This window comes from Novosphingobium mangrovisedimenti, from assembly GCF_025153475.1.
Taxonomy (GTDB): Bacteria; Pseudomonadota; Alphaproteobacteria; order Sphingomonadales; family Sphingomonadaceae; genus Novosphingobium; species Novosphingobium mangrovi_A.
The window spans coordinates 1-97,007 of sequence record NZ_JANZXA010000015.1 but is presented as its reverse complement, the minus strand read 5'-3'; the positions used below and the strand labels follow the sequence as shown (position 1 = coordinate 97,007).

The following is a 97,007-nucleotide window of genomic DNA, read 5'->3' as shown; positions in this document are numbered from 1 at the left end:
GCTCGGGCAAGATCATGCGCCGCATCCTCAGGAAGATCGGCGAGAACGATTTCTCCAACCTCGGTGACACTTCCACACTTGCGGATCCCTCCGTCGTCGATAACCTCATCGCCAACAGGCCGCAGCCGGCCGACGCGTGATGAGAGAGGCTTGACCGATACGATCCTGATTGCAGACGACCACCCGCTGTTCCGCCAGGCGCTTGCCCTGGCGGTGCAACGGGTGCTGCCCAACGCTCAGTTGCGTGAAGCGGGCACGCTTTCTGCCGCCGCCCATGCCGCAGTGGAAGCGGACGACCTGCGGCTGATCCTGCTCGACCTCAAGATGCCGGGCGCGGTGGGCTATTCGGGGATCGCCCTGCTCCATGCCGAACGCCCCTCGGTCCCCATTCTCGTCGTGTCGAGCGCGGATGGCACCAGTGCGGCGGAAGAGGCACGGGCCTTCGGCGCGATCGGCTTCCTGCGCAAGGACAGCGACCTTGCCGACATCGAGGCCGCCATCCGCGATGCGCTGGGCGGCAAGGCCGCCACGGGCTCGGGCGAGCGCGAAGCGCAGATCGACACGATCCGGCATGACGTGGCCAACCTCACGCCCACCCAGCTCAAGGTCCTGCTCGCGGTGCTCGACGGCCAGCTCAACAAGCAGATCGCCCATTCGCTGGGCATTACCGAGGCCACGGTGAAAGCGCACATGACCGCGATCATGCGCAAGCTCGATGTCTCGAACCGCACACAGGCTGCGCTGGTCGCCCGCTCGCTAGGGCTCGACCTGCAACACTGACAGACCGGCAAGGAACGCCTCGATATTCGCGGCAGAGGCGGGCTTGGCGAGCACGTTCACGCCGATCGCGGCAGCCTGCTCGCGCACCTCGGGTCCGTCCTCGGCGCTGATGATGACGGCGGCAAGGCCCGGGGCCTCGGCGCGCATCGCGGAAATCAGGCTGATCCCGTCCTCGCCGTTGTCGAGCCGGTAGTCGGCAAGCACGGCATCCACTTTCCGGCTGTAAGGCAGCGCCTCGGCAATGCTGGCCGCGCCCACGGCACGGTGACCGAGCCGTTCGAGCAGGGCAATGCTGGCCTCGACAATGCGCGGATCGTTATCGACCACCAGCACGTCGAGCGATGACGGCATCGCCCTTGCCGGAGTGGGCGCACTCACCCCCTCTCCGGTATCGGCCACATCGGGGATCGCCGGCAGATAGAGGCTGAAGCGGCTGCCCTTGCCCGGAACCGAATGCACCGAAATCGTGCCGCCCAGCAGCCGCGCGATCCGTTCGGACAGCGCAAGGCCAAGGCCCAGACCTTCCGCCTCGACAGTGCCCAGCCGCGTGAATTCGTCGAAGATTGTCTCGATATGCTCGGGATCGACGCCCACGCCGGTATCCACCACGTCGATCCGCACCCCCTCCCCGCGCCGCCGCACGCCCAACAGCACGCCGCCGCGCTCGCTATAGCGCACGGCATTGGCGAGGAAGTTCTGGATCACCGAACGCAGCAGGCCGGGATCGGTGTGCACACGCCCCGGCATCGCCCCCAGCCTCAGCTCCAGCCCCTTGCTCTCGGCCATGGGGCGGAAGCCTTCGGCAAGGTCGGTCAGGAACGGGCCGAGCACGAGCGGTTCGGGCCGCGCCTCGACACCGCCGGCATCGAGCTTGCTGATGTCGAGCAGCGCGCGCAGCAGATCCTCGGCCGCGGCAATCGCGTTCTCGACGCGCTCGACAAGCGGGCGCTCCCCGGCCGCGACATCGCGTTCGAGCGCGGCGGTGAACAGGCGCGCCGCGTGCAGCGGCTGCAACAGGTCATGGCTGGCGGCAGCGAGGAAGCGTGTCTTGTCACGATCGGCCTTGGCCAGCCGCCGGTTGGCCTCGCTCAGTTCACGCGTGCGTTCGGCCACGCGCTGTTCGAGGTTTTCCAGCGTCCGGCGCAGCTCCTCGCGGACACGGGCATCCTCGGTGATGTCGGTGAAGCTGGTGACATATCCGCCGCCCGGCATCGGACCGCCGGTGGTCTTGATCACCCGACCGTCGCGGCGCAGGCGCTCGAAGCTGTATTCGCTCCCGCGCCGGAAATGGTCGAGGCGTTTCTCGACGTGGTGTTCGGGATCGCCGCCGCCGAAATCGCCGTGCAGGACGTTGTAGCGGATCAGTTCGGCAATCGGCGCGCCGATCCGCAGCATGCCGGGCGGATAATCGAACAGCGCCTCGTAGCGGCTGTTCCAGGCGATGAGGTTGAGATCGGCATCGATGACGCTGATGCCGGCATCGAGGTTCTCGAAGGTCGCGGCCAGCAGCTTTTGCGAAAAGCGCAAGGAGCGCCCGCCTTCGTCGATCAGCCGGGCAACGTCGGGCAGCGGCATCGTTCCGCCCTCGAGCGCGGAGGCGATCAGCGCGCGCGCCGAAGAAGCGCCGACCACGCGCGCAATCAGGTCTTCCGCGCGCCGGGCGGAAGCGCGGTCAAGCGCCATGCCCTCGCGGGCCTCGGGAAATTCCTCGCGCGCGCGCTCTTCCCCGACGAAGCTCGCCGTCAGCGCAACCAGATCGGCAAGATCGGTAACCCGGTGGCGTCCCCGTTTGAACCCGGGCAGCACCGGCGCCTTGATCCCGCGCGCGGCGACCAGGCCATAGACGGCAAGGTTGCAGCCAAGGCTCCAGAACACGCCATGGACCAGCGGCGTCGCCTTGCCGATCCCGAGCAGGCGCAACGGGTCGAACGGCGTCCCGGCCAGAGCGGCCAGCCAGTCCGGCGGCAGGATCGGCGGCAGGGCCAACGTATAGAGCCAGAGCGCCATTCCCGTCGCCAGGCTGGCCCGCGCGGCAATGTGATCACGCCCCACGCCATAAGTGGCGAACAGCAGGTGCGGCGTGAACTGCGCCATCGCGGCAAAGGCGATGAGGCCGATCGAGGCCAGCGAATTTTCCGAAGAGACAAGCAGCGCCCAGATCAGCGCCAGCGCCATGATGGCGAAAATGGCCATCCGCCTGACGCCGAGCATGCGCCGGCCCATCTTGCCCGACTGGCGGGACAGGCCACTTTCGAAAACCGAGGGAAAGACCAGATCGTTGGACACCATGGTGGCCAGCGCAGTGGCCTCGATGATCGCCATCGACGCCGCGGCCCCGACGCCGCCGAGCAGCGCGGCCGCCAGCACGAAAGTGCTCCCGCCGCTCTCTGGCAGTTGCAACACGTATCGGTCAGGCCCGACAGAGGCCGGCAGCAGCGCACTGCCGGCCAGCGCGATGGGCAGCACCAGAACGGCCATGAGTCCGACATAGCCAGCAAGACCGAAGCGTGCGCGCACCAGATCTTCCGGTTCACGCGCCTCGACCAGAGCCATGTAGAACTGGCGCGGCAGGGCGATGATGGCCATGGCCGAAATCAACGTGATGACGGCGAATTCCATCGACAGGTGGCCGGGACCGAAGCGTTCACCGACGATGTCCCAGCCCCTGGCGACGCTGCCTGGCTCGGCATTCAGCAAAAGCACGCAGGCCAGCGCCGCGACCGCCCCCAGCGCCAGCAGCTTGAACAGCGAATCCAGCCCGATCGCATAGACGAGCCCCTCGGCGCGCCCGGCCAGTTCATAGCGGCGCGCGCCGAACAGGATCGCGAACAGCGCCAGCAGCAGCGCAGCGACCATCATCACGGGTTCCGTCACAGGACGGGCCGAGACGATCGACATGGCGCTGCCGATCGAGCGCAACTGCAGCGCGATATAGGGGATCGTGCCCAGCAGCGCGGTCACGGTCACGAGCCGGGCGACGACGATGTCGTGCCCGAAGCGCGCGGCGATGAAGTCGGAGACGGTGACCGCCTTTTCCGCGGCGACGGCCTTGGTCAGCCGCGAGAGGAAACGCGGCGCGGCCAGCAGGAGCAGGATCGGCGCGGCATAGATCGGCAGATAGTTCCACCCTTCGCGCGCGGCGGTTCCCACCGCGCCGTAGAACGTCCAGCTCGAACAATAGACGCCCAGCGCCAGCGTATAGGCCCATTGGCGCAGGCGCGGCCGCCGGTCGAATGCCGGACGGCGCGATTCGACCGTCGCCGCGATCGCGAACAGGATCACTATCAGCGCAAGCGCCAGGATCGTCGATGAGCGTAACGGCATGCGGAGCCCCAAAACCTCTCCCGAAGGCACTAGCGACCCAGCGCCCGCGTGCAACCGAAGATCGTGTGCGCATAGGGTTTTCCGGCATTTCCGGTATTTCCTGAGGGCTGTGTCCGACCCTCCGTATTAAAGAGAATGCATCATTACATTTATTATTGTTTGAAATGGCGAATCAGCCTAGACAGCGATGACAGACAAGGACCGTGGAGAGGGTTCGACCATGAATGAGCAATCGGCCGTAAGGCCATTCGGCGAGATAGAATTTTCAGCGTTCAACTGGCGGATCGGTACCGACCGCTACACCTCGCCGGAGGTTCAGGAACGCGAGCGCGAGCAGATCTGGAGCAAGGTCTGGCAGATCGTCGGGCGTGCCGACGAACTTCCCGAGGGCGGCGACTGGAAGGTCTATACCCTGTTCGACCAATCCTACCTGATCGTGCGCGGCAAGGACGGCGTGATCCGGGGCTTCATCAATGCCTGCCGCCATCGCGGCAACATCCTGTGCGCCGAGAAAAAGGGCCATTCCGGCCGCTTCACCTGCCCCTATCACTTGTGGACCTATGGCCTCGACGGCAAGCTGCTCGCGGTTGCCCGTCCCGATCTGGTGGGAGACATCGACAAGCACGCGCACGGACTGGTGGAAGTGCCGGTGGATACCTTCGCGGGCTTCATCTTCCTCAATCCCGACAAGGACGCCAAGCCCCTCGCCGCGTTCCTCGGTGCCGAAGTCATGGCGCGGCTTTCGGCCTACAAGCTGGACGAGATGACCCCGGTCGGCATGGACGTGCGCGAGGCGCTCGACTGCAACTGGAAGGTCGTGATCGACGCCTTTTCCGAAGGCTACCACATCATCGGCGTCCATCCCGAACTGCTCTCGGTGATCGACCTCGAAGCCGGCAACAGCCGCCACGGCTTCTTCGGCGACCACGGCATGGCGGTCTCCCCCTTCGAAGTGAAGCGCACGGCGGAATGCTCGCTGGAGGAACAGGTCGAGGGCATCCGCAGCCTGCCCGGCACTTTCCCGACCGTCACCGAAGTCCTGCCCCGTTTCGAGGAACTGGTCGCCGCGTATCGCGATGCGGAAGGCACCCTCTCCTTTCCTGAGGGCGTCACTGTGCGCACCCTGCTCCAGCAGGCCACGCGCGAGACGCTGACGACCAAGGGGCTCGACGTCAGCGCGCTCAGCGACGACCAGATGAGCGACAACCAGGGCTGGTTCCTGTTCCCCAATTTCTTCATGACGATCCGCGCCGGCGAGGCGACGACGATCATGGCCTACCCGCACCCCAGCGGCGATCCCAACAAGTGCGTGTGGCACGTCACCGCCTACATGTGGCTGCCCGAGCCGGTGCGCGCGCAGTACCGCGCCGAGCCGGTCGAGGTGACCGAGCCGGGCAGCTACCCCTACTTCCTCGCGCTGCAGCAGGACTACGAGCAGATGCCGCGCCAGCAGCAGGGCCTGCGCAACAGGGGGCTCGATCACATGTCGCTGATCCACGAGGAGCTGAGCATCGCCCGGTTCCACTCGGTGCTCGACCGCTATCTTGCCAACCACGCCGCCTGACGGAGAAGCCAAGCCATGCAGATGTACGAAATGGAAGACGTGATCGGCGACTACACCGGTCTCTCGCGCAAGGCGATGGAATACGGCCAGACCACCAAGGCGCTGGTCGATGCCGCCAAGCAGCCCGGCTTCGATTCCGCCCGCTGGAACGAGATCGGCGCCTTTCTCGATACCAATGCATTCGAACGGGTCGGCAATTTCAAGGAAGTGATGGACTGGCCGACGTACCGCGATTTCCTGACCGGCTGGGCGCCGACCGCCGACTGGGAATGCTCGTTCAAGCGCGTGACCGAAAAGGGCAACCTCGTCCTGCTCGAACTGGAAGAGCGCACGACGATGGGCGGCATGCAGAACGCGGTGAACTCGCTTTCAGTCTATGAATTCGACGATGCGGGCAAGATCCGCCACCTCGACATCTACCTGCAGATGCCGCTGCCCGACCCGGCAATGCTGGCAGGCTATGCCGACGTCGACATTGCGGGATGACAGGGAGCGAGGCCTTGTTCTAGTCGGGGATCATGGAAGCGAGAGAACCCACCAGACTCTTCAGCGGCAAGCCGACGCAAAAGCCGCGACCCGACGGGCGCAGGCGCGGCCGCCCCACGCGCGAGATGATCGAGCAGCGCAACGAGGAACTGCTCGATCGCTCGCTGGACCTGTTCCTCGACCATGGCTTCGATGCCACGACGATAGACACCATCTGCGCCGATGTCGGCATGTCGCGGCGCACGATCTATTCACGCTACGGTGACAAGGAGACGCTGTTCAAGGCCGCACTCCAGCGCGCCATCGACCAGTGGATCATCCCGGTCGAGCGGTTGCGCGATCAGGAATGCGAGGATCTGGAAGCCACGCTGGTCGCGGTCGCCCGGCTGTGGGTTTCCAACATCAAGAAGAAGTCCGGCATGCGTCTGGTGCGCATCGCCAACACCGAAGTGTTCCGCAGCCCCGAGGTGGCGCAGTATCTCTGGGAACGCACGGCCGAGCCGACGCTGGGCTATCTTACCGACCTGCTCGCGCGGCGCCTGCGTCCGGATGCGGACAGCGTTCCCGATGCCCGCGACGCCGCGGCATCGTTCCTGATCCTCGTTGTCGAAGGCTCGGTGCAGCTAGCCCTGTGGGGCCAGATGTCGCCCGACGACTTCGACCGCCAGATCGCCTACCGCACGCGCCTGTTCCTGAAAGGTGCGCTCTGCCCGCCCGCCGGCGCGGCGCGGTAAGGGCGACAAGGCAGCGCAAGGAACGGGCTCAGAGCCCCAGGTCGGAAAGCCCCGGATGGTCTGCCGGACGCGCGCCCGCAGGCCAGTGAAACAACCGGTCGGACGAATTGATCGGCACGTCATTGATACTGGCGATGCGCCGCTCCATCAGGCCGTTGGGCGCAAACTGCCAGTTCTCATTGCCGTAGCTGCGCCACCACTGCCCGTCACCGTCATGCCATTCATAGGCGAAGCGCACGGCAATGCGGTTGCCCTCACACGCCCACAGCTCCTTGATCAGGCGATACTCGCGTTCATGCTGCCACTTTCGTGTCAGGAACGCCTCGATCTCGGCACGCCCCTGCAGGAACGCGTTGCGATTGCGCCAGATACTGTCGGGCGTATAGGCCAGCGCCACCCGCGCCGGATCGCGGCTGTTCCAGCCATCTTCAGCGGCGCGAACCTTCTGCCTGGCAGCCTCGCGCCCGAATGGCGGATATGGAGGACGTGACATGGACGATGACTCCTGCATTCAGGCGAACGGCGTGGCGAATTCGATGCGGATACCGCCGGGCATCGTGCAGATGAAATGCCGGGTCGACGCACCTTCACGGATCGGTTCCGGTGCGAATTCGACCGTGGTTCCGGGATAGCCCTTCACCCTGTCGTGAACACCGTCCAGAGCGACATCGTCGGCGACACGCAGGGCGAGGTGATGAAGCCCGATATTGCCGTGGCGGTCGAAGGCATTGGCCGTTTGCGGATCGGCCGCGCGCCACAAGGTCAGCAGGGTCGTCCCATCGGAAACGAAGAGCGCGGGATAGTCAGGCACCGCGCCGACCTGTTCGAAGCCCAGCGCGTCGCAGAAAAATCCGCGCGCCTCGTCGAGATCGCGTACAACCAGCCCGATGTGGTGGGCTCCCTGTGTCAGACTTCCGGCCATTTTCCATCCTTTCGCATGTGCATGAGATCTTCCGCCGTCCAGCGCGGCGTAATGTGTTGCGGGCAGTTCCAGTCAAACGCGGCCACCTCGATCACAAAGGCTCCCCAAGGCATGGCCGCATAATCTTCCGGCATGAGGTCCAGGACCTGCTCGGCCGCCTCGCGGCGGGCATGACCGATCAGCTTGAGGCGGCGGCGCGCCGGGTAATCGACCAGGATAAGCGCGACGCGGTCGTTCCGGGCGACATTGCCCGCCGACATGAACTGCCGGTTGCCCCGGAAGTCCGCGAAGCCGATGTGCCTTTCATCCAGCACCTTCAGGAAGCCTTTGGGACCACCGCGATGCTGGACATAGGGCCAGCCATCCTGCGTGACGCTGGCCATGTAGAAACTGTCACGCGCCGCGATGAATTCCCTCTCGCGCGCGCCGAGCGGATCGCCCAGCCCGTCGGCCCGGCTTTCCATGGCCGCGTAGGCGGCGCGGGAACCATCCTGCACCTGCAGGGCCCGCGCTTCATCGCCAAGCATGGATCGAACGAAGTTTGCCGTCATGGCGACGTCTCTTACCGAACACCATAAATCGTGATAATCATCCAATTTTATGAATCTCTATTGCAAAAAGTGAAATTATAATGGACCGGTTTGAAGCCCTGTCGGCCTTCGTGGCGGTGGCCGATCACCGCAGTTTCACGGCTGCCGCACGCGCGCTCGGCATCTCGCCCGCGAAAGCGACCCGCACCGTTGCCGCGCTCGAAGCCCATCTCGGCGTATCGCTGTTCCACCGCTCGACCCGCAGCGTCTCGCTTTCGCACGAGGGTGCCGCGCTGCTGGAACGGGCGCGCGGCCTGTTGTCCGATTTGCGCGATGCGGAACACTTGGTGATGGGTGGTGCGTCTGCCCCCCAGGGCGAACTTCACGTCACTGCACCGGTCATGTTTGGAAGGCTTCACGTGTTGCCGGTGATCGCACGCCTGCTTGCCGAACATGGCGGCCTTTCGGCGCGCATGATGCTGATCGACCGCAACGTCCGCATCGTCGAGGAAGGCATCGACGTTGCGGTACGAATCGGCGAACTCACCGACAGCAGCCTGATGACCGTCCGGCTCGGCAAGGTCCGCCAGACTCTTGTCGCCAGCCCGGACTATCTGGAGCGCCGCGGCACGCCGCGCAGCCCCGCCGATCTTGTCCACCACGAATGCATCGGCGGCACGGGCGTGCGCTACGACAAGGCCTGGCGCTTCGCCCCCAATGGCGAGACCCGCATCCCCTACACCCCCCGCCTCACGGTCGACCATGTCTCCGCCAAGATCGCGGCGGCCGAGGCGGGCGTCGGAATTGCCAATGTCCTCAGCTATCAGGTGGCGGAGCAGCTACGCTCCGGGCAGTTGGTCCGCCTGCTCGCCGACGACATGCCCCTGCCTGTCCCTGTCCAGCTTCTCTACCATTCCAGCCGCGCCGCCATGCCCGCGGTTCGGGCCTTCATCGACGGGATGCGCATGGAAGCCCGGCAAGGCGCTTGGGAAAGTCTCACTGGCTGAAAGCTGATGCGGCACATCCAGCCCGCCCCGTCATCGCGCATGCGGCATTGCACACGTCATGACACGAAAGACGGCCGAACGCCTCCGCCCCGGCCGGGAATGGGCGCACCGGCCGCAACATTCGTCATTTTACAGACATTTAAAAGTCGTCAAATCAACATCGTAGTGTCTTTGTACTGACTGCAAACTGCCTCTGAACTGACCACAGCACGTCAGAAAACAGGACCAGATGGCCCCCGAAACAAAATTCTCAATCAGGGGGTCCAAAATGCGAATCCAGACTATCCGCCGTGCCTGCATCCTGGGCACATGCCTCGCCGCCATCGCCGTGGCTTCGCCCGCCATGGCCGAAGACGCCGCAGCCGACGCGGCCGGCAGCAGCGACGCGGAAGCCATCGTCGTCACCGGTACGCGCACGACTTACAACAACTCGGCGCTGAGCGAGGAACTGATCGCGGACAAGTCGCCGGTCTCCTCGGTCCTCGACATCGCCAACACCCTGCCCGGCGTGCAGGTTCAGGAAGGCGACGCCTTCGGTTTCGACGACTGGTCGACCGCCTTCTCGATCCGCGGCTTCCAGACCAACCTCGACCAGCAGCAGGTCGGCATCACCATCGACGGCCTGCCCAACGGCGGTTCGAACTACGGTGGCGGCTCGAAGGCCAACCGCTTCATCGACACGATGAACATCCGCACCGTCGAGGTTTCGCAGGGCACCTCGGACATCGGCTCGTTGTCGAACGAGGCGCTGGGCGGCACGCTCAACTTCGTGACCTCCGACCCGATCGACGACATGCGCGTGCGGCTGTCCGGCTCGGTCGGCGACTATGAGGCCCGCCGCTACTACGGCCGTTTCGACACCGGCCTGTTCCTGAACGACACCGCCAAGGCCTGGATTTCCTACTCGCACCAGGAAGCCACCGACTGGATGGAAGGTTCGGCGCAGAACCACCGCGACAACTTCGCCGGCAAGTTCATCATCGACATGCCGGTCAGGCTGACCGGCTATGTCAGCTACGATGACGCGCACGAAGACAACTACGACCAGATGTACACCCAGGATCAGTACGCGGCGAACCCGCATAACGACGCTCTGGGCGGCACGTGGACCGGCGTTCCGGTGCTCGACCAGAACTACCGCCGCGTCTGGTCGACGCTGCGCAAGAACTTCCTCGGCTACCTGAAGGCCGAAACCACGCTGTTCGACTCGCTCGATATCAAGGCCGCGGCCTACTACCATGACATGGCCGGACGCGGTGACTGGGCCCCGCCCTATATCGTCGATACCATCAACGACGGCACGAACCCCGAAAGCGAGCTTTCGGGCAGCAGCCATTCAAACGGCTATCAGGCTTGGTGGAGTACACTTCCGCCCGGTTCCACTGTCCCGCCGCGCTACTATTTCGTCGATGCCAGCGGCCGGCAACTGGCTCCGGCGGCCGACTGCGTCAGCCCGCTTGTTGATCCCAATTTCAACCCCGCCTGCTACCCTGCCGGTGCGATCGGCGCCCAGTCGTACCGCCACACGCACTACCGCAAGGACCGCACCGGCGGCACGCTGGATGCCTCGTGGAAGGCCGATCTCGGCATGGTGCAGAACACCCTGCGCGGCGGCCTGTGGTACGAGGACACCAATCGTCAGGAATGGCGCGACTGGCACAACGTGACCGACACGACCGTCGGCCCGGCATACGACTCCATGCCCTACTGGACGCAGTACAGCCGCAAGTATCCGCAGGACACCTTCAAGTGGTACGTGCAGGATACGGTCGAGTTCGGCCCGGTCACGGCCAACTTCGGCGCCAAGCAGTTCGTCAACCATGTCGAACGCATCGACCTGTTCGGCCAGACCCCCGACACTAAGTTCAAGTCGACGTCCGATGTGCTGCTCTCGGGCGGCATCCAGATCGAACCGATGGCGGGCCTCAACGTGTTCGGCGGCTATGCCGAGAACTTCAAGGCGCTTACCGATGCGGTGCTGGAGTTCGGCAATGCCGACCTTTCCCAACTCAAGCCGGAAACCTCGGAAAACTGGGAAGCCGGCATGCGTTACGAGAACGGCTGGTTCAATGCCTCGGCCACCTGGTTCAAGGCCAAGTTCTCCAACCAGGTGCTGTTTGTCTCGAACAGCGGGGTAGACGGCATCGACTACCTCGGCGAGGGTGACGGCAAGTTCTTCAACGTTGGCGGCATCGACTCCGAAGGCTTCGAACTGCTCGCCAATGTCCGTCCGACGGCCGGGCTCAACCTCTACGCCGCCTATACCTACATCGATGCCACGTATCGCGGAACCAAGGATCTTATTGCGGGTACCGATGACGATAAGGACATCATCGATGGGATCAATGCGATCGCCGGTAATCGCGTCGCGGGCATCCCGAAGCACATGTGGGTCCTGTCCGGCAACTACCGGTACGGCCCGGTCTCCGTGGGCGTGACCGGCAAGTACACCGGCGACCGCTTCGTTAATTCCGACAACAGCTGGGTCGCGCAAAACTACTTCCTCACCGACCTCAACGTCAGCGTGAAGGGCGAGGCTCTGAGCAAGGCGCTCAAAGCGCTCGAGTTCAACCTGACCGTCAACAACCTCACCAACGAGGACTACCTCGGCGGCATCTCGGGCAACTACGCCTGGATCGGCGCGCGGCGCACGACGGTGTTCACGGTTACCGCCGACTTCTGATCGGCACATCGCAGACACTCATGGGGGAGTGTTCGGAAAGCGGGTCGGTGTCCAAAGCCGGCCCGCATTCCTTTTTCAGACAAATGCCACACCGGCGCGGCACGGATCGCGCGCCGGACACGGACAGGCCGACAGGAGTCCAGACTATGACCCGCCCATTTCACCACGCCGAAGTATCCCGCCGCGCCCTGCTGGCCGGCATGGCCGGAAGCGCGGCCTTTCTGGCGATGCCTTCCTCCGTGCTGGCGCAGGTGGCACCCGCCAATCCGACCTTCCGCCACGGCGTCGCCAGCGGCGATCCGGACGCGACCAGCATCGTCCTGTGGACGCGCGTGACCGCCGAAGGCCCCGTCGAAGGCACCTGGGAACTGAGCGCGACGCCCGACTTCGCGAAAGTGCTCAAGACCGGGCCGTTCAAGACCGATGCCGATCGCGACCACACGGTCAAGGTGCTGGCCGAAGGTCTGGCGCCCGGCGGTATGTACTACTACCGTTTCCGCATGGGTGATGCCGTCTCGCCGCTCGGCCGCGCGCGCACGCTGCCCGACGGCCGGCTGGACCGGCTCGGCATCGCGCTGGCAAGCTGCTCGAACTATGCGTTCGGCTACTTCAATGCCTATGACGCGATCGCGCGCGACGCCGATGTCGACTTCGTGCTGCACACCGGCGACTACATCTACGAATACGGCGGCAAGGACGGCTGGGGCGCGGACATCGCGCAGAAGATCGGCCGCGTGCAGGCCCCGCTGCACGAGATCGTCTCGCTCACCGACTACCGCACCCGCCACGCGCAGTACAAGACCGATGCCGGCGCGCAGGCCATGCATGCGAACCACTCCCTGCTCGCCTGCTGGGACGATCACGAGAGCGCCAACAACCCCTGGACCGGCGGCGCGCAGAACCACCAGCCGGATACCGAAGGCGACTGGGCCACGCGCCGCGCCGCCTCGATCCGAGCCTATTTCGAATGGATGCCGGTGCGCGAGCCCGAATGGCTCAAGGCCAGGGGGCGCACCCGCATGCAGTTCTGGCGCGGATACAGCTTCGGCGACCTTGCCACGCTGCACACGATCGAAACGCGCCACACCGCGCGCGCAAAGCAGATCGAATACGTGGATTATGCCGAGACCATCACCGATGCCGCTTCGGCGGAGCGCTTCAAGAAGGAGGTGCTCGGCGCGCCGAACCGGCCCATTCTCTCGGCCGAATGCGAAGCCGACCTTTCCGCCGCCCTTTCCCGCTCGGTCGAGCAGGGCCAGCCCTGGCGGATCATCGGCTGCCCGATGGTGATCGGCCGGGTAGAAGTGCCCGATGTCGTCAAGCTGGGCGTGGTCCCCGATCCGTCGGCAAGGCTGGCCGCGGCGAAGTCCAGGGAAGAGCTGGCCAAGCTGTCCGCAGATCCCGCCGTCGCCATCGCCTGGAAGGGCAAGTACAACCTGCCCGACTACACCGACGCCTGGGGCGGCTATCCCTGGGCGCGCGAGCGGCTCTACGACCTCTCCCGCAAGGCCGGCGCGGGCGATCTGGTGTTCCTGTCGGGTGACAGCCACAGCTTCTGGGCCAACCGCCTTGCCGACGACGCGGGTCGTTCGGCGGGCATCGAGTTCGGCACGGCGGGCATTTCCTCACCCGGCGATTTCGTGGACAGCGGCTTTGGCGATACCACCGCCCGCGCGCTCGACAAGGTCTATGCCGAGCACATTCCCGAGGTCACCTGGACCGACAACATGCATCAGGGCTACGTCCGCGTCGAATTCACGCGCGAGCAGGGCGTGGCGACTTTCGTGGCGGTCGATACCGTGCTGACGCCCGACTACCGCACCATGGTACTGCGCCGGGTTCCCTTCGCACGGCAGGGCAAAGAAGTCGCCTTCACCTGACCCCTCGGCCCTGACCGGACGGTCCCGAGCGGCGCCTTTCCGGTCAGTTCCCGTGCGCCATTTCCGCGCTCTTTTCCGCCAGCAGGGGAAGGATCGTGCTGTCGGCCAGAACGGTGCAGAAGTATTCGTTAAGCTGCCTGATCCTGCCGTTCTCGAAGCTGAAAATGAAGACATACTGATTGGCATAGGGCACGCCGTTGCTGAGCACGGCGTCGCCCTCCCACTCGACGACCACCGTGTCGCCTTCGGCCACGACCTTCTCGAACTTCGGGCGAAAACCCGTCGGGAGGATTTCCTTGAAGGCTTCGACCGTCGCCAGCATGGTTTCGCGGTTGCGCGTTCCCGATACCTGCGCGAAGCCCTTGGTCACCGTGAATGCGTCGGGCGCGAGGCACTCCGCCTGCCCCGCTGCATCGCCCTCGCTCATGGCGTGAATGAATTTTAGCGCCACCTGCTTGTTGGCTTCGCTCGTCATGTCATCCTCTGTCCCGGTTATGTCCGAGTAAGAAACGATAGCATGGCTATAAGAAACGAACAAAGTGCTAAATATCCGACACCTGCGGGCTGGCCTTGGATGACGCGCCGTATTCTTCTAGAATGCGCGGGAAAGCCGATGCGATCGCACCGCCGCCGCAGGAGAACGTGAATGGCCGCCTTCAGGGGAGCGCTCCTCGACCTTGGCGGGGTGGTCTATGTCGGCGATGCCCCGTTACCCGGCGCGATCGAGGCCATCGACCGGCTGCGCAAGGCGGGGATCGGCGTGCGCTTCCTGACCAACACGACACGAACGCCGCACCGCGGCCTTTGCAGGAACCTCGCCAGGATGGGGCTGGTCGTGGAAGAAGACGAACTGTTCACCCCCGCCCTCGCCGCCCGGCGCCTGCTTGCCGAACGCGGCCATGTCGCCCGGCTGCTGGTCGCCCCGGCACTTGAAGAGGACTTCGAAGGCCTTCCGCTATCGGGACAGAGCACCGCGCTGGTGATCGGCGATGCCGGGGACGGTTTCACCTACGAGGCGCTGAACAGTGCGTTTCGCGCACTCGAGGACGGCGCAGAGTTCCTGGCACTGGGATACAACCGCAGCTTTCGCGACGAGGACGGCGGGCTGAGCCTCGATGCCGGCCCTTTCGTGGCGGCGCTGGAATTCGCCAGCAGGCGCAAAGCCACCGTGATCGGCAAGCCGGAGCCCGGCTTCTTCCATGCCGCCCTGGCCAGCATGGGATGCGCCGCCCGGGACGCGCTCATGATCGGCGACGACGTGGAGAGCGACGTCGCGGGCGCCATGGCGGCCGGACTGTCGGGCATACTGGTGCGAACCGGAAAGTACCAGCCGGGCGCCGAAGGGCATATCGACCCGCCGCCGACGCACGTGGCCGACGACCTGGCAGCGGCGGTCGACTGGATTTTCGCGCACTGACGCGGGCACTGCCGGAACGCCGGGTTTACCGAAAAGCGACATTGAAACGTCATCGCGCGCCCCTACCCCGGCTTGCGTCGGAAAACTCGATTCCCAAGGATACAGCGTTGAAACGAAGCACTTTGTTCGCAGGTCTCATGGCAGGCTCCATCCTCGCCGGGGGCCATTCGGCGGCTTTCGCGGAAGAAGCTCCGGCGGCCGAGGCGCAAGCGGACAGTGCCGGGGACGATTCCAGCTCGATCATCGTCACCGCGCAAAAGTACAGGCAGCGCGCCGTCGACGTACCCCTTACGATGACGGTCGAATCCGGCGAGCGCATGCGCGAACTGGGCGTGACGGATCTCGGCGATCTGTCGAACTACGTCCCCGGCCTCAACGTACAGGTGCAAAGCGCCAACAACCCCGGCTTCGTCATTCGCGGCATCACCTCCGACAGTGGTTCGGCGCAGCAGGCGCCGCGCGTAACGCTCTACTACAACGGCGTGGACATCTCCCGCTCGCGCGGGGCCTATCAGGGCCTCTACGATCTGGAGCGCATCGAGGTCCTCAAGGGCCCGCAGGCAACGCTGTTCGGCACGGCCGCGACGATCGGCGCAATCAGCCTGATCTCGACCAAGCCGAAGGCAGGCGTATCGGCGCAGCTGACCGGCGGATACGGCAACTACGACGCTTACAAGCTCGAAGGCTATGTGAACGCCGGGAGCGACGTGCTGGCGGGCCGCGTCGCCTGGCAGTGGAAGAAGCGGGACGGCTACGTCCCCAATCTCGCGCCCGGTCAGGAAGATCTCTACGCGCAGGACCAGCTCGGCCTGCGCGGATCGCTGCGCTTCACGCCGACAAGCGATTTCACCGCAGACCTGATCGTCACCTACGACCGGCAGCGCAATTCGGGCACGCCGTTCCTCAGCAAGGCGCTGGGCTCCACCGCCGTGGACGGCGTCTACGGCCCTGCCTATCTCGGCGGCTCGCCCTATTCGGCGCAGGTGCTCGGCGCCAGCAAGCTGGGCCTGCACCGCGACGTCTACGACGTGAACTTCACCGCGAGCTGGGACTTCGCCGACGGATGGAACTTCACCACCGTCAACGGCTATCGCGATTTCGACGCGCTGGAAGTGTTCGACGCGGACGGTTCCGCCGCCTGGTACCTGGAGTTCGCGGAACACGCCAAGGGCTGGGAAGCCAGCCATGAAGGCCGTTTCACCTACAGCGACGACCAGTGGCGCGCCTCGTTCGGGTGGAACTATTTCATCGAGGACAGCTACCAGAACGTGCCCTTCTCGACCGAGGAGGGAACCTACCTGCAATGCACGCTGAACATCATTCCCGGCCTCGGCTGCGTCGCTCCCGACAATACCGTCCCGGCATCGTTGGCGACCGGGCTGGCGACCGGCGGCCTGCTGAGCGCGGTACCCTATGCAAGCTGGTTCGAGAACAAGGGTCGCAACCAGTCCTGGTCCATGTTCGGCGATGCGACCTGGAAGCCGACCCCGGAGCTGGAACTGACGGCGGGCGCGCGCGTGCTGATCGAGAAACGCAAGTCGGGCTACGGCGCCTATCAGCCCAACTCGGTGCTGGCCGGCGTCCCGCTGCTGCCGCTGGCCAACACCGGCGGAGACTTCTTCTACGCCGAGCGGTCCTACGAAGCGCTGCTGCCGCGCTTCAACGTGCTCTATCACATCACACCCACCCTGAACCTCTACGCGACCGTCTCGGAAGGGCGCCGCTCGCCGGTGGTCCAGCTTTCGGCGGCGCCGGGCCCGGTGCCCGCGCTTGACCTGATCCCGGCGGAAAAGGTCTGGAACTACGAAGCAGGCATCAAGGGCACCGTCGGCATGTTCTCCGGTTCGCTAGGCGTCTACTATGACGACTACAGCAACTTCCAGGTGACCATCGTCGATGCCGCGACCGGCGTGACGCGGACCGAGAGTGCCGGTTCCGCCGCCAACCTCGGCGTCGAAGGCGAGATCGAGGCTCGCTTCACCGAATGGCTGCGCGCCTTCGGCAACTTCGGCTTCATCAGCGGCGGGGTGGACGACAAGGCATCGAACGGGGTCTATGCCGGCAACCAGTTCCGCCTGCAGCCCAAGTGGCAATGGTCGGCGGGCTTCATGCTGAATGCCCCGGTCACCGAAAGCGCGCGCGTGTTCCTGGCGCCCAGCGTCACCTACCGCAGCAAGATCTACTTCGAACTGCCCAACAGCGAACCCATCAGCCAGGGCCCGGTAACGCTGGTGAACGTGCGCGGCGGCGTGTCCTTCGCGAACGACCGGTTCGAGATCGCGGGTTACGCCCGCAACCTGACCGACAAGCGCTACCTCCTCGATGCCGGCAATACCGGCGGCGGTTTCGGCTATCCGACGTTCATTCCCGCCGAGCCGCGCACCTACGGCATCGAACTCACCGCCCGCTACTGACCCCGCCCCCACGGAGGACACCATGCCCATCGCCATCGACCGCCGCCTGCTGATCAAGGCAGGCGCATTCGGCCTTGCCGCGCTTTCCACGCCGGGCGTTGCCCAGATCCTGACCGCGCGCGGCTTCACGCACGGCGTCGCCAGCGGCGAGCCGTCGGCCCGGTCGGTGCTGCTGTGGACGCGCTACGTCGGTTCGGGCGAAACGAAGCTGCACTGCGAAGTCGCGCTGGATGAGGGTTTCAGTCGGATCGCGGGCGGCGGGGACGTCGTCGCCTCGCCCGGGCACGATAATTGCGCGAAGCTGGTCGTGACGGGTCTCGATCCGGACAAGTGGTACTTCTACCGCTTCGTCGCGCCGGACGGCACGATGAGCGAAACGGGCCGCACGCGCACACTGCCCGTGGGCGATGTCTCGCGCTTCGGCATCGGGCTGTTCTCCTGTTCGAACATGCCGTTCGGCTGGTTCAATGCCTATGCCCACGCCGCCGCGCGTGGCGATCTGGACCTGATGGTCCACGTCGGCGACTATTTCTACGAATACGGGCCGGGCCACTATCCGGTGACGGACGCTCCCGAGCGTTCGGTCCGGCCGACCCACGAAACGGTCACTCTCGCCGACTACCGCCTGCGCTTCGCCTGCTACCGCCTCGATCCGGACCTGCGCCGCCTGCACCAGCAGTTCCCGATGATCGCCCAGTGGGACGATCACGAATTCGCCAACGACGACTGGCAGAACGGCGCGGAAAACCACGATCCCGCGACGGAAGGGCCCTGGCCTTCGCGCAAGGCGGCCGCGATGCGTGCCTATCGCGAATGGATGCCCGTGTCGGATGCGCTCTACAACAGCTTCCAGATCGGTTCGCTGGCCACGATCTTCCGCCCGGAAACCCGCGTTACGGGGCGCAGCCAGCAGCTCGATTTCAGCACGGTGATGACCGGGCAGGCCGATGTCGCCAAGGCACTGGCCGCCTTCCGCGACGGCCCGTGGATGTCGCCCGAGCGCACGCTGATGGGCGCGAAGCAGGAAGCCTGGCTGTACAAGGGGCTGACCGATTCCGCGAAGGCCGGAACCCGCTGGCAGATCCTCGCGCAGGAAATCGTCATGGGCACCCTGCATGCGCCGGCCGCCTTCGCCGACCTCACGCCTGTGGGAGCCCCTGCCAAGACCCGCCAGCAGATGCTTGGCATCTCCGCTGCGGCACGCGCCGGCCTTCCCTACAACATGGATTCCTGGGACGGTTATCCCGCCGCGCGCGAACGGCTGCTGCGCGCCGCGCGCGAGGCGGATTGCAACCTGATCGTCCTTTCCGGCGATAGCCACAATGCCTGGGGCAACGAACTGAGCCTGGGCGGCGAGCCCGTGGGCGTCGAATACGCCGGGCATTCGGTCACCTCGTCAGGCTTCGAAAGCTTCCTGCCGAGCATCGCGCCCGACAATCTGGCAACGATGCTGCGCCAGACCAACCCCGGCCTCATCTTCACCGACACCAGCCGCCGTGGCTACGTGTCGCTGGAACTTACCCCCGACGCGGTGAAGGGCACCTGGCACTTCATGAGCACGATCGCCGCGCGCACGACGATCGGAACGGAAAGCCAGGGCCTTGGCGTCAAATGGGGCGAACGCCGCTTCTCCCGAAGCTGACGTCCGCTCCATCCGGATTTCCTTGCTCCGGCCGGAAGCGATCGGCGGTCAGGCGCCGTTGCTTCCGTTCCGGCTGTTGCCCGACGTGGCCGCGATTATACCCGCGGCCCCCAAGCTGGCGCCCAGCGAACCGACGATCCAGCTGTTCGTGCGGAATTTGGGCACCGAAGACGACGCCCGGGTTCCACCGGGCCCGCCGGTCGCCACGGAACCGCCCGTTCCGCCCTGCAGCGCGGCAATCGCCGTCCCGAACGAGGAAGGCGCGGTGCGCAGCACGACATCGAACGTGGAATAGCCCGGAACATTGAGCTGGAACGGCCCGATCGGCGCCGCGCCGGCATAAGGGACGAAGACGGCCTGCCCGGGCTTGTCCAGCGTCACCACCTTCCCGCCGGCGGCGACATCGATCATCCCGGGGTGCTCGCCCATCTGGGCATTCGGCCCCGGACCGCGCAGGACCACCATCGTCGCGGTCTGGGGATCGGTCTTTGCCGGAAGGGCAAGGCCCTGACGGCCCGCCGCGATCATCGCATCCTCGCCCACGGCGCCCTCGAAGATCGTCCCGCGGATCCCGATCGTAGCGGCCGGCGTGCTGACGGCGTTGCTGCCCTCCTTCTTCGCCTTGCCGGACATGAAACGGAACGTTCCCTTGGCCACGGACGCCCCGACCGAACTGGCCTTGCGCCTGGGATCATAGACGAACCGGTTGACGGTAAAGCGCGCGTTGGGACCGACCGTGAGGTTCGACTTGTCTAGGAGAGTGACCTGCAACGCGCTGGAGCTGCCCGTTCGCACCTGATTGCCCAGCGAAACCTTCGCCTTGACTACCGCCGGCCGGTATTCCGATTTCTCGTCGCGCCTGACCTTCACGTCGTTGCGCACGGCGGAATTCACGCCGACGACTTCCTGCCCGTCCACGGGCGCGGTTCCCAGCACGGCCACCATCGCCGCCACACCCATCGCCAGTCTGGCCTTGCCATGCAGCATCACTGTTCTCCCGCCATCTCGGCATCATCCGGCACGTCCGCCACGCCGCCGCAAGCCGCCTTTGCCCGATCGAGCGCGTCGCTGCCCGGCGCCTTGCCCGCCAGCTTGGCCCCTTCGAACTGTCCGCCGGCCACATCGTCCAGCCGGCACAGCAGGACGGCATATTCCGCTCGCGGTTCGACGGCTTCCTTGTCGATCAGCAGGTAGCGTTCGAGCACGGCCGCCGCGCCGCTCAGGTCGCCCTGCGACGTCTTTGCCCGCGCCAGCGCCAGTGCCCCGGCCTCGGTCGCGGACTCGTCCGCTTCCATTTCGATTTCGCTGACGAGCTGCGCATTCACGGCCGGGTCCGAACCGCTCACCTCTACTGCGTCCGTCGCATGCGCAGGACTAATTCCCGACACCGTCGCAAGGACAACAGCACCCGACCAGAGTGCTCGACGCCCAATATCCCTTACAATTACTCCCCGCATCGCCCCAGCCTCCTGCAGAATACTAAAACTATCTCATTTATTCTCAGCCCTGTAAACGCCATCCCAGTCTTCGCCCGGATCATTCTGGCGATACAGGACAATTCGCTCCCGATAGAGATCGTAAAGCTTGCCCAGCCCCCAGTCTCCGGCACGCTCGGCCAAGCCGGCGCGCATGGCTTCCGCACCGGCCCAGTCGCGCGCACGATAGGCGGCCAGCATCGCCGCGTGCTCCGCGGCAAAGGCCCGGAACGTGGCATCCGCGCCGAGTGCCTCGTCGCCCAGCAGCACGAAAACCGCCTCGGGCGTCTCGCGCCCGACGACGCGAACGAGATCGAGCTCCACCATCGCGAAACCCTGCAGCGTCCTGGCGAGCGAACTGCCAATGGCGATCTGCACACCGTAATACTTGGTCAGCCCCTCGATACGCGAGGCAAGGTTCACCGTATCGCCGATGAGCGAGTAGGACAGCCGCCGTTCCGACCCCATGTTGCCGACGCAGCACGGCCCCGCGTTGAGGCCGATGCCGATCTTCACCTCGCCCGGCCAGACAACATCGTCGCGCTGCGGCATCTCCGCATTGAGCTGCACAAGCTTGTCGACCATGGCCAGCGCGCTGCGCGCGGCATTGGCCTCATGCTCGGGATCGTCGAGCGGCGCGTTCCAGAAGGCGAGGATGGCATCGCCGATGTACTTGTCGATCGTCGCCTTCCTCTCGATCATCAGATCGGTCATCGGCGTCAGGAACGTGATCAGGAAACGGATGATCTCGTCCGGAGAAAGCCCCTCCGAAATGCTCGAGAAACTGCGCACGTCACAGAACAGGACGGTCATGTCCCGCTCCTCGCCGCCGAGATTGAGCTGGGTCGGATCGGCGGCGATGCGCTTCACCAGTTCGGGCGCAAGATAGCGGTCGAAGGCCCGGTGAATGTAGGAACGCTGCTGTTCCTCGCGATAGAAGATCAGGATCGTCACCACGAGATAGCTGAGCACCATCGCGATGACCGGCCATGTCGGATCGAGCAGATAGCCCCACGTGGTGAAGGCGTACCAGCTGCCGGCGGCCATCCCCGCGATGGCGACAAGCCCCAGCGCGGCCCCCCGGGCGGCACCGAGGCGCGGCAGCAGCACGACGAGCCCCAGCGAGCAGATCAGCAGCAGCGTGCGCTCCAGGCCGACTGCCCAGTCCGGCCGGCGCAGGAACTTGCCGAGGATCATCTGCTCGGTGGCCTCCGCATGGATCATGACGCCCATCTCCGACTCCTTGAGCGGAGTCGACCGCAAGTCGCGCAGACCGATGGCGCTGGTGCCGACGAACACGATCCGCCCGCCGAACGCCTGCTCCATCGCATCGGCATCGAGCGCGCCGGAAAGCACTTTCCACGCCGGGACCACCCGCTCCGGTACGTCGCGCGTATAGTGCATCCACAACTGGCCATCGGCAGTGGTCGGCACTTCGATGTCGCCGACCTTGAGCGAGACCACGTCCCCCGGCGCGCTGCCCTCGCGGCTGCCGTCGGTCGTGTTGATGATCACCGAGTCCGTCTGGAATGCCAGCCGGATCGCTTCGACCGAGAGCGTGGGGAGCATCATGTCGCCCTGACGCTGGATCAGCGGGGCCTTGCGGATGATCGAATCCTGATCGGGCACGATGCTGAGCGACGCCGCGCCGGGCGCCGCGTTCATCAGTACCGGCACGGGCGTTATCGCGCTATCGAAATCCGGGACCGAAGCGGGCGGCGTGCCCAGCACGACCATGCCGGCCTTGGGCTCGACTTTCGTTCCGGTCTCGCGCGATGTCAGGAAAAAACCCATGACGGTCGGATAATAGGCAGCGACCTTCGCGAACTGCTCGTCATTGTCGGGCAGGCCGTCGAGGACGCGGGCCGCTGCGGGATCAGTCGCCTCGAAACGCCGCGCCAGTTCGCGGGGCGACGTCCGGTCCTTTTCCGAGAAGACGATGTCATAGGCGATGGCCGCCGCGCCCGCCTCTCCCAGAGCCATCGTCAGGCGCGCCAGATCGGTGCGGGGCCAGGGCCACTGGCCGTAGCGGCGGATCGTCTCGTCGTCGATGTCGACGACGCGCACCGGCGCATCCTCGTAAGGCCGTGGCGATATGCGCTGGTAGCTGTCGAACACGGTGAGACCGACCCGTTCGACCACCGGCGTCACGACGGGAACGGGGAAGGTCTGGAGAAAAGCCGTCGCAAAGATGACGGCAGCGCCCGGCAGCACGGTAAGCAGCGATTTGCGCCACCATTGCGTCCACTCGCGCCGCATGGCCACCTTTCCTGCTGCCCCACCGATAGTCGCACATGCCCCCGCGACATGCTGTGCCAAGCACATCTGCTGCTTAAAAGAAAGTGCCCACAAAAGCGGAACAGGTTCAAAGCTCGTTTTTCACCACAACTGCGTGGCAACAATCCCCTGTTCAGACAAGGCTGGCTCTCGTGGGAACAAGCGCAGAAAACAACATCATCATTTCTAGCACTCGTTAACGAATAGCACTGTACGCAACAGACCTGTGCTCCTACGCTCGCAACGAGCGGACGGAGCAAGACAGTCCGCATACAAAGAGAGGGGAAGTGGCCATGGCAATCGACGATCACGTTGACTTCAACGGTTTCATGGAGGGGGTGAAGCGGCGCAATCCGTATCAGCCCGAATATGTGCAGGCGGTTCAGGAAGTCGCCGAGGACATCTTCGACTTCATCGCCGACAAGGAAGCCTACCACGAACAGCAGATCCTGCGCCGCATTGCCGAGCCCGACCGCGTCGTCTCGTTCCGCGTATGCTGGGAGGACGACAACGGCTGCATCCGCGTCCAGCGCGGCTGGCGGGTGCAGAACAACAATGCCATCGGCCCCTACAAGGGCGGCATCCGCTTTCACCCCTCGGTGAACGAGAGCGTGCTCAAGTTCCTCGCCTTCGAGCAGACCTTCAAGAACGCCCTCACCGGCCTGCCGATGGGCGGCGGCAAGGGCGGGTCGAACTTCAACCCCAAGGGCAAGAGCGAACGCGAGATCATGCGCTTCTGCCAGTCGTTCATGACCGAACTCTATCGCCACATCGGCGCCGACGTCGACGTGCCGGCGGGCGACATCGGCGTGGGCGGGCGCGAGATCGGCTTCATGTTCGGCCAGTACAAGCGCATCACCGGCCATTTCACAGGTGTCCTCACCGGCAAGGGTCTGGAATACGGCGGCTCGCTGATCCGGCCCGAGGCGACCGGCTATGGCGCGGTCTATTTCATGACGAACATGCTGGCCGTGCGCGGGCAGAACCTGGAAGGCAAGGTCGCCGTGATCTCGGGCTCGGGCAATGTCGCGACGCATGCGGCCGAAAAGGTGGTGCAGCTGGGCGGCAAGCCGGTGACGCTCTCCGACTCTGGCGGCTTCATCCATGACCCCGACGGGCTGACCCTGGAAAAGATCCACTGGGTCAAGAACCACAAGACGCACCGTCGCGGCCGCATTTCCGAATATGTCGATGCCTTTCCCGGCGCGACCTTCCACGAGGGCCAGACCCCCTGGAACGTGCCTTGCGACGTCGCCCTGCCCTGCGCCACGCAGAACGAACTGCTGGGCGAGGATGCCAAGGCGCTTGTCGCCAACGGCTGCATCGCCGTTTCGGAAGGGGCGAACATGCCCTCCAACCTCGATGCCGTGCATGTCTTCAAGGCCGCCAAGATGATGTTCGCCCCCGGCAAGGCGGCGAACGCCGGCGGCGTTGCCGTTTCAGGCCTGGAAATGAGCCAGAACTCGGCACGCCGTTCCTGGACCGAGGAAGAACTGCAGCAGATGCTCAAGGACATCATGGCCGGCATCCACGAGCGGTGCCTGACGCATGGTGAACGCGGCGGCGGCTATGTGGACTACGTGAAGGGCGCCAATATCGCCGGCTTCAAGAAGGTGGCCGATGCCATGCTGGCCTTCGGCGTGGTATGAGGACGCATGACTGACGCACCAACGCCGCCGGGTTCCAGCCCGGCGGCGCAGAAACACTACCCGACACAGGCCGTGCAACTGGTGCGCACGACCACGCAGACGCATCTCGTCCTGAGCCAGATGGCGGACCAGAAGGCGAGCATCCTGATGGGCGCGACCTTCGTGGTCTTCACGATCGTGATGGGGCAGGCGGGCATGGGCAACCTGCCCTTGCCGCTGCTGGTGCTGGCCGTCTTCTCGTTCCTGTCGGCGGTTTGTGCGGTGATGGTGGTCATGCCCTCCACCCGCACCCCGCCGCTGGACATCGACAGGTCCAATGTCCTCTTCTTCGGCGTGTTCACGCAGATGCCCGAAGAGGAATTCACCGAGCTGATCGTAGAGCGCCTCGCCACCGACGAAGGCATGTTCCGCACGATGCTGCGCGACGTCTACCAGAACGGGCAAGTGCTCCAGAAGAAGAAGTACCGCTACCTCGGCTATGCCTACCGGCTGTTTCTGGCCGGCCTGACGCTGTCGCTGCTCACTTACGTCGTGGCCGGCGGCATCAATCTCGCCCCGCTGCTCTGATCCGGCTCACTGCACGCCGAGCATCCGTGCCTGATTGCGCAGGTACTCGGCCTTGCCCGGATTGGCCGCGACCGCGTCGGCAAGCGCGCCGGCAGCCTTGGCGGGCTCGTTCAGCGCCATGCGGCTGCGCATCAGCATGACCCAGCCTTCGGCGTTCGCCGGATCCGCCTTCAGCTTGTCCTCCAGCCGCGCGACCATGCCTTCAGCCATCTGGCGCTGCTGGCTGGGCGGCAGGCGCGACGCGTTGGCCAGATCCTGCGACGATGGCCCGGGAATGCCCTGCGTCGCCAGCGCGGGAGCAGGCGCGGCGGGCGGCGCCTTCGCGCCGGCCTTGGCCAGCCGGTCCGCCACGTCGATCGTGTTGATCTTGCCGACCTGTTCGATCGTGCGCACCAGATCGACGCGCCAGGGTGCATTCGCTGGGGTATCGGCCAGCAGGGCCAGCCAATCGGTGATCGCCCCTTCATGATCGCCGAAAAGGTCCCGCTTCACGGCAAGGAAATAGCGCGCACGCGGGTCGGTCAGGTCCAGTTCCACGGCTTTCCGGAAAGCGCTCACGGCATCGGCCGGCATGGGGTCGTGCTCGCTCGCCATGACCCGCGCCTCTCCCAGCGCCGACCACGTACCCGGTTTCGTCGGATCTATCCCGGTTGCCTTGGCATAGGCATCGGCGGCCTCGGCATAGCGACTCGCGTCGTAATAGGCCGCCCCCAGCCTGCGCCAGGTCGCGGCATCGCCCGGCTCTGCCCTGGCTGCCTTTTCGAGCGCCTCCAGCGACAAGGGCGCATCGTTCACCGAAGCCGTCTCGTTCGTCCCACCAGTAGAGCCCGACTTGTGCGTTAACGCCGCGGTAATCGCCAAGACGGCGATGGCCGCTGCGATCACCAGAATTATTCGGCTGGGCCGAAAAATGCGCGCAGACTGTTGTGCCATGCCTCAATCCCGTCCAATACTGTATGCGACGGCAGCTTTGCGAAGCGGCCGTTAATGATTGGATCAATTGCGCAAGTTAAGGACGCAATGCAATCATTGGGGCATTTTTTAGGGGGGAAGCGTTGGAAGAACGGGTGCGCATAGCCATCGTCGGTTCGGGACCGGCCGGCCTGAGCGCTGCCGGCCGCGCGGCAGAGCTGGGCATGTCGCACGTCCTCCTCGAAAAGACAGACCACCTCTCCGACACGATCTTCAAGTACCAGAAGGGCAAGCACGTCATGGCGACGCCCTCCTCGCTGGTGCTGCGCTCGGACCTCGATTTCGACGCGGGCAAGCGCGAGGCAATTCTCAACATCTGGGATGAGCAGACCGCCAAGCTGAAACTCAACGTCCGCTACAAGGCCGAGGTCGTGAAGATCGAAGGCGAAAAGGGTGCTTTCGTCGTCACGCTCAAGGATGGCGACACAATCCTTGCCGACGCCGTGATCCTAGCCATCGGCACCCAGGGCAACCCCAACCGCCTGCGCTGCGATGGCGCGGACCTGCCGCATATCCAGTACCAGCTCGACGATCCCACCGAATATATCGACGAACACATCACCGTGATCGGATCGGGCGACGCGGGGATCGAGAACGCACTGGGCCTCGCCGCTGATCCGGCGCAGGGCAACGTGGTCACCATCCTCAACCGCGGCACCGAATTCGCCCGCGCCAAGGAAGCCAACGTCAAGCTGCTGCTGGAGGCACAGGCGGCCGGGCGCATCTCCGTGCGCACCGAAACGACGCCGGCCGAAGTGCTCGAGAAGCAACTGGTGCTCGATACCCGCGACGGGCGCGAGACGATCGCGTGCGATCGCATCATCGCGCGCACCGGCTCGGCCCCGCCACGCAAGTTCGTGGAAAGCTGCGGGATCGAGTTCACCAGCCCGGAGCGCGAGGCTTTCCCGGTGCTGTCCCCGGTGTTCGAGACCACCCGTCTTGGCATCCACGTGATCGGTGCGCTGGCGGGCTATCCGCTGATCAAGCACTGCATGAACCAGGGATACGACGTCGTCGAATTCCTGAACGGCAACACCGACCTCAAACCGGCCGACGAGCCGATCCTGGCGGAGAAGTTCGCCGCCCTGCCCGGCACGCGCAGCGTGGAGGAATGGCTCGACCTGATCGGCACGAAGATCGACATCTTCAAGGACATCTCCGCGCTGCAGCTGCGCGAACTGATGCTCGATTCCAACGTCGAGGCCTTCCGCAAGGGCGAGGCGGTGTTCGAACGCAACGAGCCCGGCTCCTCGCTTTTCGCCATCGCGCAGGGATCGGTGCTGGTCGAGGTCAGCAAGGACGATCCCTCGATCACCGTGCCGATCGAGGAAGGCTCGATCTTCGGCGAGGTCGGCCTGATCTCGGGCCGTCGGCGCGGCGCGACGATCCGCGCGGCCGAGGACCTCATCGTCGTCGAGCTCTCGCGCGCCGCCGCGCTCAAGCTCATCGCCACCGCGCCCGCGGCAGCCAAGGTCGTCAACCGCATCGCCATCGAGCGCCAGCTCCTGCAGATCTTCGGATCGGGCCTCACCCGCGACGACGTGGCCGAACTGGTGGAAGGCGCCGAAGTCCAGGAGAAGCGCGCGGGCGAGTTCGTCCTCAAGGAAGGCGACGAAGGCAACGACATCTACATCATCCGCCGCGGGTCGATGATCGTCGAGCGCGAGATCGCCGGAAAGCCGGTGTTCCTCAGCTACCTGCCCGCCGGGTCCTACGTCGGCGAGATGGCGGTTCTCGACGGCGCGCCGCGCAATGCCTCGGTGCGCGCGGCGATCCGTTCCGAAGTGATCCGCCTTCCCGGAGATGCCTTCGTCCGCCTGCTGGAACGCAAGCCGGACCTGCTGAAAAAGGCGCGCGCCGATGTCGAGCGCCGCCGCGAGGTCAACGACTTCATCGAAAGCCGCAAGGAGAACTTCTCCGGCGTCGTCGACATGTATTCGCAGACCGCGCAGTTCCTGGTCGACAACGGCATCGGCGAAGCCACCGACGTGCTGCTGATCGACGAGACGCTGTGCGTGGGCTGCGACAACTGCGAAAAGGCCTGCGCCGACAGCCACGACGGCCTCTCGCGCCTCGACCGCGAGGCGGGAACGACATATGCCCATCTGCACGTGCCGACATCGTGCCGCCACTGCGAGCACCCGCACTGCATGGCCGACTGTCCGCCCAACGCCATCCAGCGCGGCGTCGACGGCGAAGTCTTCATCGACGAGACCTGCATCGGCTGCGGCAATTGCCAGCGCAACTGCCCTTACGGCGTGATCCGCATGGACAGCGTGCCGCCGCCCAAGCCCTCGATCCTGTCCTGGCTGTTCTTCGGCAAGGGCCCCGGCCCGGGCGAGCCCACCAAGCAGTGGCGCAAGAAGCACGCCGAGGGCGCCGAACAGCCCAAGAAGGCGATCAAGTGCGACATGTGCGCAGGCATCAACGGGGGGCCATCCTGCGTGCGGGCCTGCCCCACCGGCGCGGCCATTCGCGTGTCGCCCGAGGCCTTCCTCTCGGTCGCCAAGTTGACGGAGGGCGAGTGATGGCCAGCGTTTCCGACACCGGCCCCGTCGCGGGCCGCGAATACCGCAGCGATCACGAAGGCTTCCTGCGCCATCGCCGCTTCCGCTGGATGAAGATCGCGACGGGCCTGTGCGTCGTCGCCATCGCCGCCTATTTCCTCACCGACCCGCAGCCACGCCCCGGCGGCGGAACCTGGATCGGCTATACGCTGGGCACCATCGGCGCGCTGCTGATCGTCTGGCTCTCGCTGCTCGGCATCCGCAAACGGGCAATTACCGAGGGACGCTGGTCGCTCAAGGCCTGGACCTCGGCGCATGTCTATCTCGGCCTCTCGCTGATCGTCGTCGCGACACTGCACACCGGCTTCCAGTTCGGCTGGAACGTCCACACGCTGGCCTATGCGCTGATGATGCTGGTGATCCTTTCGGGCCTGTTCGGCATCTGGGCCTATGCCAGCCTGCCCGCGGCGCTCAGCTCCAACCGCGAACAGATGACGCAGGGGCAGATGGTCGACGGGATCCGCGCGCTCGACCGCCAGCTTCACGAGGCGGCCCAGCCGCTCGGCCGCGCGCAATCCGATCTCGTGATCGCGGCGCTCGAAGAGGACCCGTTCGGTTACGGCCTCTGGCGGCGCCTTTCCGGCCACTATCCCCATTGCGCAACCCAGGCGGCGATCGAGGGGCTTGCCCGCGCGAACGAGGGCGATGCCGCCGTCGAACGGGTCGAGAAGCTGCTGGTACGGCGCAAGGCCCAGCTTGAGCGACTGCGAAGGCACATGCGCCTGAAGGCGCTGCTAGAAGTCTGGCTCTACGTTCACGTGCCGGCGACCATGGCACTGCTCGCCGCGCTCACCGCGCATATCATCAGCGTCTTTTATTACTGGTAGCGGTTGATGGCGTTCAGGATCAGACAAATCGAGTTGACGGCGACCGGGCGCGAAATCGTGCGCGATCGCGACGTCACGGGCGACACTCTCACGCTCGGCCGGGCTGCGGAAAACGACATCGCCCTGCCCGACCTGGCAATCGAGCCCAGTCACGCGACGCTGTCGCTCAGGGACGGCGGACGCGTCGCGGTCAAGGCGACCGGCTCGCTCGGGTTCGTGGTCGACGGCAGCGACGCGCGCGACGCCCAGATCGACAGCAGCGCGGGCGCCGAACTCGGCTTCGGCACGTACCGCCTCACCGTGTCGCGCGACACCGACGGCACCGTCCTGCTGACCATCCGCCAGGCGGAAACGGCCGCCACCCGCTCGGGCGACCTTGAGGAAAAGCGCGGCTTCTCGCTCTCCAGCGTGCTGCCCGGCAAGCGCATCATGTCCTGGTCGCTGGCCGTGGTGATCCTGCTCGCCTTCCTCGCCGTCCCGATCATCAGCCACCAGACGCGGGACCCGGCCTCCAAGCGCGGCGTCATCGGCGATGCCAGCTGGAATCCGGGCACGCTGAGCCTTGCCCACCACCAGCTCACCGACAATTGCGAGGCCTGCCACGTCAAGGCATTCGTCTCCGTCCGCGACGAAACCTGCCGCTCGTGCCACAAGGACGTGCACGACCACGCAGATCCCGCCCGGATCGCGGCCGCGCGCGGCAACCTGCCGCTGGGCCAGCGCCTGCTGTGGTCGGTCGCCCACACCTTCGGCAAGCCGGGGCCGGGTGCCTGTCAGGACTGCCACGTCGAGCATCAGGGCCCCGTCCGCCTCGATGCGCCGAAGCAGGCCTTCTGCGCGGACTGCCATACGCTGCTCAAGGAAAACCTGCCCGACACCAAGCTGGGCAACGCGGGCGATTTCGCCAAACTGCACCCGCAGTTCACCGCCACGGTCTTCACCGATCCGACTTCCGGCAAGACCGCCGACGTCCTGTTGGGCGGCAAGGCCAGCGAGGACAACGGCCTGACCTTCCCCCACAAGGTCCACCTCGACCCTCTGGGCGGCGTCGCACGCATGGCGGCCAACATCGGCGCCGAGCGCGGCTATGGCGCCAAGGGTCTCCAGTGCCAGAACTGCCACCACAAGACCGAGGACGGCGTGCGCTTCAAGCCCGTCACGATGGAACGCGACTGCGAGGGCTGCCACAGCCTTGCCTATGACAAGGTGGGCGGCATCTTCCGCCAGCTGCGCCATGGCAACGTGGACCAGCTCATCGCCGACCTGTCCGCGGCGGACTACAAGGGCGTGCCCCTCAGCCCGCGCCGCCGCCCCGGCGAATACGGCAAGGGCGGCCTCTACAGCTTCGGCTATTCGGCACCGGGCTGGAAAGGCCTGCAACTGAGCACCGCGCTGTCGAAGAAGGGCATCTGCGGCGAGTGCCACACCCCGGTCACGACCGGCGGCAAGCCCGGCGTCGTGCCGGTGCGCCAGCCGCTGCGCTACATGCACCACGGCTGGTTCAACCACGCCGCGCACAAGCAGGAGAAATGTTCGAGCTGCCACAAGGCGGATACGTCGACCAGGGCCTCGGACCTGCTGCTTCCGGGCATCAAGACCTGCCGCACATGTCACGCCGGCGAAGAAGCACCGAAATCGAAGGTGTCATCTAGCTGCGCGATGTGCCATGGTTATCACTCCACGGCGCAGGCAGCGCTGGAGGACAAAACCGAGCTGAAGAAATCAGCCGGACCTGCGAGTTGAAGCAAGGCGTAGAGGGCGCTTAGGGAGACCGAAACTTGCTCATCGCGCAAGTCACAGACATCCATATCGGCTTCGATCCGGGTAATGCCGACGAGTACAACATGCAGCGCTTCAAGGCGGTGCTCCGACGAATGGAAAGCGGGCCCAACCGTCCCGACCTGCTGCTGCTGACCGGCGACCTGACGGAGAACGGAGACCCGGCGAGCTACGAACGGCTGGCACAGGCCCTGGCGGATTGCAGCTTTCCGGTCTGGCCGCTTGCCGGCAACCACGACCTGCGCGAACCGCTGCTTGCCGCCTTTCCGGCAGTCTCCAGCGACGACGGGTTCGTGCATTACGCCATCGACCTGCCCGGCCTGCGGATACTGGCGATCGATACGCTGGAAGTCGGCCGGCACGGCGGCGGCTTCTGCGAGGCCCGCGCTGCGTGGCTCTCGCGAGAGCTGGCCGCGCATCCGGAGGTGCCCACGGTCATCGCCATGCACCATCCACCGTTCGAATCGGGCATCGCCTGGCTCGACTGCGATGCCCGCGAACCGTGGATCGCGCGCTTTGCCGAGGCGATTGCCGGGCACAGGCAGGTCAGGTCGATCATGGCCGGGCACTTGCACCGCACGATCCATACCGCCTGGGAAGGCACCGCGCTGACGGTCTGCGCATCGACCGCGCCATTGGTCGCGCTCGATCTCAATCCCGTCGACCCTGACCAGCCCGACGGGCGGGACATGATCACCGACGAACTTCCCGTCTATGCCCTCCACCGCTGGGACGGCACCCGTCTCGTCACCCATGTCGAAAGCGTGGGCGGGCACGGGGTCCTGGCCCGATACGACGAGAACCTGCAAGCCGTAGTCCGGATGATCGAGGCCGAGCACCCCAGAAACGCGTGATCGGCTACCCCTGATTGAATTTCCCCTTCGTCATTGCGAGCCGCCGCAGACGGCGTGGCAATCCAGGGGCGGTTCAGACTGCCCTGGATTGCTTCGCCTGCGGCTCGCAATGACGACGGATTCCGGGACGGAAGGACACTGGATGAAACGGACGGCGTAACCTCAGGTGCAAGCCTGTTCCGTAAGGCCTCCGTCACATGTCATCGCTGCGGCACCCATGCGCTCATGTCGGCCTCGTCGGTCACCTTGAAGGGCACGCCGCGCCGGTTGAGGAACAGGCGCTCCATCTCGGGCCGGGTGAAGGGCCGCGAGCCGAGGCGGCCGAAGATCGCGATCTGGCCGCCCGTCTCGTCCACCGCTCGGTCGCGGTCGAGCCCCTTGGACAGCGCGCGGGCCGGCGTGGGCGTGCTGGCCCAGGCAATCAGCTCGGGTTCGGGCGCGGGCGAGAAGCCGTAGAAGTTCCGCTGGCTCGAAGGCGAAGTCAGTTGCAGCACCTTGAGGCCGTTCGCGCCGTCCGCGACATAGGCGAAGAGCGAGGCATTGGTGGAGCCGACCACGACATCCTCGGCATCGTTCAGCTGCCCGTCGAACGTCACCTTCCGGTAGATCTTCGGGTTGGGCGGGCTGCGCACATCGACGATGACCAGCCCCTCCCGCTTCGCCGCGACATAGGCGTAGGTACGCGCCACGTAGAGGCGGCGGGCATCGGCCAGCGGCACCGTGCCGGAAGGAACCGCGACCGGATCGCGCAGGTTGGTCACGTCGAAGAGCTTGACCCCCTCGCTGTCCGTCACCCAGAGATAGCGGAACTGCACTGCGCTCGCCCGCGCATCATCGAGCTTGCGCACCGCCGACAGCTGCGGGTGGAGCGGATCGTGCAGATCGACCACGACAAGGCCCACCCTGGCGGTGATATAGGCCACTTCACCGGCAAGGACGATGTGCCGCGCGCCGTCCAGCACGTGATCGGGGTTCCACGTCACCGCGCGCTTGAGCTTGTTATTGCGGAACTCGCCGTCGGCCATCGTGTCGACATTGACGAGGATCAGGCCCTCCTCGCTGTCGGTGATTGCCGCATAGCTGTAGATCGGCTCGAAGGCCTGCTCCTGATTGGCGTCGCGCAGCGTCATCGGCGTGCCGTCGTCCTTCAGGATCGGCTGCCCCTTGTCGTCCTTGAGCACGGTTTCGGCCATCTTCCGGTTGCGCGTCGGCGCGATCGGCTGGTCGGTGGCGAGCGCCATGCACGTCGCGTTCTTGGTCTTCACATGCGTGTTGTGACCCAGCGGCGAGAACGGCGCCGAGACGACCGCGTCCGAGAAGGCCTTGTTGGCAATCGAGGCGACGTCATAGACCTCGAAGCCACCCTTCCCTTCGGCCACGAACATGTACTCGCCGCGAAGCTGCAGGCAGCCGACCTGATCGCGCGTGCCCTGCACCACGTTGCGGAACTGCTCCAGCGCGTGAGTTTCACCCGAGAGCTTCTTGTCGAAGGTCTTGCCGCGCACCCAGTTCTTCAGCTCGCGGCCATTCTGCTCGACGTGCAGCTTGTAGTAGTCGGGATAGGCGTACTTCTGGAGGTAGGAACCGATCACCGCCTGCGGCTCGTCCCATTCGGTCACGCGCACGGCCTCGAAACCGCCGTCGAGCCCGACCCACGAATTGAGCCCGACGAAGTTCACGAAATTGGTCCCGAGCAAAAGCGTCTGGGCCATGATCGCGTTGTTGTCGTCCTTTTCCGAAAGGTGGCAGTCGGTGCAGGTCTTGGTCTCGGTCAGGCGCACGGTGTGCGGGAAGTGCGGCGCGAAGGCCTGGCTGGAGAAGCCGGCGGCCGAGATCGGCGGCTGCTGCACATAGATGCGTTCGCGGTTGACGTTGGTCGAGGACAGCACCAGCGCCGAACTCGAACGGACCGGGGTCACTTCGGCGCCCTTGGTGGTCATGTGCTTGCCGAGCTGGAACATCGCATCGCGCGCCACCTGCGGGTTGTAGGTCGCGAAGTTGCGCGTCTCCTCACCCTCGTAGTGGTGCATCGAGGTCTTCCAGTTTGCCTCGATCGGCAGGTGGCAGCCGCCGCAACTCGTCGTCCACGAGAGGTGGCAGGTAAAGCATGCCATCTCGCCGTCCTTGTGCGCGCGGTCGTTCATCGCCACGCCGAGGCCGAAGCCGAAGGACCCGTCATCCGCGCCCGACTTGCTCATCAGCTTGGCGCGCGCCGACTTCAGGTTGAACGTGGGCGATTCCGGATCGACGCTGTTCTTCACCAGCGAGACGTCCCAGGAAATCTCCGGATCGACGATCGAACGCTGCAGCAAGTGCCTGCGGCCCGATGCATCGGTGCTCCACTCGAAGCGGCGCTTGCCATCCGGGTTGCGCAGCAGCGAGAGGTCGTTGCCCTTGGGCGGCGCGGCCGGGCCGCTCGTCAGCAGGTTGGGATAGGCATCGGCGGTGCCGTGGCAGTCCTTGCAGCCGATCTCGATCGCATTGGCGACTTCCCCGTAGACCAGCCCGTTGCCGTGGGCATCCTGCGAGAAGTGGCAATCGGCGCACTGCATGCCCTTCTCTGCATGGATGTCCATCATGTGGACCGCCTTGCCCGGATTGATGCCCGGGGGAACGAACTTGCCCTCGCCGTCCTTGCGCCACTTCTGCGGATCGTCGGGCGAGACGATGTGGTCCTTGTCGGTGCCCCATGTCGCCATGTTGCCGCCCGCGTCGAGCAGATTGCCCTCGCGGTCGCGCTTGAAGATCGCGCGGAAGTTCCAGCCGTGGCCGTGGTAGTCGGCGAACTGCGTGTCCTTGAGCTCGGGATTGAGGTCATAGACATTGCGCACGAAGTCGAGATCGGCCCACTTGCCCCGCGGCGCGGCGCCCTCAGGGTTGCGCTCAAGCACCTTGTGGACTTCCTCGGCAGTCGGGTATTTCTGGTGCTCCGGCCACATCTTCGGCGCATCGGCCTCATAGTCCCACATGGTGTAGCCGAGGTAGGAATTCAGGAAGATGTTGGGCTGGTGCATGTGGCAGTTCATGCACTGCGCCGTCGGGATCGCGCGCGTGAACACGTGCTGGAGCGGGTGGCCCTTCTCGCGATCATCGGCGGGCTTGGCGATGCCGTCCTCGCCCTCGTGCCCGGTCTTGAGTGAACCGTGCGCCCCTTCATCGTGGCTCTTGAGCGCGGCGATGGTCGGGTCCTTGGTGATGGTCTGACCATCGCGGCCGAACCTGGCATAGATCAGCGAATGGCGCGGCTCGCGGTCGTTGGCGTAGATCACGTGGCACGCCGTGCAACCCGAGGAACGATAGTCGCCCGGCTGGTCATTGGTGCCCATGAACCACGAATAAGGATCGTTCAGGCGCGTCTTGTGCAGGTTGAGCACGGGGATCGCGACGCGCAGGCCGGTACCTACGCCACGGTTGGACTGCTTGATGTCGGGGCGTCCCGGTTCGTCGAGCCGCTGGATCGAGCCGGTCGGGTTGGGCAGGCCCACTTCGGCGAAGGTCGAGTTGATCACGCGCCCGCCGCGTTCGAACACGCGGAAGACGTCGCCCGGCGGGGTCACGTTCCAGCGCGGCAGCGGATAGAGCGCCGCGAGCGCGCCGCGCGCCTTCTCTTCCGCCGTCACCGTGCCGGGTGGATCGCCTGCCGAGACGATCTTCGCCGGTTCGCCCTCGCGCGTATAGGCCTCGCCGAAGATGTAGTTCTTGAAGGGCGCGATGCCGTTGTTATAGGCCGCGCCGCCCCACAGCATGGCGCCCGTCGCCATCAGCGAACGCTCGGCCGCCTCGATCACCGGCAGGTGGCAGGAACCACAGGCCTCGCGCGCAACGCGGTAGTCACCGGGATTGACGAAGCGGATGTACTCGGGCGCTTCCTTGTTGAGCAGCGCGTAGGACCGCTCGGGATTGGCCGCGCTGGGATAGTGCCAGCCTTCCGGGTACTTGGGCAGGACGTGGGCCTTTTCGCGCGCGGCGATATACTGCGGATCGTCGAAGCCCAGTTTCGGCTGGCCCACGATCGAGGCATTGCCGCCGTGGCAATCGGTGCAGCCCAGCCGCACGGCGGGCGTGGCGTGCATCGTCGGTGCGTCCGAGGCGGTGTGGCAGGTGAGGCAGCCCGAGGACTTGGCATCGACCTGAGCCACGCTCTGCCGCGCGGGCGCGGGCGGCGCGGTGACGAGCGAATAGTCGCGCTCGACCGGCTTTTCTTCCTCGCTCGCCAGCAGCCGCCCGACCGGAACGGCCATGGCAAGAATTACGCTTGCAAGGAGGAAAAGGCGCGTCCAGCTCCGCATCAATAGCTCACGATCACGTTGGCGAGCACCGAGTAGTAATTGCGGTGCCCTTCATAGTTGTCGAACAAGTCGCGAAAGCCGCCGCCCGGGACCAGCGCGGCGGCGGACAGGCGAAAGACGATGTTCTGCGTCGCCTTGGGCCGCCAGATTGCCGCGGCCGAAAGGTCCCAGCCGATGTCCTTGGGGATCGATCCCTCGTTGCGCAGTGTCTGCAGCGTCGCGGTATTCTCGAACCACAAGTGGTTGGCATTGGCCGACACGCGCAGTTCGGGCGTAAGGTCGAAATCCGCGCCGGCGCCCAGCAGCATCGTGCCCGGATTGTTGAAGTTGGACTGTCCCTGTTCCTTCGACGAGCGCAGCGAATTTAGGATGCCGTTGCGCCCGTTGACGCCGATCACGCGCCCGCCGCCCGCGAAGGGGATCGTCTGGCGGATCCAGTAGCTGGTGTCGGCCCCTGCGAAGATCGGGTTCTCGAAGATTGCGTCGAAGCCGGTTTCCTTGCCGTCGTAGGGATCGTGATCGCCGCTGGCATAGAGCGCGGAGAGGCGAAAGCGCATCCAGTCCTTGTCATAGCTCAGCTCTGCCGCGCCGAAGAAGGCGCGGATGTCAGCCTTTTCGCCAGTGAAGATGCTGTTCCGGTCCTCGCCCAGCGCGGCATAGGCCGAGGCCGTGACATTGACGCGGCCCACGTGTCCGTCGGCATTGTAGCCCAGGTAGACGACATCGTATTCGCGCCCGCGCAAGTTGCCCAGCAAGGCCGGGCGCACGGGAAAGCCGTTGTCGTCGACATGGATGTCCCCGGCTTCGCGGTTGCGGTTATAGACCACCGTGATCTGGCTGGTCAGGCTGGGGATCAGGAAGTCCTGCCGATAGAGATTGGCGAAGAACACGAAATCGTCGCGCGGTGTCTGCAGAACCGCGTTCAGGCCCGAGTTGGTGTCCTTCTCCAGCCGCCAGAACGCGGCGAGGTTGTACTGGAAGCGGTTGTTGTCGCGGTTGCCGAACAGGCGGATGCCAAGTTGGCTGTCGTTGAACAGGAAGCCGCGGAAATCGGCCTGAAAGGGCTGGATGCCGACGCGGATCGAATCGAAGTCGTAGCGGTCCGAAACGTTGCGCAGGTGATAGTCGATGAAGGCTTCCTGCACGCCCAGGAAGTGGTCTGAGCGGTGCGTCGGCTTCGACGGCTCGACGAAGAGCACACGCCTCTCGGGCACGTCGACATAGTTGTAGTTGAACGCCAGCGCCAGGCGGTATTCGACCACCGGCGGCTTGAACGCGGTCTGGCCCTTGGTCAGCCCGACATTCGCTATCACCGTCTGCGAGAAGACGAAGCTCGCGTCCTTACCGAACACGTCGAGCGAATGCGGCCGCGCGGTCGTCTGCACACCCACGGGGATGGGGAACGTGCGCGGCTCCAGCACGGTGTCCGAAATGAGATTGGCGGAGAAGAACCAGTCGTCCCCGGTGATCGGCAGCCAGGGCACCTTGTCCGGGTTGATCGGCCGGTCACCCTTGTAGGTGTTCTGGTGATAGGGATCGAACCAGCGTTCCTTGACCACGCCCAGCGTCTCGATCAGGCGCCAGCGGTCGGGGATCGAGATCTGGTCGGTCGGGAACGCCTCGGGCGGCGGCGCCCGCACCGCGCCCATGTTGTCCTGCGTCGCGCGCTCGGGCAGCGGCGCGTTGAAACCGGGCCGGCGGCGCCCTTCGATGCTTTCGACATCGACATCGTCGGGTGCGGTTTCAGTGCCGGGCGGCTGAAGGATCGGACGCTGGTCCTCGGGCGCGCCGGCTTCCACCGGGGCCGGAGCGCTCTCCTCGGCGTCGGCCATCGGCTGGGCCAGCAGCAGCGGCAGCGAGAGGATGATTGGCGTCATCCCCTACAGCCCCTCGCACACGTTCTGTTCGCTGCTGTCGAGGAACGGCGCAAAGGGACAGTTCACGAACCGCAACCGCACCTGCGCGCCGTTCACGTTGACGACGATCCGGTCCGCGCGCATGTCCACCGGCGCGTTGCCGAGGGTGCCGAGGCGCACGCCGGCATTGTTGGTCCCCAGGAAGCTGATCATGTCGTCCTGGTCGATACCGTCACCCGAAACGCCCATGCCGCCGATCAGCGTGGTGCCACGATAGACCGGGACCGAGCCGGGAAAGATCTGGATGCCGTTCTGCAACCGGTTCTGCCCTGCCACGACATCGGGAAGCGCGGTGCAGCGATGCGGCGTGTCGGTCGCACTCTGGCCGGTGACGTACTGCAGATGCTGGGCGAGATTCCCCAGCACCAGTGCCGACTGCAGCCCGGTGGAGAACGGGCTCCACTGCGCGATCGGCCGCGAGAGCGGCCCGTTGGGATTGCCGACCTCGCCATCGGGGAAATAGGGGCGCGACAGGTTGCCGCCGGAGCGGTCCGCGAAAGCGAACGTGCCGGTCAGTGCGCTTTGATCGCCAAGGAAGGTGCGCACCTTGGACACGAAGCCCTGCACGTCGGTACTGGGATCGGCGAGCAGTTCACTGCCTGCATTGGCGCCCGAGAAGAACGTGGCCGTGCGCGCCTTCTGCAAGGACACGTCGGTGCCGAAAATCGGCGCATCGGGCGAACGGACGATGCCGAGCACCTGCCCGTGCGTGTCGACCAGCGAAATCGAGACCTGCGCCCGGCTGTCGAGCGGCTGGCGGATCTGCGCACGGGCCCGGGTCATGACCTTGAAAGCCTCTTCGAGCAGCGCTCGCGCCTCATCGACAGTGATCGGCTGGGCGACGTCCCCGGCATCGGTCGCCGCGCGGATCGGGAAGCGGTTGTTGCCCGATCCATCAGTCAGGACGAAGGCGTCGCGGTCGGCAAACTCGGCCGCCGTCGCCTCGCGGATGCCAGAGGTTTCCGTGCCGTAAGCCGTGCCTGCCAGCAGGACGGGGTTCTCGTAGTACCCCTTCACCGCCGCCAGTGCGCCCAGCGCGGGAACGGTCTGCCCGTAGGTGGCGCCGCCAACGTCGAACAGGTTACCGTAAACGGTGTCCGAATAGCGAAGCTGCGTGCCGTCGACATAGATGCGGTCGGCGCGGATGTTCTGCGGCGCTTCGAAACCCACCGTCCCGGCCAGCGCGATCCGCTCGTCGACGTCGGTATCGGTGTCGAGCACGTTCGGATCGAGCGAATAGGCCCCGTCCGCCAGAACCCCGATGCCGCCCACGAGCACGCCGTTCTTGTAGAGCGGAAAGCCTCCGGGGTCCGCCGCCAGACCCAGCGGAGAACGCTTGGGCCCGATCAGCGCCGACGCACCGCTTGCCTGGAAGCGGGCCGAAAAGTCCGAACAGGGCAACTGGCTGAACTGCACGCCGAACAGCGGCCCGCTTTCAAGGCCTACCGTGCTCGGCGCCGGGGGAAAGTGCTCCTGCACGATCATGCTGGCGGTGCGGCTGGAAAAGGCATTGCCGCCACTCGAAAGGTAGGCGCCCGTCACGGCCTTGGCGATCGCCGCCGCGGCAGCCGGGACAACGAGCCCCTGCAGGTCGATGTTCTGGCCATTGCCCGCATCCGGAATCTTGGCCGTCGCCGGCGCGCCGGTCATCGCCAGAACCGCCAGCACATTGCCGACGCGGTCGACCACCGCGATCGTCGCAGGATTGCCGGACTGCTGCGCCTGTGCCGCCGCCTGCGCGAGGATCTTGCCGACTTCCGCCGACGTGAGCGCTTCCTGGCTCGGGGCGACGTAGTCTTCCAGCGCGGTGCCGGGCACGCCCGTCGGGCTCGTCGTGGGCGTGGGTGTCGGCGAAGGCGTGGGTGTCCCACCGCCCGATTGCGAATCCCCGCCGCCACAGGACGTGAGCAGCAGGACGGCAGCCAGCGCCGACGATACGCGTCCTGACCGCATCAGCGTAGCGCCTCGATGCTGCGCGCCGCCTGTCCAAGCGCGGCACGGAATGCGCCGGGATTATAGCTCCCCGGCGCCCTTACCGCGTCATAGGCCCGATTGACCTGTGCCCGGATGCCCGCCGCGGCCCCTACGGTTACCCGGCCTTCGCGCACCAGCGCGTTGAGCAGCGTGTCGACCGCCATCACCGCCTGCACCGATCCCTCGTAATCGGTGAAGCGCGGAGTGATCGCCTTGCCCGAAATCGTCGCGATCACCTGGAACGCGGTCTCCGCCGAATAGCCGCGTGCCGCCAGCGCATCGGACAGGGCGCCCGCCGCGCCTCCGAGCGCCTTCGCGGCGGCCACAGCCTGCGGACGCCCCTGCGCCATCGCGGCATGGAACCCCCGCGCGGCACTGTTGAAACGCGCCGCCTCGCCGGGAACCAGCACATCCGCCACGGCCGAGAGCATGATCATGTTCTCGTCGTTGAACGGCGGATTGCCGAAGGGAATCGGCCGCCCCGGATTGGTCTCGAACGTGCGCCTGGCCGCAGGGTCGTCGCTGATGCCGCGGTGGCAGCTATGGCAATCGTAGAAATAGAACTGCGGAAACAACCCCTCGGTCGCGTAGCGGGCATCGGCGAAGAGGCTGGCCTGGCGGCGCACCGCCTCGGCCTGCCCGACGGCCCAGAGCTGCACGCTGTCCGGCCGCCCCTTGCGACGGACATAGTCGTCGTCGAGGTCGTAGTGCGCCTGCAGCGTGGAAAACAGATCAAGTTCGAAAGACACGCGCGGATGGCCCGCCGCCATCATCGCATGCGTTACGAACTGGCCCGGCTTGTCGCTGCCGAAGTGGCAATCGAGACAGACCGAGGCGCGCACCTTCGGCTTTTCGAGCGGGATCAGGCCCGCCGCGACGTTCCGTTCATGGCTCGCCGGCACTGCGTAGTGGCTGGAAATCCAGCCCGAGGCCGCACCGTGGCACGATTCGCAGCCCACCCCATCGGAAGCATGCCAGCGCCCCCCGCGCGCCGAAGCAGGCGCATTCGTGGCGTGGCAGCCCAGGCATGCCGAAGCGTTCTCGGCCTTGCCGAGCGAGAGCGCGGCGGCAATCCGTTCCCCGCGCTGCGATGTAAGGACACCATAGGCCCGGCTGTGTGCGCCAGCCCGGCTCGAACGGTCCTGCCAGATCCGAAGCTCGTCCTGCCGCACGACCTTGCCATCGCCTTCGTTGCGACCATGGCAAGTCGACCCCGCGCAGCTGGCCACGCCCTCGTAGCTGTCGGCCTCGGCCGGACTGATCCGAGGACCGCCCGCCAACAACACGACAATGCCAGCAAGCAGCAGCACCCGCGCGAACCGCCGGCGTTCGATGATTCTGCTTCCCCCAAAGGTCACGATCTGTCGCCCGTCTTCAGCGCACCCTGTCCACAACCGGATCGCGGTGCCCCCCACCAAGTCCTTGCTTTTCTACGTCAGTTACAGGTTCGTCAACAAGAGGCCGAAATAAATCTTCAGAGAAATTGCGCGTTCAGTTGCTTTCAGGCGAATGGTAAATCATCGCTAACCGATGCAATTCGATCATTGCGGGGATGACAGCGCTTCATAAACCTGTTCGGGGGATTGGCCGGCGTATCTTTTTGCATCCGATGGACAGTGGAATTTGCGCTCCGATTGCATTGCTTTAGCGCGTCGCACCCCGAATCGCCGCCCTCACGAAATCAGATCGCGCATTCCCTGAAGCTGCCGCGCAGACAGTGATTCGAACTCATCGCCACACCGTAGCCACCGGCATTGAGAAACGCGATCGCATCGCCCTCCTCCACCGGCTGCAACGCGATGTCGGCGGCCCATATATCGAGCGCTTCGTTGATGTTGCCCGCGATCGTCACGGTTTGCCGGTTCGTGCCCTTGCCGCGCAGCACGCAGGGCGCCGGCTCGCAGGGCAGATCGTAGAATGCCGGTTCGGGATGGAGGTTGAAACCGCCATTGACGCTGACGAAGCGAGTGTCGCGCTTCCATTCGACATCGGTGACGCGCAGCACGAGCATGCCCGCGTCCTTGACGATGTAGTCCCCCGGTTCCACCGCGATCCGCACGCCTCGTCCGGCGAAGTGGTCGCGCAGGATCGAAGACCAGCGCGCGAGGTCGAGCGGCTGGTCTGTCACCCGGTGCGGCAGCCCCAGACCGCCGCCGACATTGACCGTTCTCACCTCGGGAACCTCATCGAGAAAGCGCAGGGCTGCGCCGATGGCGCGGCTCCATTGCTCCAGCTGGTCGGTGAGATAGCCGCAGCCGACATGGAAATGCAGGCCGGTCACCTTCAGGCCGAATTCCCGCGCGGTCGCCAGGGCTTCGCTCCATTGCTCGCGGTAGATGCCGAACTTGGTCGTCCTGCCGCCCGCATATGTCAGCTTCTCGCCATCGCCGTAGCCCGTACCCAGCCCCGGATTCACGCGAATGCCGATTTCCCTGCCGGGCGAACTCTCGCCGATCCGCCGTATCATGCCGATCGTATCGCAATTGATCGAGAGATCGGGATGCCGCAGCAGCGTGGCGAGATCGCCCCGCGAAACGCCGCATCCGGTAAAGCTGATCCGGCCGGGAGCAAACCCGCACGACAGGGCAAGATCCAGTTCACCGGGCGAACAGATGTCGATACCGCACTTGCCCGATTGCGCGAGCCTTTCGAGCAACGGGCGGAAACGGTTGGCCTTCATCGCGTAGTAGACGCCGGCTTCGCACCCGACATCGCCCAGCGCCGCAAGCACGCGATCCAGGTTGGCCTCGACCCGGTCGAGCGAATAGAGATAGAGCGGCTCCTCGACCTCTGCTGCCATGGTCGCGACATCGCACCCGGCGAACCGGAGGCGCCCGGCCCGATAATGCAGGTCCTCCCGCGTCCACCATGCGGCGTCGCCGGCAAGCACCGACGATCGCCCCGCCGACTTGCCCCCATCCGCCATTCGGCGCAGGCCATCCTCGTTCGCATCTTCCAGCCGCCCGGTAATCCATCCGCGGCACGTGCGCGCGCCGCATTGACAGGCGAACTGACGGAACAGCACGTCCTCGGTCTCGGCATAGTCGATCGTCAGCAAATCCCCGGCGGCAATGCCGCGCAGGGCGACAAGCTCGAGACGCTCCATGTCGAGACGGCAATTGGGATCGCATCCATGCGACAGAAACCCGACGAACCGTGTGTCGGAAATGTGCAGGCCCGGGCGCACCTGCAGGCTGTGCTGCCGCAATTCGGGCCCGATCTCGCCAGAGAACCGATCCACCACCTCGCCCTTTGCGAAGGGGGCGAGCGAGAGCACACAGTGGCCGATGGCTTCCCGATGGCAAACCACGAGGCGGTCCGGCCCGCTCTCGGCCGCAGTCAATGGCCCTCGTGGCTGAATGGACAAGGCCGCTTCCCCTGAATATCGTTGTGAAATGCCGATCGGCGTTCGGTTCAGTCTAGGCTGAATTTCTTAGCGAAACGTATCGTATTCAACGCCCCTTCGCGGTTATATTCGACACGGTCCATCAATTCTCGAACAATGTGAATACCGAGCCCGCCGACCGGACGATCTTCCACCGACAGCGACGTATCCGGCGCCGGCAGCGACAGCGGATCGAAGGGTATGCCGGTATCGGAAAGTTCCACTTCCAGCGCGTCCTTGCGCACATTCAGGCGGGTCGTGATCGAGGGAATGCCATCGGCGCTGCCATGGTCGAGGATATTGCTGCCGAGTTCGTCGAAAACGATCATGACTTTCGTCACCACATCGATCGGCAGGCCCGCCCCTTCGAGGTAGGATTCGATGGCTTCGAGGAATGCGGGAAAGCCTGCCCTGCCGTCGGAAAGAGTGCGCTCATAATCGCAGTTCATGCCACTCGATTCCCGCCATGCGCCGTACGATCCCGGGCAGCAGCAGCTTAATCGAGTGGAAAAATTTCACAACTTCTCCAATAAGGTCCCCGGATTCGATGTACGGGCGGGTGGAGTAGGGCCGATGGAAATCAGCGAAGAGATCAAGGGAGCCGCCCTGATCGTGTCCGTTGCCGGAAGGCTGGACAGCAACACCGCCCCGCAGCTTGAAAGCACCTTGCCCGAGCGGATCGAAAGCAATGCGGCCACGATCGTCGACCTGTCGCAAGTCAGCTACGTCAGTTCCGCGGGCCTTCGCATCCTGCTGAAGGGCGCCAAGGTGGCCAAGGCCTCGGGTAATCGTCTGATCCTGTCCGGCCTTGCCGCGTCAGTGCGCGAAGTGTTCGACATCAGCGGCTTCAGCAGCATCTTTGCCATCGAGCCGGATGTCGATGCCGCGCTCGCTTCCATCGGCTGAGGACACCCCGCCGATTGCGGCGAAGATCCCGCTCGGCTCCAGCATGATGTCGAGGCCGGCCAGAAAGGCTTCGGGCGCAATTCCGGCATTGGCCCGGCAATAGGCCTGCGCCCGCTGCGCCATGGCGCGATCCGCGAGCATGACCAGTTGCAGTTCGCCCGGCTCCCGATCGCGCCGCCAGCTGCAGCTTTCCAGCGCCTCGATAGCGTACACGGCGCGAAGCGCGGCGAGTGTATGCTCCAGCGCTTCGCTGCTGACGCTGCGCTCTATCAGGCGACGGACATCGCACGCCGCGGCCAGCGCATCGATGGGCGTCCCGGCCCGGCAACGCCCGAGGACGAGCGTGCCGCCTTCATCGGTGGCGGCATGCGCGAAGAAGCTGCCCGGCGGCGGATCGCCGCAGATGCGCATGGCGATCTCGCGATCGCCCGTTCGGACCGTGCACGGCGCGAAGAGCGACGACCGCGCCTTTTCGATCGCCTGATCGACATCGCGCCGACTTTCGTTGCGTTCGACGGCATCGCGGTCACGCGCCATGGCGGCCTGCGTGCTGGTGTCCATCAGCCTCAGGGCATCGGCCAGATCCTGCGCCTCGCGGATGCGCAGATCGCCGGAAGCATGCGGTGCATCACCACCGGCAAGCGACCGTCGGTTGACCTCCAGTTCGCGGGTGATGCGCCGGGCGACGAACAGACCCAGCCCCGCGGCGAACAGGCCAAGCGCGACGACAATAACGAGAATGCCCCTGCGCAGGTCGCTGGCGTGCCCGAAGATCGGGTCCGCGTCGAACCGCACGGCCACGAAGCGCGCGAACCCGGCCGGTGCCAGTGCGATCACCCAGCGGTCGCCCCGGACGCCCTCGCCCGGCCCGAAGCTTTCCGGCCTTCCGGGACTGCGAAGACGCGACATATCCCAGGGGCGGCGGCTCGCCTTGAGCGCGAATGGCGCGCGTCCGGGTTCGACAAGGTAAAGCCCGTCCAGCCCATCGACATGGGCAAGCCCAGCCCGCAGGGCCTCCTTGCGGACGCCTTGCGCGAGTTCGGTCTGCGGATCGTCTATCTTGCGGAGGAATTCGGCCACGGTAACGGCCGCCGTCAGCGCCTGATCGCGCAGCGCCTGCTGCTCCTCCGCCCGGTCCTGCGAATAGAGCAGTGCGCCATTGACGAGCGCCAGCAGGAGGAAGAGCGGCACGGCAAGGACAAGGATGGTCGAACGGATCGTCATGCCCTGTCCCTCGCGCGTTCGGCGGCGAGGCCGACAATGAAGTCCGGACATTCCCGGGCGATCGTAAACAGGTGCGGCTTGGCAAGGCACAGCGTTTCGACGCCCTCCGGTGCCGCGACATAGTCGGCCCTGACCGGCAAGCCGAACAGAGCGGACTGGGCATCGAACACCGCGGGCGCGGGCCTTCCGCCGCACAGCACGGTTCCGCCGACAACGACCACGAGGCGCTCTGCGGCCAGCCCGGCGGGGAGAACCACTTCGCCCCCGGCGTGGCTGCGGCGGTGCACGTGCCGGGAAACCAGCAGCAGCTCGGATTCGGTGAGCCGGTCGAAGGGCCGGCACGCGCCCAGCGCCAGGAAGGTATCCACGTCAGCCGCCGAAATCATCGTGCCGCCTCTGGCCACAAGCGGCAGTCGGGCCTCCCCTGCCCGGCCAGCGTTATGCTTTCGCCCGCCTCGAAACGCGCGCGCATTCCCGGTTCGAGCCGCACCTGCCTGCCGCCGATGAGCAGGTCCCGTTGCTCCGCGCCGACGAGTTCGACAGTCCCCGCACCGCCATCGACGACCACGCATGTACCGTGATCGAAATCCGCCATCCGGCGCCACTGCTTCGCCAGATCGGGGTTCGATGCGCACTTGCAGGCCAGCTGCGCCATCGCCCGGCTGGCAAGGATCGTCCCGACATCCATGTCCCGCGCGGCCACCCATGCGACCATGCAGTCCGCGCGCGACACGAGCACGACCGGCAAATTCGCACCGGCCCCCGCCTGTCCCGCGAGCAGGTCTGCCGTCCCGCGCGCTTCGCGCTCGGCGATGGCGTCCTTGCGGCGCTTCGCATCGCCTGCCATCTGCCCGACGCGGTCCGCGAGCGCGCGCCGCAAGTCCATGACTTCGCGCGGGCCGCGTTCCCCGGCGGAGCCGTGCGTGCCGCCTGCCGCGATCTGCAGCGTATCCTCGGTGAGCGCTTCGATGGGCACGGCAATGCGGCGCACCAGCGCCAGTGTCACGAGAATGCAGGCGAGAACCGACCCGATGCCGATCATCGCACTCATGAACAGGGCATTCTGGGTCGCCACCTGGATCACCGAGATGTTGACGTCTGCACCGGCCGAAGCGGCGATCCGCCCATCGGCACCCATCACCGGTGCGGCGGCGGTCTTCAGCAGGCCCCATTGCTCCTGATATTCGATGGGCGAGACGTAGATCGTCCCCTGTTTCTCGACGCGATCGAGCCCTTCCACGGTCTCGTCGGGCAAATCGTCGGTCGAGCCGATCAGCGAATGATCCTCTCCCACCGTCCCGTCCAGGATATAGAGGATGTCCTCGGGACCGCCGGTCACCTGCGTGTAGAGGTACGTAAGCCCCAGCTGTTCCCGGATATGCCGCAGCGGCACGACGTTTCGCCGATAGGCTGGTGTCGCCTCGACCGCCCCGGCATCCTCGCCCGCCATGGCGGCCCGAATCAGGCGGTCGTGATCGGCCGGATCGACCATGGCACCGGTCAGCGCGCTCGCGGTGACCAGCTTTCGCTCGAACCCGTCCAGAATCGAGGCGTAGAGCCAGTTGTACGCGAGCCCTGCGAGAAGCACCGCCACCAGGACGACCGCCGGCAGGAACGTGCGCAGCAGCAGCGATTTTATGGGAACGCTTCTAGGCCGCATATTGCCTGTCATCCTGCGACTTCAGAAGCACGAGTGCGAGGTCCGGGAAGCGCCCGGCGACATCGCGCAGATCGAGATGGGAAACCCAGAACGTCCGTCCCCCGGCCTTCGCGCACAGACCGCCTTCACCGGGCGGTCGAAGGACTACCGCCGCGGACAGCGCCAGCAGCGCTTCAAGCGTCGCCCCACCCACCTCGGGATGAACTGCAAGAGCGGCCAGAACGTCGGGCAGGCGCAGTCCCTGTCCGTCCCCAAGCCCCATCAGGTCCAGCAGATGCAGGCGCAGCAGTTCGGGCATGCCGGGACGGATCACCCGCTGCGCGACCCGCGCGAAAGCGGCGGTATCGAGCCGGTCGTGCAGGACGTCCGCCGCCAGCGTCATTTCGATCGGCTGGCCGCCGGCCATTGCCGCATCGAGAACATCGGCAAGGTTGCCCGCCGTCCCTGCTTCCGCGCGCGCGCCGTCCTGCGGGCGCAGCAGCGGATCGAGCAGCCGGAACAGCGCGCCGTCGATCCCGCTTTCGATCGCCTCGATGGCATTGCCGCGCACTTTGGCATTGGCCGAATGGAGCGAGACGATCAGCAGGTCGAAATTGGGCAGCAGGCCGCCGATCGCCAACAGTTCCAGCACGAAGTCCAATGCCGCGCCGACACGTTCGCGCTGCGCACGCGCGAGCAGGACCAGCGAGGCATGCTCACCTTCATGCCGTTCCAGCACGGCGGCACCGGCCAGCAACCTGCGCGCCTCGCGCAGTTCCTCGCGGACCAGCCGGTCGAGATGCCGCGCGAACTGGGCATAGGATACCTCGGCCAGCGCGCGTGCCGCGAGCGCACGCGAGCGATAGGGCAGCGACGTCTCGCGCATGCCGCCGATCAGGCGCGGAATCGCGGTTTCGCCGATCGCGGCGAGCCGTGCCACGACGGCGCGCCGGTCGCGCGGCGCCAGCCGGGCAGTGGCGGCGAGAATATCGGGGATGACTTCGCTGTCGGTTGCCCCGGCACGTTCTGACGGCTCGGGCGGCGCGTCCTGCACGGTCTGCAACAGCCTGGCCGCGAGTTCTCCCGCCGGGTCCTTGCCCGCACTCGCCGCTTCCAGTCGCGCATGCGCCTCGGCATCGAGGCGCGCGGCCTCTACGACCGCGCGGTTGCCGAAGTTCATCCAGCCCTGGCGCATGTTGGCTGCCATCGCGGTGGGGTAGAGTGCGCGCAGGGCCACGACGATGGCGATGAGGAGCCCCCCGATGATGATGCCAATCCCCGACAGTTCGCGCATGTCGACATAGCTGGCGGCGTAGAGGAGGAAACCGCCCGCAACGAGGCTGGCCAAAGGTTCCGCCAGCCCTTCCATGACCGTGCGAAGCGGGCGCTTGACGCGCGAAGGCACCGCGTTGAACAGCAGGTTCTGGTTGTTGTACTCGATCGACGTCAGGACGCCGTGATAGGCGAAGAACGCGGCCAGCGCGGCGCCCGTCCCGCCCTTCAGGAAGAACCAGCCGAAAACCGCGAAATAAGTAAGCGGCTGGATGAAGGCGACATTGCGCACGCCGAGCCGGGCAACCAGCCGGTTGAACACGAAGAGGCAGGTGACGAGGTTGAACAGGCTGGCAGCGGCGTAGAGCGTGCCGAACAACCCCGCCAGCCCGGCCTCGTCGCGGCCTTCCTGCAGCACCATCGAATACTGGTATTCGGCAAGATTGGTCATCAGCAGCGTCACGAACAGCGTGAGCGTGAAGACGATGGTGTAGCGCGACCTGCCAAAGGCCCTGCCCACCGCGGCAAGCTGTTCGAGCGCGCTGCCGTCCTGCTCGTCGAGATCGACATCGTTCTCGGCAATCTGCTGCCAGCGCCTGCGCAGCAGCCGCGTCAGCGGAAGGGTCGCGAAGGCGATCGCCGCCCAGAGCAGGAAGAAATACTGCACCGGAACAGCCTTGGCGGAAACGCTGACGACCAGCGCCCCCATGGCCGTGCCTAGCGCGCAGAACGCGGCGAAAAGCGGGAACAGGCGCTTGGCATCCTGGATGTCGAAATAGGCGTCGGTATAGTTCCAGAACAGCGAGTAGAGCGCGATGTACCACATCGCCAGATAGAGCTTCAGCGCGAAATAGAGCGGCGTCTGCCAGCCCGGAGGCAGCCCGGCATCGATCAGCGCCCAGAACCCCACGCCCCCGGCGATCAGCGCCGCAAGGGTGATGTCGACCATGCGGTCGATCGAGAAACGCACTAGCAGATAGGAAAACAACACCGTGTAGAGCAGCATCACCGCCGGCGTCAGCATGAAGACGAGCGGCAACCTGTCCGCGCCCACATTGCTCAGGAACGCGGCATCGCCGGCGCTGAAGCCGACGCCCATGCCCATCTGCAGGAGGAAACCGAACAGCCCGAACTGCAACAGCCGGAGCCATTCGCCACGCTCGATACGGAAGAGGCGGCTAAGAATTTCGACCAATTTTCTCCCCCGCCTTTGTTGTGATCCGGTTTAATCAAATTTTGGAGTTCAGGCCCCAATAGGGCTTATTCGGTTTCGATCACGTTATCGGGAGACTATTGTCGTGGCGACCTTGGATGGAGCGCAGCGGGTACGCAGGTTCGGCCTGAAGCCGCAACTGCTGCTGCTTCTCCTCTTACTCAATCTGGTATCCGCTACGGCCTACACCGCCGTGCTCTACGGAACGGACCGGAGCGAGATCATCACCGGCATCGACGGCCGGCTGCAGGCCGCGGCGAACGCCGTGCGCGAGATTGTCCCCCAGGGTTATCACCGCCGCATCACCGGCCCGGATTCGATCCCGCCGCCCGAGTACCGGGCGGTGAGGCAGCGGCTTTCGCGTTTCGCCAACGATTCCGGGTTCACCTACGTCTATTCCTATATGAAATTCGGTGACGAGATCCGCACGGTCGCCACCAGCGCCACGCCGACGGAGATCCTGGAAGGCAGGCAGACCAGGTTCTTCACGCTCTACGACACCGCGCCCGACGAGCTCTATCGCAGCTTTGCGGACGAGCACACTCGCTTCGACGAATATTCCGACTCGTTCGGCCGCTTCCGGTCGATCTACATGCCGGTCAAGGCCTCCGACGGCCGCGTGCATGTCATCGGCGCGGACATCGACCTCGCGCGGCTCGACCAGCGGCTGCATGAAGCGCTGGTCAAGTCCATCTCCATCGGCATGGCCCTGTTCGCCCTGTCGATGGCCGTGGGCTGGTTCCTCATCTCGCGCATCGTCGCCCCGCTCGTGCGGCTGACGGCCTTCACGCGCAACATGGAGACCCGCAGCTTCCAGCCCGACGAGGACGAGATGGAAGCGATGCAGACCATCAGCCGAAGCCGCGGCGACGAGGTCGGCAGCCTGGCCGAGGCCATGGCGGGGATGATCGCGCGGCTCCAGCGCTACCTTGTCGAAATGGAGGAAGCGACAGCCGCCCGTGAGAGGGTGGAAGGCGAATTGTCCGCCGCGCGCGACATCCAGGTCGGCATGTTGCCGCGCACTTTCCCGCCCTTCCCCGAACGCAAGGACCTTGACGTCTTCGCCCTGCTCGAACCGGCCAAACAGGTCGGCGGCGACCTCTACGACTACTTCCTGATCGACGATAACCGCCTGTTCTTCGTCGTCGGCGACGTTTCGGGCAAGGGCGTGCCGGCGGCGCTGTTCATGGCCATGACCACCACCCTGTTCAAGGCGCATGCGATGTCCGGCAAATCGACCGGGGAGATCATGCAGCGTGTCAATATCGAACTCTCGCGCGACAACGCCGCCGAGATGTTCGTGACGATCTTCGCCGGCATCCTCGACCTGCGCAGCGGCGACGTGGAGTACAGCGACGGCGGCCACGAAGCGCCGTTCATCGTGCGCGACGGCGGTTTGGTCGAACGGCTGCAGAAGCTGCAGGGCATGGCGCTGGGCGTGTTCGAGGACGCCGTCTACAGCACCGGGCACTTCCGCCTGAACGAAGGCGACGCGCTGGTGCTGTTCACCGATGGCGTATCGGAAGCCACGGACGCCGACGAGCAGCTGTTCACGACTGCACGGATCGCCGATGCTCTGGCCACGGCGCGCGCCGAATTCTCGGCCAGGCTGATCGCGGAAGGCCTTGCCGACAGCGTGCGCGCCTTCGTCGGCGCGGTGCCGCAATCCGATGACATCGCTATCCTGACAGTCTGCTACGAAGGCGAAAGGGACAGCCTCAGCTGAACGCGATGGGCGGCCTTTCGAGACCATGCATCTTGCGCAGGTAGAGGCGCATGTCGTCGATCTGCCGGCGCAGCGCTTCCGGGGAAGCCGGCTGCGTGTCCATGACCGAGGCGATGTAGGGGCAACCCTCGATTTCCCAGGGCAGGAAGTCGAAGCCTTCCTCTGCATCGTGCATCCAGATGATCGGATAGGGCCGGCCGAACATCACGCCCTTCAGCTCCTCGCGCCCGACGAGGTACATGGCGACGGTCGAGCGATTGTCGGCCTCGAGCAGCATTTCGACGAGGTCCAGCGAGAGCACGAGGCTGGCGGGCCGCGCAAACTTCGAGAGACGGAAACCAAGGTCGAGATCCGGCCCGATGAAGTCGAGGTGCGGCGAAGCGTCGCCGGAGGACAGCTCCGGGATTTCGAGCGCGATGTTGTTCTCGGAAAAATCGGCGAGCCATGCCGTGCCCTTGAGGCGCAGCGGCAGTTTGGGAAAGTGTGTCGCCTCGTAGAGCCGCATGGTCCGGAGCAGCACGCGCAGGATGCCGACGAGTTCCTCGGGGCTGGACGGCCGGGCGGTGAAGATCACTTCATCGCCCATGGCTTTCCAGACATCCACCGCAGGGGTCTCCTCCTCGTCGAGGAATTCGAAGCCCATCTGCCCCACCAGCATCAGCGGGAAGTTGGTGAAGAACGTGCGGAACGTCTCCAGCCAGCCGTCGACCCCGCGCGCAGCAGCGGTGGCCTTGAACTGGGTCGATCCGACCATGTCGACGGAAAGGAAGAGACGGAACATCGTTTCAGCCTGTTTCAGAAGCTCGCGACGAGCGTTGCGACTACACCCGCCCTGGCGAGGCGGCCAGACTCGTTCGCCCCGGAATAGTTGGTATCGACATAGGACACCGAGGCCGTCAGCGGCCCCGCGACATAGGAAATGCCCGCCTCCCAGTCCCATTTGTTGTCGTAGGAATCCCCGTTTTCATAGCCGAGATGGCCGAACAGGCTGACGGGCGTCTCGCCAACGGGGATCTCCGTCTTCGCAGCCATGTAGAAGTTGTTCCCGCCGTAGTTGTCCTGCGAAGGGACCCACGCCGCATCCAGCCCGACGGTCGCCGGGCCAAAGCTCGTGCTCGCGGTACCCAGGACCTCGAAATAGTCGACGCCGCTGCCGCCCGGGTAGAAGTATCCCAATGCCGTGATCGAATAGTCGACACCTTCGAACGACCCGGCATATCCGCCATAGATGTCGAGCTCGACGTTCGAACCGCTGTAGTCGGCGATGCTGGAGGCCCAGGTCCCGACGAACAGGCCGCTATCGTGACTGAGGTCGAAACCGCCCTGGATCGCCGGGTCCCTGCCCGACAGGCTGATGCCGCGAAACCTGTAGTCGCTTACAAGGCCGACATTGGCGGACAGTTCGAAGGCGGAATCCTCGCTTGCCCCGTCCTCGCGGGCCATGGCCGGCACGGACGGCACGGCCAGCGCGATCGCCAGCAGAGCCGCCGCCCTCTCCGTCCACAAGCCCATCTATCCTCGCCTACTCCACTCCGAGACAGGCGGGATAGGAGCATACGAATAAATATTGGTGAACGCTGCCCAAATATCGCGGCCGACCGGCAGCGGCCTCTGGGCAGTATCATGTCACTGCCGCGCGTTCATTAACCGCAGAAGAATGCACACTGCCGACGCTCCTACGCGCGCAGGCGGAATCCCCGCCTGCGCGAGATCGACGGGAGTGCAAGAAGTCAGCCCACCGGACTTTCGCCCGCGCCTGCCGTCACGGAACGGGTCGCCACCGGCGTCTTGTCCCGCCACGTGCCGCCCAGAGCACGGAACAGGTCCACTTGCGCGAAGGCCACGTCGCGCGTCGCCTGCGCATAAGTGGATTCCGATTGCGCCAGCGTGCGCTGCGCATCGAGCACGGCGAGCGCATCGATCTGCCCCCGGCCCTGACGCGCGATGCTGACTTTCGCCGCGCGCCCCGCCGCATCGCGCGCGGACCCGAGCCGCTCCTTGCGCAACAACGCGTTGCGATAGGCGGACAGGGCCGTCTCGGTCTCCTCCAGAGCCCTCAGCACGGTGCCGTCGAAAGTGGCGAGATCGGCCTGCACATCCGCCCGGGCGGCGCCAATGCGCGCGCGGATGGCTTCCTGGTTCGGGAAGGCCCAGGAGATCAGCGGCCCCACCAGCCAGCGCAGCGGTCCCGCGCCGAACACGTCGGTCGCGCCGACCGCTGTCGTGCCGACCGACCCGCCCAGCGTGATCTTCGGATAGAGGTCCGCCGTCGCCACGCCGATCCGCGCCGTATCGGCGGCAAGGCGCCTTTCGGCAGCCTTCACGTCGGGACGGCGGGCAAGGAGCGTGCGTCCGTCGCCGACCGGGATCGGCTGAGCCACGTCGGGCGTTGTCGTCCGTTCCCGCACCGCCGCCGGAAGATCCTGCGGCGTGCGCCCGGTCAGTGTCGCGAGACGGAACAGCGCGGCATCGCGCGTGGCCTGCAGCGAGGGAATTTCCGCCGCCTGCTGGTCGCGCAGCTGCATGAGGCGGATCACGTCCAGACGTTCGTTGAGGCCGCGCTCGAACCGGGCGCTGGTGATCCGCACCGAGCGGTCCAGCAAGTCCACCGTGCGGTGCGCCACGGCCAGCTGTTCCGCCGCGCTGGTGGCATCGACATAGGCCCGGACGGTATCCGCGACCACGGTCACGCGCACCGCATCGGCATTTTCGCGCGCGGCGCCCAGATCGGCGCGCGAAGCCTCGATACCGCGCCGGACGCGGCCGAACAGATCGAGTTCGTAGCTGACGGCCAGTTGCCCGTCGACCGTCCGGCCTTCCCTGTCCGTCCCCGGCGGGACCTGGCTCTCGGCGGCGCGGCCGTACGTGCCAGAGCCGCTGATCGCGGTTTGCGGCAAGGCATCGGAACGCGCGCCGCGAAGGCTCGCCCGGGCCCGCTCGATCCGGGCCACCGCCACACGCACATCGGTGTTGGCCGCCAGCGCATCGACGACCAGTCCGTTCAGCACCGGATCGTCGTAGAGCCGCCACCAGTGATCGTCCGGCGACGTGGTGACGACTTCGGGCGATGTACTTCCCGCGAAGGGCGCGTCTCCCGCAGCCGGCAGGGCCGGCGCGACGTAGTCGGGGCCGGCAGCGCAGGCTGCGAGGCTGGTCGCGGCAAGCAGCGCCGCGACGAGGTTTCGCATTTTCATCGCTTCTTTCCCTTTCATTCCGCGGGCTGCAAGGCGTGGCTGGGACGGCTTGGGCCGGAGTCTCTCCGCCGCAACCGGGCCGCGAGCTTGCGGCACACGACATAGAACGTCGGCGTGAAGAGCAGGCCGAAGACCGTCACGCCCGTCATGCCGAAGAACACCGCCGTGCCCAGCGCCTGCCGCAGCTCCGCGCCCGCGCCCGTGGCAATCACCAGCGGCACCGTGCCGAGGATGAAGGCGAAGCTGGTCATCAGGATCGGGCGCAACCGGGTACGGGCCGCATAGACGGCGGCTTCCACCGTCGACATGCCGCGCTCGTCCTCGGCCTGCTTGGCGAATTCGACCACGAGGATCGCATTCTTGGCGGCCAGCGCGATGAGCACGACGAGACCGATCTGCGTCAGGATGTTGTTGTCCATCCCCCTCAGGTTCACGCCCAGCATGGCCGCGAACAGGCACATCGGCACGATCAGGATGATCGCCAGCGGCAGCGTCAGGCTCTCGTACTGCGCGGCGAGCACGAGGAAGACGAAGAGCACCGCCATGCCGAACACCACGCCCGCGGTATTGCCCGCCGTCGACTGCTGGTAGGCAATGCCAGTCCACTCGTGATCGTAGCCGGCCGGCAGCGTATCGTCGGCGATCCGTTCCATGGTCGCCAGCGCTTGCCCTGTGGAGAAGCCGGGTGCCACACTGCCGTCGACCTCGATCGCCCTCTGCAGGTTATAGCGCACCACGCGGTAAGGCCCGGTCTTGTCCTGGAAAGTGGCCACCGAACCGATCGGCACCATGGCCCCGGAGTTCGAGCGGGTCTTCAGGTTGGCGATGTCCGCCGTCGTGCCCCGGTAGGGCGCATCCGCCTGCGCAGTGACGCGATATGTGCGCCCCAGCAGGTTGAAGTCGTTGACGAATGCCGAACCGAGATAGACCTGCAAGGCCTCGAACACCCGTTCCGGCGGGACACCCAGCAAGTCGGCCTTGCGCCGGTCGACATCGGCATAGACGCGCGGCGTGTTCATGTTGAACAGGGTATAGACCTGCCGCAGTTCGGGCGACTGGTTGGCCTGCGCCAGCATCGGACCGGCAGCCTTGGCAAGCTCGGCATAGCCGCGCCCGTTCTTGTCCTCCACGATCATCCGGTAGCCGCCCGGAGGGACAATGCCATTGATGGTCGGCGGCGGCAGCAGGATCACATGCCCCTTGTCGAACCCCGCCAGCGCGGCATGCGCCTGCTGCATGATGCCTTCATAGGTCGCACCCAGTTTCTTGCGTTCCTCGAAGCTCTTGAAGGGGAAGTAGATCGCGGCGGCATCGGGCGTCTGCGTACGCGACGGACCGTGGAGCCCGGCGAACATCACCGCCCCGCGCAGGCCCTTGATCGGCAGGATGCGCTTCGCCACGTCCTGCATCGCCTCGTCCGTGCGCGAGAGCGAAGAGCCCGGCGGCAGGAAGACGGCGGCAAGGAAGTAGCCCTGGTCCTGCTGTGGCACAAAGCCGGTCGGCGTCGCCCAGAACAGGCCCACAGTCGCGGCGATGAGCCCTCCGTAAGTCGCCATCATCCGTAGCGGGCGCTTCACCAGCCGCAGCGTCAGCTTCGCATAGGCCTCGCTCATGCGCTCGAAGCCATGGTTGAAGCGATCTCCCGCATTCTGCAGGAACCGCTTCCAGCGCGGCGCATCGTCCGGCACGTCGTGGCGTTCGCGCAGCAGGATCGCGCCCAGAGCCGGCGAAAGGGTGAGCGAAAGCAGCAGCGAAATCACCGTCGCGGTCGAGATGGTGACGGCGAACTGCTTGTAGAATTCACCCGAGATGCCGGAAATGAACAGCGTCGGCACGAAGACCGCGCAAAGCACGAGCACGATGGCGACAAGCGCGCCGGAAACTTCGTCCATCGAGCGCCGGGCCGCCTCGATCGGCGTCATCCCCTCCTCGATGTAGCGCTCGACGTTCTCGACCACGACGATCGCGTCGTCGACGACGATGCCGATCGCCAGCACGAGCCCGAACAGCGAGAGGTTGTTGAGCGAATAGCCCGTCGCCGCCAGCATCACCGCCGTGCCGACCAGCGAGACCGGGATGGCAATGATCGGGATGATCGCCGCGCGCCAATTCTGCAGGAACACAAGGATGACCAGCACCACCAGCACCACCGCTTCGAACAGCGTCTGGTACACCGCGTCGATCGACTGGCCGATGAACTCGGTCGGGTTGTAGATCACGCTGTATTCGAGGCCCTGCGGGAAAGACGTGGCGAGATCGTCCATCTCGGCCCGCACCGCCTGCGCCGCCTCGAGGGCGTTGGAACCCGGGCGCTGCAGGACCGCGATGACCACGGTCGGCTTGCCCGAAAGGTAGGTGTTGGTGCCATAGTCCTGCGCGCCCAGCTCCACGCGGGCGACATCGCGCACGCGCACCTGCCGGCCATCCGGATCGGTGCGGACCACGACGTTGGCGAACTGCTCGGGCGTCTTGAGGCGCCCCTGCATCTCGACGCCGATCTGATAGGCATTGCCCTGGTCGAACGGCGGCTGGCCCAGCGCACCGGCGGAAACCTGCACGTTCTGCGCGCGCAGTGCCTGAACGATCTCGCCCGCGGTCAGGTCGAGAGCGGCGGCCTTGCCCGGATCGATCCAGATGCGCATACCATAGTCACGCGCACCGAACAGGCGGACATCGCCCACGCCATCAAGCCGCGCCAGCTTGTCCTTCACCTGCGTGAGTGCATAGTTGGAGATGTAGTCGCGATCGAGCGAACCGTCGGGCGACTGCAGGTTCACGACCATCAGGAAGTCCGGCGAGGACTTGCGGGTCACCACGCCCAGACGCTGCACTTCCTCCGGCAGGCGCGGCGTGGCCACCGCCACCCGGTTCTGCACGAGGACCTGCGCCTCGTCTAGATCGGTGCCGATCTTGAACGTGACGGTGATGATGACCTTGCCGTCTCCGGTCGACTGCGAGCCCATGTAGAGCATGTTGTCGACGCCGTTGATCTCCTGTTCGATCGGTGCGGCGACGGTATCGGCCACGGTCTCGGCGGAAGCGCCCGGATATTGCGCGCTCACCGTCACCGTGGGCGGGACGATGTCGGGGTACTGGGTGATGGGAAGGCCGATGAACGCGAGCGCCCCCACCACGGTGATGATCACCGCGATGACGCCCGCGAAAATCGGCCGGTCGATGAAGAACCGGGAAAATCGCATGGATATGTGCCCCTGAGTTGGCGGCGACCGGCGGACGGACGCCTCCGTTACGGGTGAATCAGTTGGCCAGGGTCGCCTGTGCGGCCACCGGCTCGGACGGTCCGGCGGGAACCGCGCCCGGCGCCTTTTCCGTCGCGGGGTCCACCGCGATCGTGCCGCGGCTGGTCTGAACCTTAGCCCCGGCAACGGCGCCCTGATAGTTCGAGACCACGATCCTGTCGGCAGGCGTCAGGCCCGAACGGATCACGCGCAGGCCGCCCACCATCGGGCCGAGATCGACCGGCTTGGCGTCAACCATGCCGTCCTTGCCGACAGTGAGCACGATCTTGCGCGCCTGGTCGGAATGGACGGCATCGTCGGGCACCAGCATGGCCTTGACGGTGCCGCTGTCGGCTAGGCGCATGTTGCCGAACATGCCCGGCGTCAGGAAGCCGTCGGGATTGTCGAGCACGGCGCGCACGCGAATGGTCCCCGAGCGCGGATCGAGCCCGTTGTCGGTGAAGTCGAGCTTGCCGGTCCAGCGGTAGGCCGTCTCGTCCTGCAGGCGCACCTGCACGTCGGCCGGGGCCTTTTTCCCGGCCCGGTCGCGCTGGGTCTTGAGGAACAGCGCCTCCGAAGCGTCGAACGTGAAGTAGATCGGATCGACGGCGTTGATCGTCGTCAGCAGAGTGGCATTGGCGCCGCTATCGCCCGAGACGAGGTTGCCGACATCCACGCGGCGATCCGAAATCCGCCCCGAGATCGGCGCGCGGACAGTCGCGAACTCGACATCGAGCGCACGCTGGCGTTCGCGCGCCTGCGCGGCAGCCAGCGCGGCCGACGCCGAGCGGACGCGCGTGCGCAATTGATCGACCTCGCTCGCGGCAATGGCCTCGTCGCCTGTGAGACCGGCTACGCGGCCGTAGTCAGACTTGGCCAGTGCCAGTGCACTGCGCGCTGCGGCGACATCGGCCTGCGTTTCGGCCAGGGCGGCCCGATAGGGACGCGGGTCGACCGTGAACAAGGGCTGCCCCTTGCGGACGAAATCGCCATCCCGGAAGTGGATGCGCGTGATCGCACCCGAGACACGCGGGCGGACTTCCACCGTCTTGCTCGGCGCGAAGCGGCCCACGTAGTCGTCCCACTCGGTCACGTCGCGCACCAGCGGATACGCGGCCTGAACAGTGGGAACCGGCGGCGGCACCGCTTCAGCAGCGGTGCCATGGAACAGCTTCCAGCCGATGCCCGCCGCCGCCAATGCCGCAATCGCGACAATCGCCACGTTGCGGCGATGCGGGCGGCGTTCGCGCGTTTCGGCAATTTCCGCCACGCTCGCTTCAGGCGTTTCGATGGCTGTCGAATAGTTCACGCGGAAAGCCTCCGGAAAGGCGCGCGCAGGCGCCCGATAGTGTCGAGGACGGCACCGACCTGGTGCTCGCTGAACCCTGCGGCCAGGGCCTCCTCCTGCGCGGAGACCGGCAGGTTGTAGCCATGGTGCCAGGCCTGCACCGCAAGCCGGCGCAGGCTTTCCAGGCGTTCGTTGGCCAGCATCGGCGACGCCGGCATCGGGCCCAGGATCAGACGCGCGAACCAGCCCCGCGTGCGCGGTGGACGCAAGGTTTCGAGATCATCCTCGCGGGCCAGTTCGATGACGCGGCGCTCGAGTGCCGTCAGCGCATCGACAATGGGCGACGCCCGATGTTCGGCCGCCATGCTGGCGACCGAAGCCAAAGGCGTCCCCGGCTCTGCATCCTTGAAATCGATGAAGGCCATGTTTCGTTACTCCAGGAAGGACCCGGCGCGCGCCCCGAGGCGGGAGGGGGGAAGGACGCGCGCCGGGACGATTTCCGGCGCAAGGGTGCCGGAAAATCGGGGGGCACAGCCAGCCACGCGCACGGGCGATAGCCCCGGCGTGGCTGGCTGCTTCGAGTTCGTGTTGTCAGGAACCACCTGCGGGGACAGGCGGCACCGAAATCAGCCAGCCAGAACCGGCACGGGGTTTTCAGTCATTCGACCTCCAGCGCCGATTTGGAAGGCTTTGTTCTATACCGATTGGTATATATTTGTTTGCCGCAGTGCGTCAAGGCTGTTTCTGTACCAATCGGTACATTGGTGCGGGACCGTCGGTTTCAAGAGGTTGAACGGAAGATGAATAAATTTTCATCGCCGCGTCCGACGCGGCGCATAAAGCCGCCTAGCGGCTGGGCCACATCGTCAGGAACGTGTCGACGACGTGGCTCAGATCCTCGCGATCCGCGCCACCCTGCGCCTTGACCGCAATGCCCTGCATGACCGTGGTAAGGCATTGCGCGAGCGCCTTGGCGTCGACGCTTTCGGGCAAGTCGCCTTCCGCCCTGGCCCGTTCGAAGCGGGCGACCAGCGCGGCCTCGGACGAAGCGCGCCGGGCAATGACTTCCTCGCGAATCGCGGGCGATTCCGTGGAGCAGGCGACCGTGCTCATGATACCGAGGCATCCTTGCGGGTCGCTGGAACCGCAATGCGTGTCGAGCGCGCCATTCAGCAGGCGCTGGGCAACGCCGCGCGCTGTCGGCGCATCGTTCGCGGCCTGGATGTAGCAGAGCTTTTCGCGCTCATAGAGGTCCAGCGCCTTCTTGAAGAGCGCTTCCTTGTTGCCGAAGCACGCATAAAGGCTGGGTTTGGTAATGCCCATCGCCTCGGTCAGCTCGACCATCGACGCGCCTTCGTAGCCACGCTCCCAGAACACGCGAAGCGCGCTGGCAAGCGCCTGCTCGGGATCGAATTCCCGAGGGCGACCACGTGTCTTGGAGGAAGCCGAACATTCCATACCGACCGGTATGTAGTCACAGGTGCACACTGCGTCCAGTGTAACCCGATCGTCATGTGCGCAAGAAACGATGCAATATCCGGAATTGCATGGAATAATGCATGCCACGTGCGGAGGCGAAAACCGCGGCGCCGGGAAGCAAGGACAGAAGAAACGACAACGGGCAGGGCAAGGGTGTCTTCCCTGCGCCCTGCCCGATCAGATCGTCGGCGCGGCGAAGTTGCCCGGAGCGCGAAACCGCGCCCCGGGCATGACCTTCACCCCCCCGGCGTCAGGCCATCAGCACCTTGTCGACGGCCAGGCAGAACTTCTGCATCTCTTCGGCCGAACCTACCGTAATGCGCGACATCTGCGGATAAGCGGTCCAGGACCGGCCGATCTGCACGCCCTGCCCTAGCAAGGCCGCCATCATTTCCTTGGGCGTCCTGTCCTTCCATTCGACCATGAACATGTTCGCGTGGCTACCCGGGATCACCTTGAGACCGCGCTTCTGGAGGTGGGCGATGGCCATCTCGCGCGCGGACACCATCTGCGCGGCGCGCGCCTTGATCTGGGCAGCAAGCGGAACCGACGCGGTACCGCAGGCAACGGCGGTCATCGGCAGCATGTTCGTCACCTGCCCGCCGTCATAGCGCATCATCCTCTTATGAAGCTCCGGCGCCGCGAAGGTCAGTCCCAGACGCATGCCGGCCATGCCGAACAGCTTCGAGAACGTGCGCATCACGATCACGTCGTCGCGTTCCACCGCAAGCTGAGCCGCGCGCGGCGTGTCGGACCAGTGAACATAGGCCTCGTCCACCAGCAGCACCGCATCCTTGGGCTTGTTCTCGGCCAGCCAGCGCAGGTCCTCGATCGGGGTGATCGTGCCGGTCGGGTTGTTGGGCGAGCAGACGTAATAGAGGCCCGCATTGGGATCGGCCGTCAGCATGGCCTTCACGTCGTGGCGATAGTCGGAGGTAAGCGGAACCTTGGTCACCTTGGCGCCGATCCATGCGCCGGTACGCCAGATCGATTCGTAGGTCGGATCGGCAGTAACGATACCGCGCTTGGGCGAAGAGAACGTGATCGGCGTACGGGCCAGCGGATCACTCGAACCCGGCCATGCGAGAATGCGGTCCACCGGCACGCCTTCGACTTCGGACACGGCCGCGAAGAGCTTGGCGTGCTCGTCGTCGGGCTCGTAGCGGTTACCCTGGGCGACGATCAGCATTGCCGCCTCCGCACCGGCGGGAAGCGGCCCCGTCCAGCACTCGTTGGAACCGATGCGCACCGCACCGGCCACGGCCTTGGCGGACTGCTGCGCGAAGACCGACTCGGCGTTGCCCGCCAGAGCGAGGCCACCACCGAGCAGGGCCGCGATCCGGCCAAGCTGCCGGCGCGAGTAACCGCGCCCGATGAGTTCTTCAGCAACCTCGCTGTTTTCGATACGCTCCATGACACTGGTTTCCTGAACCTGCATTTGCACACTCCTTCCCGAAACTGTGCGCCGGCCCTCAGACCTTGAGCGCATTGCGAAACATGACGACGGCAATAACGATGAGATAGACGCCGAAAACGCGCTTCAAGACGCTGGGCGGCAGCGAATGGGCCGCCGCCACGCCCAGCGGAGCGGTCAGGATCGACATCGAGGCGATCGCCGCCGTCGCAGGCAGATTTACAAAGCCCAGCGAGCCCCAGGGCAAGCCGTGCTCGCGCAGGCCGATGATGGCGAAACCGATGGCGCTGGGGATCGCGATCAGCGTTCCCACGCCCGATGCGGTCCCTACCGCGCGATGGATCGGGCGGCCGCACAGCGTCATCACCATGATCGCGATCGTGCCGCCGCCGATGCCGAGCAGCGAGGAAAACGTGCCGAGGCCGCCAGCGATGCCCATGCGCAGCACCCCGCTCGGCATCTGGTCGGTCAGCGACTTGTCGCCGATGCGCGGCAGCAGGAAGTGGAGCGACATCAGCAGGACGCCGGTGGCGAAGATCATGGTCAGCATCTTGCCGTCGACATGGCTGGCGAGCAAGACGCCCACCCCGTCGCCGAGCACGATCCAGGGCGCCCAGCTCTTCAGAATTTCAAAATCGACCGCGCCGCGCTTGTTGTGGCTCATGACCGAGCGGATCGATGTGACGATGATGGTCGCGGCTGAGGTGCCGATGGCGACGTGGGCATACTGGGCGTGATCGCCGCCCAGCAGCGGAAGCATGAGCAAGAGCGCAGGCACGACCACAAATCCGCCGCCGATACCGAACACGCCGCCGGCGAAACCCGCCAACAGCCCGGCACCCAGAAGCCCGACAGCCGGAATCAACCAATCCATTGAAGTCATGAGCACAAAGAACTCTCCGCGTGTGAATACATGCGTAATTCAAAAAAGGATGGGCACCACCTTTGAATAAATCCGAAGGTGGCGCCCATTTAGTCTGCCGTCAGAACTTCACACCGACCCGCGCGTAGTAGTATCCACCGTTGATCCCGAAAGGCGAGACCGTGGGGTAGACACTGGAAGCAAACCTGCTCGAACCCGACGCCTCGTAAGCGGCGCGGAAGTTCTCGTAGGATGTCTTCGTCGGGTAGTGATTGAACAGGTTGTTGGCGCCGACCGAAATCTTGAGAGCCTCGGTCGGTTTGAAGCCCACTTCGATGTCGGTGATGAACGAAGCCTTCACCGGGATCGGAATGGACTGGCCGGCCAGCGGGCTGCCGCCCGGCGCGGTGCTGAGGCTGGAGACCTTCGAATAGTAGCTCTCGCGCAGGTTCAGGCTGAACATGCTCGATTCCCAGTACATGCCGAGCGTGGCCCGAACCTTGGGCGTGCTCTTTTCCAGCGTCCAGACCGCGAACTTGTCGATCAGCGCCGTGGCCGTCGGGTCCACGGTGCTGGTGTAGAGCGCGGAAGGCAGCCCCGCGATCGAGTCGACCTTGTTCTCGTTGTAGTTGGCCGTGAGGCTCCAGTTGATGTCGCCGATGCCGGTGGGCATGTCGTACTTCGCCGTGAAGTCGATGCCGCGCGTCGTCATGTCGGCACCGTTGGCGAAGGTCTGGATGCGCACCGTGCCGCTCAGGTTGCGGTCGACGCCGGTGGCATCGATCAGCACGTAGCTCGGGATCGTCCCGCCCAGCGCCGAGGAAACCGCGTCGTAGACGGCCTGCTGGTTGTAGATGTTGTAGGCATCCGCATTGTAGGGAATGCAGCTCGCCGCGTTGGAGCCGGTGTAGCCCTCGGGGCAGTACTGGCCGTTGAAGCCGTAGAACGAACCCGTGATGAGGATGCGGTCGCGGATCTTGATCCAGTAGCCGTCGAGCGTGAAGCTCAGGCGCGAGGTCGGCGTGAAGACGACACCGGCGCTGAAGTTCGTCGACTTTTCAGGTTTCAGGCCGCCAAAGCCCAGCGAAGCCGCCGCGGCGGAGTTGGCCGGAAGCACGCCGCCGACCGAGTTCGGACCGACCGAAATACCCGAATAGAAGCCCTCGCCCGGCGTCGGAGCGCGGAAGCCCGTGGATGCCGTGCCGCGGATCGCGAACGTCGGCGTGATGTCGTAGCGGCTGGTGAGCTTGAACACCGTGGTATCGCCAAAGTCGCTGTAGTGCTCGTGGCGAACCGCACCGTCGACGAGCCAGTCGGGGTTCGGATTGAACGAGACGTCGAGATACTGCGAGAAGTTGGTGCGGCGGTGATTGCCGGCATTGGCCGGCGCATAGCCGAAGAACGACTGCGCGCCGCTGCCATAGTAGGATGCCGGATCGCCATCCGTGATACCGTAAGTGTCGCGGCGCCACTCGATGCCGCCGGCAAGGTTCAGCGGCGAAGAGAGGCCGATGTCGACCGGCAGCGTCAGATCCAGCGTATTGGTCCACTGCGAGGCCTTGAAGTCGCCGTTGTGGAACTCGGTCGGCGTGAAGCCGGTATCCCGGTAGAGCGAGGAGTTGCCCGAATTCTCCACATAGACGCCGACCAGGTCATGACCGTAGGTCGAGGCAACATCGAACCCGAGTTCGCCGATCATGCCCTTGAAGCCGCCCGTCACCGACCAGTCCGTCTCGCGCACGGCCTCCAGCGGCGAGAAGCCGGTGGGGTAGAACGGAACGCCATCGGAATCGGTGATAATGCCGGGCGTACGATAGTTTTCGTAGGCGCGGGCATATTTGTGGCCGTAGCTGCCGAAGCTGTAGAGTTCGAAATCGCCGAACCGGTAACCAGCGTTGTACATCACCGAGGTCTGGTTGACGTAGGGATCGCCCAGAATGCGGTTGACGTAGGGATAGTGCGCCTGATTGACCGCGTCGGGATACTTGGAAAGGTTGGCCGCGGCGACCGAGTTGTCGCCGAACACGCGCGGATCGACATCGCCGCGGAAGCTGAAGCCCTTCTTCTTCTTCTGGACCGTCACATTGAAGTAGGAGTCCTCGATCGGCGCGAAACCGACATTGCCCGAGATGCTGTAGGTATCGCCGCCACCATCGAAATACTGGCCCGCGGTGCCGACAATGCTGCCGCCGTATTCGGAATCCTTGAGAATGATGTTGATGACGCCGGCGATGGCGTCGGTACCGTACTGCGCGGCCGCGCCATCCTGCAGGACTTCGATGTGATCGATCGCGGCCGTCGGGATGAAGCTCATGTCCGGCGCGGCGCTGCCGCCGTAAGGACCACCCGCGATCGATATGTTGGCGGTGCCATGGCGACGCTTGCCATTGATCAGGACCAGCGTGTGGTTCGGGCTCAGGCCGCGCAGCTTCATCTGCAGGTTCATTGCCTGCATGTCGCCGCCGAAGGATTGCGCCTGAATCGAAGGCAGGCTCTGCGCCAGGCTCTGGATGAGGTCCGGCTGGCCGGTGCGCGCAAGGGCCTCGGAATCCATGAGCTGGATCGGCGCCGGGCTGTCCGCCGCCTTCATGCCGGTGGTGCGGGTACCCGTAACAATGATCGATTCACCCACATCGTCATCGGAAGCGGCGGCGGCTTCGGCCCCGCCCGCAACCATAGTCCCTGCACTTTGCGCGAATGCCGGCTGCGCACATACGCAAAGCGCGACGGCAAGTGCGGCAATCGATGTCGTTTCCCTGTACTTCATCTGGATCAGCCCCCTCTATTGGACGAAAGTTCTTTTGTCGGGCCCCTCCCTTGAGATCCGGGTTATTTTTTCTCACGAAACCAATATGTTGATGGCAACCAGAACCTGCGCACCCTCACAGTCGCAACGTCCGAAACAGAGCACGCGCCATCGTTCCCGCAAGCAGCCTGCGCGATGCAGGCCACTGCGGCGGCATTTCATTCACAATTCACTTCGCTACTTTCCGGCGCTGCGGCGTTAACCCCGCACGCCGGAGACATTCATGCCCGCAATGCACCCGCGCCGGACGCGACCCTGCATCCGGAACAGGCCGGCCCCGAGCCGGCATACGACTGAAGACTGAAACTCGAAGGCGGCGAAACTACGCGACCGGACTGGCTAACCATTGGTCCCCCTTTTCAACCGTAAGCACCCTTGCCGCACCCGCCGGCGAACCGACATACCGCAAGGGCCGTGACCCGTCTGGATCGTGCGAGCTTTCCACCAGACATGGAAAAGTTAGGGTGGACGACCTGTCATCAAGCTGTCACTCTCCCAACCGGATTTGAAAAGAAATTACGGGTCAGCGACAGCTTGATGACAGGTTTTCACCAAACAGTGTCGAATCAAGAAATATTAGAGTCACAGATGATACAATGACCGCGCCGCGGGGGCGGTTCGGTCATGCGCGACGGAGGGGATGCCGCAACTCGGTACGGGGAGCGACTTGTTGCGTATTCTGATCGTGGAAGATGACCGCAGCCTTGCGCGCGGTATGGAAGCTTCGATGGCGACGGCAGGTTTCGCCATGGATTTCGTGTCGACCGGGGAAGAGGCGATCGAGGTGCTCTCGACCGAGCCCTACAACCTCGTGATCCTGGACCTCGGGTTGCCCGACATGGACGGCCTCGAAGTGCTGAGCCGCCTGCGCCGCCGGGAAATACAGACTCCGATTCTGATCCTGACCGCGCGCGACGCGGTGAACGACCGTATCGAGGGACTGGACCGCGGCGCCGACGATTACCTGTCGAAACCATTTCATCCCCGCGAGCTGGAATCGCGCGCGCGCGCCCTCATCCGTCGCAGTCTGGGCACGCCGGATCCGGTACTGCGCGTCGGCGAACTTATCTTCGATCGTTCGACGCGGACCGTGCAGCTCAAGCGCGCCGTCGTCGAGCTGCGCCGCCGCGAACTGGCCGTGCTCGAAACCCTGATGGGCCGGCCCGGCAAGGTGGTCACACGCGAATGCCTGACGGCGGAAGTCTTCAACTTCGCCGACGCCGTCGCCCCCAATGCCCTGGACGTCTATGTCGGGCGGCTCCGGCGCAAACTGATGCCTGACGGCCCCGTCATCCGCACGGTCAGGGGCCTGGGCTACGTTCTGGAGGGCAACTGACCCGCCAATGAAGTCGTTGCGTGCACGGTTGACCGCTGCGGTCATGATGCCACTGCTCGCATTGGCCGTGACCTTCGGCGGGATCACCTGCTGGATGATCCACAGAACGCTCTCGACCACGTCCGACCGCATACTCGTCGGGTCGGTCACCATGATCAGCCGCGCGATCAACACCGACGGCGATCTGCACAGACAACTGCTCCCGCTCGCCGTGCACCTGCTGCAGAGCCGCACGACTCCGGTATCCCACTACAGCGTCTACGACGGCACGCGCCTTCTCGCCGGCACGGCCTGGCTCGTCCCGCCGGACGACTACGGCCGGCAGCCGGCATCGCAATTGCCTCTTCATGCCCCCGCCAGCTTTCCCAAGAGCTATCGCGATACCATGCTGGTGCGCGGCTATGTCGACGCGCAGGATGCCGAAGGCGTCATCCAGCCCGCCTATCTGCGCGACGCCGTGCTGGAAGGCAGGCCGGTGCGCATCGCCACGGAAATTCGCGTCCTGCATCGCTCGGCAAGGCCGGTCGTGATCCAGGTCGCCGATTTCCTCGACGACCGCCAGGCCTACGAGCAGATCTATTTCCTGCGCGTTCTGGGTGCCGGCATTCTGGTGGCGATGATCGCCGTGCTCCTGTTCTATGGCGCCATCACCTGGGGACTGCGGCCGTTCGCCGCGCTGACGGCCCAGATCGACAATACGCGCCGACACCCCGTGTCGCATGTAAGGCTCACGCTTGCAGACGATGTCCCGCGCGAAGCCGGGCTGCTCGTCAACGCGTTCAACGACCTGATGGAACGCACGGAACGCGCCACCGATTCGCTGCGCCAGTTCACCGCCAACGCATCCCACCAGCTTCGCACCCCGCTCGCCATCGTGCGCGTCAATGTCGATGTGCTGGGACGCCATGGCCCTTCGTCGCCCCAGGGAGCAACGGCGCTGGCGGACATCGCCGCCGCCGTCGATTCGCTCGAACGCCTTTTGACGCAGCTGATCGCGCTCGCGCGGATGGACGAACAGGGACAGGAAATGACCCGGCTGAACCCTTTCGACCTGACGGATATCGCCGCAAATGCGGTATCCAACCGGGTCACCCACGCCGATGCCGCAAACATGGACATTGGCTTCGAGACCGACGGCTGTCCGGTCGTGGCGCTCGGCGACGAGATGCTGGCGGCGGAGATGATCAGCAATCTTCTCGACAATGCCATCCGCTACAACCGGAGCGACGGCACGGTCACCGTGCGCACCCTCGTCCGCGATGGCGTGCCGATCGTGGAAGTCGAAGACGACGGCCCCGGCATCGCGCCGGCAGACCGGGAAAAGGTATGGGAACGCTTCTATCGCGCGCCCGGCGCGGACGCGCCACAAGGCAGCGGTCTCGGGCTGCCGATCGTTCGCGCGCTCGGCATGCGCATGGGGGCCCGCGTGACCCTGACCGAAGGGGAGAACGGGAAAGGCGTGAAGGCCATCATCGTCTTTCGCCCGGTAGAAAGCCAGACGGACAGCCTGCCCGATACTTATTTTCCGCCCGTCGCAAAGATGACAGCTTACTGACAGGGTTCCTGCAGCAATCAAGGCTGCCAACAATTCGACAGGTCAATTCCAACAGCCGTCGTGGAAACAGGATGACGATTGCCACATGAGGCGACCAGCATTCCCGACCAGGCCTCCCGAGGGGCCGACAACGGACCAGATGCTTCCGGCTGGCCGCTGGCTGCGGCTGCAACCGCATATTCTTCTCTTCGCCGGTTTCGCCATCGGCGCCAGTTCCGGCACGCTCGTCGAATTCTACGCGCCCAATCATCCACTGACGTTCCAGTTTCTGACGTGGGTGATCCGGCCGGTGGAGCAGGTGTTCCTGAGCGTGCTGTTCCTGCTGATCGCACCGCTGCTGTTCTCCGCCATCGTCAGCGGACTTTCACGTATCCGCGGGAACGCCGGCATGCCCGGACTTCTGGCCACCACGCTGGCCTACATGCTGGCGGTCTCGGCCGCAGCCGCGCTGATCGGACTGGCCATGGCCAACCTGTTCCGGCCGGGTGACGGCATCCCTCCGGAAGTCGGCCAGCAACTGGTCTCGCCCCACGTTCCGCCCCTTGCCGTGAACCTGATGAACCTCGTGCCCAGCTACCGCTCGGTGAACGGCTGGATTCTCGCCATGGTCATCCTCTCGTTCGCGATCGGCATGGCGCTTCCCCTGCTGCGCAAGCAAAGCGGCAACCTGCTGCTGGCGGCTTGCGAACAGCTGTTCGCGATCGGCATGCGGATCGTGACGCTGGTGACCCGTTTCGCGCCGGTCGCGGTGGCCTGCTTCATGTTCGACATGACCGTGATGTTCGGCTGGCACCTGCTGATCTATCTCAGCGCCTACGTGGTCGTCGTCATCGCGGCGCTGGCGCTGCAGATCGTCATCACCTTCTTCATCGTCGTGTGGATGCGCGGCGATCTGGCACCCTCGACGTTCCTTCGCAGCGTCCAGGAAGCCGCGCTGATCGCCTTCAGCACGTCGTCATCCAACGCCACGCTGCCCACCGCGCTCAAGGTGGCGGAAATCGACCTCGGCCTGCCCGGCAGAGTGGTCAGGCCCGTCCTCGGCCTCGGCACCGTCTCCAACCAGAGCGGCACCGCCATCTACATCGCGGTGACCGTGCTGTTCGTCGGACAGTTCTTCGGCATGGATCTTTCGCTCGACCGGCAGGCGCTGGTCTTCGCGATAGCCACGCTGGCCGGCATGGGCACGATGGGCGTGCCCGCCGGCGCCCTGCCGGCAGTCGCCACCGTGCTGGCCCTGACCGGACTGCCGCCGGAAGGCATCGGCCTCGTGATCGGCGTCGACCGGTTGCTCGACATGTTCCGCACCCTCGTCAACGTCGTCGGCGACCTTGCCATTTCCGTTGCGATATCGCGCGAATCGGTCGTTTCCCCGCGCGAAGTGTCCTCCGGCGATACCGCGATCGCCAGTCACGACCTTCCCTAGGACAGCTTCGCTACGGCAGGCTCGCCGCCGTCAAGCTCCCTGCGCCGCCTCCTCATGGTCGTGAACCGGGCGGGAAGAGCGATGAGGCGGTGTGCTGCCCAGCACCGGCTCCGGCACGACGAAGGTCCCGCTGGCCATGACCCTGTCACCCCAGGACCGGCTCGACGTCCCCGCGATCAGCCAGGGCGCGCCCAGCAACCCGACGATCATCGGCGACAGCCAGAAGCCCAGCACGGGATTGAGCACTCCGACAACGACAAACAGCATGCCGAGGACCAGATGTTCGCGGGTCTTGGACAGGGCCGTGCCCAGCGGAATATGATCGACCTCGCGGTTCTGCGACGTCCAGTGGGACGGGATACCGAGCAGGAGCCCCGCCAGCGCCTTTGTCTGATTGACCATGGCGACCGGCGCCGAGAGGATGGACAGGACGATTTCGATCGCCGCCGAGCGAAGCACCGCCAGCACGCCGCCGAACCCGTCGCGCCGGTCCGGGCTGGCGAGAATCCAGGCCAGCGCCATCAGCTTGGGTCCGAAGAGGTAGAGCGCGGTCAGTGCAAGCGATCGATAGGACGAGCCGCCGCTGACGAGGCTTTCATGTCCGCTCAGGCCCAGCTTGCATTGGATCAGCACGAGCAGCAGCCACGCGGTCGACGTGAGATAGGCCGAAGCGCCGATCAGCAGGTGAAGCCGGCTGGTCCAGTGGAGGCCCGACGATGCCAGCAGGCGCAGGTGCTGGAGATTGCCTTGCGCCCAGCGCCGGTCGCGCACCGCATTGTCGAGGATCGTGGGGGGAAATTCCTCGTAGCTGCCGTCGATCATCACCATGTGGACGGCCCAGCCGCGCCGACGCAGCAGCGCGGCCTCGACCATGTCGTGACTCTGGATGTATCCCCCGAAGGGAGGGCGCCCGGGCAGCTTGGGCAGACCGCAGGATTCCGCGAAGGCCCGGGTCCGCACGATCGCATTGTGGCCCCAGAAATTGGCTTCCGATCCCGACCACCAGAGCAGCCCCGCCGAGGCAATGTGGCCATAGGCATGGCTCGCGAACTGCATCCAGCGCTGGAACAATGTGCGCGCGTTGATGATCATCGGCACGGTCTGGAGCAGGCCGACCGTGGGCTTGCTCTCCATGACCGAGGCAAGGCCCACCATCGCGCTGCCACTCATCATGCTGTCGGCATCAAGCACGATCATGTGCTCGTAGGCACCGCCGAAACGACGGACCCATTCCTCGATATTGCCTGGCTTGCGGCCGATGTTCTCGGCCCGCCGGCGGTAGTAGATCCGCATCGGCGCGGTGCGGGCGAGCCTGCCCCAGGCTTCCTCCTCGCGCCTGCCATGCAATTCGTTCGAATCGCTGAGGACGAAGAAGTCGAAATCGGCAGCGCCGCCCTCCGCCGCGATCGACCGCGTCATAGCATCCACGCGCGCGAAGATGGCCTCCACGCTCTCGTTGTAGACCGGCATCAGGACGGCCGTGCGGTGGCGCCGGAATTCCCTCGGCCGCGGCACGGCGACGAAGCCCGGATGGCTGCCGCTCATCAGCTTGATGAAGCCGGTGAGCGACGTGACGAAGCCGAAGGCGATCCAGCTGACCAGCGGCACGAACAGCGCGAGCAGCAGGACATCGAACGTGTCCAGCCCGTCCAGCGAGAGCTGAAAACGCAAGTCGGTCGATGCCGCCAGCCCCAGAACGGCTGTGGCGGATATGACCAGCAGCCGCTTGACGAGCAGACCGGGCGGTTGCGTTTCGACTTCGCGCATCGCCGGCGGATTTCCGTCCAGGCGCTGTTCGGGCATGTCGAGCGGGGCCTCGGGGGGCAGAGGCACGGGGGCAAGGGGCTTCTGGGGGGTCATGACTGCAACGGTTGAATGAGGGTTTCGGAAAGCGCCGAAGAACCACGGCGCAGGTAAAGACGAAAGTCCCGTGGTTGGTCGAGGTCGGTGCGCACGTCGACCACGACTCGCCACAGCGCCTCCTGACCGAGGACGGGATAGGCGGCAAGGCCGACCAGCGCCGGCCCGGAAAGGCTCACGACCGGCTCAACGCCAGACTCGCGATCGAGCCCGGCAAGGCCGGGTCCACGAAAATCGATCACGAACTTGCGCGCGCCCGGGCGCGACGGGCCGCCCGGATCTCCCGATGCCCCGGTCCAGATGTCGACGACACGCGCCGAACCGTCATCGACCGGATCGCCGGAGGTCCAGTGCAGCCGATAGCTCAGGTCGCGACGCTCGCCGGCCCTGGCCGGGCGGTCGCTCAGCCAGAAGGCCACGATATTGTCCACCGTCTCGCTGTCGGTCGGCATCTCATAGAGCATCACGGCGCCCGGCCCCCAGTCGCCCTCCGGCTCGACCCACAGGCTCGGCCGCCGATCGTACCAGACGCCGTCGTCCTGATAGTCGGCAAAGCGCCGGTCGCGCTGCATCAGGCCGAACCCCTTGAGGCTGTCCGCGCGGAAGCTGTTGGTTCGCGCCTGTCGCGGGTTGCGGAGCGACCGCCAGATGCGCTCTCCCGTGCCCGACCAGACCGCGAGGCCATCCGAATCGTGCACTTCGGGGCGCCAGTCGGTGGCAAGCGCGCGCTGCCCCTCTCCATACCAGAACATGCTGGTTGCCGGCGCGATGCCAAGCCGCTCGATGTCCTTGCGCAGGAAAAGCGTGGCCTGCACGGCCTGCACCACGCCATCCGCGCCATCGTGGCAGTCGAAAGTGAAAGCACCGGTCAGGCTCGGCCCGTCGAGCAAGGCGTGGATCACGAAATGCGCATCGGTTCGCCACTCGATCCAGAAGTCGGTGAAGCGTGGAAACTCCTCCGCGCGAGCGAACCCGGTATCGACGGCGATACCGCGCGCGGACAGGCCGTACTGGTGCTGCGCCCCGTCCGCACGGAAGTAGGACGCGCCCAGATAGCTCAGCCAGTCGCTCGCGAGATCGGGCGCCATGATCCGGAAACCCGCCGGCGCGCTGTTACCGCCGGCGAACAGTCCCTCGAAGGACCGCACCGTCCGCGCCGCGCCATTCTCGACAACATGGATGCCGACAGGAGCGGAAGCCATGTGCGACACCGGCATCAGGCGCACCAGACCCGCGAGACGGTCCGCCGCGCCATAGGCGAGCCGGCCATAGGCGTCGTAGTCCCGCGTAACCTCGGGCCATGCCGACGGCGGCACATAGCCCCGCGCCGCACGCCTGCGCGCCTGCGCGACCAGCGTATCCCGGCTGAACCGGACCGACGGTCCGAACCGCCCGGTCGGCCGCGCGGCCGCGCCTGTTCCCGCCAGCGACACCAGACCCGCCAGGAAAATGCAGGCATCGCGTCGCGACAATAGGGCCAGGTCCATCAGGCGCCTGCCGGATCGGGATCGTGGTTAATCATGCGATGACACTTACAAATGACTGGCCGTTCTGTTCCCCCCCGGCACGATCGCCCGGTCGCGAATGACGCACAATTCAGGCGATTCAGGCGTATCAGCGCAGACCGAGGATAACGTGTGTCCCGGGCGTGAGCGCACCTGAAACCATGACACGCCCACGGCCATCCCCCCCCTGAAGGTCCACCGGAACACGGCGCGGCGTTCCGTCGCTGTCCAGAACATAGACGGCACTGCCCCCGGCCGCGTCGTGCCCGGCATCGGCAGCCCGGGCGAAACGCAATGCCTCTTCCGGAACGACCAGCCCTTCGCGGCGTTCGCCGATCGCGACGCGGGCACGGGCCGTTATCCCGGGACGTAGCGAAAGATCCGCGTTGGGAACCTCGATGACGAGGTCATAGCGACGGGATCGCGAGGCAGAAGGCCGATCCGGATCGGAAACCACGCTTTCGAGCCGCGCATCGAATGTGCGTCCTGAACGCCCTTCCACTTGCAGGTCCACAGCGGCGCCTCGCTTCGGAAGCGGTCCCTGTGCCTGCTCGACCGGCACATACATGCGCAACCGCGCATAAGGCGCGGCAATCTCGAAAAGAGGCCTGCCGGTCGATGATGGGCCGACGCGCATGCCGGGCGCGGCCCGGGACTGCATGACAACGCCCTCGAATGGCGCACGGATCTCGGTAGCAGCGACCTGCGCGGCGATACGATCGGCCTGCCTGCGCGCGGCCTGCAATTCGACCTGCGCGGTTTCCAGATCTTCGCCGGCGCGGCGTAGCGCGATATTCGCCGCCGTCATTTCGCGCGACGATGGCGCCAGCCCATCCGATTCCCGGCGCACGCGCGCGAATAGCGAGAGCCGGCCGCGCATGCGTTCCACCGCGCTTTCCGCCTCGGCCAGCGCGGCGCTACGGCTCTCGACCAGTTCCCGGTTCCGGTCCCGTGCCTCGACCAGCGCGGCGGACGACAACCGGGCGAGCACCTGTCCTTGCAAAACCCGGTCACCCGGCTTGACCAGCACGGCCTCGACATCGCCGGCAAGCGTCGCCCCCACGCCGCGCACCTTCCAGGGCTCCAGTCGTCCCGAGCCGGCCACGGCGAGATCGAGGGATGCGCGTTCGACCGGTTCGGAGCGATAGTTGGCAGCCTGTCCGCCGCTGATGAACCGCATGCCGAGCAGGACCAGGGCAAGCGCCCCGAGCGCCAGAACCACAAGCAGGGCCCAGCGGCGCCAGGCCGCGCGCGGGAGCGTGTCCAGCAAGGCATCCAGATCGGGCCGGTTCTCGGCGCTCCCTTCACTCATTGCCGGCTCCGGCATCGCCCGTCCGGCTCCCCGGCTGTCCATCGCGCACGGGAACGGGCCCCTGCGCCTCAAAGACATCGATCAGCGCGCACGCCCGGGCCGTTCTTGCCTGTTCCAGGGATTTCTCGACCGACAGCAAGGCCCCTTGCGCCTGTTCAAGGACAGCATAGCCGGCCTCTCCCTGCCGATAGTCGTCGTAGGCCAGCGTCGCGGCCCGCCGGGCGCTTTCCAGCGCCTTTTCAAGCGCCATCTCGCGTGCCTTTGCCTGCCGGAACGCGGCGTTGCGCGCGCGGGCCTCTTCAAGCGCCGAGAGCACGGCCCGCTTGTAGGCGATGCGGGCACTTTCCGGCCTGTATCCGAGAAAGCCCGATTTCGCGAAGCGCCTTGCGGCCGCAACGAGGTCCGGCCTGCGCCTCTGGAGTTCGGCGGGTGGAACATCCAATACCCGATCCGGCCCCCGCGGGACCGGGCCGACAGCCTCGAGGTTCGGCCCGAACGCACCGGGTGCGTCCCCTGCCAGCGCGGCAATGTGTCCAAGCCGCTCCGAAATACGGGCCTCGACGGGGGGGATTCCGGCCGCAATCCTGTCCCGCTCGGCGGTGGCCCGGACCATGTCGAGCGACGGAACGAGCTGCGCCTCGCTACGGAAGCCCGCGAGCCGGATCAGCTGGTCCTGCCTGCCAAGCGCCTCGCGAATACGCTCCGCGCGCTGCTGCGCCCCGCGCAGTTCCACATAGGAGCGGGCGATGTCCGCACTGACCGCCAGCCGGTGTTCATCGAGTTGTTTCGGATGGGTCAGAGCAGCAATCCGGACTTCCGGACTTTGCGCAAGCGCGCGCTCCACCAGTTCGTTCAACTGCGGATCATCGAAAGCGCGCCACCAGTCCACGGAAGAGGCAAGCCCCTGCCTTTCGCCTTCCGATCCGCCCGTATCGACCAGCCGCGTATCCGGGACTTCCAGCCCCAGTTCCCCCAGCGTGGGTGGCCGAAGCGCCTGATGCTGTGCGCAGCCCGCCAGACAAAGCGAAAGGACCATGCTTCGCGTCAGTGTGATGCTTCTTCGCATATCCGATTCGTCGCCCCCTTGCCGCACGCCGGCATGAAACCTGCGCGGACGGATTGCACGCCTCTGCCGGTCAGGGCAGTCATGACGTCGCCGGACAGCTAGGCCGGCGAAGCCGGCCATTCGGATTTCCGACCGTCCAAGTCCAACATTTCCTGTCCGGCGCCGCATGGCCGGATCGTCCCGCGCGCGGTTTGTTCTTAACTATCCCGCTCCTGCAAGGTTTCGCACGTTTGCGCGAATTTGTCGTCGGGCCCGGTACGAACCGGGCGCCGGGAACAGCGGGTTGCGGCCGGGCGCCCTTGCCTCAGGTCGCGACGGCCCGCACGCAGACCACGACCGGATAAGCCGGATCGTAAGGCAGCAGCTTTTCCTTGCGGACCTCGCTCAACGCGGCACCGTGGAGGAACGATGTCGCGGCATAGACATTGCCATAAGCGGAAACCGTGACGTTCGCCTCTCCGAAGGCTTCCTCGAACATCTTGCGTGCCGCAGCCGGTGTCAGCGACCAGTACCAGCAGTGCCCCCATTCGCCCGTATCGACCGGCGTGATGCCGGGAACCGTCACCAGGGCCACGCCACCCGGACGCAAGGCCCGCCGCATCTGCCGCACGGCGGCAGGCATATCGTAGATCAGATGAAGCGTCTGGGTCAGCACGAGACAATCGAAATGCCCCTCGGGAAGGACGCCTTCCTGGGACATGTCGCCGACAATGGTCGCTTCCGGATTATCGGCACTGACGTGCAGGACATCCTGCACCTTGATCCTCTCACCACCATATTGCCGGGAATAGGCGGCATCTCCTACTTCCAGGACGGTGCCTTGTATGTCCGACTGGTTCCGGGCCAGAAAGTCTTCGATGTAATACCGGTCAACCGGCAACCCGCGATCGAAGCCGAAATACGGGCTGAGCGGCTTCGTGCTGGCGAACTGGCCTATGTTGATGTTGATCCTGGACTTCAGTCTCGAAGCCATGCGGACTGCCGACTTCGTTTTTGCGTCAATTCGAGACATTATATTCACGGATCGCTCCAACCACTTGGCCGTTGATCTAGACACCGTAATAGCTTTCTACCAAAGGAGAAGTACCAAGGCACAGGGCGACGGGGGCCAAGCCATGCAGCGTTCCAAAACATTACAGGAGGCTCACCTGCCCTTGACCACGATTGGCCCCAAGGGTTCGCTCGACCGGTCCATCGGGAGGGAGATTCTCGCGTACAGGGATCTCGTCGTCTTCCTCGCCAGGAGAGACATCAAGGTCCGCTACCAGCAGGCGCTTCTCGGCGCCGCGTGGGCGTTTCTGCAACCACTCCTGTTCATGGCCATATTCACGGTCGTGTTCAGCCGGATCGTCAAGGCTTCGACGGGAGACATCCCGTACCCGCTGTTCGCCTTTTCCGGCCTGATCATCTGGCAGCTCTTCATCAACTCGGTGACATCGGCTTCGAACTCGGTCGTCTCCCAGCAGAACATGGTGCAGAAAATCTATTTCCCGCGCCTCGTCCTGCCGCTTTCCGCCTGCGTCGTCACCTTCGTCGATTTCCTCATCGCCTCCGTCTTCCTGCTGGGCATGACGCTGTTTTTCGGCTTTTTTCCAAGCTGGCGCCTGATCGCCATCGTTCCGATCGTCCTGCTGACCCTGACGCTGGCCTTCGGCGTCGGCAGCGCCTTGGCCGCGCTCAACGTGCGGTTCCGGGACATCCGCTATCTGACGAACTTCATCGCGCAGCTCTGGCTGTTCGCGACCCCGGTCGCCTACCCCTTCGGGATGATACCCGAGAAATGGACCACGCTTGCCAGTTTCAACCCGGTCACCGGGCTGGTTGAAGCTTTCCGCTGGGCAACGATCGGATCGACCGACGTCGATCCTTTCAGGCTCTCCGTCTCGATCGGCATGTGCATCGTGCTGTCGATCGGGGGAATCGCCCTGTTTCGCACCATGGAGCCCAGCTTCGCTGACACCATATGAGCACTGATCCAGCCATCGTAGTCGACGGCCTTTCCAAGAAGTATATTCTCGGAGAGGCGCGCAGTTCCTCGCTGCGCGAGGCCATCGCCACGCGCGCCAAGAAGTCGCTCGGCATGATCCCGCGCCAGAAGGGGCGCGAGTTCTGGGCCCTGAAGGACGTATCCTTCTCCATCCCCTCGGGGCAGATGGTGGGTATCGTCGGCAACAACGGTGCCGGGAAAAGCACTCTGCTGAAGATCCTGTCCCGCATCACACTGCCGACCGAAGGACAGGTCCAGTTCGCCGGGAGAATCGGTTCGCTGCTGGAAGTGGGCACCGGCTTCCATCCGGAACTGAGCGGACGCGACAACGTCTTTCTCAACGGCGTCATCCTGGGCATGAGCCAAAGGGACGTGGCCCGCCGGTTCGACGAGATCGTCGAATTTGCCGGGATCGGCGAATTCATCGACACCCCGGTCAAGCGGTATTCGAGCGGCATGTACCTGCGTCTGGCTTTCGCCGTGGCGGCCCATCTCGATTCCGAGATTCTCCTGGTAGACGAAGTCCTTGCCGTGGGCGACATCGCGTTCCAAAAGAAGTGCATGGCCCGGATGAACGATGTCACCAGGGCCGGGCGCACCGTCCTGTTCGTGAGCCACAACCTCACGGCCGTACAGGCCTTGTGCCAGCGCATAATCTGGCTTGCGAAGGGCAACGTCGTCGATGACGGCCCCACCGCGACGGTCCTTTCGCGCTATCTGCGCCAGACGGACGAAGGCGAAAGCCAGTGCCACAAGGCCTGGAGCAAGGGCGAAGGCCCCACCGGCGGCTCCATGGAACTGCGCGAAGTCAGCGTCAGGCCAAACGGCGGCGGAATCGGCGACCCCATCGACGTCAAGACTCCCTTCATCGTCGAATTCGTGGTCGAGCATGCGGGATCGAATCTGCCGGTCACGCTCGACTTCAAGATGGTGAACGAGCAGGACCAGCTGGTGTTCAACAACGGACCAGTGGGCGAACCCGCAGCCTGGGCAAAGGGAACCCATCGCCTTCGTTGCGCCATCCCTGCCGATCTGCTCAACGACGGGATGTACCGCATCTCGCTGGGCCTCAACGAAGGCGGGGAGCAGGTGATCGAGGCACAGAACGTGCTCGCGCTCGACGTACTGGACAACGACGCGGACCGTTACGGCTGGTTCGGCAAGTGGGACGGCGTCATTCGCCCGCGCTTCGCGTGGGAACGCGAGATGATCGCCGCTTCCTAGAGGTCGGCACTATTGCCGCCGCTGCTTCCCGAGCAGCTTGCGCCGCAGCCGGTTTGCCCGCCCTTTCGCGAAGCGGTCGGCCCGGTCGGACAGCATGGAGAGCCTGTCACGCAACGTCAGTCCGGCCGCGGCCATGTTCCCGGACGCCCGCGACTGGCGCAATGCGCCGGCGATCGCGGCGTCGAGGCGCCCTTCCGCGCGAACATAGCCATCCACCCAGTCGAGAAAGGCATCGCGGGCCGAATGCGGCTTCATGCGATCGTAGACCCCTTCGGCAAAGGCCTTGGCGGAAACGGAGGTGTCATGCTGCCTGTACAGCGCCGTGCAGCGGTCGCTGACGAAAACGGGCGCGTGCAGCATCACCTTCACCCAGAGGGTCTGGTCCTCGTAGAGATGAAAGGCCTCCTCGAAACCGCCGAAGGTCCGGATCAAGTCGGTCCGGATCAGGACGGCGCATGTGCACGGTACCTGGCTGCGCAGTTTCAGGATGACGTCGGCCAGTAGCGCCGGCGGTTCATGAAGCCGCCCCGCATAGCGCCCCAGCGGTTCGATCCAGTTGCGCCGCGGCGAGCCGGGATACCACCATTCCGTCGGGCCATAGACCATGCCCGCCTCGGGATGGGCCTGCATCAATGCAAGCTGGCCTTCGAGCTTTCCCGGCATGAACAGGTCGTCGGCGTCGAGGAAACACACGAATGCCCCCCGGGCATCGCGCAGGCCATGGTTGCGCGCAGCCGCAGCCCCGTGCGGTCCATCGGCGGGCATCTCCAGCGTCCGAACGCGCGGATCGTGCCCGGCCGCACGGGCCGCGATGGCCGGTCCGCCGTCGCTGGACCGATCGTCGATCAGCAGCAACTCCCAGTCGGGATATGTCTGGGCCTGCACGCTGGCGATCGCCTGCTCCAGAAAGGGGCCGGCATTGCGGTATGGCAGAACGATCGAAACCATCGCGTTCATCGGGAAACGAATCTCCTGAGTTTGCGCCTGACCGATCTCAGGACCGGCTCGGCGCGAACCTCGCCGATCTTTCGCCAGATGGCCGCGCGGCCGCGCAAGTGCAGCCCCGGTCGCCGTGCCAGATAGCCGTCCACCGCCCGAAGGTAGGCCAGATGCAGCCTGCGCACCGTCGCGTCATCGGCGTCGTAGCTGCTCGTGCCGCCGGGATACTGGCGGTATTTCGCCCAGCAGGCATCCGCGACGTGGACAGGAAAACAGGCCAGCATCTTCGCGAAAAACACCTGATCCTCGAAGAGCGTGCGGAATTCATCGTGAAAACCGCCCACTTCCCGGCAGCGGTCGGTGCGCATCAGGGCATTGCATGTGGTCGGCGTCTGATAGACGTTTCGCAGCAATTGCAGGAAGATCCGGGGGGGAGCATATGTCCGGTCCGGAGCGACGCCGAGATCATAGAAGAAGTTCGGGCGACCACCCTCGCTCCAGTCGTGCCAGATCAGGGTCCTGCCATAGACCATCGCCGTATCCGGCTCGCGTTCGAGAATAGCGACCTGCTGCGCCAGCTTTTCCGGTGTCCAGACGTCATCCGCGTCGAGAAAGCCGACATATGTCCCCCGGGCGGTTTCAAGACCCAGATTGCGGCTCGCGCTCATGCCATGATTGCCGTGATCGGGATGGCGCAGCAGCCTTATGCGAGCGTCCCGGTCGCACCAGTGCGCGACACGATCGCGCGTGCCGTCGGCCGAACCATCGTCGACGACCAGCAGTTCCCAGCGCGCAAGACTTTGATCGACGATGCTCCGGATGGCCTCATCGATATAGCGCTCGCCGTTCAGGACGATGATGATGGCGGTGACGAGCGGGGCAGACCCCATGCTATCGCTTCCGCAGCAAGTGTTTCAGCCGGCGCGCGATAACCTTCAGGACCGTCTTCGGGGCGAGCTGCAAGATCACCAGCCCCTCCTTCCAGACCGACGGACTGAAAGGCGCGTGCTTCACCTGCGCGGCCCACACGCGCGCATAATAATGCTTCCACTCCGCCACACCAATCTCCAGCGCGGCCAGCAATCCTGCCTTTTCAGCGGCGGGGCGATAGGCTTCGAGAACGGAAAGCACGGACGAGAGCATGAAGCCGCTGTTGCGCGACATGTTGGCATCATGGTGCCAGTATTCCGCCAGAACGCGCTTGTCGGAGAGGACCGGGCCGGTCTGGCTCAGGCGCAGATAGACGTCGTAGTCTTCCGCCGCCGGCAACCCGGCCCTGAACCCGCCGATCGCGGCAAGCGCCGACCGCCGATACATGACCGTGGCATGCATGCCGACCAGATTTCCGGTCAGGAAGGATTCGAACGGATCAGCCCCAACGGGCCGGAAAGCCGCGCCCCGCTCGCCGTTCTCCTTCGTGACGATGACATAGGCGCCGTAGCAGAAGACGGCTTCCGGGTTCTGGCTGAGCAGATCGAAACCCGTCTCCAGCGCCTCGGGCTTCAGTTGGTCGTCCGCATCCAGAAACACCAGAAACGCCGTGCGCGCCGCATCGAGCCCCGTGTTTCGTGCGGCAGCCAGGCCCTTGTTCTCGTGGCGGATCAGGCGCACGCTCGGATATTTCTCCACCACCGCGCCCGGATCGTCCCTCGACCCATCGTCGACCACGATGATCTCGGCAGGCAACAGGGTCTGGTTCAGGACGCTGTCGATCGCTGCCGCCAGAAAATGCGCATGGTTGTAGGAGGGGATGACAACCGTGATGTCCCCCGTGCCAGCCCCGCTCATCGTTCGCACTCCACCGGATAGCCCGCAAAGTCCAGCCAGGCGAGCGAGCGCGCGATGCCATCGGCGAAGCCGTAGCCGGGCTCGTAACCGATAAGTCGGGCGGCTTTGTCCGAAGGCAGCTTCACCGCGCAACTATGCAGCAACGCCGTCTCGCGCGAAAAGGCAATTTTCCGTCCCGGCCGCGCCGAACCGCGCGGGAAAGCGGCCCGCTTCGCCGCCCGGATGGTCTGCACGATGCGCGGGGGCAGGTGCTGCATGGCCCCGGCCGCGGCGGAACGCAGTCGTGCCCTGACCGGCGTTTTCGCTTCCAGAATGTCCTGCGCGGCGGGTCGGGGCAGGCTTTCGGGAGAAAAGCCGAGCGCTCTGGCCACCGGGCCCAGCAGGTCGGCCCATGTCACCGTCTCCCGATCGCCGACCAGCAGGGGTATGCCGTCACCGGCATCGCTCTCGATCGACCGTTCGACCGCATGCAGCAGGTTATCGACATAGATCGCGTTGCAGATGCCCTGCCCGCCATCGACGAGATAGGCCGATCCATCCAGAAGCGCGTCGGCAAAGCCGCCTATCCATTGCGAGCGGGGGCCATAGACAATCCCCGGGCGCAGGATGGCATAGGGCAGGCTCCCACGGCGGCCCAGTTCATGCAGGCGCTGTTCCGCCCGCGCCTTGGCCGCGTTGTAGGGCAACTGGTGACGTCTGGGCAAAGGGCTGTCCTCGGTCGTGCCCGGAAGCGGTGCCTGGCCATGAACCGACGCGCTGCTCAGATAGATCAGCTTCTTCACTCCCACATCGCTGGCCGCCTGGAATATAGGGGGGATAGCACCGACTATCTCGTCTGGACTACCGGCTGTCGCACACAGGACGATGTCACAGCCCTCGAATGCCCCTTGCAAGCTCCTGCCGTCGGCAGCATCGGCTATCCGGCATTCATAGCCGAGCCTCCCGGCGAGCGCGGCGGACGAAAGCCTGCGCACGATTGGCTGAACCGAATAGCCGGGCCGATCGTGAAAGTATTCGACGGCCCGATTGCCGATGAAGCCGGCCGCACCCAATATGGCGATACGCGTCATGGCCTTGCCCCTTCCAGCCAGGGCTGGACCATTGCACGGCGGACCCGCCGGCATTCCTCGATCAGGCCGATGGGCTCCAGCGCTTCGGAGAGCGCCACGGCGTTGCCCGCACCGGACAGGCCGAGCACGCTTTGGTGCAGCTGCGTCACGAACGCTTCCATGAAGTCGTCGGCCGGCCGGCCCAGACGCGGCACGCCTGCCTGTTCGGTGCATTGCCGAAGCGCGATCCTTGCCCCCGTATCCTCATGAAAATACCCGAGCTGGAGACCAAGGCCATCGTTCGGTTCCCATGAAATCCAGCCTTTTGCACCGCGCAGGGCATAGCGGTTGGGCCGGTACCAGTCGCGGCTTATCCGGACGCGCACCGCGCAATCGCCGAAGCGCAATGCAATCGCGCAATTGGCAGGCGTGCCACCCATCGCGTCGTCCTCGTAGGCGATCTCGTCGGGCGTCCCCATCCACCAGCACAGCAGGTCGAGACAGTGCGTGCCGATGTCCTCGAGCGGGCCATTGCCCGAACCGGCGGTGAAATAGCGCGGGGATTCGATGGGCCAGTCGAACGGCCCACCTTCGAATATGTCGATGGAGGTCAGGGGACCCAGGGCACCCGCACCAAGCAGGTCGCGGATCATCCGCGCCGCCGGCAGATGGCGGCGGATCATCCCGGCAAAGACCGGGCGGTCGTGCGCCTCGGCTGCCGAAGTCATGGCGCGCGCGCTGTCCATGTCCGGCGCAAGCGGCTTTTCGCAGTGAACGGCAACCTTGCGGCCGAGCGCCTCCATGACCTGCTCACGATGGAAGGCCGGCGGCGAGGCCACGATCACGAGATCCGGAGCATGATCGAAGATCGCCGCGAAGCTCGAGCAGGCAACGGCTGTCCGTCCCGAAACGAACGCCCGGACCGCGGCCTCGTTCGGATCGAACGCCGCCACGAACGCGATGACGCCGCGCTCTTCCAGAACGCGAAGCGCCGGCGCGTAGTAGAGACGCGCCACGGCACCGCACCCGGACAGCGCCACGCGAGGAATGCCGCCCGACATCACGCCGAACCACTCATCGCGCGCATCAATATCTTCCCGGCACTCAGCAGGGTCTTCGGCGTTCGCGACAGCCGCAGGGCCGCCGCCAGATGGGCCCGCATCGCAGAGAGATCGCGCTGCGACGCGAAGCGCCGCGCATTCTCCAGCGCGCTCGCCGCATAAGCCTTTTCCGCCGATTTCACCACGCCCGGCGCTCTATCGGCGGGCAGGAGCGGACGGATCAGATCGATGGCGATACGGTTGTAGTAGAGTTCCTCGGCCATGCGGAAATTGCGGCCGGTGTTGGAATTGCCATGCGTGCGATAGGCCGCGAGAAGCCGGGGCTCGTACCAGATCGGGTAATGCGCGGCGATACGAGTCCACATTTCCCAGTCCTCGCAGCACTTCAACCGGCTGTCGAAAGTTCCCAGCCTCTCCCACACCGATCGTCTGACCGCGATCGAAGGCGTGACGATCCGCTGTTCGCTGGCCAGCTTGCATAAGGCATTGGGCAGACGCCCCGCCTCCGGCTGTTCCGGATCGACACTGCTGAGCACTTGCCCGTTTTCATCCATCAGGCTCCAGCGGCAGAAGGCTGCGCCTATTTCGGGATCTGTATCGAACGCGCGCCCCATAGCCTCGTAGAATCCGGGAAAGACGAGATCGTCACCGTGGAGCAAATGGACGATTTCTCCTTGAGCGTGCTCAATGCAGTCGTGAAAATTGGCGATGTGGCCGACATTACGGCCCTGGCGCCGGAACTGCACCCTGCCCCGGCCGACGCGCGCCACCACTTCCCCGGGATCGTCGCTGGTCGAAGCGTCGTCGACCACCTCGATCTGCATCGATTGCGGGCCGGGGTCCTGCGCCAGCACGCTTTCAAGCGTCCGTTCGAGGTATCTTGCGCAGTTGTACGTCGGTATCATCACCGACCAGCGCGGCCGTCCCTCCCGAGGCGCAAGCGGCGCCAGTGACTTGCGATAGGACGCCGTCATGCCATGGCCGCCTTCAACCACAGCCGCCAGGGGAAGCCCTTGTGCAGTACCCCCGCCCGCGCGGCATACCAGAGACACAGGCGCTGCAGCCTGCGCTGGCCGGCATGGGCATATTCCTGGGCCCATTCGAGGAAGTAATGCGCGCCGCCCCTTGCCGCGAGCTTCCGGTTCCGGGCGTCAACCACGGACTTCATCCGGCTGTAGAACCGGCTCGTCATGCGGAGCTTGTCCGCACCGGGGCGGGACGAAAACAGGCCTCCGTCATGAAGGCGATAGGCCCCGACCACCTCATCGACGAATTTCAGGTCGCCATGCATCGCGCACAGCACATAGAGCGGCCAGTCGGTGATCGGGAAGAAATCGGCATACCACGGCCCCAGGTCCTGCAACGCGCTCCGGCGCAACATTCCGGCGCACGTGGCGAAAGGATTGCCTCGCCAGATGTCCGCCTTTCCCAGCCGCTTCGGCTGGGTCGGCGGCGTCCAGCACTCGTCGCCGGCCTGCTCGTCATCGTCGTGCACTATGGCCGCGTTGTGAAAGCAGGCCGAAGCGGCGGGATCGCCATCCAGCTCGGCGGCCTGCCGCTCTAGCTTGTCGCGGGCGATCCAGAAGTCGTCGCCATCGAGGATGCACAGATATTCGCCCCGCGCGGCGCGAATGGCGCGGGCGACGACTTCGTTGCTGCGCAGATTGCGCTCGGACAGCAGCAGGCGAATGCGTGGATCGCGGGCCGCAAGATCCTCCACTATCCGGCGCGTTCCGTCGGTAGACGCATCCTCGCTGACAATGATTTCCAGGAGCCGCCCGGTCTCCTGCGCGAGGACCGATTCAATCGCCCGGACAATGTACCGCGCATGGTTGTAGGTAACGACCACGACGGAAATCTGCGGCGCGCTGGCGGCCGATGTCGGAGGAGACGGGGGCGTCACGTTCGTCTCAGACACTCGAAAGCCTTGCGCCCAGCTGCCTGCCGTCCCAGTTGCCCACGGCGATACGGGGCAGGGCAAAGGCGTCCGCGTTCTTGCGGATACCACCATGGTCGGTCGTGCAGGCACACATGAAACCGGCCTCGCGAGCCAGTTCCACCGAATTCGCGTCATAGTCCCCATAGGGATAGGCGAAGGTCTTCGGCACGGTCCCGCTCATGGCCTGCAATTCGCGGCGGCTTTCCCTGATTTCGATCTCCTGCTCGTCCCGCGAGCGATGCGACAGAGCCGTGTGGGTAAGGGAGTGCCCGCCCAGTTCGATCAGATCCGATTGAACGCCGCGTACACGTTCCGCCGTCATCAGCCGATGCGATGCGCGCGGTCCGCGCTCGTCGCTCTGGCTTGCCAGACGATCGACAGCGCTACGCTGCGCATCCGGCGGCAGGACCTGCAGTTTTGCCCAGGTCGCGTGGAACGCCTCCTGCCTTGGGGTCGAAGGCCCCTGCCCCGGCTGCCAGTGCCAGTCTCCGTCGGATTTCTCGCCCAGATCGACGACGGACCGGTCCTCTTCCAGTTCCAGCACGATCGATTGCGCGGGGTGGTCGATCAGGATGGCGGCCAGCCTGTCCCACCAGGCCTCCTGCCCCGCCTCGATCAGGTGGGTCGGGATGAAAATCGTCGCCGGAAGCCCCGCCTCTTCAAGAAGCGGAGCCGCGACTTCATCATTGCATGCGTAACCATCGTCGAACGTGATAGAAACCGCGGATGAGTTGAGCTTCCCCGCCGCGAGCCGTTCTGCAAGTTCGCGCAAGGGAATGACATCGCGGTTCTTCTTCAACCATTGCAAATGTTCCGCGAAACGACGCGGTTCAACCGCCAGGCCCCAGGGATCGAAACTCTCCCCGGCCACGCGGTGATACATGAGAATAACGGGTCTGCGTCGCGCGAGGCACCTACGAATAAAGCGTCGCGATGTCATCCAAACGCGGTGCCTGGGCACAGAAACTAATCCCCTTGCTCTTCCTGCCGTATATATTGGAAGCTTCGCACGGCGCAATAACGACAGGACTACCCCTGCCGCGACCTTGTCCACTCGATCCATGAACGCCGTAGCCATGAAAACTGCCAGTAGCGGCAAGAATATCACCGGCCCGCTAAACAAGTCCTTTACGACCACCTCTGCCGCTATTGTAATTTTCCTTCCCCATGCCGAGCACCGCCGCGTCGCCCTTACCGGGCCGAAAATGGGGCTTGCCACGAGCCTTGCGACCCGTTCCCGCTGCACCTGCCCCCAGAGACGGCATCATGTGGCAAAAGTCACCGGAAGATAAAGGCATTGCCCGGTTGCAGTCTCTTCTCAACTGCTGCTAACTGCGTTGGCACAATAGGCACCCAGATGCCTCCCGGACTTATTTGAAATGTTCGCTGCCGGGAAAGATTCGAACATCACTCAAGGGGGAAGATTTGGCGTGTTTAAGCGGGTATTGGGATATGTCTTCGGTGGCTTGACCATCACCATGACCGCCGGGGCCGTGCTGGCGAACGCTTCCGACCTGCAACCGTCGGTCGCCGAGAGCTTCCCGGTGGGCACGTCCGGTTCGGCATGCCTGGCCCAGAGCGTAACGATGGGCGCCGCCCGCGCCTCCGTTTTCGACCGCAAGTGGGTCGTACTGTGCAGCGACGCCGCGAAGCCCGTCGGCACGGCCTATGTTCTCAAGAACGACACCGACGCGGCCGCCCGCATTGCCTCCGCGCGGGAAGAAACCCTCGAATGCAGCCCGACCGACGCCTTCGGTCGCGCGAGTTGCCGCGGAGCCGCCTCTGGCCTGGAATGGCGGATCTATCGCCGCAGCACCGACCGGGGGCTGATCGTCGTGGAAGGGCTGGCAGGCTTCGATTCCGCCCTGCAGCTCGCGTTCGAAAGCATCGCCAGGGACCATGTCGTCCCGGGCAACGTCACCATCGCCAACCTTGGCACGCAGGACGCCTTGGCCCTGGCCAAGGCCCGCGCCGCCGTTACGGACGCCGATACGCTGATCGGTCAGGGCTATCGCGACAACAGTGCCGGCTCCTACGCCGAGGCCGCCGAGTTTTTCGCCGCCGTCCCTGAGCGCATGGCCGAGGATCAGGGCGGGAACGAAGCCTCGCGTCTCTCCCGCCTGCACGAAGTCACGATCAACCGCGCGCTGCAGAATTCCAACCTGGGCGCCTTCGAACAGGCCCGGCGGTTGTTCGACGATGCCGACAGGATGGGCGCCAGCGACGCCGTCCAGACGCGCCTTGCCCGCAACTACGAGGCAATCGATGCCATCAACCGGGGGGACCTGGACAAGGCCCTGGAAATCCTCGCCCGCCCGGTCCCGCCGATCTTCGCGCCCGCTGCCACGGCGGACGGCACCGTGCGCATCGACACGCTGACCGCGGCCGGCCTCAACAGTTCGGGCGGCACCGCCCTTTCCGGCATCCTCGGCCAGCCGACCCGGCTCACGCCGAACGAACGTGCCGCGATCGTCGATGCACAGGCCAAGCAGCTGCGCGGCACGGTGCTGCGCCTGCAAGGAAAGCCCGATGCCGCGCGCAGCGCGCTGGTGGCCGCCTACAACGATGCCATGCGCGTGCGCGACGGGCGTGTCGTTTCCATCACCAGGCTGCGCGCGCAGACCTTGTCCGAAATGGCCCTGAGCTATGAGGCGCAAGGCCGCACTGCGGAAGCCGAAGCCCTCCTCCGACGCGCGCTCTCGCTGGTCGAGAGCCAGTATCCCGACAGCATCTCGGTCAATGCCGCCAGAGCGCGGCTGGCCGGCTTCCTGTCCCGGCACGGCGCGACCGACGAAGCCATCGGCATCTATCGAACGGTCGTGGCCGATGTGACCGAACGGCGCGGCACGCTGGTCGGCATGACTAACCTGATGCGCCCCTACTTCGACCTGCTAGCCACGAAAAGCGCGACTGATCCCGCCGCTATCGCCGCGCTGTTTCAGGCCAGCCAGCTGATCGAACGCCCCGGCGCCGCCGATACTCTCGCGGTGCTCTCGCGCGAGCTGGAAGGCGGCTCGGACGAGGCGGCAAGCCTGTTTCGCAGCTCGCTCGCCATTACCCGCGATCTGGAACGCACGCGTATCGCCCTCGCCCGTGCCAATGCCGAAATGGCCGCAGGCGGGCCCGATCCCGGCATCGCCGCCATGCGCGAACAGCAGGACCGCCTGCGCGGCGCACAGCTCCAGACGGTCGAGGCGCTGTCCGCCTATCCCCGCTATCGCGCGGTGGCGCACCGCGTCGTCACGCTGGACGACATGCGCGCAACGCTCGCCCCGGGCGAAGGCTACCTCAAGCTCGCTAATCTCGCCGGGTCGTTCTATGCCGTGCTGGTCACGCCCGACACGGCAAAGGCCTGGAAGGTCGCGATGTCCGCGGCCGAGGTGAGCGATGCCGTCACCACCTTGCGCGACAGCATTTCGGTCACGATCAACGGCGTCCAGTCGACCTACCCCTTCGACGTCGATACCGCGGTCAAGCTCGACAAGGCGCTGCTGGACCCTGCGACCGGCGAGATCGCGACCGTGCGTCATCTGGTGTTCGAGCCCGACGGGGCGATGCTGCGGCTGCCGATCAACCTGCTCACCAGCGATACCAAGGGCGTTGCCGCCTATCACGCCCGCGTGAATGCCGGCGGCGACGAGTACGACTTCACCGGCATCGACTGGCTCGGGCGAGACCGCGCGGTCAGCACCGCGCTTTCGGCCGCCAGCTTCCGCGACGCGCGCAAGACCCCTGCATCGCAGGCCAAGCGGAGTTTCCTGGGGCTGGGACAGAACGCTCCACTGGGGCCGGTCACCAGCGTGCCGGGCGTGCGCAGCGGCGCCGAAGCGAATATCGACGCGGCGTGCGACTGGCCGGTCTCGACATGGAACCAGCCGGTTTCGGACCTCGAACTGCTCAAGGCGACCAGCGTGTTCGGGGCATCGCAATCGAGCCTGATGATCGGGGCCGCCTTTACCGACGAAGCCGTCGAGGCGCGCGAAGACCTCGACCAGTTCCGCATCGTCCACTTCGCCACGCACGGCCTCGTCACCGCGCCGCGCGTCGGCTGCCCGGTGCGCCCCGCGCTGCTGACCTCGTTCGGCGATGCCAAGTCCGATGGCCTGCTCTCCTTCGGCGAGATCTTCGACCTGCATCTGGACGCCGACCTCGTGATCCTCTCGGCCTGCGACACCGCCGGCGGTGCCGGACTCGCCGTCACCCGCGAGGCGGGCCTGAGCTCGGGCGGCGGCCAGGCTCTCGACGGTCTGGTGCGCGCCTTCATCGCCGCCGGCGGCCGCCAGGTCATCGCCAGCCACTGGCCGGCGCCCGATGATTTCAACGCGACCGAGCGGCTCTTCAACGGCTTCTACCATGCCAACGGGACCAGTGTCGGCGAAGCGCTGCGCACTTCCGAGATCGCCCTGATGGACGATCCGGTGACGTCGCATCCCTATTACTGGGCCGGCTTTGCGGTCATTGGCGATTCCGCCCGCGCACTGACGGTTCGCTGAGGCACGCGGACGATGACCGAAACCGGCAGCCCTTCTTCCGTTCCCTCAAGGAACCTGCTGCGCAAGGGCTGGCGCTCCGTGCGCGCGGCATCGGGGCGGCAGCTTGTCGTTTCGGGCATGCTGCTGGTCATGGCGCTCATCGTCGCGCGGTTTTCCTGGTACCTGCCCGTGACCGCCGACACGGAACGCACGCTGTTCGACATGCGCAGCTACGTCACCGCGCCGCGCACCGGGCAGGACCAGCGTATTGGCATCGTCGCCTATACGGACCAGACGCTGATTTCCGCGCGGAAGCGATCGCCGCTCGATCGCGGGCTGCTGTCGCGCGCCTTGCGCAACCTCGACAAGATGGGCGCCAAGGCGATCGGCATCGACATCCTGTTCGACCAGCCGCAGGACGAGGACGACGAACTCGTCGCCACGCTGCGCGCGATGAAGACGCCCACGTATATCGGCTACGCCGAGTGGTCGACCAACAAGAACGACATCCAGTACGAGCAGCAGGCCTACCTCCAGCATTTCATGGAGCGCCTGAAAGGCAGCAATGCCCACCCTGCCAGCGTTCGCCTGAGCAATGCCTACGGCGCCACCCGCGAATGGCCCGAGATCGTGCCCGACCTGCCTCCGGTGTTCGCGCGCGCCATGCTGGTGAACGGGGATGAACAGGCCGTGCACCAGTTCGAAGGCTATACCGGCTCCATCCGCTACGCCCTCCCCGCGTCGGACGGCACGCCCCTCTTCCTGACGCTGCCGATCGACACCTTCGCCATCCCGCTCGAAGATCCCGAAATGGCCGGGCTGATCGGCAGCCAGATCGCCGGACGCTACGTGTTGATTGGCGGCGACATCATCGACACCGATCAGGTGACGACCACGCTGACCACGTACGACAACAAGACCGTCCCCGGCATCCGCGTCCATGCGGCAATGATCGCGCAGATGCTCGACGGCGCGCGGCTGTCTCCGGTGCATTGGTGGCAGCGCTGGGCCGTCGCGTTGCTGGTGGTGGTGACGGCCGCCCTGACCAGCCTGATCGAAGCGCGCATCTGGAAGGCCGTGCCGCTTTTCATCGTGCAGATCGCGCTGTTCGCCGGTGTTCCGTTCTACCTCCAGCACGCGGGCGTCGACACTTACGGCACGCCTGCCGCCGGCTGGATGCTGGGCTGGATTCTCGCCTATATTGCGGTTGCGGCCGCCGTGCGCGCCTCGGGCGCCGTCGAGCGGCGCTTTGCGCAAGACGCGCTTGGCAAGTACCTGCCGCAGGACATCGCGCAGGAAATCATCGACAACCCCGAACGGCTCTCGCTGAGCGGTTCCAAGCGCGAGTTGTTCATCCTTTTCAGCGATCTGGAAGGCTTCACCAAGCTGTCGCACCAGCTTGAGCCGGAAGTCGTGGCCAGGCTGCTCAACGAATACCTCGACCAGCTGAGCGCGGTGGTGCTGGAACATGGCGGGATCATCGACAAGTACGTAGGCGATGCCGTCGTCGCCTTCTGGGGCGCACCGATCAGCCGGCCGGACGATGGCCGCAAGGCGGCCCTGGCCGCCTACGCGATGTGGCAGGCGGGCGAGGATTTCCGCAAGAGCGTCGATCCCTCGCTGCCGCCGATTGGCCGCACCCGCGTGGGCCAGCATTTCGGCGAGGCCGTCGTCGGCAACTTCGGCGGCGAGCGGCGCATCCAATATACCGCGCTCGGCGACGCCATGAACACCGCCGCACGGCTCGAGTCGGCGAACAAGGCGCTGGGCACCTCGGTAATCGCCAGCAGCGAATTCGCGGAACGCTCCGGGCTCGACTGGTGGCGCCCGCTGGGCCGCGTGGTCCTGCGCGGACGGGCCAGCCCGGTCGACATCATGGAGCCCGCGCCCGATTTTCCCGGGGACGACCGGCGGATGCTGGTTCGGGCCCTCGCGCAGGCAGAGATCGACCGACCCGCCGGAATCGCCGCCATAGAGGAAATCGCCGGGCGATATCCCGACGACACCGCCCTCGCCAATCTGGTACACAGGATGCACAATCTAGGAGAGAACGATGCCTACGTTCTGGGATAGAACCCCCAAGCGGCGCGCTGCCGCCGCGCTCGCCGCCGTACTGGCCCTTGCCGCGCCGCTGGCTGCCAAAGCCGGTATCGTCGTCGCATCAAGCGGGCCGTCCGCCGCCAGCTTCCCCGTCGGCACGAAACTGCCCGACGACAGCAAGATCACCCTGCAGACCGCCGACAGCGTGACCATCCTCGACAGCCGGGGAACGCACGTCCTCAAGGGTGCCGGCACGTTCACCGTCGGCGCGCGCGGAGGCCCGACGCGGGCGTCGACGTTCGCCGTGCTCACCCGCGAACGCAGCGCCCAACGGGTGCGAACGGGAGCCGTGCGCGGCTCGGGACCGGACGGCAAGCCGCTCAGCCCCAACCTGTGGTATGTCGATGCCTCGCGGTCGGGCACCGCGTGCGTCATAGACCCCACCATGGTCCGGCTCTGGCGACCCGACATCGAGGATGAAGGCCGCTACCTGATCACCTCCGGCGCGGACAACGGCGAAAAGGCGCTCGTCACGTTCGCTCCGGGCTCGATGGTTGCCGCCTGGGACCCGCAGAAAACCCCGGTATCCGACGGCGCAACCTTTACCATCGCGAAAGAAGGATCGGCGCAGAAAGGCACGGTTGCCTTCGCCTTGCTCGAACGCAAGACCTATGAACCGGAAGACCTTGCCGCCGCGCTGATCGCGCATGGCTGTCAGGCGCAGCTCGAACTGCTTTCGCAGTCACTGGCGCTGCCGAGCGATTAACCGAGATGCCGGCTCCACCCGCATCGCGGGCGGAGCAATGGCGCAATGCATACGAAGTCCGGACAGATACCGGACATGACGATCCAGCCATCTGGGAAGAAGCAAAATGGGGCGGCACGGCATGATGGGGACCAACAGGCGAGCGCGGAGCAGCTCCGCCCGCCTGACGAGGATTCTGATGGGAGCATCGGCATTGCCGGTGGTTGCCCTGCCCTCGGCCGCGCAGGCCCAGGCAGCCCAGCCGCAGGCCCCCACCCGCGAGGAACTCGGGATCGATTCCACCCTGCAGGCCCCGCCTCCGCCACGTTCACGCCTTGTCGTCGAGGGCGACATCGAACGCGGCCCCTGCCCGCTGGCCGCCCCGGCCTTCGCCGATACACGGGTCACCTTTTCCCGGGTCACTTTCGGCAATCTCGAGGCCGTGCCGCCCGGCACGCTCGATGCGAGCTGGCAGGACATGGCCGGGCAGGACCTGCCTGTCGCGGCACTTTGCGAAGTGCGCGACCGGGCCGCGACCAGGCTGCGCGAGATGGGCTATCTGGCCGCCGTGCAGATCCCGCCGCAGCGGATCGAAAAGAACGGCGAAGTGCGCATGGACGTGCTGATCGCCCGTCTGGTGGAAGTGCAGGTGCGCGGCGATGCCGGCGCCAATGCAAAGCACATCGCCGCCCACCTCGCCAGACTGACCAAAGAACCCTACTTCAACGCCCGCCGCGCCGAGCGGCAACTGCTGATGCTCAGCGACATTCCCGGCTACGACGTGCGGCTTGTCCTCAAGCCGGCCAAGGGGGCGCCGGGCGATGTCGTCGGCGATGTCCTGGTCAAGCGTCATCCGGTCCAGATCACCGGCGGCATCCAGAATCTGGGATCGAAGGCCGTAGGCCGCGAAGGCGCCTTCATGCAGGCGACGTTCAACGGCCTGACCGGAATGGCCGACCGCACCCGGATAAGCCTGTTCAACACCTTCGACATCCACGAACAGACGGTCGTTCAGGTCAGCCACGACTTCGCGCTCGACAGCAACGGCCTGCGCATGGGCGGAAGCCTGCTCTATGCCCACAGCGAACCGGGCGAGGCAGGACCGTTCAATTCGGACACGCTGGTCGGCGATATCGGCCTCAGCTACCAGTTGGTGCGCCGCCAGACCTTCTCGCTCACCACGGCGGGCGGGCTGGAGATCGTCGATCAGGATCTCGATTTCGGCTCGACCCCTCTCACCCGCGATCACCTGCGGGTCTTCTACGCCCGTCTCACGGCGGACACGATCGACAAGGACAGTCTGGCCGGGCGCGGCGGCTATACCGCCAACGAACCCAAGTACCGCCTGTCCGGCACGATCGAGGCGCGCCAGGGCATCTCCGGGCTCGGTGCGAGCGACGACTGCAAGCCGATCACGCAGTGCCTTGCGCCCCGTGTGCCGATCAGCAACATGCTGGCCGATCCCACCGGCTTCGTCCTGCGCGCGCAGGCCAGTGCGGAATACCGCCCGGTGCCCGAAGTCACCGTGGCCGTTGCGCCGCGCGCCCAGTATTCGCCCGACAGCCTCCTCGCCTACGAACAGTTCAGCGTGGGCAACTACACGATCGGACGCGGGCTCGATCCCGGGACGCTGCTCGGAGACAGCGGCATCGGCGCCGCGGTGGAGCTGCGCTATGGCCGGCTCGCGCCGAAGTCGCCCGAGGATCTCGCGCTCCAACCGTTCGTCTTCATGGACAGCGCCTGGACGTGGCACAACGACGGCGGACTTACGAACGATCCGCAACGCGCCGCAACCGCCGGCGGAGGCCTGCGTGCCCGCTGGGGCGACCGCCTCGACTCCGCCTTCACGCTCGCCGTTCCGCTCAACGATGCCGGCCTTGCCAAGACGCAGGGCGACGTCCGTTTACTCTTCACCATCAGGGCACGGCTGCTGCCGTGGAATCCGTCATGACCATGAGAACGAGCAAAGGCGCACGCCGTACTGTCCTCGCCGGGGCCAGCCTCGCCGCGCTGGGTCTTGCACTGGGGTGCCCGCCCCCGGCCCGGGCGCAGTCGTTCCAGGGGAGCGCATCGGTCGTCCCCGGATCGGGCAGTGCCTTCGTCACCACCGGTGCCGGCACGACCAATGTCGAGGTTCTCACCCCCGAAGCGGTCATCGACTGGACGCCTACCGATACGACCGGTACCGGAACGATCGACTTCCAGCCGGCCGGAACCACCACGACGTTCACCGACAGCGTCAACGGCGGCGGTGACTTCACCGTGCTCAACCGCATTCTGCCCGTCGATTCCACCGGCGCGCCGGTTGCCCGGATGGTCGCCTTCAACGGCACCGTGCAAAGTACGGTGTTCGGCGCGCAGGGCGGCAACGTCTGGTTCTATTCGCCGACCGGGATCATTCTGGGTGCCACCGCGAATTTCAATGTCGGCAGCCTCGTTCTGACGACCAATCCCATCGACACGACCGGCGGCCTGTACGGGACCAATGGCGAAATTCGCTTCCGCGGCGGCGCGGGCTCGACCGGACTGGTCCAGATCGATCCGGGCGCGCAGGTTACCGCGCGGATCAACCCGACGACGCTGAGCAATGCCTACGTCGCCCTTGTCGCCCCGCGCATCGTGCAGGGCGGCACGATCGATGCCGACGGTCCAACCGCGCTCGTCGCCGCCGAGCAGGTAGACCTGACGATCAACGCCGGCCTGTTCGACATCGTCGTGACCCAGGGCACGACCGACGCGAACGGCATCGTCCATACCGGCTCGACCGGTGGCGCCACGACGATCGGATCGGGCAACTTGCCCCAGGCAGCCCTTGTCGCGGTGCCCAAGAACGACGGCATGACCATGCTGCTGTCCGGCACGTTCGGCTACACGCCGGCGACGGCAGCCAGTGTCGATGGTGGATCGGTCGTCCTCTCTGCAGGCAACGGACTGGGTTTCGACACCACCGGCGGCGCGGCGACCGGCAACATCGCCATCGGCGATGCCGTGTTCACCTCGACGCTGACGGCCAATGCCAGCGACACGATCGACGTTGCACCGACCAGCCTTGCCGAATTCGACAAGCTCGCCACGCTCGATGCACTGCAGGCCGTCGACCTGACCGCCACGAACGGCGCGGTGATCAATGCACTGGCCACTGCGGGCATGTCGCTCGACGTCCACGCCGGCGATGCGATGACCGGCGGCACGATCAACGTCACGGGTGCTACGGCAGGCGTGATCGATGCCGCAGGCAGCTTGCGCTTGCGGACCAGCGGCAACGGCTCGGACACGCTCCTGTCCGGCTTCGACGGCGTCGGCGGCACCATCAACATCGCCATTGGCAATGCCCAGCTTTCCGCAACACAGAGCATCGACATCGATGCCAACGGCTATGGCGGGACGGGAATCACGACAGGCGGGGACGGCATCGGCGGCACCATCGCGATCTCCGCCGCGCAAGGCAGCATCACTTCCAACGGCCTCAACCTCTACGCCGGCGGATACGGCGGCAGCGGCGACACGCTGGGCGGTGCCGGCCTGGGTGG

At 65.5% G+C, this 97,007-nt stretch carries 69 protein-coding genes and 1 pseudogene; 28 read left to right on the top strand and 42 right to left on the bottom strand.

Features of this window, described 5'->3' with window-relative positions:
• Positions 1–150: 150 nt before the first annotated feature.
• A complete protein-coding gene (locus NZK81_RS18575; protein WP_260047587.1) occupies positions 151–780 on the top strand; it encodes a LuxR C-terminal-related transcriptional regulator in 630 nt (209 codons plus the stop codon).
• Here the strand turns inward: NZK81_RS18575 and NZK81_RS18570 are convergent.
• Entirely contained in the window at positions 757–4,104 is a 3,348-nt protein-coding gene (locus NZK81_RS18570) for a hybrid sensor histidine kinase/response regulator (RefSeq protein WP_260047586.1), read from the bottom strand. The two genes, NZK81_RS18575 and NZK81_RS18570, sit on opposite strands and share 24 nt — an antisense overlap.
• A gap of 220 nt (positions 4,105–4,324) precedes the next feature.
• Here NZK81_RS18570 and NZK81_RS18565 point away from each other — a divergent pair, with 220 nt between their 5' ends.
• From NZK81_RS18565 to NZK81_RS18555, 3 genes are read left to right on the top strand one after another with little or no spacing between them, the layout of a single operon-like run.
• Complete coding sequence (locus NZK81_RS18565; RefSeq protein WP_260047585.1) at positions 4,325–5,668, top strand: aromatic ring-hydroxylating oxygenase subunit alpha; 1,344 nt, start codon at positions 4,325–4,327, stop codon at positions 5,666–5,668.
• Between the two features lie 15 nt (positions 5,669–5,683).
• On the top strand, positions 5,684–6,154 hold the full coding sequence (locus tag NZK81_RS18560) for a hypothetical protein (protein ID WP_260047584.1): 471 nt from the start codon (positions 5,684–5,686) through the stop codon (positions 6,152–6,154).
• A gap of 32 nt (positions 6,155–6,186) precedes the next feature.
• Positions 6,187–6,888, top strand: a complete 702-nt coding sequence (locus NZK81_RS18555) for a TetR/AcrR family transcriptional regulator (RefSeq protein ID WP_260047583.1) — start codon at positions 6,187–6,189, stop codon at positions 6,886–6,888.
• Positions 6,889–6,916: 28 nt separating this feature from the next.
• Here NZK81_RS18555 and NZK81_RS18550 read toward each other — a convergent pair whose 3' ends face one another.
• From NZK81_RS18550 to NZK81_RS18540, 3 genes are read right to left on the bottom strand one after another with little or no spacing between them, the layout of a single operon-like run.
• Entirely contained in the window at positions 6,917–7,381 is a 465-nt protein-coding gene (locus NZK81_RS18550; RefSeq protein WP_260047582.1) for a nuclear transport factor 2 family protein, read from the bottom strand.
• Positions 7,382–7,399: 18 nt separating this feature from the next.
• Positions 7,400–7,810, bottom strand: coding sequence for a VOC family protein (locus NZK81_RS18545; protein ID WP_260047581.1), 411 nt, complete (start codon positions 7,808–7,810; stop codon positions 7,400–7,402).
• Complete coding sequence (locus NZK81_RS18540; RefSeq protein ID WP_260047580.1) at positions 7,795–8,361, bottom strand: pyridoxamine 5'-phosphate oxidase family protein; 567 nt, start codon at positions 8,359–8,361, stop codon at positions 7,795–7,797. Before NZK81_RS18540 ends, NZK81_RS18545 begins: the two co-directional genes overlap by 16 nt.
• 80 nt (positions 8,362–8,441) lie before the next feature.
• Here NZK81_RS18540 and NZK81_RS18535 point away from each other — a divergent pair, with 80 nt between their 5' ends.
• From NZK81_RS18535 to NZK81_RS18525, 3 genes are all read left to right on the top strand, one after another.
• Entirely contained in the window at positions 8,442–9,347 is a 906-nt protein-coding gene (locus tag NZK81_RS18535) for a LysR family transcriptional regulator (protein ID WP_260047579.1), read from the top strand.
• A 268-nt stretch (positions 9,348–9,615) separates the two neighbouring features.
• Positions 9,616–12,030 carry a TonB-dependent receptor gene (locus tag NZK81_RS18530; RefSeq protein WP_260047578.1) on the top strand — a complete coding sequence of 805 codons (2,415 nt, stop codon included), beginning with the start codon at positions 9,616–9,618 and terminating at the stop codon, positions 12,028–12,030.
• Positions 12,031–12,176: 146 nt separating this feature from the next.
• Positions 12,177–13,910: an alkaline phosphatase D family protein gene (locus NZK81_RS18525; protein WP_260047577.1), complete on the top strand. Its 1,734-nt coding sequence runs from the start codon at positions 12,177–12,179 to the stop codon at positions 13,908–13,910.
• Between the two features lie 43 nt (positions 13,911–13,953).
• Here NZK81_RS18525 and NZK81_RS18520 read toward each other — a convergent pair whose 3' ends face one another.
• Complete coding sequence (locus tag NZK81_RS18520; protein WP_260047576.1) at positions 13,954–14,385, bottom strand: nuclear transport factor 2 family protein; 432 nt, start codon at positions 14,383–14,385, stop codon at positions 13,954–13,956.
• A gap of 171 nt (positions 14,386–14,556) precedes the next feature.
• On the opposite strand from NZK81_RS18520, the gene NZK81_RS18515 reads away from it, so the two are divergent.
• From NZK81_RS18515 to NZK81_RS18505, 3 genes are all read left to right on the top strand, one after another.
• Positions 14,557–15,327 carry a TIGR01458 family HAD-type hydrolase gene (locus NZK81_RS18515; protein WP_260047575.1) on the top strand — a complete coding sequence of 257 codons (771 nt, stop codon included), beginning with the start codon at positions 14,557–14,559 and terminating at the stop codon, positions 15,325–15,327.
• Positions 15,328–15,464: 137 nt separating this feature from the next.
• Positions 15,465–17,741, top strand: a complete 2,277-nt coding sequence (locus tag NZK81_RS18510; RefSeq protein ID WP_260047574.1) for a TonB-dependent receptor — start codon at positions 15,465–15,467, stop codon at positions 17,739–17,741.
• Between the two features lie 22 nt (positions 17,742–17,763).
• Positions 17,764–19,383 (top strand): alkaline phosphatase D family protein, encoded by a 1,620-nt coding sequence (locus NZK81_RS18505; protein WP_260047573.1) that lies wholly within the window; start codon positions 17,764–17,766, stop codon positions 19,381–19,383.
• 48 nt (positions 19,384–19,431) lie between these two features.
• On the opposite strand, the gene NZK81_RS18500 is transcribed toward NZK81_RS18505, so the two are convergent.
• The 3 genes from NZK81_RS18500 to NZK81_RS18490 all read right to left on the bottom strand — a co-directional run bounded on the left by NZK81_RS18500 (position 19,432) and on the right by NZK81_RS18490 (position 23,117).
• Complete coding sequence (locus tag NZK81_RS18500; RefSeq protein WP_260047572.1) at positions 19,432–20,370, bottom strand: FecR family protein; 939 nt, start codon at positions 20,368–20,370, stop codon at positions 19,432–19,434.
• Entirely contained in the window at positions 20,370–20,729 is a 360-nt protein-coding gene (locus NZK81_RS18495) for a hypothetical protein (RefSeq protein ID WP_260047571.1), read from the bottom strand. The genes NZK81_RS18500 and NZK81_RS18495 overlap by 1 nt, the downstream gene beginning before the upstream one ends.
• Positions 20,730–20,873: 144 nt before the next feature.
• Positions 20,874–23,117 (bottom strand): CHASE2 domain-containing protein, encoded by a 2,244-nt coding sequence (locus tag NZK81_RS18490; RefSeq protein ID WP_260047570.1) that lies wholly within the window; start codon positions 23,115–23,117, stop codon positions 20,874–20,876.
• Positions 23,118–23,428: 311 nt separating this feature from the next.
• On the opposite strand from NZK81_RS18490, the gene gdhA reads away from it, so the two are divergent.
• Together gdhA and NZK81_RS18480 are read left to right on the top strand one after the other, a co-directional pair.
• Positions 23,429–24,784, top strand: coding sequence for an NADP-specific glutamate dehydrogenase (gene gdhA, locus NZK81_RS18485; RefSeq protein WP_260047569.1), 1,356 nt, complete (start codon positions 23,429–23,431; stop codon positions 24,782–24,784).
• Positions 24,785–24,790: 6 nt separating this feature from the next.
• A complete protein-coding gene (locus NZK81_RS18480) occupies positions 24,791–25,351 on the top strand; it encodes a Pycsar system effector family protein (RefSeq protein WP_260047568.1) in 561 nt (186 codons plus the stop codon).
• A 6-nt stretch (positions 25,352–25,357) separates the two neighbouring features.
• Here NZK81_RS18480 and NZK81_RS18475 read toward each other — a convergent pair whose 3' ends face one another.
• Positions 25,358–26,284: a tetratricopeptide repeat protein gene (locus NZK81_RS18475; protein ID WP_260047567.1), complete on the bottom strand. Its 927-nt coding sequence runs from the start codon at positions 26,282–26,284 to the stop codon at positions 25,358–25,360.
• A gap of 134 nt (positions 26,285–26,418) precedes the next feature.
• Between NZK81_RS18475 and NZK81_RS18470 the strand changes: the two genes are divergently transcribed.
• The 4 genes from NZK81_RS18470 to NZK81_RS18455 are packed head-to-tail and all read left to right on the top strand — an operon-like array spanning position 26,419 to position 32,350.
• Entirely contained in the window at positions 26,419–28,851 is a 2,433-nt protein-coding gene (locus NZK81_RS18470; RefSeq protein ID WP_260047566.1) for a cyclic nucleotide-binding domain-containing protein, read from the top strand.
• Positions 28,851–29,717 (top strand): hypothetical protein, encoded by an 867-nt coding sequence (locus NZK81_RS18465; protein WP_260047565.1) that lies wholly within the window; start codon positions 28,851–28,853, stop codon positions 29,715–29,717. The genes NZK81_RS18470 and NZK81_RS18465 overlap by 1 nt, the downstream gene beginning before the upstream one ends.
• Before the next feature lie 6 nt (positions 29,718–29,723).
• Positions 29,724–31,460, top strand: coding sequence for a cytochrome c3 family protein (locus NZK81_RS18460; protein ID WP_260047564.1), 1,737 nt, complete (start codon positions 29,724–29,726; stop codon positions 31,458–31,460).
• Between the two features lie 35 nt (positions 31,461–31,495).
• Positions 31,496–32,350, top strand: a complete 855-nt coding sequence (locus NZK81_RS18455; RefSeq protein ID WP_260047563.1) for a metallophosphoesterase — start codon at positions 31,496–31,498, stop codon at positions 32,348–32,350.
• Positions 32,351–32,550: 200 nt separating this feature from the next.
• Here NZK81_RS18455 and NZK81_RS18450 read toward each other — a convergent pair whose 3' ends face one another.
• The 6 genes from NZK81_RS18450 to NZK81_RS18425 form a co-directional block, all read right to left on the bottom strand.
• Positions 32,551–36,591 carry an LVIVD repeat-containing protein gene (locus NZK81_RS18450; protein ID WP_419181717.1) on the bottom strand — a complete coding sequence of 1,347 codons (4,041 nt, stop codon included), beginning with the start codon at positions 36,589–36,591 and terminating at the stop codon, positions 32,551–32,553.
• Between the two features lie 47 nt (positions 36,592–36,638).
• Positions 36,639–38,516, bottom strand: coding sequence for an alginate export family protein (locus NZK81_RS18445; protein ID WP_260047561.1), 1,878 nt, complete (start codon positions 38,514–38,516; stop codon positions 36,639–36,641).
• Positions 38,517–38,519: 3 nt separating this feature from the next.
• A complete protein-coding gene (locus tag NZK81_RS18440) occupies positions 38,520–40,508 on the bottom strand; it encodes a heme-binding protein (RefSeq protein WP_260047560.1) in 1,989 nt (662 codons plus the stop codon).
• A complete protein-coding gene (locus NZK81_RS18435; RefSeq protein WP_260047559.1) occupies positions 40,508–41,887 on the bottom strand; it encodes a cytochrome c family protein in 1,380 nt (459 codons plus the stop codon). Before NZK81_RS18435 ends, NZK81_RS18440 begins: the two co-directional genes overlap by 1 nt.
• Before the next feature lie 323 nt (positions 41,888–42,210).
• The gene (locus NZK81_RS18430; protein ID WP_260047558.1) at positions 42,211–43,872 is read right to left on the bottom strand and encodes an SET domain-containing protein-lysine N-methyltransferase; all 1,662 of its coding nucleotides are present in this window, start codon (positions 43,870–43,872) and stop codon (positions 42,211–42,213) included.
• Positions 43,873–43,943: 71 nt separating this feature from the next.
• Complete coding sequence (locus NZK81_RS18425; RefSeq protein ID WP_260047557.1) at positions 43,944–44,363, bottom strand: ATP-binding protein; 420 nt, start codon at positions 44,361–44,363, stop codon at positions 43,944–43,946.
• Positions 44,364–44,487: 124 nt separating this feature from the next.
• On the opposite strand from NZK81_RS18425, the gene NZK81_RS18420 reads away from it, so the two are divergent.
• Positions 44,488–44,820 carry an STAS domain-containing protein gene (locus NZK81_RS18420; RefSeq protein WP_260047556.1) on the top strand — a complete coding sequence of 111 codons (333 nt, stop codon included), beginning with the start codon at positions 44,488–44,490 and terminating at the stop codon, positions 44,818–44,820.
• Here NZK81_RS18420 and NZK81_RS18415 read toward each other — a convergent pair.
• Genes NZK81_RS18415 through NZK81_RS18400 form a run of 4 tightly spaced genes read right to left on the bottom strand, consistent with a single transcriptional unit; the run spans position 44,731 to position 50,150 of the window.
• Positions 44,731–46,044: a hypothetical protein gene (locus NZK81_RS18415; RefSeq protein WP_260047555.1), complete on the bottom strand. Its 1,314-nt coding sequence runs from the start codon at positions 46,042–46,044 to the stop codon at positions 44,731–44,733. The two genes, NZK81_RS18420 and NZK81_RS18415, sit on opposite strands and share 90 nt — an antisense overlap.
• A complete protein-coding gene (locus NZK81_RS18410) occupies positions 46,041–46,430 on the bottom strand; it encodes a Crp/Fnr family transcriptional regulator (protein WP_260047554.1) in 390 nt (129 codons plus the stop codon). Before NZK81_RS18410 ends, NZK81_RS18415 begins: the two co-directional genes overlap by 4 nt.
• Positions 46,427–47,704 carry a histidine kinase gene (locus NZK81_RS18405; RefSeq protein WP_260047553.1) on the bottom strand — a complete coding sequence of 426 codons (1,278 nt, stop codon included), beginning with the start codon at positions 47,702–47,704 and terminating at the stop codon, positions 46,427–46,429. The genes NZK81_RS18410 and NZK81_RS18405 overlap by 4 nt, the downstream gene beginning before the upstream one ends.
• Positions 47,694–50,150: an MFS transporter gene (locus NZK81_RS18400; RefSeq protein WP_260047552.1), complete on the bottom strand. Its 2,457-nt coding sequence runs from the start codon at positions 50,148–50,150 to the stop codon at positions 47,694–47,696. The genes NZK81_RS18405 and NZK81_RS18400 overlap by 11 nt, the downstream gene beginning before the upstream one ends.
• A 103-nt stretch (positions 50,151–50,253) precedes the next feature.
• Between NZK81_RS18400 and NZK81_RS18395 the strand changes: the two genes are divergently transcribed.
• On the top strand, positions 50,254–51,894 hold the full coding sequence (locus NZK81_RS18395) for a PP2C family protein-serine/threonine phosphatase (RefSeq protein WP_260047551.1): 1,641 nt from the start codon (positions 50,254–50,256) through the stop codon (positions 51,892–51,894).
• Here the strand turns inward: NZK81_RS18395 and NZK81_RS18390 are convergent.
• The 10 genes from NZK81_RS18390 to NZK81_RS18345 form a co-directional block, all read right to left on the bottom strand.
• Complete coding sequence (locus tag NZK81_RS18390) at positions 51,887–52,675, bottom strand: hypothetical protein (protein ID WP_260047550.1); 789 nt, start codon at positions 52,673–52,675, stop codon at positions 51,887–51,889. The two genes, NZK81_RS18395 and NZK81_RS18390, sit on opposite strands and share 8 nt — an antisense overlap.
• Positions 52,676–52,689: 14 nt before the next feature.
• Positions 52,690–53,406: a TorF family putative porin gene (locus tag NZK81_RS18385; protein WP_260047549.1), complete on the bottom strand. Its 717-nt coding sequence runs from the start codon at positions 53,404–53,406 to the stop codon at positions 52,690–52,692.
• A gap of 218 nt (positions 53,407–53,624) precedes the next feature.
• A complete protein-coding gene (locus NZK81_RS18380) occupies positions 53,625–55,088 on the bottom strand; it encodes an efflux transporter outer membrane subunit (protein WP_260047548.1) in 1,464 nt (487 codons plus the stop codon).
• A gap of 14 nt (positions 55,089–55,102) precedes the next feature.
• On the bottom strand, positions 55,103–58,288 hold the full coding sequence (locus NZK81_RS18375) for an efflux RND transporter permease subunit (protein WP_260047547.1): 3,186 nt from the start codon (positions 58,286–58,288) through the stop codon (positions 55,103–55,105).
• Positions 58,289–58,346: 58 nt separating this feature from the next.
• A complete protein-coding gene (locus NZK81_RS18370; protein ID WP_419181716.1) occupies positions 58,347–59,636 on the bottom strand; it encodes an efflux RND transporter periplasmic adaptor subunit in 1,290 nt (429 codons plus the stop codon).
• Entirely contained in the window at positions 59,633–60,040 is a 408-nt protein-coding gene (locus NZK81_RS18365; protein ID WP_260047546.1) for a hypothetical protein, read from the bottom strand. Before NZK81_RS18365 ends, NZK81_RS18370 begins: the two co-directional genes overlap by 4 nt.
• Before the next feature lie 421 nt (positions 60,041–60,461).
• The gene (locus tag NZK81_RS18360; RefSeq protein ID WP_260047545.1) at positions 60,462–61,073 is read right to left on the bottom strand and encodes a TetR/AcrR family transcriptional regulator; all 612 of its coding nucleotides are present in this window, start codon (positions 61,071–61,073) and stop codon (positions 60,462–60,464) included.
• A 271-nt stretch (positions 61,074–61,344) separates the two neighbouring features.
• On the bottom strand, positions 61,345–62,508 hold the full coding sequence (locus NZK81_RS18355; protein ID WP_260047588.1) for a pyridoxal phosphate-dependent aminotransferase: 1,164 nt from the start codon (positions 62,506–62,508) through the stop codon (positions 61,345–61,347).
• Positions 62,509–62,566: 58 nt separating this feature from the next.
• Positions 62,567–63,382, bottom strand: coding sequence for a sulfite exporter TauE/SafE family protein (locus tag NZK81_RS18350; protein ID WP_419181718.1), 816 nt, complete (start codon positions 63,380–63,382; stop codon positions 62,567–62,569).
• Between the two features lie 109 nt (positions 63,383–63,491).
• On the bottom strand, positions 63,492–66,137 hold the full coding sequence (locus NZK81_RS18345) for a TonB-dependent receptor plug domain-containing protein (RefSeq protein ID WP_260047543.1): 2,646 nt from the start codon (positions 66,135–66,137) through the stop codon (positions 63,492–63,494).
• A 709-nt stretch (positions 66,138–66,846) separates the two neighbouring features.
• Here NZK81_RS18345 and NZK81_RS18340 point away from each other — a divergent pair.
• The 3 genes from NZK81_RS18340 to NZK81_RS18330 all read left to right on the top strand — a co-directional run bounded on the left by NZK81_RS18340 (position 66,847) and on the right by NZK81_RS18330 (position 70,490).
• Positions 66,847–67,512 carry a response regulator gene (locus tag NZK81_RS18340; protein WP_260047542.1) on the top strand — a complete coding sequence of 222 codons (666 nt, stop codon included), beginning with the start codon at positions 66,847–66,849 and terminating at the stop codon, positions 67,510–67,512.
• A gap of 7 nt (positions 67,513–67,519) precedes the next feature.
• Positions 67,520–69,067 (top strand): sensor histidine kinase, encoded by a 1,548-nt coding sequence (locus NZK81_RS18335; RefSeq protein ID WP_260047541.1) that lies wholly within the window; start codon positions 67,520–67,522, stop codon positions 69,065–69,067.
• 85 nt (positions 69,068–69,152) lie between these two features.
• Positions 69,153–70,490 (top strand): dicarboxylate/amino acid:cation symporter, encoded by a 1,338-nt coding sequence (locus NZK81_RS18330; protein ID WP_260047540.1) that lies wholly within the window; start codon positions 69,153–69,155, stop codon positions 70,488–70,490.
• Between the two features lie 30 nt (positions 70,491–70,520).
• Here the strand turns inward: NZK81_RS18330 and mdoH are convergent, their stop codons facing one another.
• The 5 genes from mdoH to NZK81_RS18305 form a co-directional block, all read right to left on the bottom strand.
• Positions 70,521–72,323, bottom strand: coding sequence for a glucans biosynthesis glucosyltransferase MdoH (gene mdoH, locus NZK81_RS18325; RefSeq protein WP_419181715.1), 1,803 nt, complete (start codon positions 72,321–72,323; stop codon positions 70,521–70,523).
• Between the two features lie 23 nt (positions 72,324–72,346).
• Positions 72,347–73,837, bottom strand: a complete 1,491-nt coding sequence (locus NZK81_RS18320; RefSeq protein ID WP_260047538.1) for an OpgD/OpgG family glucan biosynthesis protein — start codon at positions 73,835–73,837, stop codon at positions 72,347–72,349.
• Positions 73,838–73,964: 127 nt separating this feature from the next.
• On the bottom strand, positions 73,965–75,167 hold the full coding sequence (locus NZK81_RS18315; RefSeq protein WP_260047537.1) for an efflux RND transporter periplasmic adaptor subunit: 1,203 nt from the start codon (positions 75,165–75,167) through the stop codon (positions 73,965–73,967).
• Positions 75,160–76,203 carry an outer membrane factor lipoprotein domain-containing protein gene (locus NZK81_RS18310; protein ID WP_260047536.1) on the bottom strand — a complete coding sequence of 348 codons (1,044 nt, stop codon included), beginning with the start codon at positions 76,201–76,203 and terminating at the stop codon, positions 75,160–75,162. The genes NZK81_RS18315 and NZK81_RS18310 overlap by 8 nt, the downstream gene beginning before the upstream one ends.
• 334 nt (positions 76,204–76,537) lie before the next feature.
• The gene (locus NZK81_RS18305) at positions 76,538–77,206 is read right to left on the bottom strand and encodes a class I SAM-dependent methyltransferase (RefSeq protein WP_260047535.1); all 669 of its coding nucleotides are present in this window, start codon (positions 77,204–77,206) and stop codon (positions 76,538–76,540) included.
• Positions 77,207–77,387: 181 nt separating this feature from the next.
• Here NZK81_RS18305 and NZK81_RS18300 point away from each other — a divergent pair, with 181 nt between their 5' ends.
• Positions 77,388–78,200 (top strand): ABC transporter permease, encoded by an 813-nt coding sequence (locus tag NZK81_RS18300; RefSeq protein WP_260047534.1) that lies wholly within the window; start codon positions 77,388–77,390, stop codon positions 78,198–78,200.
• Complete coding sequence (locus NZK81_RS18295; RefSeq protein ID WP_260047533.1) at positions 78,197–79,444, top strand: ABC transporter ATP-binding protein; 1,248 nt, start codon at positions 78,197–78,199, stop codon at positions 79,442–79,444. Before NZK81_RS18300 ends, NZK81_RS18295 begins: the two co-directional genes overlap by 4 nt.
• 9 nt (positions 79,445–79,453) lie before the next feature.
• On the opposite strand, the gene NZK81_RS18290 is transcribed toward NZK81_RS18295, so the two are convergent.
• Genes NZK81_RS18290 through NZK81_RS18255 form a run of 8 tightly spaced genes read right to left on the bottom strand, consistent with a single transcriptional unit; the run spans position 79,454 to position 87,019 of the window.
• The gene (locus NZK81_RS18290; RefSeq protein WP_260047532.1) at positions 79,454–80,401 is read right to left on the bottom strand and encodes a glycosyltransferase family 2 protein; all 948 of its coding nucleotides are present in this window, start codon (positions 80,399–80,401) and stop codon (positions 79,454–79,456) included.
• Positions 80,398–81,273 (bottom strand): glycosyltransferase family 2 protein, encoded by an 876-nt coding sequence (locus NZK81_RS18285; RefSeq protein ID WP_260047531.1) that lies wholly within the window; start codon positions 81,271–81,273, stop codon positions 80,398–80,400. Before NZK81_RS18285 ends, NZK81_RS18290 begins: the two co-directional genes overlap by 4 nt.
• A 1-nt stretch (position 81,274) precedes the next feature.
• The gene (locus NZK81_RS18280; protein WP_260047530.1) at positions 81,275–82,171 is read right to left on the bottom strand and encodes a glycosyltransferase family 2 protein; all 897 of its coding nucleotides are present in this window, start codon (positions 82,169–82,171) and stop codon (positions 81,275–81,277) included.
• On the bottom strand, positions 82,168–83,241 hold the full coding sequence (locus NZK81_RS18275) for an NAD-dependent epimerase/dehydratase family protein (protein WP_260047529.1): 1,074 nt from the start codon (positions 83,239–83,241) through the stop codon (positions 82,168–82,170). Before NZK81_RS18275 ends, NZK81_RS18280 begins: the two co-directional genes overlap by 4 nt.
• On the bottom strand, positions 83,238–84,281 hold the full coding sequence (locus tag NZK81_RS18270) for a Gfo/Idh/MocA family protein (RefSeq protein ID WP_260047528.1): 1,044 nt from the start codon (positions 84,279–84,281) through the stop codon (positions 83,238–83,240). The genes NZK81_RS18275 and NZK81_RS18270 overlap by 4 nt, the downstream gene beginning before the upstream one ends.
• Entirely contained in the window at positions 84,281–85,255 is a 975-nt protein-coding gene (locus NZK81_RS18265; RefSeq protein WP_260047527.1) for a glycosyltransferase family 2 protein, read from the bottom strand. Before NZK81_RS18265 ends, NZK81_RS18270 begins: the two co-directional genes overlap by 1 nt.
• The gene (locus NZK81_RS18260; protein WP_260047526.1) at positions 85,252–86,199 is read right to left on the bottom strand and encodes a glycosyltransferase family 2 protein; all 948 of its coding nucleotides are present in this window, start codon (positions 86,197–86,199) and stop codon (positions 85,252–85,254) included. Before NZK81_RS18260 ends, NZK81_RS18265 begins: the two co-directional genes overlap by 4 nt.
• Positions 86,192–87,019: a polysaccharide deacetylase family protein gene (locus NZK81_RS18255; RefSeq protein ID WP_260047525.1), complete on the bottom strand. Its 828-nt coding sequence runs from the start codon at positions 87,017–87,019 to the stop codon at positions 86,192–86,194. Before NZK81_RS18255 ends, NZK81_RS18260 begins: the two co-directional genes overlap by 8 nt.
• Before the next feature lie 667 nt (positions 87,020–87,686).
• On the opposite strand from NZK81_RS18255, the gene NZK81_RS18250 reads away from it, so the two are divergent.
• The 5 genes and pseudogenes from NZK81_RS18250 to NZK81_RS18230 form a co-directional block, all read left to right on the top strand.
• Positions 87,687–90,713, top strand: a complete 3,027-nt coding sequence (locus tag NZK81_RS18250; protein ID WP_260047524.1) for a CHAT domain-containing protein — start codon at positions 87,687–87,689, stop codon at positions 90,711–90,713.
• A 12-nt stretch (positions 90,714–90,725) separates the two neighbouring features.
• Entirely contained in the window at positions 90,726–92,765 is a 2,040-nt protein-coding gene (locus NZK81_RS18245) for an adenylate/guanylate cyclase domain-containing protein (protein WP_260047523.1), read from the top strand.
• Positions 92,746–93,498 carry a hypothetical protein gene (locus NZK81_RS18240; protein WP_260047522.1) on the top strand — a complete coding sequence of 251 codons (753 nt, stop codon included), beginning with the start codon at positions 92,746–92,748 and terminating at the stop codon, positions 93,496–93,498. The genes NZK81_RS18245 and NZK81_RS18240 overlap by 20 nt, the downstream gene beginning before the upstream one ends.
• A 178-nt stretch (positions 93,499–93,676) precedes the next feature.
• Positions 93,677–95,428 (top strand): ShlB/FhaC/HecB family hemolysin secretion/activation protein, encoded by a 1,752-nt coding sequence (locus NZK81_RS18235; protein WP_260047521.1) that lies wholly within the window; start codon positions 93,677–93,679, stop codon positions 95,426–95,428.
• Positions 95,425–97,007: pseudogene (locus NZK81_RS18230) on the top strand (hypothetical protein); the annotation flags it as partial. The gene NZK81_RS18235 and the pseudogene NZK81_RS18230, both read left to right, overlap by 4 nt.

Excerpts from the sequence above, each read along its gene's own strand:
- NZK81_RS18380 (WP_260047548.1), bottom strand. The coding sequence starts at position 55,088 with ATGAAAATGCGAAACCTCGTCGCGGCGCTGCTTGCCGCGACCAGCCTC.
- NZK81_RS18530 (WP_260047578.1), top strand. The coding sequence starts at position 9,616 with ATGCGAATCCAGACTATCCGCCGTGCCTGCATCCTGGGCACATGCCTC.
- NZK81_RS18465 (WP_260047565.1), top strand. The coding sequence starts at position 28,851 with ATGGCCAGCGTTTCCGACACCGGCCCCGTCGCGGGCCGCGAATACCGC.
- NZK81_RS18290 (WP_260047532.1), bottom strand. The coding sequence starts at position 80,401 with ATGAACGCGATGGTTTCGATCGTTCTGCCATACCGCAATGCCGGCCCC.
- NZK81_RS18565 (WP_260047585.1), top strand. The coding sequence starts at position 4,325 with ATGAATGAGCAATCGGCCGTAAGGCCATTCGGCGAGATAGAATTTTCA.
- NZK81_RS18280 (WP_260047530.1), bottom strand. The coding sequence starts at position 82,171 with ATGAGCGGGGCTGGCACGGGGGACATCACGGTTGTCATCCCCTCCTAC.
- gdhA (WP_260047569.1), top strand. The coding sequence starts at position 23,429 with ATGGCAATCGACGATCACGTTGACTTCAACGGTTTCATGGAGGGGGTG.
- NZK81_RS18375 (WP_260047547.1), bottom strand. The coding sequence starts at position 58,288 with ATGCGATTTTCCCGGTTCTTCATCGACCGGCCGATTTTCGCGGGCGTC.
- NZK81_RS18535 (WP_260047579.1), top strand. The coding sequence starts at position 8,442 with ATGGACCGGTTTGAAGCCCTGTCGGCCTTCGTGGCGGTGGCCGATCAC.
- NZK81_RS18320 (WP_260047538.1), bottom strand. The coding sequence starts at position 73,837 with ATGGACCTGGCCCTATTGTCGCGACGCGATGCCTGCATTTTCCTGGCG.
- NZK81_RS18315 (WP_260047537.1), bottom strand. The coding sequence starts at position 75,167 with ATGAGTGAAGGGAGCGCCGAGAACCGGCCCGATCTGGATGCCTTGCTG.
- NZK81_RS18360 (WP_260047545.1), bottom strand. The coding sequence starts at position 61,073 with ATGGAATGTTCGGCTTCCTCCAAGACACGTGGTCGCCCTCGGGAATTC.
- NZK81_RS18475 (WP_260047567.1), bottom strand. The coding sequence starts at position 26,284 with ATGGCACAACAGTCTGCGCGCATTTTTCGGCCCAGCCGAATAATTCTG.
- NZK81_RS18405 (WP_260047553.1), bottom strand. The coding sequence starts at position 47,704 with ATGCGGCCTAGAAGCGTTCCCATAAAATCGCTGCTGCTGCGCACGTTC.
- NZK81_RS18295 (WP_260047533.1), top strand. The coding sequence starts at position 78,197 with ATGAGCACTGATCCAGCCATCGTAGTCGACGGCCTTTCCAAGAAGTAT.
- NZK81_RS18545 (WP_260047581.1), bottom strand. The coding sequence starts at position 7,810 with ATGGCCGGAAGTCTGACACAGGGAGCCCACCACATCGGGCTGGTTGTA.
- NZK81_RS18245 (WP_260047523.1), top strand. The coding sequence starts at position 90,726 with ATGACCGAAACCGGCAGCCCTTCTTCCGTTCCCTCAAGGAACCTGCTG.
- NZK81_RS18345 (WP_260047543.1), bottom strand. The coding sequence starts at position 66,137 with ATGAAGTACAGGGAAACGACATCGATTGCCGCACTTGCCGTCGCGCTT.
- NZK81_RS18385 (WP_260047549.1), bottom strand. The coding sequence starts at position 53,406 with ATGGGCTTGTGGACGGAGAGGGCGGCGGCTCTGCTGGCGATCGCGCTG.
- NZK81_RS18505 (WP_260047573.1), top strand. The coding sequence starts at position 17,764 with ATGCCCATCGCCATCGACCGCCGCCTGCTGATCAAGGCAGGCGCATTC.
- NZK81_RS18550 (WP_260047582.1), bottom strand. The coding sequence starts at position 7,381 with ATGTCACGTCCTCCATATCCGCCATTCGGGCGCGAGGCTGCCAGGCAG.
- NZK81_RS18515 (WP_260047575.1), top strand. The coding sequence starts at position 14,557 with ATGGCCGCCTTCAGGGGAGCGCTCCTCGACCTTGGCGGGGTGGTCTAT.
- NZK81_RS18520 (WP_260047576.1), bottom strand. The coding sequence starts at position 14,385 with ATGACGAGCGAAGCCAACAAGCAGGTGGCGCTAAAATTCATTCACGCC.
- NZK81_RS18510 (WP_260047574.1), top strand. The coding sequence starts at position 15,465 with ATGGCAGGCTCCATCCTCGCCGGGGGCCATTCGGCGGCTTTCGCGGAA.
- NZK81_RS18425 (WP_260047557.1), bottom strand. The coding sequence starts at position 44,363 with ATGAACTGCGATTATGAGCGCACTCTTTCCGACGGCAGGGCAGGCTTT.
- NZK81_RS18235 (WP_260047521.1), top strand. The coding sequence starts at position 93,677 with ATGGGAGCATCGGCATTGCCGGTGGTTGCCCTGCCCTCGGCCGCGCAG.
- NZK81_RS18365 (WP_260047546.1), bottom strand. The coding sequence starts at position 60,040 with ATGGCCTTCATCGATTTCAAGGATGCAGAGCCGGGGACGCCTTTGGCT.
- NZK81_RS18305 (WP_260047535.1), bottom strand. The coding sequence starts at position 77,206 with ATGGCTTCGAGACTGAAGTCCAGGATCAACATCAACATAGGCCAGTTC.
- NZK81_RS18270 (WP_260047528.1), bottom strand. The coding sequence starts at position 84,281 with ATGTCGGGCGGCATTCCTCGCGTGGCGCTGTCCGGGTGCGGTGCCGTG.
- NZK81_RS18570 (WP_260047586.1), bottom strand. The coding sequence starts at position 4,104 with ATGCCGTTACGCTCATCGACGATCCTGGCGCTTGCGCTGATAGTGATC.
- NZK81_RS18330 (WP_260047540.1), top strand. The coding sequence starts at position 69,153 with ATGAGGCGACCAGCATTCCCGACCAGGCCTCCCGAGGGGCCGACAACG.
- NZK81_RS18525 (WP_260047577.1), top strand. The coding sequence starts at position 12,177 with ATGACCCGCCCATTTCACCACGCCGAAGTATCCCGCCGCGCCCTGCTG.
- NZK81_RS18450 (WP_419181717.1), bottom strand. The coding sequence starts at position 36,591 with ATGGCCGTTCCGGTCGGGCGGCTGCTGGCGAGCGAGGAAGAAAAGCCG.
- NZK81_RS18285 (WP_260047531.1), bottom strand. The coding sequence starts at position 81,273 with ATGGGGTCTGCCCCGCTCGTCACCGCCATCATCATCGTCCTGAACGGC.
- NZK81_RS18420 (WP_260047556.1), top strand. The coding sequence starts at position 44,488 with ATGGAAATCAGCGAAGAGATCAAGGGAGCCGCCCTGATCGTGTCCGTT.
- NZK81_RS18355 (WP_260047588.1), bottom strand. The coding sequence starts at position 62,508 with ATGGAGCGTATCGAAAACAGCGAGGTTGCTGAAGAACTCATCGGGCGC.
- NZK81_RS18415 (WP_260047555.1), bottom strand. The coding sequence starts at position 46,044 with ATGACGATCCGTTCGACCATCCTTGTCCTTGCCGTGCCGCTCTTCCTC.
- NZK81_RS18310 (WP_260047536.1), bottom strand. The coding sequence starts at position 76,203 with ATGGTCCTTTCGCTTTGTCTGGCGGGCTGCGCACAGCATCAGGCGCTT.
- NZK81_RS18500 (WP_260047572.1), bottom strand. The coding sequence starts at position 20,370 with ATGCTGCATGGCAAGGCCAGACTGGCGATGGGTGTGGCGGCGATGGTG.
- NZK81_RS18540 (WP_260047580.1), bottom strand. The coding sequence starts at position 8,361 with ATGACGGCAAACTTCGTTCGATCCATGCTTGGCGATGAAGCGCGGGCC.
- NZK81_RS18350 (WP_419181718.1), bottom strand. The coding sequence starts at position 63,382 with ATGGATTGGTTGATTCCGGCTGTCGGGCTTCTGGGTGCCGGGCTGTTG.
- NZK81_RS18555 (WP_260047583.1), top strand. The coding sequence starts at position 6,187 with ATGGAAGCGAGAGAACCCACCAGACTCTTCAGCGGCAAGCCGACGCAA.
- NZK81_RS18440 (WP_260047560.1), bottom strand. The coding sequence starts at position 40,508 with ATGCGGTCAGGACGCGTATCGTCGGCGCTGGCTGCCGTCCTGCTGCTC.
- NZK81_RS18240 (WP_260047522.1), top strand. The coding sequence starts at position 92,746 with ATGCCTACGTTCTGGGATAGAACCCCCAAGCGGCGCGCTGCCGCCGCG.
- NZK81_RS18480 (WP_260047568.1), top strand. The coding sequence starts at position 24,791 with ATGACTGACGCACCAACGCCGCCGGGTTCCAGCCCGGCGGCGCAGAAA.
- NZK81_RS18445 (WP_260047561.1), bottom strand. The coding sequence starts at position 38,516 with ATGACGCCAATCATCCTCTCGCTGCCGCTGCTGCTGGCCCAGCCGATG.
- NZK81_RS18335 (WP_260047541.1), top strand. The coding sequence starts at position 67,520 with ATGAAGTCGTTGCGTGCACGGTTGACCGCTGCGGTCATGATGCCACTG.
- NZK81_RS18460 (WP_260047564.1), top strand. The coding sequence starts at position 29,724 with ATGGCGTTCAGGATCAGACAAATCGAGTTGACGGCGACCGGGCGCGAA.
- NZK81_RS18390 (WP_260047550.1), bottom strand. The coding sequence starts at position 52,675 with ATGTTCCGTCTCTTCCTTTCCGTCGACATGGTCGGATCGACCCAGTTC.
- NZK81_RS18275 (WP_260047529.1), bottom strand. The coding sequence starts at position 83,241 with ATGACGCGTATCGCCATATTGGGTGCGGCCGGCTTCATCGGCAATCGG.
- NZK81_RS18410 (WP_260047554.1), bottom strand. The coding sequence starts at position 46,430 with ATGATTTCGGCGGCTGACGTGGATACCTTCCTGGCGCTGGGCGCGTGC.
- NZK81_RS18560 (WP_260047584.1), top strand. The coding sequence starts at position 5,684 with ATGCAGATGTACGAAATGGAAGACGTGATCGGCGACTACACCGGTCTC.
- NZK81_RS18490 (WP_260047570.1), bottom strand. The coding sequence starts at position 23,117 with ATGCGGCGCGAGTGGACGCAATGGTGGCGCAAATCGCTGCTTACCGTG.
- NZK81_RS18265 (WP_260047527.1), bottom strand. The coding sequence starts at position 85,255 with ATGACGGCGTCCTATCGCAAGTCACTGGCGCCGCTTGCGCCTCGGGAG.